Origin of the sequence: Legionella shakespearei DSM 23087, assembly GCF_000373765.1 — a bacterium.
In the GTDB taxonomy this organism is placed as follows: Bacteria; Pseudomonadota; Gammaproteobacteria; order Legionellales; family Legionellaceae; genus Legionella; species Legionella shakespearei.
On record NZ_KB892387.1, the window covers coordinates 1 to 84,487 of the forward strand.

Genomic DNA, 84,487 nt, shown 5'->3' on the forward strand with positions numbered 1-84,487 from the left:
GGAGTTTGGGCAGCATGACTTAAGGTCGCCGTATAGGTAATGACGCCGCCTTCGGCTACGGAGCCGCTGGCGCTTAAATTCAAGGTGGTCGTATCCAGCGTGTCGGTAATGACTGTATCCACCGCAGTGTTATCCACGGCCAGATCCTCAAAGTTACCCCCGCTGGCGCCGGTAATGTGGGCACTGACCGTGCTGCCATCAAGGTAGGGATCGTCGCCAGGGGCGGCCACATTAACAGTACCACTCGTGTCACCAGCGGCAATGGTAATCGTTTCCCCATTGGATAAGGTGACGATCACCGGAGTTTGCGCGGCATGGCTTAAGGTTGCGGTATAGGTAATGGAGCCACCTTCGTCTACGGAGCCGCTAGCGCTTAAACTCAAAGTGGTGATGTCATTGGTGCCATTTATTACAATGGTAATTTCCTGCGGGGTACCATCAGCGGAATACACAGTAAAGGTATCTTCTATGTTGGTCCCAGCCTTTAAGGAATTCACAGCAGGATTATTGTTATCTAAATGATAAACCCATTCTCCATTTTGGTTAATGCTAAAAGTACCATAACCATGGTCGGTTTGTCCGTCATTAACTGCCCTGAAGGTATTTTCAGGATTATCAGGATCTTCCGCAAATAATTGCCCCTTATATTCTGGCTGACCAGGAATGGAATCATTAAATCCCCCTGATTCGGTAACATCACCAGAGATAGCGCCAGCGATCACAGCGGCATCATTGGCACCGTGAATAGTAATTTGAACCTGGCGTGGTATGCCATCAGACGTCTCTACTGTTAAAGAGACTGTTTTTGTTTCACCATCCTGCATGGAATTAACTTCTGCAGAATCATTGTAGAGGTCATAGGACCATTTTCCGGTCGAATCCATGGAAAATTTACCATAGGCATCCTGGAATGTTGCTGGAGTGAAGCTGCCAGAACCTGATAATTGTCCTGTTATAGAAGGAACTCCTACCGTGGGGTTGCTGAGGCTGCCTCCAGACTCTGTAACGCTACCAAAAATAGGGGTAGTATTTAGGTTGGTTGAAGGAAGGGCAGAAGTATTAGAGGCGCTTTGATCGCCAGGCTCCACATAAACAATGCCTTTAGGATTATAATCAGAGATGTAGTTGCTAATAGATATGGGTAAGGTATCTAATCCTGCAGAAACCAGGCCAGCACCGTACATGGGATCCATGTAAAATGCCTCGCCGCTTGAACCATGCGTATCAATACCTGCTGCAGTTGCACCTAAAATATCAAGGATAAGAGAAGGATCTATGCCTTTGGCTACGGCTTCCTGAATTATTTCTGCGTTCCCATCGAGAGCGCCGAATTTCAGGGCGGGTGAAATTCCATCGAGCTTCAGTGGTTTTTCCAAAGATAAGGCCTCGGGAAAACCATTGATGAACTGGACGTATGCTTCTCCACTTAACAAAGTGAGCATATCCCCCTGATGCAATGGAGCTCCGGATTTTACTAAATGTGTTTCGCCCTGTGCACTGACTTTTTCCAGTAAGCCATTGAGAGCCCTGACAACGCCAATAATCGTTTGTGTAGACATATCCCATCCCCAGTTTGCAACTACCCAATTTAAGCATAGTTCATGCAATGCACGAACGGTACGGCTAATTGTTACAGATTTGTAAATTTTTGAATCAAGATGTTTTTATTGTGCATTGTTTTTATGGATATTTTTCACCTTACAGTTTTGATATATTTTTTAGCAGGACAGTAGCATAGAGCCCTGAAATCTCATTTTTTCTTAACATTCTGATGTTATTTATCCTTGAAGTGAGGCTGATTACAAATGAGTAAAGACTCCTCTCTATGTAATACTCTAGCGAATTTATTCTTTAAGATCATCTATTTCCGCAAACACAGTATCTTTTAAATTGGCCATACGATAAGGTAAACTAAAAACAGATAATGGATCCTTCGCTTTGCTCAGGATGACGTACCCTAACTTAACATGAGTGATCTCATGCATTGGAAAAAATGGTTCCTTTCTAATTATTACGCTTGCGACCGCTTTGTTCGCTTTGTTATTCAGCATTTCATCCAGGATGAATGCACGTACATTGCTTCGGCACTCGCATTTACCACGTTGCTTGCTGTTGTCCCTTTAATGTCAGTTGGATTAGCCATCTTTTCTTCTTTTCCCGTATTTCAGGGGTTGGCAGATCCGGTACAGAATTTCATTTTTGACAATTTTGTGCCTGCAACGGGTAAGGTAGTGCAGGCTTACTTGCAACAATTCGCTTCTCAGGTTTCAAAATTGTCTATCTGGGGTGTGGCTTTTTTGATTGTTACAGCATTGTTAGTTATGTTTACTATTGAACGGGCAATGAACAAGATTTGGCGGGTGAGTTCGTCACGGCATGGGGTTCCGGCATTTTTGTTGTATTGGGCTATTTTATCTTTGGCGCCAGTCCTTCTGGGATTAAGCCTTGCCGCCAGTTCGTACCTTATATCAATGCCTTTGTTAATTGAGCATCATGCCCCTTCTTTTCTTTTAAATTATTCGCCTTTTTTTCTCTCTTTAATAGGGTTTACTTTTTTATATGTAGTTGTTCCCAATTGTCCGGTTAAAATTCGCCATGCCTTTTGGGGAGGGTTGTTTGCAGCGATTTTGTTCGAAACAGCGAAGCAGGGATTTGCCTTTTACCTGATTCGTTATAATACCTATGAATTGCTCTATGGTGCTTTTGCCGCCGTACCTATATTCTTCATATGGGTGTATTGGATGTGGATCATCACTCTTTTGGGAGCTGAAATCAGTTATGCTTTATCGGTTCATCATCAGCGGCGCAGCGGCTCACCTGTTGACGGATTTTCACATTCTTTGCTCTGGTTGCACCAGCTTTGGTTGGCGCAGCAAAATGGACAAGCAGTATCTTTTAATGAACTGGTTGATGCAAGTCATCAGCCTTTTGCAGTCGATGTGGATGAAATGATTACTGTTTTAACCGATCAGGGACTTATTCATGCTACAGCAGATGGACAGTTTATGTTAAGCAGGGATCTGAATCATGTGACCTTATATCAATTGGCGCAGTTGTTACCTTATCGCTTGCCGAGACACATGGATCTGGATGCTGCAAGCTCGGTTGCAGAGGATTGGAAAAGTATCTTTAGAAAAAATGATAAGGAATTGCAAAAATCCTTGAGTGTCAGTTTGGAGGAGTTGTTTCAGAATAAGCAATAAGGCGGCACTTTATCCTGAACTGAAATATCACACAGCGAAGTTTTTTATGTTTAAAAATCCCCATTAATTTTACTTTAATTATTTATAAGTCATTAGGGTCTGTTGACAGACCCTAATTTCCGTAAACTAATGACTTGAACAAATGTATAAACTTAGTATAATTATACTATGAATATACATATCTGGAGTTACCATGTCTATTGTTACTTTAACCAAATGGGGAAATTCAATCGGAATTCGTATTCCCTCAGTTATCATTAAAGAAGCTCATTTACATCCTGGCGAGGAATTGGAAATTAGAGCAGATGAAAGGGGCGTGCTTACGTTAATTCCAATCAAAAATCAGCAAGATGGATGGTTAGAGCAATTCAACGCTGCAGTAGATGATAGTAGTGATGAGCCCCATTTAAATATAAACAATGATTTTGATATGGATGAATGGACATGGTAAAAATAAAAAGATTTGATGTTTTTTTAGTCAATCTTGATCCTACAATTGGTTCGGAAATAAAAAAAACACGTCCAGCGTTAATTATATCACCGGACTCAATGAATTTGAGTAGGTTAAAAACAGTAATCATTGCGCCGATGACAAGCACTATTAAAGATAATTTTCCAACCAGAATATTGACAGAATTTAAAGACAAAAAGGGGCAGATTGCGCTTGATCAGTTGAGGTCAATTGATCGCACTCGTATTGTCAAAAAACTAGGTGTTATTGAAAGTGACGCTCAAAATAAGGTATTAGATCTTTTATCCATAATATTTCAAAAATAGTTTTCTTTGGTAAGAAAGCAGGAAATTTTCTTTTGTCTAATGAAGGTGACTAAGTCTGAGTAATCGCTGAGATATTTAAAATCTTCAGCGACCGGATCCATTGATCGAGAGACAGGTGATACTTTTAGATTCAAACTCACCTACTCTTCCATCAATATGGATATCCAACTTATCCAATATTTTGGTAAGTGTAGTTGTTTTGGCATTTTTATATTCTTCTTTTTCATAGCGTATAATTTGGCGTGCACTAATACCCACTTTGTGGCCAAAAGTATCAATACTCATTTTAGAAGCGATCCGATAACGAATAGGGGTTATCATTAGATCCCTAAGTGAATGGATTTCAAGATCAGAGAGGTCACTGTTTTTTAACTTATCATATTCATCAATCTTTGCTTTTATCTCTGCCATTAATTCTTGTACTTGCGCATGTCCTGCTTCTTGTATTATCTTTGGTACATCTGTTTTTGCAGGCGCGTGAAGGGAATCATTTAGCATTGCCAATTGCTGTTTTGCAACTTCATATTGCTTATCACTGGTAATCACAATACACCTCCCAACTTAACCAAGATAATACCTTTAGGATCTCCATCTCTGTTTTTCTGAAAAAATTTAGGGAATGGTAATCCACTGGCTAACTCTACATAATTTGCGATATTCAAATTTGGAATCATCACCGTTGAACCATATCCATCATGTATAGGATCATTATATTAACGTGAGTTCGGGATAAGAAGCTTGATTTACTTCGATGCCGTTCGGGCTGAGGAGAGGCGTTAGCCTCGTCTCGAAGCCTTAGCACCATGCCAAGGCTTCGAGACAGCGCTATCGCGCTTCCTCAGCCCGAACGGCATCGAAGTAACGACTGGATAAATCAAGCCTCTTATCCCAAACTCACGTTATATTAAATAAAAATATTAAATAAAAATTGACATGTCAAATTAGTCATGACATATACGTCATTTGATTGGAAAATACTAGAAGTTAACTAAACGGGTGGGCTTTACGACCTCTATATTTAGCTAATTGATGACCAGTTTAGATCGTATTAGGCGGAGCTGTCATACGGAATTAGATTATTGCTACTTTGATCCCGGCTGCAAGCAGACCAGCCTACGGCAAACCAGACTACAAAGCATTAACTGCTTTCATCATCCAATCACAAAATCTTCACCAATCCCTGGAACTATGGACCATTCACATACAGCACCGTGGTAACTTAAAGCAGTAATATCAGGTTGCGCCGGACCTTTAGCTGTGATTACAAAAACACAGGCTTTGGATTGAAATGATGCTTCCTGTTTTACTGCAGTCAGTGTATAAGCAATATCAAAATCTGCATCTTTTGAAAAACCAAACCCATAGATTAATGAATGAGCTGTAGATAAAGTTGTTGTGGTAAGCGCATTACATGCCGCATCGGCAAAGTAGCTTTGCTGACTGATGGGCTGTAAAATAACGTTCCATTGACCTTCCTTTGCAGTTACATTATGCCAGGTATGAATACCCGCACAGTGTGGCGAAGCATTAACCAGGCCCGTGAATAAAATTAAAGATAACAACATCAATTGTCTCATCCTGACTCTCCTTTTAAAACCACTATACTGCCCGCGATTTTGACGAAAGCTCGCGAAATGTCAATAGCCTGGAGACACTAGTGAAATTATTTATCCAAAAAAAGGCCGTAGTCGTTTTGCGGCAGCACGTTGCTCTAATTGTTCAGATGTTGCCAGGTGATCAAACTGTTTCACAGGGTAATTAGGGTGAGGGTTATAGGTAGCAGGCATTAAATGAAGGACTTGTTCCGTTTCTCTTAGCAAATTATTGAGTTGGTAATCAAGCAAAGGGGTTTTATTTACTTGGAGGTAGAGCTGTTTTCCTTGTTCAAGACCATTCATGATGGCTTGGTGAAAATGTGAAATAGGCCCTCTTAAGGCCGCAATGTAATCAAAAACAGGCTCTCCAGCTTGTAACTTTACAATCTGCTCCAGTTCCGCATCAATCTTGTGCAACACTTCTAAAAACTGATTTTGTTTGTCCAGTAGTCTGGAGAATTCTTTTGTTATAACGTCATGTTTTTGAGAGCTTCTATTCCGTAACGCAAAAGAAGTATGGGTGTTTTTATATCGTGCAACGATTTTAGACAGAGAACCAGTTAATATGGCTAAAACATTCAGTATCTGTTTTAAATCTTCATTACCTACTGCATAGGCTAATCGATCCATATTCATTTGAGCAGATTGCTTCGGTTGAATTCCAAGATAATACAATAAATTATGATCAAGATTTAATAAAAAACTCAAAGCATCTTCACAGCTTAAACGATATTGCAGCGTTAATTGAATTTTAAGCATTTTATCTTCATCAGAAGAACTGTCATCTTCAGTATCAGCAGTGACTTTCAGAAGTTTACTTAATAAAGATTGAGTCTCATTAAGGTATAACCTGGCTTCATTTATTAAATGATCAATTGTGTTCGATATGCTGTTCATAAAAATCTTGATTCTAATGTTGTTGTGACCAAATAGATTGGGCCTGTTTTTTCTCAAAGTTACTTAATGTTCGGGATAAGAAGATTGATTTATCCAGTCGAAGTAAATCAAGCTTTTTATCCATAATTCACGCTACTTATATTCTCCAATGTGATATTCATCCAAAGCCACTTTTAGCCCGTATTACATCTGATCTACGTCGTCCTGAGCGCGTCTTTTTGCGCGAAGGATCTCCCCAAAGCAGCATGGTGCCACTTCGATCCCGGTTGCAAGCAACCGGGCTACAAGGCATTAACTGCTTTTATCGTCCAGAGCTGTTTTTAAATAAGGCCAGATGTTTTCGAGAATAATTGGTTGTGCTTTCTCATTAGGGTGCAGGCCATCACTTTGCATCAGATCATCGTGGAGCGCGACTCCCTCCAAAAACATAGGCATCACAGGAACTTTGTAAGTCTGAGATACTTCTTTATAGGCATTCGCAAATTGCTGAAGAAATTTTGTTCCGTAATTGGGTGGAAGATAAGTAGTGAGCAACAGTACTTTAGCTCCTGATTTCTGGCTGTCGGCCACCATCATTCCCAGATTGGTTTGCATTTGACTGACAGAGAGCCCTCGTAAGCCATCATTGGCCCCAAGCTCAATAATAACCACATCAGGATTATATTTTTTTAATGCGGGAGCCAGTTTTGCCAGGCCATTGCTGGTGGTGTCACCACTGGTGCTTATGTTAATGACTTTGATATCGCCTTGTTGCTGCAGTTTTTCTGACAGGAGGTTGACCCATCCTTTTTGCACGTCAATACCATAACCCGCACTTAAGCTGTCACCGACTATGAGAATAGTCTTGGCATGAATGGGTGCTATAATGAACAAAGACAATAAAAATAAACGCAGAGATTTCATGACCATTCCAAACGCAATAATTAAACTTAATCATGTAGATTATACGGTTAAAAGTGGTGAACATGCATTATCTATCTTAAAAAACGTCACTCTTGAAATTAATGCCGGCGTTACTATTGCTATTACCGGAGCCTCTGGATCAGGCAAGACTTCGCTGTTAAATCTGATGGCAGGATTGGAGCTCCCCTCTGCCGGCCAGATATTTTATAACAACCAGGACATTACGGTGCTTGATGAAGACCAGCGAGCGCAGCTACGGGCAAGGCAAATTGGTTTTATCTTTCAGTCTTTTCAGCTATTGCCCAATCTCACGGCATTAGAAAATGTCATGCTGCCCTTGGAAATAATGCGTCAGCCCAATCCATTGCCAACAGCCGAAAACTGGTTAGAAAAGGTAGGGCTTTATAACAGGAGCAATCATTATCCTCTGCAATTATCAGGAGGAGAACAACAACGGGTTGCAATAGCCCGTGCCTTCGCCATCTCCCCTACCCTTTTGTTCGCGGATGAACCTACAGGAAATCTGGACAAACAGACTGGCAAAACCATTACCGATTTACTCTTTTCGCTGAATGAGGATCATCAAACCACTTTAGTGATCGTGACCCATGATGAAACCCTGGCAAAGCGCTGCCAGTTACATTGGCCTCTGGTGGATGGAGCAATACAGTGCTAAACCTTCCTTTAGCGATTAAAGCAATTCTGCGTGAATGGCGCAGTGGCGAGCTTACTTTATTGTTTCTGGCTCTGGTGATTGCCATTACTTGTGTCAGTGCCATGAACAATTTTACCGGCATGGTCAGAAATAAAATGGCACAAAGCGCCAGTACCATGTTGGGTGCTGATGCCCTGATTAGCAGTCCTGCAGCTGTTGACCCTCAATGGGTACAAAAAGCAGACTCTTTGGGTCTGGCTCAGACAACCGCCCTTTCCTTTTTAAGCATGGTGGACTATCAGAATCACCTGCAGTTGGCCAATATCAAAGCCATCGCATCGCCCTATCCTCTTCGCGGGGAACTTAAAATAGCGAAACAGGCTGATGACGCTGAGGGAATAAATCAGACTCAGGCTCCTGAACCGGGCACTGTATGGCTTGATCCGAGATTACTGCCTGTTTTGTCCGTCGAATCAGGTCAAACTATTCATATAGGAGATGGCAGTTTTAAAATAGCCGGTATCATTCGCGATGAACCCGGTCAAACCGGAAACTGGTTCTCCCTCTCGCCGCGAATTATTATGAATTTAAAGGATGTGCCTGAAACCAAGGTCATTCAGCCAGGCAGCAGGATTACCTACACCTGGTTATTCAATGGCTCCCAGAATCAGTTAAATGAATTGCAGCAATTCTTGAAAGGCCGTCTGTCTGAACAACAAAAATGGACAGACAGCCAGCAAGGTAATGACACCCTGGAATCCACCATTCAAAAATCTCTGGATTATTTAAATTTCGGTACTTTAATGAGCCTTGTACTCGCCGGAGTTGCTATCAGCATGGCCTCGCTAAGATATTGTCAAAGGCATATGAAACAAGTTGCCCTGTTACGTTGTTTTGGCGCATCACAGGTACAGGTTATGACCTTGTATCTCAGCAGTCTGGCTTTGCTTGGTTTGGTTGCTTCTTTGCTGGGGGCAGTGATTGGCTATTCCCTCCAACCTTTATTGCTTCATTGGCTCGGTGGGCTTTTACCAAAGATAGATCAGCAATGGTCTTTGAGCCCTTTTTTCTTTAGCATTGCGACAGGAATGGTACTGCTGTTTTGCTTTTCTACTGGCAATATCTGGCAATTACGCAAAATCAGCGCCATTGCCCTGTTCCGCCAGCAGCATTTATTGTGGCAAAACAGTGCGTATTTAACCTATGGGCTTGCTTTGCTGTTATTAGCCTTTATGGCTTATTTTTATACTCACTCCTTTCTCATTACCCTGGTGGTATTGGCTGGATGCCTTGCTTTTATAGGTATGGCTCTGGCTGGTCTTTGGCTCATGTTCAACCTGTTGGTCAGAAGTAACGTTCACATTCCTTTAAACTGGCGTTTTGGTTTTAATAATATTGCCCGCAATTTTGAAGACAGTGCTCTGCAGGTCATAGGGATTGGGCTTGCCTTGACTGTCATGTTAAGTCTGGTTTTGTTAAAGAATCATTTGATTGAAGATTGGCAACAACAATTGCCTGAACATACGCCAAACTACTTTGTGATCAATATGACTCCAGAACAGGTGCCTGTTTTGCAGGAGACATTACAACAGGAACACATAAAAACGACCGAGTTTTATCCTATGGTGCGCGGAAGGCTTATTGCGATTAATTCCGAGTCAGTCAATCAGAAATTTGGGGAAAAGGTAAAACAGATTAATGCCCTGCAAAGGGAGTTGAATTTATCATGGTCTGAAGAAATGCCTGAAGGCAATCAAATTACATCCGGTTCATGGAAGGTTACTAATCCACAACAAAACTGGGTTTCTGTGGATCAGGGATTGGCCGACCAATTGCAATTAAAACTGGGGGATACGTTACAGTTTCGTATTGAAGGTGTGGAGAGTACTGTTCAAATCAGCAGTTTTCGTAAAATTAACTGGAATACTTTTAAACCCAATTTCTTCATGCTGTTCAAGCCCGGCTTGCTGGATACGCTACCTAAAACGATGATTACCAGTTTTTATTTGCCTCCAGAAAAGCAGGCAGTATTAATCGACATTACCAGACAATTACCCAATGTGACCTTGATTGATATTGCCAATACCATGAAAAAAATTCGTGGCATTATGGACCAGGCGGCTAATGCCATAACCTTTATTAACTTTTTTGCTTTTCTGTCTGGTCTTGTCATTGTGACCCTGGCTATTTTTTCCTTTAGCAGCACTAAAGTACAGGAAACACGGGTTTTAAAAGTTTTAGGAATGCGGCGTAAGAATTTGTTATGGATACGCAGCAGTGAAGCCTTTTTAATTGGTATTTATGCAGGAGTGTTGGCGACTGGAACGGCAATACTAATTAATGTTTATCTCGCAGCTTCAATCATGGACAGCCAATTTATAATCCCCTGGTCTCTTTTTATCTTTATCCCTTTGTTGACTGCGGGTATGACGGTGTTTATTAATGTTCTAATTCAAAGAAAGCAGTATCAAAACAGAACGTAGCCCGGTCTGCTTGCAGCTGTCTCTTGATCACCTCTTGGTTTATGCCCTACACCAATGCTGAATCATGCTCTGTGCCGTAACAAAAATTCCGCTTCCTGACGGTCGCGGCTCGGTTTCCGGTGCACGATGAAGTATCTGCGAACGCACGAAAACCGAGCCGCGACCGTCAGGAAGCGGAACAGTTATACTGGCAGCGAGTGTAGCCCGTATTAGGCGCCAGCCGTAATACGGGATCAGAGTAGCAATAAACTAATTCCCGTATTACGGCTGGCGCCTAATACGGGCTACAAATCCTACCCAACACTTGACAGTGTCTCATCGGAATTATCATTTAGCATAGTATTTATCAATTGCGCTAAATCCAAAATTGCTTTCAGGCGTTGGGATATAGCCGTTAATTGTTGTTCAGTTATTTCATAATTGGATTTAAAAAAACAGACTTCGCCAGATGAGGACAATTGGGCTTTATCCATTATTTTCTTTTCAAGCACTTCAAGGCTCGTTTGCATATGATGCAAGTGCGTGCCTTGGGCAAAATATTGATAATTAAAACCGGATACCAGATTAAGAAATCCCTTTTCTCTGGCCCATGAGCAATTCTGACATGCACGTTGTAATTGCTGTGACAGTTCGCCTCGATCATATAATTTAACCAAACCTGCTAATTGTGTGCTGTCCGTGAACAGACTAAAGAATAAAGGTTTGTATAAATCTACTAATGGCCGGGCTCTTGGACTTTGAGACACTAACATCTTGTTCCAGATTGCCCGCACATCACCAATGATTCGGCTGTCATCAAACAAGCGCTTGGGATTAACCCCTCCAATCATCCAATACAACAAAAATTCATAGGCCTTTGTGCCTTCAAGACGTTCAAAACTGATTGCGGCGGAATAGTGATTCTTTTTATTCAAAAACGAAATGAGAGCCTCGTACGCCTGGATTTGTTTGGCACTGGTCAATGCGTCGCTATTTAAAATATAAATAGTTCTCATGCAGGTTGATACTTTGACGACCTGACATTCTTTTTCTACCTGGGATAAAGGATCTGTCTCACCTTTAGGCTTCATATAATTATATAAATGCAGAACCACCAGTTTGTTCATATCAAAATGCGACATCAAACACCAGGTAAAAGTAAAGGGAAAAATCATCTTACCTGCGTTATTTGGAATGATCAATCAGGACTTGTTGAATTTTCTACTATCTTGCATCATAACGATGCGATCTAGTGAATGTACCTATAGTTTGTTTGGTTTCCTGAATGCGTTTGAGTAAGATTCAGATTATTTTAGAATTGAATCCAGGAACTGGCGTTACATTTTATTGATTATTTTTTATACATATGGTACTATATTTGAATAATTTTGGAGTGCCAGATGATAGAACTAAATCCCAGTATCAAGAATCATCATATATTAAGTGACGTTTGTAAGCCACTGAACAAGCTCGGTGTTGTCTTTTTTGGCTACACGGCAGTGGACTCACAGAACAATGCCTTTTGTCTGGGTTCAAAAGCTGAGTATGCTTTTGAGTATTTAAATTCCGGCCATGCCAAATCAGATGTCCATTATCGCGATAATCGGGCTAAAGACCAATACGAATATAACTTTTGGGATTTTACCGAGTTGAAGACAACCAGCAAGGCACTTTACCAAATGGCTGCTGATTTTGATCAAAGCCATACTCTGTCGATTACCCGCCATGAAGCAGACATGACGCATTGTTATCATTTTAGTGGTGCAATGGATGATGAAGCGATAAACCAGCGTTATTTTTCACACTTGGATTCATTGCATGCCTATATTGATTACTTTGACGAATGCCTGTTAAACATGCCTGAAATTGCTGCTGTTTATGATCATCCTGTGCACCTAGGACAGCAGGAAAGAGCTCCGGAAATACAATTACTGACCTCTAATCCTAAAGAAATAGATTTAGTGACCCAGGGCTCGCAACCACTGCGCTTTAAACATTTTTATCATTATTACCTGACGAAAAAGGAACGTAATTGTCTGTATTGGTTAAAGCAGGGAAAATCAGCGGATATGATAGCGTCCATTAATGAAATATCCTGCAAAACGGTAGAGCGCTATATTGCTTCGATAAAAAAGAAATTCGGTTGTTATACTATGTTTCAATTAGGCGCAAAAGTAAGCTCAGCGGGCTTGATTGATTTTCTTTTGGCAGCGTAAGAAGTGTAGCTCGATCGACGTCCCCCGATCCACGTCGTCCTGAGCGCGTTTTTTTGCGCGAAGGATCTCCAAATATTGGCACCATGCCGCTTTCAGGAGATCCTTCGCGCAAAAAAACGCGCTCAGGACGACGTGGATCGGGGAATATGTGTCGAAGCATCAAGGCTACAGTTTTTTATATATTTAAATCAATCAGTTATTCCTTTTTGGTGTTACAACTAAAGAATATAACGTGCCAAATCCTCATCGGCGATAAGCTGGCCAAGATTCTTGTTAACATATGCCTCGTCAACCAATACCGTTTCACCCGCTTTATCAGTTGCTTCAAACGAAACGACTTCCAACAAGCGCTCCATCACCGTATACAAACGACGTGCGCCTATGTTTTCCATGCGCTCATTCACTTGCCAGGCCACTTCTGCGATGCGCTTTATGCCGGTTTCATTAAACTTAAGGACTAATCCTTCGGTTTCCATCAAGGCAGCGTATTGCAAGGTTAATGAAGAACTGGGTTCTGTAAGGATGCGGACAAAATCATTGACTGTAAGTGCTGACAATTCCACACGAATAGGCAAGCGTCCTTGTAACTCAGCAATCAAATCAGAAGGTTTGGCTACATGGAAGGCTCCAGAGGCAATAAATAAGATATGATCCGATTTAACCATTCCATATTTGGTGGATACGGTGGTGCCCTCGACTAAAGGCAACAGGTCACGCTGCACCCCTTCACGGGATACATCTCCGCCTCCAGTATTCTCGGAACGTTTTGCTACTTTATCCAACTCATCAATAAATACGATACCATTCTGTTCAACACTTTCTATTGCCCGAGCTTTAATGTCTTCATCATTCACCAGTTTCGCTGCTTCTTCCTCACGTAAAATCTTCATTGCTTTGGCAACGGTCATTTTTCGTGTTTTGGTTTTATGAGAACCTACCTGTTGAAACATAGATTGCAATTGACTGGTCATTTCTTCCATTCCCGGAGGCGCCATGATTTCAATACCCACAGGAGATGCAGCAATATCAATTTCTATTTCATTGTCATTTAACAGACCTTCACGTAATTGCTTACGAAACACTTGCCGTGCAGTACTGTCTTTTTCCCCCGGAGTCAAAACTCCACGCGCTGGAGGCAGCAACACATCCAAAACCCGCTCTTCCGCAGCGTCTTCAGCTAAATGCGCTACTTTTTTCATCGCAAATTCGCGTTCTTGCTTGATGGCTATATCCGTCAAATCACGCAGGATAGAATCAACATCACGCCCTACATAGCCCACTTCGGTGAATTTGGTCGCTTCAACCTTGATAAAAGGTGCATGAGCCAGTTTCGCCAGGCGGCGGGCAATCTCGGTTTTACCCACACCAGTCGGCCCAATCATTAATATATTTTTGGGCATGATTTCATTACGCAATACCGGATCCTGAATTTTCATCCGTCTCCAACGGTTACGCAGTGCAATGGCTACGGCTCGTTTTGCATCATCTTGTCCGATAATATGTTTATCCAGTTCCTGGACAATTTCCCTGGGCGTCATTACTACACTATTATTTACTGTCATCATTCAATTCTTCTATGGTTAAATTATTGTTGGTATAAATACAGATATCACCAGCAATAGTTAATGATTTCTGGACGATTTCCATTGCGGATAATTGAGTGTTTTCCATCAGTGCCCTGGCGGAAGCCTGAGCATAAGGTCCACCGGAACCAATGGCGATCAAGCTCTCTTCAGGCTCAATAACATCACCGTTTCCCGTAATAATAAGCGAGGCTTTACTGTCCGCAACAGCAAGCACGGCTTCCAAACGCCGTAAAATTCGGTCAGTCCGCCAGTCTTTGGCCAATTCCACTGCAGCTCGCACCAAATGCCCCTGGTGCATTTCGAGTTTGCTTTCAAAGCGTTCAAACAAGGTAAAAGCATCGGCTGTACCGCCTGCAAATCCGGCAAGTACTTTATCTTTATATAATCGTCTTACTTTACGGGCATTTCCCTTCATCACCGTATTACCCAAAGTAACCTGGCCATCACCACCGATAACCACCTGATTACCACGTCTGACTGAAAGTATTGTTGTCAATTTAATCCCCAAATCATACCTAAACCCTACAAATGGGGACGATAAGTGAAAATTCAATGGACTTAATAAAAAAATGTCAGACTTGTAGCCCGGCTGCAAGCAGACCGGGCTACAAAAACATCTTAAGGAAGTGCATCGAACTGTTCCGCTTCCTGACGGTCGCGGCTCGGTTTCCGGGGCACGATGAAATAGATACGAACGCACAAAAACCGAGCCGCGACCGTGAGGGAGTGGAGCTTTTGGATTTGCGAATGAACAAGAAGTTTCAGGTGAATAATCAACAATGGAGTACATCGAACTGTTCCGCTTCCTGACGGTCGCGGCTCGGTTTCCGGGNCACGATGAAGTAGATACGAACGCACNAANACCGAGCCGCGACCGTGAGGGAGCGGAACTTTGGATTTGCGAATGAACAAGAAGTTTCAGGTGAATAATCAACAATGGAGTACATCGAACTGTTCCGCTTCCTGACGGTCGCGGCTCGGTTTCCGGGNCACGATGAAGTAGATACGAACGCACAAAAACCGAGCCGCGACCGTGAGGGAGCGGAACTTTTGGATTTGCGAATGAACAAGAAGTTTCAGGTGAATAATCAACAATGGAGTGCATCGAACTGTTCCGCGCTCTCACGCGCGGTTCGGTTTTACAATAAAAATGAAACACCGTGGTTTAATGGCTCGATTTCCAAATGCTCCGCAAGGCTTTGTCCGATGTCTGCAAAACTGTCGCGGCGGCCGAGGAAACGGGCTGGTAAATTTGGACCATAAGCCAAAACAGGGATATGTTCTCTGGTATGATCAGAGCCAGGAAATGTTGGGTCGCAGCCATGATCCGCGGCAACTATGACCAAATCGCCCTCTTTCAAGCACGCCATGAGCTCTGGCAAACGTGCATCAAACTCTTCCAGAGCGTGAGCATAGCCAGCCACATCTCTGCGATGACCAAAGGAGGAATCAAAATCAACAAAATTGGTAAAGGTCAGACTTCCAGCAGGAGCCGTCTTAAATGCCGTCAAGGTCGCGTCAAACAAAGCCATATTACCATCTGCTTTAATCTCTTGAGTAACCCCCTGATGTGCATAAATATCTGCAATTTTTCCTATGGAAATGACTTCACGCCCAGCAGCCTTCAAATAATCAAGCAAAGTCTTTTCGGGAGGAAGAGTGGCATAATCCTTACGATTAGCTGTTCTTTTAAAAGAACCTGGTTTACCAATAAAGGGACGTGCAATGACACGGCCTATCTGATATTCATCCACCAGAGTTCGCGCAATCTCACATATTTGATACAAATGCTCAAGACCAAAAGTTTCTTCATGAGCTGCAATTTGAAATACACTGTCTGCAGAAGTGTAAACAATAGGCTTGCCTGTTCGCATGTGCTCTTCACCCAATTCATCAAGAATTGTAGTGCCTGAAGCATGTTTTTCACCCAGCACACCGGGTAAGCCCGTTTGCTGGATGAAGTCATCAATCAATTTTTTCGGGAAGCAATGGGGTGTATCAGGAAAATAGCCCCATTCAAACAAGACGGGAACTCCGGCTAATTCCCAATGACCGCTAGGAGTATCTTTACCCAAACTTTGTTCCACAGCATAGCCATAACTGCCAATAGGCTCAGCCAGAGTGGACAAATCCACAAAACGTACTCCAGAACTGGCAACAGCGGCATGATACAACCCCCATTTGGCCAGATTGGGCAGTGTTAGTGGCCCTTGGCGTACGCCTGGAATATCACCCTCACCTCTGGCACATACTTCATGGATATGAACAAAAGTATTAGCCCCTTCATCGCCATAACGGACAGCATCGAGGCTGGCACCAATACCAAAGGAATCCATCAATAGAATACAAACGCGACCTGTCACTGTTAATTCTCAGTCTGGCGGCAATGGGTTTCTTTCAAGCCAAAGAGCAGCAGAAAAGCAATGAGTAAGCCCAGAGGTAAAATCAAAGCTGCATGTTGATACGCTTCGAGCTGATAAACAGGAACACCATTGATCATGTGCATACCACCATAATTGGTCAGTAAAGAACTGAACAGGTTTTGATATATCAGATATCCGCCTTGAGTCAAAATGGAAATAACACTAACAGCAGTTGCCGTCATAGCCGGAGGACTACTTTCTGCAACCAGGGCATAACTGATGACCTGGGCTGATGTAAAGAATCCCAGCAAGAAAAACAATACAGACATAACGCTCACAGATACAGGCAGATACAAAACAGCCAGCAAGGTAAGCATTGAAGCAAAAACCCCGGCCTTCATAGGCAAAATACGCAAATTCATTTTGTCGGATAACCAACCCACAAATGGCGCCCCAACTATTGCCCCGAAAAAGAGCATACCATTGATCATGGAAGCCTGTTCGGAACTGATAATCAAACGCTGCTCAAGATATAATGTACCCATCATCGCGCCAAACACAGCAATCGCCATATTCATTAAACTGGTATAAAGAGCGGCCCTTAAATATTGAGGATTTAAATAAGCCTTTTTCGCAGCAGCCAGAACATCAATAGGTTGCCCTTCTTTTTTGACTGCAACCTGAGGTCTTTCCTTTATCCAGAAAAACATAAGAATCAGCATCACCAAACCAAGAACACCAACATCCTGAACTGCCTGACGCCATCCTACATAAGCAACCAGTTTGGTTAAAGGATATTGAGCCATCATGCCGCCAGTCATGGCCACAGTGACGATAGCGCCTGTTACCAGAGCCATGCGCTTGGGAGGAAACCAGTGAGAAGCCAGACGCACAGGCCCCAGAAAACAAAAGGCACTGCCAATACCGGTAATAAATCGGCATAACAAGGCAACATAAAAGGAATGAGAATAGGCCAGAAGAAAAGTGCTCATGACACAGAGGAACATGGCAATCAATATGGTCTTTTTAATAGAAAATCGGTCAAGAATCATTCCAGCAATAAACAGGAACAAAACGTTAGCCAGATAATAAATGCTCGACAAATATGCCATTTTATCAGCCTGAATCTGATAATCCTGCATAATGTTTGCTGCAATAGACGCAAACATATTGCCTTGTATGAATTCATAAAAGAAGAATAAAGTGGCAGCAAAACATACCATCCAAGGTAAGAGCGATGCTTTAAAATCATCATAATCTCTGAAATCGTCCACTATCTGCATTATTACTCCTCTGCTTGTTGCTTATCGTTTACAGTATGTTTCACGCGCCATCAAAACAGCTACTAAAGCTGCAAGGGCAGTAATCGGGAACATCCACATTGCGTATTGAAAGTCAGCAACAGTATATTGCGCCACTGCCGCACCTGCATGATGGGACATCAGCCAGCCAAACAAAACCTGGCCAACACCGCCGCCGCCCATAATAATGACGGAAGCAATTCCAGTGGCAGCCCCAGTGTTTTCCGGTTTGTTACTTTCTGCGACCATAGGATAAGCAATAACCTGTGTACTGGTAAAGAAGCCCAAAGCAAAAAAGATAATGCTTAAGGTCAGTTGTGAAAGAGTAGTATCTAAAAACAAAGGAATAACAGTAATTAATGTGGCAACCGCACCAATAATCATTAAGGGTTTACGACGACCTTGAGAATCAGACAACCATCCCACCAAAGGACAGCCAATCACGCTTCCCATAAAAATCAGGCTTACCACGTTACTGGCAGCAATTTCTGGCAAATGGTGCACTACTTGCAGGTAAGTAGCTCCCCATAAGGCACACAAAACCATGATGGGCAGATTTAAGAATGACGTAAAGAAACCAGCCAGCCAATTTTGCGAATTGGATAAAGCCACAACAAAACTGGGAAGAATGCGCCCATTGTTTTTCCTGATTTGCACAGGAGAGTCAGCGGGTTTATCTTGCACCACCAGATAAATCCATAATAACAGCACAGCTCCCACAGCCCCGTCAATCAATAAGGCATTACGCCAACCGAACATTTCGTTCAGATGGGCAAAAGGGGTGTGAGCCATCATACCGCCAATGAATGCCATGGTGACCAGAGAACCAATAACTAAAGCTTGTCTGCGCGGAGGAAACCAGTGAGAAACAAGAACCACACAAGACAGGAAACAAAAAGCATTACCTATGCCGGAAAGAAAATGAAAGAAGGAAGCCAGTATAAAGGAGTTGGTCATTGCAAAACCGACTGTACCAATCACACAAACCAGCATGGCCGTCAAAATAACCTTGCGAGTGGAAAAGCGATCCAGAATGATTCCGGCAGGCAGTAAAAACAAGATATCAGCCCATAAATAGGCACTGGACATCCAGCTCAACTGGGTTGCATTAAGGTGAAAGTCTTCACGTAAAGGCTGGTTAATGACATCAAAGATATTGAGTTGAAAAAACTCGTATAAAAAGAAAAGACCGGCAGACAAGCAAACGACCCAAGCCATCAAGTCACCACGGGGCACGAAGGTCCTCGATTCCACTGCAACAGAATGTGACACGCTTACTCCTTATCCAGGTCTGAAAGTTGCGGCAAATTATATCAAAATTCAAATAAGATTGGTATCTTTCTTGAACAATAATTTAACGAGCCAGTCTGTATCACTATGACTCAGGTCTCCATAGTCGGCATCATGGGAACCGTAGATGTTTTGTAGCCCGGTCTGCTTGCAGCCGGGATCGAAGTGGCATTATCCCGCATGCAAGCAGGATGTCTCTTCTACACCTCTTATACACCAATGCTAAATCAGTCACTGTGCCATAACAAAACTTCCGCTTCCTGACAGTCGCGGCTCGGTTTCCGGTGCACGATGAAGTCAATACGAACACACGAAAACCGAGCCGCGACCGTCAGGAAGCGGAACAGTTATACTGGCAGGAACAGTGTTTCTACTCTGCCCCCCGGGATAGTGCCACTTCGATCCCGGCTGCAAGCAGACCGGGCTACGAATAGAATGAAACATCTTAAGTAACGTGAGTTATGGAAGTGCCATTAATCGCGAGGCCGTACTACTCGCCTCCCTGCTTTTATAATGCAATCGGCAAGTCGAAACATAAGACTCATTTCCACCAATAAAAACCTGGTCACCCTCAACTACTGCATTACCCTTACCGTCTATCCTCATGTTCATAATGGCCTTTCGCCCACAATGGCAAATAGTCTTTAACTCGATTAATTCATCCGCCCAGGCAAGCAAAAACTGGCTGCCAGGAAAAAGCTCTCCCTGAAAGTCCGTTCGCAATCCGTAAGCCAGGACGGGAATAGACATTTTGTCAGTAATTTCAGTGAGTTGATACACCTGCTCCCGAGTAAGAAATTGGGCCTCATCGATTAAAATGCAGGCAAATTTAGTCTTGTTCTGCTGCAAGTTCAACGTTATGGCATGTAAATCATCGCTGCTGTTAAATGCAAACGCCTCCTCGGATAAACCGATACGAGATGAAATAGTTCCAGATTGATAGCGGGTATCAATAGAAGGAGTAAAAAGCAAGGTTTGCATGCCGCGCTCTCTGTAGTTATGGCTGGATTGCAGTAATATCGTACTCTTTCCTGCATTCATTGCTGCATAATAAAAATATAATTTTGCCATGGAATTTTGAATCAGATTTTAAAGTCAGTAACTTTACTATGACTCGGAGGAAGAAACCAGAGGCGATTGTAGCCAGGTCTGCTTGCAGTTTTCTATTTTGCTATTCTCCGATCTACGTCGTCCTGAGCGCGTCTTTTGGCGCGAAGGATCTCCAAATACTGGCACCATGCCGCTTTCAGGAGATCCTTCGCGCCAAAAGACGCGCTCAGGACGACGTGGATCGGCGACGTGAATCGGCGATATGAATCGGGCGAGGTGTAGAAGATATAAAATATTTTCGACTCTCCTATTTGCTGTTTTAAATTTATTCATCTATACCTAATATAGGGCATGTAAAGGCGTATAAAATGGAAAGAATAAAACATACTTTCGAAAACAATGCACGCATTCTCAAGAGTAAAGTCAGCCGCTTCGCCTATATAGGATTAACTATTTCTATAATCGCTATAGTGATAGCTACCCTGGCCGTGGCTTACCAGATAGAGGGAAAGATAACCATAAACGGTATTATTAAAGCCCAGAGCACCAATGTTGCTTTATGGATGCTGGACTTGTCGCCGATACTGTTCATGTTTTGGGGGCAATCAATAAGTTCCGTGATGTCCTACACCGCCAGCGCCATGGTTATGGATCAAACCCATGAATTACGCTTGCAAACCAGTGAGTTAGCCTCACGTTCAGAACATGATTCCAGTCATGACATGTTAACTGATTTGCCTAATCGCGTGTTGTTCGTAGATCGCCTGAATCAGGCAATAAACGTTTTAAAAGGTAAAAAAGGCTTATTGGCCATTATCGCCATCAACATTGATAATTTTAAAGATTTAAACTCAGGTTTTGGTAATTACAACGCAGACCGCCTGTTAAAACAGTTTGCGCAGCGCCTGAAAAGCACCGTTGAAGAACCCATGTCGGTTGCACGCTTTAGTGGGGATGATTTCGCCATATTATGCCCTGCTCTGGAAAAACATGAGCAAGCTTATCTGTTAACTAAAAAGGTCCAAAAGGCAGTGGCCATCCATTTTGCTCTTGAAGACGTGATTATAGACATCACCGCTACCGCAGGAATTACCTTTTATCCCGAACACGGTAAAGACGCAGATACCCTGATTCAGCGTGCTAATCTGGCTATATACCATGCCAAACAAGCGGGTAAAGAATTTGCGGTGTACAATACCTCTATGGATAAGGGAAGTCCGAATCGCCTTATTCTCATGAGTGAATTGAAAAAAGCCATCGATGGAGAGCAACTGCTCGTTTATTATCAACCAAAAATTGATTTAAAAACTGGAAAAATTAAAGGATGTGAAGCCCTCTTGCGCTGGGAACATCCTACTTTTGGCATGATGAGCGCAGAAAAATTTATTCCGGTTGCAGAGAGGACTGGGCTCATTAAAGCCTTGAGTCTGTATGTATTGAAACAAACTATAGAACAAGCGAGTAAATGGCGTAACAACGGTGTCCATATTGAGGTGGCAATTAATTTATCTGCTGTCGATATTATTGATATTGAATTGCCTTATACCATAGAAAGCTTGCTCAATGTGTACGATTTGCCTGCGCGTTACATCACCATTGAACTGATTGAAAGTACCAGCTTAAGTGATCAAAGCCGTGCTGTTGAAGTGATTAACCGCTTGGCAAGTCTTGGTATAAAAATTTCCATTGATGATTTTGGTACAGGATACTCCTCATTTGTGTACTTAACCAATCTGCCTATAAACGAAATAAAAATTGATAAATCCTTTATTATGGCTATTCATGAAAATGAGAAAAAACAAGATACTGTTGATGCCATTATTAAACTGGCCACTGCTTTAAAACTTTCTGTGGTAGCTGAGGGGGTAGAAAAACTCTCTCAACTTAAAATATTAAATGAGCTAAATTGCCCTGTGGGACAAGGATTTTATTTTTCTGAGGCAGTCAATGCAGATACCTTGGAACAACTGGTGGCCTCGGAAGAAGACTTACCGCGTAAAACCAAAGGGAAACCGTCAGATAAAACTAATGTAAAATCTGCTGAAACAGCCAATGACAGTACAATTCATGTGTTTCCTTCAGAAATTAAGGATGCTTCATCCTGAGGCTCATCTGTATCTACTCCTGAATCCAGGTTGTTCTGGACGACGTGCTTGTCAGCTCCACGTCGTCCTGAGCGCGTCTTTTGGCGCGAAGGATCTCCCCATATTGGCACCGTGCCGCTTGCAGGAGATCCTTCGCGCCAAAAGACGCGCTCAGGACGACGTAGATCGGGAAATGGCAAAGATATGTAGTCTCGTAGCCCGGTCTGCTTGCAGCCGGGATGGTGCCACTTCGATCCCGGCTGCAAGCAGACCGGGCTACACCTTGAGATGAGTTCATTGAAGAGACTTGTCTTCAACAGATTAACTTCGCACTGTGTAATAACAAGGTCTTGTCATTTTTGTACACAATAGTTTTCACTAAATCAAATTTGGCAAATAATGCTTGAGGAATCTGTCCTGTTTCACTCGCCTGAATAACCAGATAATTTTCTGCATGATTCGCTAATAAGGTACATAACTTATCAATACTTTGTGTTGCCATGACTTTTCCAGATGAGTAAAACTGCGCTGAAAACGGAGCGCCCAATCCCCAATAAATCAAATTATTCTCTGTATGGGCATGTTGATTCATCCATGTTGCCACAACTACTTTTTGCGTCTTGGCTACCCAATCAGGCCTTACCTCAAAAAGGGTAGTCGCAACTAAAAAGCTGATGCCGCAACACAGGGAAACAGGAAAAATCAATTTGCTATGTTCCAGGCAGGGATTGTAACGATTCCATATTTCGCTAAAAAATAATGCGAATGCCGGTAAAGACGGAAAAACGTAGGGGTAAATAACATTACTGGCAAAAGTAAAAAATAACAACGGCGCCCCCGCGCATAAAAGCCAATAACTCACCCAACCCTCTCCATCTTTGGATAAAGCGGATAATTGTTGACCATGGCGAAACAACCAACAGCCACCCAGGATACTCCAGGGAAAGACTCCCCCTAAAGCATAAAGCCAGATTATCCCTTTTATCGTATTATGGCCAACTCCGTATTTATCGCCGCTCCATCCCGGGGTAAGAAAACGATGGAAATGCTCCCCTACAATAAAATAGTTTAAAAACCCAGGCGTGCGTATTTCAGCAAGTACATACCAGGGAAGCGCTATTGCTAAAAGTAATAAAGTCCCCTGACCCCATGGCAATCTCTGCCATAAATGCAACCAGTTTTTACGTAGCAAAACCCAAAAAAACAAAGGTATTCCAACAAGAACAATCGCTATAGGTCCTTTCGCCAACAATCCTAAACCCAGAGCAATAAAAAAAACATAAGACCATATTTTTTGTCCATCAACTACAGCATGCCAAAAGGCAACGAGAGCCAGCGTGGTACAAAAAACCAAAGAGGGATCGGTCATGACCGTGCCCGCATCAAGAAAGAAATAAAAGCTGCTGGCCAATACCAATACAGAAACGGCAGCGACTTTGACGTCGCTGTGCTTTTTTGCCAAATCCCAAATCAGCCATAAGATACCAACAGATAAAAGCAAACCAGGCAAGCGAACGGCAAATTCATTAATCCCGAATAATTGCATGGATAAGGCAGAAAGCCAGGTAGACAAGGGTGGTTTTGCCCAAAACGGGATACCGTAGTCATGTTGTAAGGTCACCCAATTCCCGGTTTCGAGCATCTTTCGTGCTATTTCCCCATACCGGGCTTCAGTTGCATCATTCAATGGAATGAAATAGCTGGCAATAATTCGACAGATGAGAAGAAAAATTAATACAAAAAGGGCATGCACTAACCATGTATCACGGAGTGAACGTGCGTTTTTATCGTCAGTTGTGCTCATTGTTTATCTTAAATTGAAAAACCATATATCACCCAGTTCGCCCATAAAATTTAAATATGCTCATTATTTTCACATATCGCAACCAATAGAGGCAATATACTACTCGTTGTGCCTAAGCACTGCAATTATCACCGGCTAAAAGAGACTTAATATTAATGAGTTCGGGATAAAAAGATTGATTTAAAATAGGCGTAGCCTTGATGCAGCGATCTCCCCAATCTCGGGAGATCAATCCTTCGTCCACCAGCTCCTCAGGACGACGTGCAAACTCCTTAAATTAACATCATGAATTTATTTGTTTTTTTAAAAAATGCAGCTTGTATAATGAAAATACATGACGACAGCTTAACTTTAGTTTACACTGGCTTTTGTAAGTTTACTTACACTTCATAGTATTGAATTTTTGGAGAACTAAACATGACGTTTGCTTTAAAGGATTTCGGAACATTAAAAAAAGAATTTAATGATAAAGTTATAGTAATCTTAAAACGGGAACAATTAGATAAAGGTCTGGAAAATCTTCCCAAAGTAGAAGACCTTCCTCCCAGAAGAAGAGATGAAATTCTTTTTCTGACCACAGTACTCTCCCAACTTGAAGCTCAAAAAGAGTTAAAAAGCCATGAAAAATCAACCATTTTCTATGGCGCGATGCTACTTATCCAGAAAGATATTAAGAATAATCTTAATACTGAAGGGATTAACATCATTGCAAGACAAGAAAAACTGGAAAACAGCTTGCTTAACAGCAGTCTTAATGAAGTAATGAATAAAAGTGCCGAAAATGCACCTACAAATCTTCAATTGACTGATTTTTACAGAGAAATCAATGCATTCATGAGGCGTATTTTTACTGAAAGCGACTCACGTAAAGGATTGAGCAAGAGCCACGCGCTGCAAGTTATTCCATTCGAAAGATTAGCTGTTTTGGCTAACACCGCTTATAAATTGGAAGAAGCTGCAACAAAAGCGTCCATAGCTGAGATGAATAAAGAAGGCAAATCCAGGCCAGATGCTATGACCGTAACAAAATCGGCTCCAAAGGCGCTCACAGATGCACTAGGCTCATGGGAAGATTTGAAAAAATCACTGGAAAACTTAATTCAGGATGAACGTGCCACCAAAAACAAAGCGACTGTTAAAGCGCTAAGTCCGCAAAGATCAGTACAATTGCAATTTTTGCAAACTGTGACACAGTCTCTCACCGAATCAAGAAACTGGGGTATTAACGATGCTCAAAAAGTTGCGATCTTAACCGGTTGTATGTACCTGGTACGAGAGCAAATTCGTGTTGAGTACAAAATGGACACGCTGACCAGAGATGATATACCTAAAGGTCTTCTGTCTTCTGGTTCTGTAGTTCATGATAAATTAACTACTTTGCTAAAAGCCAAAACAGAATCTGTAGAAAATATTGAGGCATTAGTTGCAGCAGCGAATGAATACATTCGTCACATGGCTATTGAGCGAGTAGTGACCAAGGAAGGAGTCAAAACCAACTTCAGAGCGGAACATATTTTCTCCACTATTGAAGGCCTGGATTTAACTGCATTCCTGAACCTGGCACTAAAAATGATTAAGACCTGTCGTCTTGAAGCACTGCAACGTTGCGTTACTGATGTCAAAAATGAACTGGAAGCAGCCAAACCTAAAGAGGCAACCCCTTCCTATTTTTCATCAGCTTACAACTGGTTTTCTAAAAAGCCATCTAAAGCTGAAGAAGATGACGATGAGGAATTGGAAGATTCAAACGAATTAGAACCTTCCACTGCACCAAAAGTTTAATATCACAGCATCATTACCTACTTCCCGCAGCCTGTCTGCGGGATTTATCAATATCGAAAATCACTTCAAATCAGTATTCCACGTCAGAAAACCTTGATTACGTTTCACTGCATCAAGGCTACAACCCAAAATATATAAAACTGTGGCCTTGATGCAGCGATAGCGTAATCAAGGTTTTCACTTTAAAAGACTTAAAATTAATTATCATTAAAATGTCACTTGTGATAGGCCATTTCGCTTAATTTTTGTTACAATAGCGGCAATAGATAATCCCATTCACTTTAAAATACGTACTTTCTAATGAAAATCAAACTGGTTACGAAAAATATTATATATTCTCTCCTGCTTTTACTTGTTGCAACACACCAAGGGTTAGCTCAAAAAAAAGTAGCGATTACTATTGATGATTTGCCTTTCGTGGGAGAATACAGGAATTTTCATCTCAATATGATGATGACTACCATGAAGGATCAGCACATTCCGGCTACCGGATTCATCATTGCCAGTGAAGTTCGTTCTGACAATTGGGAAATACTGCAAAAATTCCGCGATGCGGGTTTTGGTCTCGGAAACCATACCTTTTCTCACGCTAATCTGAACAGGCTTGAGACCAAAGAATACATACGCGAGATAGCAAAAGCCGATAAATTATTATCCCCTGTAATGACTGAGCCCAAGTATTTCCGTTATCCCTATCTGGCAATGAGCTCAGGAGAAAAGAAAAACAAGGTACTGTGTTACCTGGCCAAACACAACTATCAGGTAGCGCCTATCACTGTGGATTCTAAAGATTTTGTATTTAACCAAAGGTTGCTCGCTGTGCCAGAATTGGACAGACGTGCCTACCTTCATGAAATGAAACCTTTTTATATCGATTTTATCTGGCAACAGACGGTAAAAGCGGAAGAACACACCCAATACCATCACAACCCGGATCAGGCGCAAATTTTGTTAATTCATGCCAATTTGCTCAATGCTTATGTGTTACCTGATATCATTAATTTATATAAAGAAAAAGGCTATACCTTTGTCAGCCTTGAAGAGGCACTGGGTTCTTTTAAAGAAACCGCTCATTGCCCGCAAATGCCTGTAAAGACGCAGCTTGCCAAAAAGGAAGCAGAGCCTAAAACCGAGCATAATGATAATAGTATCGAATCGTTTGTGGATTGGGATTAGTCCTTACGACTTTCCCTGACCTATCCCAGAACCACGTCGTCCTGAGCGCGTCTTTTTGCGCGAAGGATCTCCAAATACCGGCACCGTTCCATATCCAGGAGATCCTTCGCGCAAAAAGACGCGCTCAGGACGACGTGGTTCTGAGAGTTGACACCAATACGCGAATACAGACTACAAAATCACAATTAATTTTTATTAATCCACTTATCCAATCAAATCCATGGTATAATTGTTCCAAAAATAATCATATTGAATTGGGTAGATTCTGTAGCCTTTTCGCGCCAGAACAAGAATTTTAAGGAAACAACATGAGTTTTACATCTTTGGGTTTAATAGAGCCCATACTTCGAGCTGTTAGCGAATCAGGTTATACAGAACCCTCTCCCATTCAGGCTCAAGCCATACCGGCAGTATTAAAAGGTAGTGACGTTCTTGCCTCAGCTCAAACAGGCACAGGTAAGACAGCCAGCTTCGTTTTGCCTATCCTGCAAAAAATAAGCGATAAACCACGCATGAAAAACAATCGTGCACGCGTATTAATTGTTACGCCTACCCGAGAGCTGGCAGCGCAAGTCCATGAAAGCATTATCCAATACGGACGGCATTTACCGTTACGTTCTGCCGTAGTTTTTGGTGGGGTAAAAATAAATCCGCAAATGATGAAGCTACGTGGTGGCGTCGAAATCCTGGTCGCAACTCCGGGACGTTTGCTGGACTTACATCAACAACGTGCCATACAACTGGATGAAGTCGATACTCTGGTTTTAGATGAAGCCGATCGCATGCTCGATATGGGTTTTATACATGACATCAGGCGAATCATTAAACTCTTGCCGAGAAACAGACAGAATTTAATGTTTTCAGCTACTTTTTCCGAAGAAATTCGCACACTGGTTAAAGGAATATTAAACCAGCCAGTGGAAATAGATGTTGCTCCTCGCAACACTACTGTTGTTGCCATTAAGCAAACGGTTCATCCCGTTGATAAAAGCCGTAAGGCAGCATTGCTCAGCCATTTAATTCATAAAAACAAATGGGGCCAAACCTTAGTCTTTTCTCGTACCAAACATGGTGCCAACAAACTGGTAAAGCAATTGGCTGATGAACAGATTTATGCCGCAGCCATTCATGGCAATAAATCCCAATCGCAACGAACCAAGGCTCTGGCCGAGTTTAAATCAGGTGAATTGCATATTTTAGTCGCAACAGATATTGCTGCTCGTGGTATAGACATCGATCAGTTACCTTGTGTTGTCAATTTTGATTTGCCTCAGGTTGCTGAAGATTACGTGCACCGCATCGGTCGAACCGGTCGTGCGGGAGCATCTGGTCTTGCGGTTTCGTTGGTTAGTGCCGATGAGGTGGGTCAATTAAATGCGATTGAAAAACTCATTAAGCGCAAATTAGACCGCGTTGAGATAGAAGATTTCGAACCCAACCATAATCTACCCGCCTCAGCCCCGCTTACTCCGCCTAAAAGGCATGTTCCCTTTAAGAAAAAGGCCTCTTCTCCTGCCAGTAAAAGAACAGAACGAAAGCCTTTTGGAAATCAAAGCCAAAAGAAACCCGGGAACAAAAAATTCTCCCAGGGGAACTCTTCCCAATAATTGATGCTCCAGGAAACGCAATCTGGCATTGATTCCGACATCCCTCGGCTTGTCCGAAAGATCCAGGGCAGAAACACAGTCCCTGCCAGTATAACTGTTCCGCTTCCTGACGGTCGCGGCTCGGTTTCCGATGCACGATGAAGTAGATACGAACGCACGAAAACCGAGCCGCGACCGTCAGGAAGCGGAAGTTTTGTTGCGGCACAGAGCATGATTTAGCATTGATGTAGAGCATAGACTAAGAGGTGATCAACAGACAGCTGCAAGCAGGCCAGGCTACGTGCTTTAATGTGATCCTGAGTGAAACTAAAGTTCCCCCTCCTTCATTTTGCAAATTTTCCCAAAGATTCGCCAAATTTCAACTATACTTAAAAGTAGTGTATTAAATTCGAACACAGGATGTGGCTTTGAACAGGACGTTAGAAAGCGTGCATAGAATCAGGCTAAAAGATGCCTGTATTCCTTTGTTAACTTCTCAAATCAAAAAAACGAGAGGAAAAGGAGTTATTATTCTTAATACACCCAAAGGACCATGTCCTGCACCAGCAGTAAGTCTGGTTAAAAAGAATTGTTTCATGGCTGCGTTCACACTAATAGAACTGTTAGTGACTCTCTGCGTAGGCGCTATCCTTTTGACTCTCGCTATGCCCTCTTTTAGAGAAATGTTATTAAACAGCAGAATGTCCGCTAATGCAGATGCTTTTATTAATTCCTTAAATTACGCCCGCAGTACTGCCTTAAGCCAGGCAGTGAATGTGCAAGTTTGCCCGCTGGGAGCTTTAAATTCAACAACCTGCGGAACGAACTGGAACTCAGGATGGATAGTAGTCACCCAACCCGCTTCAGGAGCAGGTACCCTGCTTAAGACACAGCAAACTTCCAGTATTGATCCGACTCTGTCAGGAAGCGCTTCCAGCGTTGTTTTTGACCCACAAGGATTAGCCACAACCCAAAGTAATTTTACGCTCTGTGATAACCGAGGGGGAACATCCGCCCGGTCAGTATCAGTACTGGCAACCGGATACGTACAATCAGGTGCAATACCAGGACAGGCAGTTTGGAATAACGGCTCGATTACATGCCCTTGATGGAGGCTTGTATTTATGATGACTAGACACAGTACTCTCAGCAAGCACAAGGGTATGACCCTATTGGAATCCCTGATTGCTATAGTGGTATTAGCCATTGGCATGTTAGGAATTGCGAGTATGCTGATGCAATCGAGTAAGGCGAACAATTCCAGTTACGCCAAACTCCAGGCCGTACAGGCTGTTTACGATATTTTCGATAGAATTCGTGCCAATCCTGCTGCTGCCATTAGTGGAAACTACAATGTAAGCAATATAGGGAGCAATGGTTTACCTACTTCTGTTTCCACACCAGGTGTTTTATGTAATGCCGCGGCATGCACTTCGGCTCAGATGGCCGCCTATGACACCTGGCATTGGCTTACCAAAGATGTGGCGCAATTGCCAAATGGCAGTGGCTCTATAACGTCCTCTCTTTCAGGTGTGGCAGGAAATACGGTCATTACAGTAACAGTACAATGGGATGATAGTCTCGCACAAGAACATTTAGGGGCAAGCAGTGCAGCGACTGCGAACCCGAACTTTGTCCAACTCAGCATACAGAGTCAGATATGAACTATTACGGCCAATATCAAAAAGGGTTTTCAATGGTTGAATTAATGGTGGCCTCCCTCATCGGATTGATAATCAGCTATGCCGTATTACAGATATATCTTGCCCAAAGCAAACTCTATAAAACGTCCAGTTCTCAGGATCTAATCCAAAGCAGTGAAAATGCCATTTCAAACCTCATCTCCCCCATCATTCGCTCCGCAGGATTTACCGGATGCGGGAGTATATCGACAGCGGTCTCTAATTTAAATGTGGGAGGACCTGCGCCCCTGGGCACACTCAACACCAATCCAACTCTGATTATGGGTTATAATGGCAGTGGTACAAGTTACACCCTTACCCAGAATCCTGCCAACAGTACCAATGCGGCCAGCTGGACTCCATCCCTGGAAACAACGCTGGTCGGCAATGTGGCACCAGGCAGTGATGTGGTTATAGTTTTTGGCTCATCCCCAGGCAGCACTCCTTTAGCGATTACCACCATTGATTCTGGAAGCAATGCACTAACCGTGCAAAGTATAACCGGAGCCACTATTGCGTCCGGGCAATATGCCGGTGTATCCGATTGTGTGAAAACCGTCATTTTTCAGGTTACAGGCGTGGCCGGTACGACCATTACCCATAATTCTGGAGGAGGAATTTTACAAAATACCTCCAGTAGCTTTCCTGTCAGCTTCCAGGTGGGTTCGCAATTTGTCCGAATGCAACAAACTGCCTTTTTTGTAGCACAGGGACAAGGGGGACAAAGTTCATTAATGCGGGCTACCCTGACAAATGGTGCCTGGAACATTGAACAACTGGTCCCTGGCGTTGAAATTATGAAAGTACAATACGGTATCGGAACGAGTGGAACTATTACACGATATGTTTCTGCCAATGCAGTGACTAACTGGTCGCAAGTCTATGCGGTTCGTCTTGGCTTTTTAATTGCAGGCCAGCCGGGTTCTGGCACCTTAAACACAGGGGCTTACACAGTTCTCGATACTCAGGTTACCGTACCTGATGATAACCGTCTCCGCCATGTATTTGAAATCACTATTCATTTGAGGAATGCTTTATCATGAATACTTTATCTTCCATTTCTCAACGAAAGCAACAAGGTTATGTTTTGTTAACCACTCTTGTTCTCACCATCATGATCACGGTAATGGCTTTAACCCAGGTGTCCAGCAACACAACCCAAACACGAGTATCTACCAATGCAACGGATACGGAAATCAGTTTTGAAAAAACAGAAGGTGCACTGAATGAAGCAATCAATCGGATTATTAATTCAACATATACCGCAGAAACCTTTCTTCGCAACACGAATGGTTTATATTTATTCGACCAGACGGCCGCTCCATTATGGAAGACAGTAAACTGGTCCAGCACTGCAGATGTCATTAACAGTTTTCAGGGCAGCTCGGGTACTCAGGCAAGCTATATTGTTGAACAATTACCTTCTGTTGTTCAACCAGGGCAAAATATGTCTAAACCGACACGAGTGTACCGAGCAACTGCGCGGTCAGTCGGAGCAAATGGAAACACTTCCGTAATGATCCAAAGTACTGTGCAAATCCAACAATAGGTTGAGAATATTATGGACACTTTAAAATTGAAACCATCCAGAAAATTAAAACGCAAGAATAAAGGAAACCTGTTGTTACAGGGCTTTTCCATTTTGCTGTTGTTCTTCTCGGTGTCCGTGTTTACTATTGTTAATGCAGTCACTCCCATGACCATCCCCAATATTCCACTGATTATGGCCAATCCCATTCATCCGCAGGTTTTGATTGCTATTGGTAACTCCCAATCTATGGATGGTAATTTAAGTGGTGCAATCATGGCCGGTTCAGGCTCTTTGGGATCAAGCCTTAGCTCTCTTTCTGCTTCCAGTTCGCCAACTAAATACCTGGTACCTGCCGGTTTTACACCACCGGTACAAGCCGCTGATGGCACTGGCCATGCCGCCTATACAATAGTTCAAAGCGGCAACCTGGTTGATAATGGGCCAAGCCGCTTAAATATGGCGAAAGCAGGGGTACAAGCCATTATTGAACGATACGTCCAGTCAACAGATTTTGCTCTTGCCACCTACAGTACTGCGAGCGTGAGCTCGTTTGATACCTGGGTTTATCACATGTCCCCAACAGGAGGTTTTGTGTTCACCAATACCCCTGAAACAGGTAAAAAATATGTGAAAAACCCCTGTTATAATTACTCTTCAGCCTCCACAACAGTGAACAGCAATTGCACCTCTCTTGCCGGCACTTTTGGCAGCACCACATTAAATACCAGTCAATATATGCAGGTCAGTGCGACCAGTGATGATTATAACGTGAACAGTGCGCTCTCAACGACCAGTAACCTGCCAGGCGTGTTTATGATTTATAACGGACCCAATTTTCCAACCACCAATTCCTTAACTAATTATAATAACTCCAACGTCTCGGTTACTTATAACTCTTCAACGCCTAATATTGGCAGTTTGTCCGCAACTCCGTCAAATGCCGGATATCTTCCTTCTTCAACGCAAGTAATGTTTGCCGCACGCGGATTCCGTTATTTGAACGATGCTTCAGCAACTACAGGTAAAATCATTGTTCCCATGACCACTGCAGGTATCAACCCAACAACGACATCCGTGACTAATGCGATTAATGCCTTTACTCCTTATCTGAAAGCGGAAACCAACAACCCATCCACTACTGAAATTAAAGCCAACGCAGTGCAATCCCCTATTGCCGGATTAATGGCCAAAGCCAATGATTACATGTCAACCCTCGGAACTACCAGCGGTACCAGTGGATGTCCGCAAAAAAAATACGTCATTTTAATTTCTGATGGATTGCCAACACTTGATCTCAATAACAAACGCTGGCCGCCGCTGGGTAGTGCTTCCGCAACAGGCTATGGCGTTACCGCAACCTTTAATGCTGACGGCTCATTGAACAGCACCAATAATCAGGCAGTTACTGATGCCATTAATAAAATAAAGGCATTGAAAGATAATGATATTTATACTTATGTTATCGGTATGGGAGCCGGGGTTGATCCTAGCGTAAACCCTTTGGCAGCTAAAACCCTGACCGCCATGGCTATGGCGGGGGGAACCGGAAATTATTATCCAGCGACCAGCGCTACTGCTATGGCAGACAGCCTCAATACTATTTTGGTTGCTATTCAAAATGGCTCTTATGCCACATCAGCAGCAGCCGTAAGTTCGACTCACCTGAGTGGCGACACCGTCGAATATCAGGCCAATTTTATATCGAATGATTTGCCCTACCAGGATTGGACAGGAAATCTGGACTCTATAGAACTTAATCCGGAAACGGGTATACCCACCAGTGTGGTACGCTGGTCAGCTCAGGGGCTCCTTGATAATCTGGTAGCTGGTTCAGGCTGGTCAACAGCACGGGTGGTAACAACATGGAATCCGGCCACTGCAGACGGGATTGCATTTCGCTGGGATAATCTCAGCACAGCGCAAAAAGGACTCCTGCAACCCTCAGATCTCCTCGGACAAAGCAGGGTAGAGTACCTGCGCGGCAGCACCGCTTTGGAAAAAAGAAATGGAGGTACCTTCAGGGATCGCTCCCATATTCTGGGAGATATTGTAGACAGTCAGGTTATTTATGTAGGGCCGGCCCTGTCGCCTTATCTCACATCAAGTTATACCACTTTTGCCAAAGCACAGCTTGATCGGCAACCCATGCTTTATGTGGGCGCCAACGATGGAATGTTACATGGTTTTAATGCCACCACAGGAGTTGAAGTTTTTTCCTTTATTCCGAATGGTGTATTTTCCAATCTCTATAAATTAGCAGAGCCTCTTTATAACCAAAGTCACCAATTTTATGTGAATGGTTCACCTCAAAGCGGCGATGTTCAGTTTGCCGATTCGTCATGGCGCACCATTCTGGTTGGTGGTCTGAATTCCGGGGGGAAAAGTATTTATGCCTTGGATATAACTAATCCCGCCTTATTGGCTTCTGAATCATCTGCTGCCGATGCCGTGTTATGGGAATTCACCGATACGGACATGGGATTAAGTTATAGCAGACCGCAAATTGGTCAGATAGGTACTTCTTCAAGTAATCCGCTGACTTTTGCTGTCTTCTTTGGTAATGGTTACAATAGTACGTCAAACTCTTCTATACTCTATGCAGTAAACCCTCAGACAGGTGCTTTAATTCGAAAAATTGATCTCTGCGCTGCCGTTGCCGACGCTTGTGATGTGAATCTGTCCCAAGGGCTGTCTTCAGTAGCTCTGGCGCAAAGGGATGGCTTGCAAGGACAACCCATTACTATGGTGTATGCCGGTGATTTGCAAGGTAATTTATGGGCAGTGGATGTATCGGATACTAACCCGGCTAACTGGTCTGCCCGTCTCTTATTCCAGGCAAAAGACTCAGCTAACAATCGCCAGGCCATCACAACGCCCCCTATAGTTACCTTAAATCCTAATTATCCGCGCCGACAAGGTTTGTTTATTCTCTTTGGTACAGGGCAATTGCTTATTGCCAACGATCTGTCCACTACCCAGACCCAAACTATTTATGGTATATGGGATAAACCCTTAACCTCAAGCACCATTACACGGACAGATTTGCAACAACAGACTTTAAGTCTCATAGCGCCAGCAACCTCTGGTTTAACTAATACCATCCTTACTGTTACCTCCAATTCAATAAACTGGAACAGTAAATTAGGCTGGTATGCTGACCTGCCCGTTGCTGGCCAACGCCTTATCACCACACCAGAACTGATTAGTGGCGCCTTTATTGCAACCTTGAATACCCCGCCGCTTTCTGTTTGCGGTGTTGGATTCAGCTCCATGCTTTTAGAGCTCAATTATTTAAATGGGGGGTCATTCCTGCGCGCTCAGATTGACCTCAATGGCGATGGTGCATTTGACAGTGGGGATCAATACAATGGATCTTATCCAGTGGGTATTTCTTTATCGAACAGTTATGCGAACTCCCCTACAGTTTTAGGGCCGAACAGCAATAACCAGATGGTGATTTTGATTACACAATCGAATGGAACGCAAACATCGATTATTAATCCAAACAACACCCCGCGTAAAGTCGGTTGGTGGCAATTACAATAAGGATAAAAATGAATAAACAGAATCAAGGTTTTACTTTTATTGAAATTCTGGTTGCATTGGCCATTATAGGAATTCTGAGCCTCATTGCTTATCCGTCTTACATGGAATATATCCAGAAGGCAAGACGCTCTGATGCTCAGGCCATATTAAGCCAGGATCAACTGATTATGGAGCGATGCTATGCCCAGAATTTCTCTTACTCAGCAGCATGTGGAGCCCGCCCGTCTTTTCCACAGATCACCCCAGAAGGTTTTTATACAATTAATATTTCTAACCTGACGGCAACAACTTATACGTTAACGGCCACACCTCTCGGGGCACAACTCAAAGATACAAAATGCGCTACTATGTCGGTTAACCAGGCTAACGTTAAAACCGCAGCCGACTCTGGAGCAACATCACAAACCGAATGCTGGAACCCGCATTAGGTATTATTTACGTAGATTGATACATCAATGCTATAACAGGCGATGTGCCTCAACAAAAAATTCCGCTCCTTTACAGTCGCGGCTCGGTTTTCTGGTGCACAATAAAGTAAATACAAACGCACGAAAACCGAGCCGCGACCGTCAGGAAGCGGAACAGTTCTATTAGCACGTATTTTATTTCGTGCACTGATACACAAAGTTCTCAGATTTCGTAGCCCGTATTAGGCGTAGCCGTAATACGGGATCGGAGTGGCAATGGACTAATTCCCGTATTACGGCTACGCCTAATACGGGCTACACGTTCATAAAAAATCACTTTACTTTATCAATGTATTTCCATTACATTTAGCCGCAATGGATGCTCCAACCCGAAATTCTGATGGAAATTTTTTGCTTTTTAGCAGGCATACTCTATGCCTATACCTTTAATCTGCGCCTGCCTCTTGCTGCTCTGTTGCTGTTTTTTATCATCCCGCGATATCCCATCATCCTGCTGTTTTTTCTCGGCATGCTCATTGCCTGGATTCATCAGGAATATGTCGCTCCCCAGGGAATGCCTGATAACCCGGTAATACCCCATGCACTCATCCAGGGTACTATAGCCTCTATTCCAGTTAAAAATTCAGATAAAACCCAATTTCATTTTGCTTTGGAACAGATTAACAATCAGCCAGCCAAAGGGCTGATACAGTTAGCATGGTATAACCACGCCCCTCCTGTGCAAGCGGGTCAGCAATGGCAATTGGCAGTGAAATTAAAAAAGCCAAGAAATTTTCAAAATCCAGGAAGTTATGACTATGTCAGTTCCCTGACCGCCCGGCACATACACTGGACAGGATACATTCATGGCAAAAACAATCGTCTGATAGCCCAGACTCACCCACCCCTGGATTGGCTGAAACTGCGTGAGCGATTGGGAAATACTTTAGCCAGACTGGCGCCTGACAAACAAACTCTCGGTATTTTAGAAGCCCTGACCTTAAATATCACCACACATATCAGCCCGGAAGACTGGAACTTGTTCCGTCGCACTGGCACCACCCACTTATTCGGTATTTCAGGAGAACATATAGCCTTAATCTCTGGCATGTGCTTTTGGCTGATCCGCTGGTTTTGGTCAAAAAGTACCCGATGTTGCCTGTATTTTCCGGCCGTTTCTGTCGCCAGTATCGGCGGTTTGCTCGCCGCATTGTTCTACGCGTTTCTGGCAGGGTTCGCTCCCCCTGTGCAAAGGGCTTTAATTGGCTGCTTTTTTTATACCCTGTACTGTCTGGGGAAACAACGATTTACTCCCTGGCAGGTATGGCGATATGCCCTTTTTGGGGTCCTTTGCCTTGAACCCCATGCGGTATTTATGCAGGGATTTTACTTTTCCTTTATGGCTGTTGCCTGTTTGTTGTTAACCCAACAACGCTGGGGATTAAAAGGGTATAAAGGCAATCTTGCCTTACAGCTAAGTTGTTTAATCGGTTTAATGCCTTTAACGCTGTATTGGTTTTCCTACGGTTCAATTAACGGTTTCATTGCCAATTTATTCGCTATTCCGCTGGTAGGCTTCCTCATTGTTCCCTTATCTCTGCTCACCATGTCAGTAAGCGCGTGGAGCTGGGCTTCGTTTTTGATGAAACCCTTGGTCTGGCTTATTGCCTTATTATTTAAAGGATTAATCTGGACAGAACAGCTCGCCGCCATCAACATCACCTGGGCCATTCATTCCATTGATTACGTAATTGCCCTGATGGGCGCTTTATTGTTGTGGGTTTTATTACCGATAAAACCATTCAAATATCTGGCCATGTTATGGGTACTTATCCCCCTCTTTCCCGCACGGATCGTGCTTAAACCTCAGGAGGTGCTGTTACAGGTTTTGGATGTGGGGCAAGGCCTGGCTGTGACCGTTCAAACTCAAAAACATGTTTTACTCTATGATACCGGTGATCAGTTTTTTCAAGGCAGTGATTTGGGAAAAATGGTGATTTTGCCCTTTTACGCCGTTTCAGGAGTCAAGAAACTGGATAAAATTGTCATCAGTCACCCGGATAAAGATCATCTTGGCGGCTTAAAATCAGTAGAAACTGCAATGCCAGTCGGGGAATTACTGGTCAATGATCCTGCCTATTATCACCGTGGCTTAAACTGCCATCAAGCAGAGCCCTGGAGCTGGGATGGGGTTCATTTTCAGTTTTTACCCATCAAAACACCCTTTAAAAACAAAAATAACAACTCTTGTATTTTACAAATAACAAATAAGGCAGGACGAATTTTACTGACTGGCGATATTGAACAAATAGCCGAAGATTATTTGATAAAAACTTATGGCAATCAATTAGCTTCAGACGTTTTGATTGTCCCTCATCACGGCAGCAAAACCTCATCCTCTTATCGCTTTTTGCTTGAGGTCGCACCACGCTATGCCATAGCTTCTCTAGGGTTTGATAATCGCTTTCATTTTCCCCATGTTAAAACGCTGTACAGCATGAACTCATTAGGCATACCTTTCTTGCGAACAGATGACTGCGGTATGACGAATATTCTGCTTAATGCCAAAGGCATTATAGAAAAACCACAATGTTTTAGCGGCTTAAAGCTGTAAAATTGATTTAAAATTAGACTAATTAATGTTAGTCTACACATCAATTACAAAACACATGCGATTTCTTATGAATACAAGTAACACCACCGCTCTAAATGATATTGCAAAGACCACTTTTAGCAGCCTGCCTCTGCGTGAGGAATTATTGAAAAGTCTCGCCTCATTACATTATGAAGTGATGACCCCGGTGCAAATGCAAAGCCTTCCCTTGCTGCTTAACAATGAAGACCTGATTGCTCAGGCCAGAACGGGTAGCGGCAAAACAGCCGCTTTCGGTTTGTCACTGCTTAATAATTTGAAAATCAGTTTTTTTGGAGCGCAGGGATTAATCCTGTGCCCGACACGTGAACTGGCGGATCAGGTTGGCCAGGCATTACGACGCCTGGCGTGCATGATGCCTAATGTGAAAGTTATTAATTTGTCAGGCGGCATTCCAATGAAACCGCAGCTGGATTCATTAAGACATGGGGCGCATATCATTGTGGGTACCCCAGGGCGGGTATTAAAGCATTTGCTGAAAGGCACTCTCAATCTGGAACAACTGCGTACTTTAGTTCTGGATGAGGCCGACAGAATGTTGGATATGGGATTTTTAGATGACATAAAAACCATTATTTCTTCGTGTAACCGACAAAGACAAACGCTGCTGTTCTCAGCAACCTATCCTGAAGAAATTAAAGACCTGGCCAAGCAGTTCATGAAGAATCCTAAAGAAATTCTTGTTGAAACGGTTCATGAAGAAGTGGACATTGAACAGAGATTTTATGAAGTAGATAAACCAGCCAATAAATTTCCTTTATTAAAATCTTTGTTACTTCATTACAAACCAGGCTCTGCTTTAATATTCTGTAACACAAAACAACAAACTGCTGATGTCACTTATGAGCTTATTCGTGAAGGATTTAGTGCAGTTGCCTTAAATGGGGATATGGAACAGGTAGACCGTGATTTGGCTGTCTTACGCTTTGCCAATCAGAGTTGCTCCATACTGGTAGCGACTGATGTCGCGGCTCGTGGCCTGGATATTAAAGAGCTGCCTGCGGTCATTAATTTCGAACTGGCTTTTGATGCAGACGTTCATATTCATCGCATTGGACGAACCGGGCGAGCTGGACATAAAGGCCTTGCTTTGAGTATTACCGTTCCTGCTGATGCGCAACGAATTATTGCCATAGAAGAGGCAATGAATCAAAAATTATCCTGGGGAAACCGGAATGAACTGATTCATGCTTCCGTTACCCAATTAGTACCTGAAATGGTTACTTTATGCCTTGCCGCTGGAAAGAAAGATAAAATCCGTCCGGGCGATATATTGGGCGCCTTAACCAAGGATGCGGGACTGGCAGGGGATAAGATAGGCAAAATTAATATCACCGCCCTTTATTCCTATGTAGCCATTCATCGCGGTGTAGCCGATAAGGCCTATGCTTATTTGCAGCAGGGTAAACTTAAGGGACGCAAAGTCCATGTGAAGAAAATTGGTTGACCATAGTTCTGGACAAGAAAGTAACTTTTTTTTCGCGATCCGTTCGTGCTGAGGAGGCACGGCTTTTTGCGCCGTCTCCAAGCATTGGCAGAGAATTTTTGCCTTGTGCCTGCTTCGAGACGGGGTTACCACCCCTCCTCAGCACGAACGGTTCAGTGAGTGGGATGGACTAATAAAACCCTTATTTCGGGTTCACATCAGTTCTGAATAACACCGTAACCTTTTGGGCACTCGCACAATCCGTTCGTGCTGAGGAGGCACGGCTTTTTGTGCCGTCTCGAAGCATTGGCAGAGAATTTTTGCCTTGTGCCTGCTTCAAGACGGGGTTACCACCCCTCCTCAGCACGAACGGTTCAGTGAGTGGGATGGACTAATAAAACCCTTATTTCGGGTTCACATCAGTTCTGAATAACACCGTAACCTTTTGGGCACTCGCACAATCCGTTCGTGCTGAGGAGGCGCGGCTTTTTGCGCCGTCTCGAAGCATTGGCAGAGAATTTTTGCCTTGTGCCTGCTTCGAGACGGGGTTACCACCCCTCCTCAGCACGAACGGTTCAGTGAGTGGGATGGACTAATAAAACCCTTATTTCGGGTTCACATCAGTTCTGAATAACACCGTAACCTTTTGGGCACTTGCACAATCCGTTCGTGCTGAGGAGGCGCGGCTTTTTGCGCCGTCTCGAAGCATTGGCACAGGCTTTTTGCCTTGTGCCTGCTTCGAGACGAGGTAGTTGGCTAATCAATAACTTGTTATCCCCCACCCACGTTAGTTAAGGGCTCTGCCAGGCAAGAATACCTCAGCAGAGCATGAAACCAACAATGGTTTAAAAAATTATCTGGTAGTTTTAACCTGCGGAGTTACATCCTCTTCTCTTTCTTCAGGCTCTTCTTTAATCACTGGTAAAGGTTGATGTTGACCGTTAGAACTTACTGGTCGTCGCCCTTCGTTTACATATTTTTTGGCAAATAGCCTACTGTCAAAATCTTTTCCTGCGCTCATAACTTACTCATCTTAAATTAGGGATTAAAAATCCGTTAGGGAAACCAAATCCATACCTGCCCTTATTGTATCAGCTTTTTACGGCATTTAATCCGCTTTATTGCCGAATAATTGTGCTAAAATTAGTTTAAAAGGCGCTATTGGCTCTATTTTCGGACAAATACCGATCTGTAGCCCGTATTAGCGAAGCGTAATACGGGAATATCCCGGGTCATAAGCATATTGATCCCGTATTACGCTTCGCTAATACGGGCTACGGAAACTACGAAACCACATTAGAAAAGGAGGCAATGATGAAAAAAACATTCTTTATGTTGATCGGCATTAGCCTGTTTTGCTCTGCTTATGCAACCGGCATTACCCAAATTGCAGCTAATGATAAAGGGTATGGCATCTATCATGATACAGGTAAAGATGAGCATAACCCTGATAAAACACTGAATTACAATACAAGCAACAGCGATGGTATTGGCAATGCAGGGAATACTACTGGAATTGGTGCAGATCATACTAACGGCAATGGCCCGTCCAATTAAACAATTCTCTTCTCCCTGATAAAATTTCGGGGAGAAGTATCAGCACACCATGTATAATGTCTCCCAACTGAACCTCAAAGGATTTACCTTGCATCAAGAAAATGAAACACCCTTTACCCAACTTGACCCTGACCTCATATTAGATGCCGTTGAAAGCATAGGTTTTCCTTGCACAGGCAGCCTGCTCGCACTTAATAGTTATGAAAATCGTGTTTATCAAATAGGAATTGAAGGTGCAGAACCTGTTATTGCCAAATTTTACCGGCCAAAGCGTTGGAGTTCGGATGCTATTTTGGAAGAGCACCAGTTTTCCCTTGAATTAGTGCAGCATGAAATTCCTGTTATTGCGCCTCTGATTATCAATGATGAGACTCTGCATCAGTATGATAACTACCGCTTCGCGCTTTTCCCCAGACGAGGGGGACATCCATTGGAGTTAGATAATAACGAACAACTGGAATGGATGGGACGCTTTATAGGACGCTTGCATCGAGTCAGCGCCAGTCAGCCTTTCCAGCATCGCATCCAGCTGAATGTCCAAAACTATGGCCAGGAACCTTATGAGTTTTTGCTGGAACATGACTTCATTCCCGATTATTTAAAACCCAATTTTTGCAAAACGGTGGAAACTGCGATAGAAAGGGTGAGAGAAGTTTTTCTGAATACGGGTCAGGTTGATCTGATTCGCCTGCATGGTGACTGTCATGCCGGGAATGTATTATGGAGTGCATCAGGGTCTCATATTGTTGATTTGGATGATTGTCTGATGGGACCTGCAATACAGGACATCTGGATGCTGCTTTCAGGTCATCAGGAACAAATGGACACCCAGTTAGCCAAAATTTTGCAGGGCTATCATGAGTTTCATGAGTTTAATCCACGCGAACGCCATTTAATCGAAGCCTTACGTACCTTAAGGATGTTGCATTATTCAGGGTGGCTTGCGAAACGCTGGGCGGATCCTGCATTTCCACTAAGTTTCCCCTGGTTTAATACGCCTGTGTACTGGCAAAACCAGTTGAGCCATCTCAATGAACAAATTGAGTTGTTAGAGCGGTAGCCCGGTTGCAAGCAGACCGGGCTACACGCTAAATCATGCTCTGTGCCACAACAAAAATTCCGCTTCCTGACGGTCGCGGTTCGGTTTCCGGTGCACGATGAAGTCAATACGAATACACGAAAACCGAGCCGCGACCGTCAGGAAGCGGAACAGTTATACTGGCAGGGACTGTGTTTCTGCTCTGAACCCATGGTTCCCTCGGACAAGCTGAGGGATGCCGCAGTCAATCCCAGATTGTGTTCTCAGAATCGTAGCCCGTATTAGGCGCCAGCCGTAATACGGGATCGGAGTGGCAATTTCCCGTATTACGCTTCGCTAATACGGGCTACAAATGTCTAATTAAGCTCAACCACCATCACTTTAACCGCATGCTTGCTCATGTTTTCGTCATTATGCAATTCATTGGGCAGGTCTTTGGTCAGATAATAGGCCTTATTCTTTTCGAGTTTCAAATAATGCACAGCCCCTTTGTCATTAGTGATTTTCAATAAACCATCACTTAAAGCCACCAGCACTCTGTCATGATCATGTCTATGCATGGGAAGCACTTGTCCTGAGGCAGGATAAATAATGGTTTTCCACACCGTCACTTTATTATTGGAAAACTGCTCCACACGATGAGTGGTTTTGGGTTGCGCCTGAACTAAGGCCGATCCCAATAATAAAACAGCTAAAAACAATGCACGCATAATATTCCCTATTCAAAAAACAGCCAAGACAAAATTGATTCAGGGGCAGTGTAGCCAACTCTGCATCCATTGAAAAGAACTATACTTAAAGTAGGAGAGTTAACAGGAGATATATCATGATTACTAACTTTTTAGCTATTGTGATTGGATGGTATCTTGTCATTACCAGCCTGTACTTGTTGCTAAGATACGAACAGGCAAAAGCGGCGATGACTGAGGTTATGGAACAGCGCGGTTTACTCTTCATTCTGGCCATTATCACTCTGATTCTGGGGTTAATGATGGTCACCGTTCACAATGTCTGGGTTTTGGCCTGGCCAGTAATTATTACTCTTATTGCCTGGTTGACACTGATCGGCGGAATAGTGCGATTATTCTGTCCAGACACTGCGATAAGAATGGGGAATGCGTTCTTAAACGATCCAGTCAAAATGAAAATTGCAGCACTGATATTTTTAATTATTGGTCTGTTTCTTTTATTCGAGGTCTATTCGCTGTTCTTTTATTCTTTAGCTTAACGCAAATCGCTTTGGGTTAAATGAAGAATAAAGTAGACTTGGAGGCTTGTGGACATACTAATTAAGAATAATGATTGATAAGACCATAAGCACTGCCATTGAGTTAAGGAGTTCCGCCGTCCCGCGGCTTGTTCGCGGGAGGGTGGAGTAGTGCTTAATTTAATGGTAGTGAAGGCCGAAAGTTCCCTGATTCAGGCGTTATTATAATGAATCAAGGATACGGAACTCTTGCTTATAAAACACCTCTAAACGCCGTTGAGCTGCCCTCAATCACTACATTGATTGATTGTTTACTAAAATTTGCTCTCCTTATCCTGATGATTCCGGTGTTTGTCCCTTTTGCCCCTAAAATGCCAGCGCCAGGACTGGATTCGTCATGGGCCCTGGGACTAAATCAGGCGGTAGCGCAAGGACTCGCTTTTGGTAAAGACATTATTTTCACTCTCGGCCCTTATTCCTCTGTCTATACCAAAGCGTACCATCCCGCCACAGATGCGCTCATGCTGGGGGGCAGTTTCTATTTGGTTTTATCTTATTGGCTTAATCTCGTTATTTTAATGAAAAACGCGCAATGGCGATGGGTAGTTGCTTTTGCAGTACTTATCTTTGGAATGATCTATGCCAGAGACTCCCTGTTTTTTTCTTATCCTGTGCTGGCAGGCCTGAATTGCTGCAAAGCACTCAATTCAGGAGAAGGAATAAATCCTAAGCCATCCATTTTATTGATGACAATGATGTGGGCGCCATTCGGTTTATTGGCTCTTATTAAAGGCTCTTTATTCATTTTAAGTGCAGCAGTTGCAGGATTATGCGCTTTATTGTTCCTCAGCTTCAAAGAAAGAAAATTCGCCGCACTCTGTTTGCTTATTCCTTTAATGTCCATGCTGTTGTTTTGGGTTATAGCAGGACAGTCTCCTGTTTATTTACCTGCTTATATCTATACCTCACTTGCTTTAGCTTCAGGCTTTTCTGAAGCAATGGCACTTGAGGGGAATCACACCGAGATAATCGCCTATTTAGTCGCGGCAACGGCAATTCTCTTTTATATTGGCCAACAAAGAACCCCGGCCGCATTTAAGTGGTTTACATTGGTTCTTTTTACACTGTTTCTGTTCCTCTCGTTCAAAGCGGGATTCACGCGTCATTTTGGCCATTCATTTATTACCGGGACGTCCATTTTAATCGCAGCGCTTATTTTACCTTTCCTTTTCCAATCACGGCTGCTTATCCCGGTTATCATCCTCTCATTGTTTACAGCAACCTACATTGATGGGCAGCATACCCAAATCTCTTTGCTGAATAATTTCACTTCCACTTATTCCTCTTCATGGCATGGATTTAAAAGTCGCCTGGATGACAGGAATTGGGCCAGAAAAAACTATGAGTTCACCATGGATTATTTAGGTAATCAGGCCTCCTTTCCAGCCTTAAAAGGAACGACAGATATTTATTCCTATGAGCAAAGTTATTTAATTGCAGCCCATCTAAACTGGGCTCCGCGCCCCATTTTTCAAAGTTATTCCGTCTTTACAGCAGGCATGGCAGAAAAAAATAAAAACTACCTGTTACACAAAAACAAACCCGATCACATTATCTTTAAACTGCAAGCCATTGACGGGCGCATCCCTTCCCTTGATGATGGAATCAGTTGGCCTGAATTGTTGAACTATTATCAACCAGTGCAGCTGGCAGGAGATTTTTTAGTTTTAGACAAAAAATCAAATCAACACCAGTCAGAGACGATGACCTTATTGCAGAATGACACCCATCAGTTTGGTGAGGAAGTCAGGCTACCCGCCCCTGCCATTAAGTTAAGGAGTTCCGCCGTCCCGCGGCTTGTCCGCGGGATCCAGGAATCTCACTCCGAACTTAGATCTCTGGATACCGCGGACAAGCCGCGGGACGGTGGAGTAGCGCTTAACTTAATGGCAGTGAGGCTACCTGCTACCCATGCTCCCCTTTTCGTTAAAATCATCATTAAACCAACGTTGCTGGGTATGATAACGAACTTTCTTTTTAAACCAGATCCCCTGTACATTAAGGTTGAACTGCATAATGGAAGCTCAAGACAGTATCGGCTTATTGCCCAAATGGCCGAATCAGGTTTTTTATTATCCCCATTAATTGAAGATACAGCAGAATTTGGCCTGCTCTATAGCCGCAACACCTTCCTCGACAATAAACATGTAAAGTCCATCACGGTTGGGTCAAGCCAGAATAATACCAGACAGTGGCATCACCAATACGTCATCCAATGGTATAGACTACCCCACCTCGAGTCATGAGACGCACTAATTGATATTTATTTGAACATAAAACCATCAAAACTGTTTAACTAAAATCAAAAATGTACTAAAATAACCCTATAGAACCTGGATCATAATAGTAGAATTTTTATGGCTAACTATTCTCATACCCCACAGAAGTTATCACCCAAAATGGGACTTCTTAAAAAAGAACTTGAAAATAGGGCTTTGCATCATCAATCTTTTATCGAAGAAGTCCATAAAGGAAGTAACCTGCTATCCAACGTCACCGGTTTCATCCATCATACATTTAATATTATTTCCTCAGCCATGTCGGCTGCTAAAGCGATTCCACTTCTTGGTGCCTTTATTCAATTGGCCTCCGTTGTTCCCAAAGCCATAGCCATCCTGACTGATCCAGAAAAATCAAAATCCGAAAAGGCAATCAGTGCTCTGCTTATTTTAGTACTGGTCGCTTTATCCATTGTCGCCCTGACTGTCGGTTCATCTGCAGCATTAATTGTCGGTATCGTTATGGCCTCGATTGTAACGGCAGTAGATGGCCTGGGGTTTATAGGAAGTATTTTTGAAAAATATAAAATTTCCCAGGCGTACAATTTAAAAAAAGAATTGGATGGCTTGCTGGAACAACGCATCATGCCCGAGAACGATAAATACAATGATGAATTGGAACTACGTGCTCTGGAACTGGAACATAAAATAAGCACCAACAAACTAGCTGATGAAGAAAAAAAACGATTCGTCGAAGAATTAGAGTTTATTAACAGCATATTGAAACAAAAAAATATAGTGGCTGGCAATAAACCCAACAGCTCTGCACTTAAACTCAAACAGCATTACGCCACTCGTCAGGAACAAATGAGTGCATTGACTGATAAACTCGTTGAAGCCGAATCCTCCAAAGATGACAATCTAAAAGCAAAAATACTGGATGAAATACTGGAAATGGAAAAGGAACTTATACTTACTGAGCGTGCTATCGAGGACTTAACAAAATCAACAGAAGAATTGAATGCAGAAAGCTTTATGGCCAGTTCTACAATCGCCTTGTCTGGTAGTACAGCAGCCTTATCTGCAGCAGGTCTTGTCATTTCTGTGCTTGCTTTGGTTCTGGTAGTTGGAGGTGTTGCAGCCCCTCAATTTGTTATTCCAGCAGTAATAGGAATAGGTATTGGTTTGGCAGTACTTGGTTTTATGAAATTCGTGGCCGAGAAACTTGTCGAAATGGAAACAAATCGACGCAAGGAAAATAAAGCGATTGTCCGAAAAGAAGGGTTAAGGAATGAAATGTTGTATGACTATGGACATCAAAACCAAAATTCTAATGCACACATGCATGAATTATTAGAGATTTCATCATTGGATAAAGAGTTAGAAAAAAATTCAAATCCAGCAACCGTTAAAGAACAAGAGCAGTCATTTCCTGCCTTGTTTAGTAGCACACCAGAGCCCACTCAAACAGAAGAAGCTCATGATGCCACTCCCGTAGCCAGTATCAGGGAAGCCTAATACGGGATCGAAGTGGCTCTTACACTCTCTGAACCATATATTGAGGAACAGGCGTTTCTATACCTGCGTTATCAAATTGATGTTTAATCATTTCCTGCAATACATTACGCGTTGCTGACAACTCCGTGGTGCTCACCCAAACCATGAATTTAAGTTCTACTGCTGAATTAGCAAAATTGTTGATTGTAACCGCAGGTAAAGGTTCTTTTAAAACTTGCTCGCATTGATCAGCGATGTCCAGCAGCATGGATTTCACCTGAGGAATATTGCAGTCATAAGCAACAGCCACAATAATATCCAGGCGGCGGGTAGTGAAATAACTTAAATTGGTAATTTCTGATTTAATCATGGCCTCATTAGGAATGCGTACCAGTTTATTATCAGGCGTTTTCAACTTGGTAGATAATAAATCAATTGAATCAACAACTCCGGTAATGCCCTTTACTTCAACGGTATCACCCACCTTAAATGGATGTTCAAAGAGCAGAAAAATACCGCTGATTAAATTGGAGGCGGCGGTTTGGGAGGCAAAACTGATCGCGACAGTAAAAACCCCGGCAGCGCCTAGCAAGACACTGAGTTTAAAACCAAGATGTTGCAAGCTGGTGACTGCAAAAATGGTAAAAATGGCATAAAAAACCGAGCGTCTGATGAGCATAATCTGATGGCGGCTAAATCTTTTGGAAAAGGCGCGTTCAGCAATAATACCCACCCGTTTGGCAATCAGATAACCGAAAATAAATAGGGAGATAGCATAAACAATATTCACTATTTTGTCGGGATGGACAAAATAATTAAAATAGCTATTATGCAATAACTTTTCCAAGGTGTTACTCCAATACTGTTTCATAGTTGTGTATTATGACAGATTTTTGTTACAAAACCAGATGAATAAGGTAAATCAACTGATGAATAAAGCAATAACCCGTTGTGGCTGGGTTGGAAACAATAAACCTCATTATGAAGAGTACCATGATACTGAATGGGGTGTGCCAGTACATGACGATCAAAAACATTTTGAAATGCTGATTCTTGAAGGGGCTCAGGCAGGATTGACCTGGGAAACTATTCTGAAACGCCGTGATGGCTACAGGAATGCTTTCAAAAAATTCGTTCCCGAGGCAGTTGCAGCAATGACTGATGCTGAACTGGAGTTGCTTTTGACCAATCAGGAAATCATCCGCAACAGGCTGAAAGTATTTTCAACACGGCAAAATGCCCGTGTTTTTCTAAAAATCCAAGAGGAATTTGGTTCCTTTGATGCCTATGTATGGGGTTTTGTTGGCGGCAAACCCAAAATGAATCGCCCCCAAAGCCTGCAAGACATACCAGCAAACTCAGCGGAATCAGATGCCCTGTCCAAAGATTTGAAAAAACGCGGCATGAATTTTGTTGGTTCCACCATTATGTACGCTTACATGCAAGCCATTGGCATGGTGAATGATCATGTCAGAGAGTGTTTTTGTTATGTAGAGTAAATCCGAGGTGTTTCCGATCGGAGCACCACGTTCTTCCTCAAATCCACATCCTCCCCCGATCCACGTCCTCCCCCGATCCACGTCCTTCCCCGATCTACGTCCTTCCCCGATCTACGTCCTTCCCCGATCTACGTCCTTCCCCGATCTACGTCCTTCCCCGATCTACGTCGTCCTGAGCGCGTCTTTTTGCGCGAAGGATCTCCTGAAAGCGGCATGGTGCCAATATTTGGAGATCCTTCGCGCAAAAAGACGCGCTCAGGACGACGTAGATCGGGGAAGGACGTGGAGCGGGAATGGTCAATATTGCAATCCTGTAGCCCGGCTTGCTTGCAACCGGGACAACGGCGCTTGATTGGTGTATCGATCCCGGCTGCGAGCAGACCGGGCTACGTTCGTGCCACATGCTGGTTTTTCGAGCCTCGATCAAGATACCGTAACAAACAATTCTCTGATCTTCTGTTCGGCCAGGGCTATAGCCTTGTTCCTGATGTCTTCACCTAGATGCAGCCCCTCAGCACGAATAATAGTGATATCCCTAATCCCTATAAAATTAAAAATAGTTTTCAAATAATTTTCCTGATGATCCATAGCCTGCATGGAAACATTGTTACTGTAATGGTTACCGCGAGTCGAAATAATGATGATCTTCTTATCTGGAGCAAGACCAACAACTCCCTGCTCGGTGTATTTAAAAGTACGCCCAGCCGCAACAATACGGTCAATCCAGGCTTTCAATTGGGTTGGGATGGTAAAATTATACATGGGCGCAGCGATTACTATCTCATCTGCATGCAGAAACTCTTCTATTAACGTCTCTGTAAGCGCTAATTCTTGTTTTACGGCATCAGACAGGGTATCTGACGATTGTTGCTTCGCCGCTAACACTTCCTGTGACAAATGGTTAACCGGTTGATCTTCCAAATCACGATAAACTACTTTCGATTCAGACCCGAGTTGCCAATGATCGATAAAATGTCCCATTAATTGACGGGAAACTGAATGTTCACCTGATATACTGGCATCTAAAGCTAAGAGTTTCATAACCTTCTCCTGATAAAATAAGCCCTCCTATTAAGCATATATTTAAAACAATAAAAGATAAGATAGCGTTTATATGAAACATTGTCCTATAATTAGATCAAATAAACTGTGATGAAGTCCTCATGAATCAACCTGTTTTTTTACCCGATTTAAATGATTTGTATTTTTTTTGCCGAGTCGTTGAAGACGGCAATTTCACCAAAGCAAGTCAGGGATTGGAAATAACCAAATCCAAATTAAGCCGCCGTATCAATGAACTGGAAAATCATTTGGGAGTGCGCCTGCTTCATCGCTCCACACGTAAACTCAGTCTGACCGATGTCGGGCAACTGGTTTATGAACACAGCAAAGCCATGGTAAGCCAGGCAAATTTCGCTCAGGATGCAGCCTTGCAAGCCCAGGCTCAACCTAAAGGACGGATCAAGGTGACCTGCCCTGCATTATTTGCCCAATCCGAATTCAACACCATCATTATCGATTTTATGAAACTCTATCCCGAAGTGCGGATTAATCTTTATGCCAGCGACAGGAAAGTAGATTTGATTGAAGAAGGCTTTGATCTCGCCTTGCGTTTTCAAACCAGCGAGCTAAATGATTCTAATCTCGTTGCCAGAAAACTTGGGGAGAGCACTCATGTTCTGGTGGCAAGTCCGTCTTATTTACAAAACCATTCAGAATTTAAATCTCCGTCACAATTAACCCAATGCGCCTGGCTAGGCAAAAGCCGCACCGATGGAACGAATCAATTACAACTCAAACATTGGAATGGGCAGGAAGTCAGCATTCCTTTAACAGCACGTCTTGAAAGCAGTGAATGGACAATATTAAAGCAGGCAACCCTGGCTGGTATGGGCATTGCACTGCTGCCCCAGGAATTATGCCAACAGGAAATGAATGAAGAAAAACTGGTACGCATACTTCCTGACTGGTCCTTATCCACAGCCAGTTTTTATCTGATTTATCCATCAAAACGAGGATTGATACCTGCTGTTCGCTACTTCATTAATTTTGTGGGTGACAGGACTCAAAGAGGGTGCCAGGAATTAAAAAAGAATCTGAGTTAACCGACTACATAGGTATTTCGTCCCTTTAACTTCGCCTGATATAAGGCTTTATCCGCTTTGTTAAATAAGACGTCTTCATCTTCATTAATACCAGGAACCATATTTGCAGCACCTATGGTTACGGTTAAATAATCACATATCAGCGAATACTCGTGTTTCATTGCCAGTTTTTTAATGGATTCCATTATCTTTTCAGCAAAGCGCTTCGTATCGTCCAATGAACAGTGATTCAGAATAACGACCAGTTCATCGCCCCCATAACGCGCCGCCAAATCCGTTTTTCTTTTGGTATGATCCGATACAATTTTGGCGACTTCTTTAAGGCATATATCACCGTATAAATGACCATAATTATCATTACAGGCTTTAAAAAAATCTATATCAATAATAAGCAGCGATATGGGCAGTTGTCCGCGTTTGGCATATATCCAGTCTTTATTTAAACGTTCCTGGAAATAACGCCGATTAGCAAGGTTCGTTAATTCATCTGTAATCGATATAATGCTTAGCTTCTGGTTTAATTCATTCTGCCCAAGTAATAATTGAATATTATCCCTTAACATTTTTTTATTGGCATAAAAAACTATGAGAATGAAAATCATATAAATCACTATCATCAGAGCTACAAATTTTGCGTCCACAGTGCTGTCTGTGACATTACGTATGAATGCCGGAATATAGACTGGCAAAATAAGGGATACAAATGAAAGAGGGGATGCTGCCAGAGTTATCGTAGCGCCCGCAGCCAAACCGGCAAAAAACAGCAATAAAATCATTCGTTCAAATTGGCTTATATCGTAATAAAAAGCCCAATAAAAATACCCCAATAAAGAACCTAAAAGAAATCCGCTCAATACGAAAAGAATATAACAGGGGGTCTTGTTTCTGGCTTTGGGTGCCAATAGGGCAATAATTACGCGACAAAGTACTACAATGGACAAACAAATAAGCCATCCCGTGGCTTCAATTTGAGTTCCTCTGTAATCGATATAACTTACTATCAACAAGGCAAAGATCAAAGTAAAAATAATTACCCTGATGGTATGGGCAAATAAATGATTCATTAATCTTTGTTTTATTTCTGCTTCAAATAAATCCATTCTTTCTTTCTAATAAATCATATTCACCTTAATTATAGTCTTTTTGGCATTTATTGCTCACCATGCATTCCCGATCCACGACGTAGCTCAGCGAGTGTAGCCCGTATTAGGCATCAGCCGTAATACGGGATTGGAGGGGCAACGAACTCATTCCCGTATTACGGCTGACGCCTAATACGGGCTACAATCCCTCCAGACTCCGCAGTGAGGCTCATGCTCATTGGGAAGTTACTAATTGTTTGGTAAAGTGATATTATTTTTTAATACATTTAAATAGGGTCAACAGACCCGAAGCAAAAGGATTTTAATGGATACGGTAACAGAGCAAAAAAGTACGTTCAGACGTTGGCTCTATTGGTTCGTGCCTACCCTTTTCTATTTTTTTCAAACAGGAATCCAGGCTTTACCCAGCCTCACCCATGATTATGTGCAGGGACATTATCTTCTCAATGATAATGGTTATTCTCTTTTTGGCTTAAATAAAGTGCGGACATTAATCTATTCCATGCATATGGAGCAACACATTATGGATCATTTAAATGTATAGTTTTTTACTTATCCTCCTGGCTTTTTTCCTGGTTTTACTTAATGCATTCTTCGTAGCTGCAGAATTTGCCATGGTAAAAATACGGGTAACCAAAATACAGGAAATTAAAGAACAATACGGCTTACGAGGCCGCATTTTAGAACAAGTCCATAATCAACTGGATGCCTATCTCTCCGCCTGCCAATTAGGAATTACCCTTGCCTCTCTGGGTTTGGGCTGGATAGGCGAACCCGCATTCGCCCATTTGCTGGAACCCTTATTCAGACTTTCGGGAATTACTTCGCCACAAATTATTACCATCTCTGCTTTTTTGGTGGCCTTTTTCATTATTTCATTTCTGCATATAGTCATCGGCGAGCTCATGCCCAAATCCCTGGCAATCCGCCAATCCGTCTTTCTTTCTATATGGACGGCTGTGCCTTTATATGGCTTTTACTGGATTATGTATCCGGTCATTTGGTTATTAAACAGTTGTTCCAATTTTTTATTGTTCAAACTGGGGCTGGACAGTTCCAACAAAAACGAAGGTTATTATTCAAGTGAAGAGCTTAAATTAATCCTGAATGCCAGCAGCCTTCACAGTGAACTGGAAGAGGAAGAACGTGAAATTCTGGAACATACGCTTGATTTGGCTGAATTAAATGTGACTGAAGTAATGCGTCCGGCGGATGAAATGGTAGCTCTGAATATCAACGATCCCTTTCCTGTCACCTCAGAAAAAATCCTGAAAAATCGTTACAGCCGTTATCCGGTGTATGATGGCGTGGAAAAGACAATGGTTGGCATTATCCATGTAAAAGACTTGTTTGCTGATTTACTGTCCTCTAAAAAAATAGACACCATAACCCCATACATCCGCCCGGCATTGAAGGTTTCCCACAAGTTACCCGCTATGGATTTGCTTCGTAAGTTTCGAGCCGGTATGCCTCATTTTGCCCTGGTATATAAGAATAAAAATACATTGCTGGGCTTTGTTACCCTGGATAATTTACTCCATGTACTCATAGGACGGATTAAAGATGAATTCCACAAAACCCATGATGACTGGATAGCCAACTCTGACGGCAGCTTTACTACCAAAGGGGATTGCTCCCTCTATTCTCTGGAGCGCGCCCTGAATTGTGACATTACCTTGGCTGCAGAGGAAGAAGAATTAACTACGCTCTATGGGCTGATTATTACTCGCATGGGGAAATTACCTAAAGAGGGAGAAACCATTGAATTTATTGAGTTTGATGCCCTGATTGAAAAAGTACAGGATTCCTCGCTGACTAAAATCAGGATTATTCCCAAGCAGGAAGAATCCTAAAAGGAATGGCACGGTATTGTAGCCCGTATTAGCGGAGCGTAATACGGGAAAATTGCCACTTCGATCCTGTATTATGCTTCGCTAATACAGGCTACAAACCTCAATTTCGGTTCACACCATTTCAACTCAACGAAGACATATCAATAACAAATCGGTATTTTACATCCCCTTTAACCAATCGCTCAAAAGCACCGTTTACTTCATCCATTTTAATAAGTTCTATGTCGGCTGTAATCTTATGCTTGGCACAAAAATCCAGCATTTCCTGCGTCTCTTTAATACCACCAATTAAGGAGCCAGAAACCTGCAGGCGTTTCAGGATCATAGGAAACATGGAAATTTCCATAGGTTCTGAAGGTAAACCCACCTGAGTGAATTTTCCATCCCGTTTTAAAAGATTAAGATAACAATTCATATCATGTCTGGCCGAGACCGTATCCAGAATAAAATCATAATGATTGGTTAAAGCGCCCATTGAGTTTTTATCAGTAGAAAGAACCACATGATCAGCGCCTAATTTTTTGGCAGCATCTACTTTATTGGCTGAGGTAGTAAATACAGTAACCTCGGCACCCATTGCATGAGCCAGTTTCACTGCCATATGCCCCAGGCCACCAAGCCCCACCACACCGACTTTACTCCCTTTACCAACCTCAGCCCGCTTTAAGGGGGAATAAGTGGTGATTCCTGCACAAAGCAAAGGAGCCGCAGCCGCAGGGTCTAATGAATCATCTACTTTCAAAACACACTCTTCTGCTACAACTATATGTTTGGAATATCCGCCTTGAGCCAGACCACCAAGGCGTTTGTCTTCACAGTTATAAGTAAAGGTACATCCATTCTCACAAAATTGTTCTTCATGACTACTGCAACTGGAACAATGACGGCATGAATCAACGATGCAGCCTACCCCCACCATATCTCCGGCAGAAAATCGTTTCACCTTTGTTCCGACAGCAGTCACACGCCCAATAATTTCATGCCCTGGAACCATGGGATAAAGCGCACCACCCCAATCATCATTCACCTGATGCAAATCAGAATGGCAAATGCCACAAAATAAAATATCCATTGCTACATCGTGCTCACCTACTTCGCGGCGATCAAAAACAAAACGTTGCAAAGGAGCCTTTGCCTTATGGGCAGCATAACCAACTGTTTGTGACATAAAATCCATCCTTAGAATAATATTGATGAGTTCAGCTATTAATTATAGCTTATTATAAAGCCAGATAATTTTCTCTGGTTTTTCCTCAATAAAAGTAATTTTAAAACGCTACCTGGTGTGAATTCCTAATTGAGTTTTAATCAAATGGCATCATTTTTTTCAACTATTTAATAAATCTCGCGATCAGCAGCCTTTGAGACAAAACCAAAATTTCACCTATAATACATAGGAGATGATTAAGCAGCATTCCATATGACTCAATAGTAAAATGTAAGGCTAATAAATGGAAATAAATAACACAGTTATCGATTTATTTGAATCAATTTCAAAAGAAACACCAGATTTGCCTGCGATCATCCATCTCAATAAAAAATATACTTATTCTCAGCTTAACCTCCATGCAAATGCATTAGCACAATTTTTTATGCAGAAAAATATATCAAAAGGTGATTTTATTTGTATCTTTTTAGAACCCGGTTATGATTTTTTATCATGCCTGATTGGAATAATAAAATGCGGTGCTGTCTATATCCCATTAGACACACTAGCTCCCCAAAACAGAATACATGACATATTGAAAGATGCTCATCCCAAATTGATTATTACAAATAAAAAATCTGTATCTTATTTCACCAAATCAAAATACAAATTATGTTTCATTGAAGAACTAACTACCTTAGAAGCGCTACCCAGCGTAAATGGATTACAAAGATCTATTGGAGCTGAGTCACCACTTTGCCTGACGTATACATCCGGCTCTACCGGAAAACCCAAAGGCGTCATTATTCCCCATCGTGCAGTCATCAACATAGCATACGATAATTCTATTGATATTCAATCCAATGCTCGAATGGCACAATTTGGAAATTTGGCATTTGATGGCAGTACGTATGATATTTGGACAACCCTGTTAAATAGAGCCACATTAGTAATAATCACGCTGGAAGAACGATTTGATGTTCAAAAATTAAAACACATATTAAATACTCAAAAAATAAAATTTATTTTTCTTCCAACCGGATATTTGCATCAAATAGTTAGTTCGCATCCTGATACGTTGGATCAAGTGGATCACATACTATTTGGTGGTGAACAAATTAATACATACATCATCAAAAAATTTTTAATTTATCGGACGAATAAAAACCTTCCTATCTTGCTCATCAATGGGTATGGCCCCACAGAAGCAACCTGTTATGTCTGTCAAAATAAAATCACGGAAGCCGATAGTTCCGATGAGCATTTGAACAGTATCGGCCAGGCAATCCATAATACCGAACTGTATGTTCTTGACAAAAATTTATATCCAGCACAAGAAGGCGAACTTTATATCAGTGGCGCTAATCTGGCTCTCGGTTATCATAATTGCCCTGAACTGAATAAAGAAAAATTTATTGCAAACCCCTTCAACAATAAAAAACCGTTTTCCAGAATATACAAAACGGGAGATATAGTAAAAAAATTAGACAACGGTACATTGAGTTATCTGGGACGTACTGATGAGCAAGTAAAAATCGGAGGATTCAGGGTCCATTTAAATGAAATTGAAGAACAGTTACAGAAACATGAATCTATTGTAATGGCTGCGGTTATCGTTGAGATAGGTGGAGAACAACATCACATACTCACTGCATACATTGTTTTTGAATCAGACAGCAACACCATACATGCCGATGAAATTCGTCATTATCTGAGCCAGACCCTTCCACCCTACATGATGCCTGTGAAATATCATAAAGTAGACGAATTACCACTGAATGTAACGGGCAAGGTAGATAAAAAAAACCTCCATAAACTCCCCTTTACTGATCTGACCTTTCATGTCGATGTTTCCAGTACTAATGAAACAGAGGAGATGATTAAAAACGTTTGGAAACATTTATTAAACAGAGCCAGTATAGAAGTAGATAAAAATCTATTTGACTTAGGAGCAAACTCTCTGCTTGTTTCGGAAGCATGTATGCAGATCAATCAAAAAATTCATTCAGATTTGAAAATATCCGATATCTTATCTTTTCCTACAATCCAGAAATTAGCTCGTCACATTCAAGGAATGGAACAACCGTTACATTTCAACAGAAAAATACACCCAAGCCAAGATAAAATTGCCATTATAGGAATGAGTGTAAGACTACCCAAAGCAAAAAATATAACTGAATTCTGGTACAACCTGTGCCTTGGAACAGATTGTTTAACACGATTTGATGAATTGGATCAGTCAAACGAATTTAACTCTGTTGCGGTGAAAGGCATTTTGGATGACATAGATAAATTTGATGATTCATTTTTTAAATATAATCCAGCCGAAGCACGTCTTACAGATCCTCAACATCGCGTCTATCTGGAGTGTGTCTGGGAAGCATTAGAGCATGCAGGCGTTATTCCCAGTAAAGTAAAAACCAAAATCATCAGTGTGTTCTCTGGAATGTCAGATAGTACTTATCTGTATGAAAATATTTTAAAAAATAAAAAAACCATTCAATTGTATGACAAATTTCAACAACGAATTGCAACCAGTATCGGTACATTAAGTACACAAATTTCATATCGACTCAACCTGAAAGGAACAAGCGTCAATGTCAACACAGCGTGTTCTACCGGATTAGTCACAGTGACACAAGCGTGCCAGGATCTGTTAAATGGGCACAGCGATATTGCAATCGCAGGAGCAAGCTCTATTGTATTGCCACAATTACAAAGCTACAAATATACAACAGGAAGTATTTTATCACTCGATGGTTACTGCCGTCCCTTCTCAGATAAGGCCAATGGTACTGTTTTTTCAAATGGTGTTGCCGTAGTCGTCCTGAAACGCTTAAAGGATGCCATTGCAGACAAGGATACTATTTATGCCATCATTGAGGGATGTGGGATAAATAATGATGGTGATGATAAACTGAGCTACACAGCCCCAAGTTTGAATGGCCAAATCGGATGCATCAAAGATGCCTTAAGACAAGCGAATCTTCATCCACAGGATATAGGATTGATTGAAGCTCATGGAACGGGTACTGCCTTAGGAGATGTTATTGAGTTCAATGCATTGACCTCTGTTTTCAATGAGCAAACGGAACATAAAAATTTTTGCGCATTAGGATCTGTTAAAGCAAATATTGGGCATACTGATGTGACAGCAGGTCTTTCCGGTCTGATTAAAGCAGCTCTGTGTCTCTATCACAAACAAATCCCCCCTCTAATTCATTTTCAAAAACCTAACTCCAATTTGTCTTTTGATGACAGTCCTTTTTTTGTCAATACCTCGCTGATTGATTGGAAATCAAAATCACGGCGGCATGCCGGAGTCAGCTCTTTTGGGATTGGAGGAACTAATGCGCATATCATTTTAAGTGAGCACAAACAAACAAAGATAAGTGCAGAACCGAATAACCTAACTGATGAACTGATTATTCTTTCAGCAAGAACCGAACAAGCACAGGAAAAACAAACACATCAACTCCTGACTTATATGCATTCAATGTCAACATCAACAAAAATCAGGATACCTGATATAGCATTTACTTTGCAAACTGGCCGAGAAAATTTCCAATGGAGGACATTTGCTGTTGGCAAAAATGTCGAGAATATTACAGAATCTTTGTTACAGAGAAAACCAACAGAAATAAAATTAAATCAAAATCACAGTATCAATTTTCTGTTCAGTGGCCAAGGCTCACAATATGCTACTATGTGTGTGAATTTAATAAATACTATTCCTCGTTTTAAAAAATACGTTCAGGAGGGATCTCAATTAGCCCAAAAATACTTACACATTGATTTGTTCACTTTGTTACATGAAAAAAATAGCTGTCTTCTTAATCAAACTCAATACGCACAACCAGTACTTTTTATTATCGAACATGCATTGGCACAAATGCTTATTGACTGTGGTATAAAACCGACAGCACTTATAGGGCATAGCTTTGGAGAGTACGTAGCTGCCTGTATCGCCAAAGTATTTTCTTATGAAGATGGAGTTTTTCTTAGTTGCAAGAGAGGGGAGCTAATGGCTCAAACTGCCAAGGGTCAAATGCTTGCAGTCGAATGTACACTAGAGGATTCTTTAAATTTTCAAGATCGGTTTGAGGTTGAAATAGCCTTGCATAATGCACCTCATCAATTTGTATTTTCCGGATTACCCCGAAATATAATTCAGTTGCAACACTATCTTGAGAAAAACAATTGTTCTTGTAAGTTATTAAGAATTCAGCATGCATTTCACAGCAAACTCATGGAACCCTTACAAGAATCATTTAGAGCTCTGTTTTCACAGATTAATCTATCTGCTCCGGTCATCCCGATTGTATCCAATGTAACTGGAGATTGGCTTTCGGAACATGAAGCAAGAGATCCGGAATATTGGTATAAACATCTTCGTTCGGTTGTTCAATACAGTACAGGGACTCAATTAATATTGAAGGATAAGCATCCTCTATTTATTGAAATTGGCCCAGGAAATACGTTGCTAAACTTTACCAGACAAACAGCCGATCGCCCAATTGACGTCGTTCAAACCGTGCCAGGCTATTTAAATCCGGATGACGACCGAAACTGCTTTTTGAATGCCTTGGGCCAAGCATGGGAATATGGGATCGATGTAACCTTTGATCCTTTGCATGAAGGCACAAAACAACAACACATTTCACTACCTACTTATCCTTTTCAAAGAAAACGTTGTTGGGTTGATCCAGATATTCAGTCTAACGAACAATCATCGATGTTATATCGACGACTATGGTCAAAAAGTACAGATTATATACACCCTACAGCCTTACAAAAACAGACACTGGAACAACTGGATTGGGTTATTTTTAAAGATCACTATGGAATAGCAGAGGCTTTAATTTCCTTGTTAAGAAACCATGATATTCAACCTATCGTCATTAATCTCAATTCAAGTTCATTTTCCAAACATAATAATGAGTTTTATATCGATGGAACCATCAAAGAACATTATGTGAAATTATTCGAGCACATAAAAAAAATGACACTAAATCCTGTTATTTTGCATTGCGCATCATTATTTAATACCGATAGAAGTGAGCTGTTGCAAAACGATGTCATTGATTCTTTATTAACTCGTGGATTCTATAGCATTTTATATTTATCTCAGGCTTTTATAAAAACTTATGGTGAAAATAATAAACTAAAGATTGCCATTCTCACGAATGGTCTTCTAAAAATTCAAGGGGAGGAAGTGATATACCCACCCAATGCAGCGATTAAAGGGGCGGCAATGGTTATTATGCAAGAAAACCCTTACTTTAAAATAAGAATTTTTGATCTGAATTTTGATGAACCTATATTAAAAAACAATAAATTGCATTATGGCATCCTGTATCATTGTATTCAAAATCCATGGGATATAAAAAGCTCCTTTCTATCAGCCTATAGAAATGGCTACGAATGGCGGTATACTTATGGAAAAATTCAGCTCGCTTCCCATAAAAACCTTCCATTAAAAGATAACGGGGTTTATTTAATTACAGGGGGACTGGGAGGGATCGCTCAAAATTGTTGTGAAATTCTTTCAGAAACGGTTAAACACCCTTCTTTAATTCTGTTGACACGAAGATTGATTCCAACGGAACAAGAATGGGAACAAATCCGTACCAATCCCAACCATTCATTGTATCAGGAAATAATGAACCTCATTCATCTAAAAAATCTGGGTGCCAAATTGCATCTATACCAGGTTGACATTACGGATAGGATAGCTATTGACACAACGATTACTGCTATTTTATCAACTTTTGGTCACATTGATGGTGTCATTCATACTGCAGGAGAAGTGAATCCATCCCCTTTTATGCACCAATCACAAGCCACATGTCATAATACATTTCGTCCTAAAATCCATGGAACATACAACCTGATACATGCACTCAATCAAACACCTGTTGATTTTATCATTTTTATATCCTCTCTCTCATCGATAATGGGTGGATTGGGTTTAGTGGATTACAGTGCTGCAAATGCAAGTTTGGATTCGTTTGCAGATAGCGATCTTTTTTCATTTGCAACTTTTGTACAAAGTATTAATTGGAATAGCTGGAAGCAAACCGGTCTGACAGGCAAACACACTACAAATGAATTAATCTATTTTCTGGATAATCAAAACGATATTACCCCCGGCGAAGGCCAAAAATTATTCCTTGAAGCGTTAGCTATTAATGAAAATCATATTGCTGTATCTAAAAATGATCCTATGTACATAAGTTCAAACAGTACTCCAAACAAAGATTTTGTTATTTCAGAACACAGTGAAACCTTGGTTAAATTGAGTCATCATCTTGGTAGCACAGAACAACAGATGATCGGATTATGGCAAGATACTCTGGGGATCAAAAGCATCGGTTTGAATGATAATTTTTTCTCTCATGGCGGGCACTCATTATTAGCACTGAACCTGATAGAAAGGATTAATCAAACATTTCATTATTCCTTATCCCCAAACCAATTACATAAAACACCAACGATTAAATCACTTATTAAAGAAATGGAACATCATAATCTGACCGATCTGGAAGAAATTGTGGTTCCTCTGAAAATAATGAATAATCAACCTCCATTTTTATTTCTATTTCATCCAATAAATGGTTTGCTCTTTTGCTTTAATTCCTTTGTTTCTGAATCAGATTTAAACGTATCAATTTTCGGGCTTCAAGATCCAGGCATAAGAAAAAAAGAGCTCAAATTTGCCAGCTTAATCGAAGTTGCACAGATATATTTGCAAGCCATTATTAAAACTCAACCAAAAGGCCCCTACTTCTTTCTGGGGTATTCTTTTGGAGGTACTCTTTGTTATGAAGTCGCCTCACTCCTCCAACAACGAGGTGAAACAGTAGCACTATTAGGTATGATAGACAGCTGGGCCATTAATTCTCATTTGGGTAAAAATAAAGATGCATTCAATACGTTTATTCATTCATTACATTCAGAACGTAATCCTGAACTTTCAGAGCTGGCATGGAAAAGACAAGAGTTACTTTTAAATCACCCCATCACACATACATCACAAAAAATAATTCTGTTCAAAGCAAAAGAATTGCTAATTGAATACAAAGCCATTAATGATCCCGCCAATGGTTGGTCACAATATACCAATAATGAAGTTGTTTGTTATGAGTTGCCTGGAAATCATCATAGTATAATGGAAGCAAGCTCAATACGACTAATCTCAGAGATACTAAAAACATACCTTTGACCCTCATTCCGATGCGTAACTAAATCACACTCTCAACAATCAGGTAAAAAGGAGTTTAACAAATTACACCCCATTTAAATGCACGTTAGTAACATAGTCTATAATCAAATATACAATGATATAACAAACATAATATTAATGTCTGAATACACATTGTTACTACAAAACTGTAGTGATTTAATAGTGATTATTGACGAGAATGCCTGCGTATTTGAAGTAAATACACTCGCTGAACGTGTTTTGCAGACGTCCCAAAAGATGATATTAGGTAGCAACATTTTTTCATTTTGCCGAGAAAATAATATAGAACTTTCTTTATCTCAAGAAGACTTTAAATCTACACTTCAAAAATCTGATAATTCGGCGCTTGAATTTATTATAAACAATAAAACTCAGCAAAAATATTCATTGAAATGCGTTCCTTATGATTCTAAATCAGGAAAAAAATATTTTTTGATCGGACAAAAGCTCATTTCATCAAATACTCATCAAGAATATTTGAAAAATATTATTGAAAACCTGCCACAATACATCTACTGGAAAGATAAAAATTTTGTTTATTTAGGCTGCAATAAACGTGTAGCTGATTATTTAAACTTGAAATCTCCCGATGATATTGTTGGTAAAACAGATCATGATTTTGGTTGGTCAAAAGAGCGAATTAATTTTTTAAAAGAATCAGATAGCACGGTATTTAATGATAGAAAGGAAGTATTCATTGAAGATCAAATACCTCTTGATGGAACAATAAGAACAATGCTTACAAGCAAATCCCCTCTCGTTGGTCATGACGGTGAACTATTAGGGATTATTGGCGTTACTGTAGATATAACGGATAGAAAACAACTGGAGGAAGAATTTCGTAAAGCCAAAGAACAAGCCGAATCCGCCAACATTGCCAAAACCGAATTCATAGCCAACATGAGTCACGACATCAGAACACCACTGACTGGTGTTATAGGGATGTCTGAAATGATGGAATACACTCTGCAAAATCCTGAGGACAAGGAAAAGGCGCACATATTACATGACAGTGGCGAAGAGTTATTGCACATGCTTAATGAAATTTTGGACGATGTTCGTGCAGGCCATCTTGGGGAACACGATATTAAAGCAAATTCCTTTGATTTACATGAGTGCATCAATGAATTAATTCGCCTGGAATCCCCTGCTACAACCTTAAAAGGCTTACAACTTAAGGCAAACATTGCCCCTGAAGTACCCCGCTACATTTACAGTGATCGCAATAAAATTCATCGGATTTTGTTAAACCTGATGGGTAATGCCATTAAGTTTACTCACTCCGGCAGTATTACGCTCGGCATTGAATGCCTGCACTTGGATAACTCAAAAGTGCATCTTAAGTTTGATGTATCGGATACGGGGATAGGAGTTCCTGAAGTCATACAGACTCAGGTATTTAACCGATTTTTTAAAGCAACCTCTTCCTACAAGGGACTTTATGAAGGACATGGGTTGGGACTACATATTGCACAATCCTATGTAGAATTGCTGGGAGGGCACATTACCCTAACCAGCAAGGAAGGTATGGGCAGTACCTTTCATTTTGATGTGAAATGTACCTTGGGCAAAGCACCTGCTGAAGTCAATAAAACAGTACCAGCGCCACAGGAGGCATCATTCACGCCAGACAAAGCACTTCATCTTTTGCTCGTTGAAGATAATCCCATGGCCTTAAAAACACTGGAGTTTCTCCTGGCGCAAAAACAGTATACCTTTGTGTCCGCCACTACAGGTGAGGAAGCCTGGGCTTTGTTAAACAACCAGCACTTTGATTTAATGATTACGGATATAGGCTTGCCGGGTATTTCAGGAACCGAGCTAAGTCAACGTGTCCGCAAGCAGGAACAAAGCCTGCATAAACCTCATTTATCCATTATAGGACTAACCGGCCATGCCAGAGAAGCAGCACTTGAAGAATGCCTGCACAGTGGCATGGATGAGGTCTTGAGCAAACCGGCTCAAATAGAACAACTGCACCGGTGCATTCAGGAGCAGGGACTAATAACCAAAGAACACCTCCCTGCTCCCTCTACCCCAAAAACATCCCTGGGCCTTGATTTACCAGCTACAAAAGAGGAGCTCTTTCAGCTTGAACCCTTTTCTTTATTTGATGAAGCCATGGTATTGCAACAAATCCCGGACAAACAGGCGCTCATCACCATTTTAAGCTTATACCTTACCGAGCAACAAGACATCACCCTTATGCAGCAGGAATACGAGCAACAGAATTGGGATCAGATAGAAAAACTGGCTCATAAAATCAAGAGTGGTGTGGCCTACCTTGGTACTCAAAGAATGTACCGTGCCTGTCAATATCTTGAGCGGTATTACAAGACCGGACATAAAGATCTGCTTGAACCTTTATATCAACAATTTCTGGAAGTAAATGAACAGACCAATCGAGCATTGCAACTCTGGCTTAAAAGAAACAGGCATTAAATACCAACAATGAATTCGCGTTATGTAAATGTGAATAAATAGATTTAACGAAGTTAAATTGAAAAATTCCCTTAATGAAGCCATATTGCATCAATTAGATTAAAACCGTCATACGTAAACCATATATAAACTTTGATAAATTAATCACTTGGGTCTAATTAGTAATGGAACTTACACTGCACTATGTATAGAGTATCGTCAGCAACTTTATAAACTATTCGATGCTCTCTATCGATCCTTCTGGACCAATACCCTGACCAATTATGTTTTAAAGGCTCAGGGTCACCTATTCCCTCAAACGGATGTCGCAAAATATCTTTTATTAACGAATTGATTCGCTTAAGAGTTTTTTTATCAGTATTCTGCCAATACAAATAATCATCCCAACCGTTTTCAGCCCATGAAAGAATCATTCTTCAATAATTCCATGTGGCTTGGATTTTCCAGCTTCAACTTCGGCAATTGCTTGATTCAATCTCTCTGCATTTTTAGGACTAGACATTAAATATGCTGTTTCTTCATAAGATTTGAAATCTTCTAAAGACATAATAACTGCTGGTTTTCCATTTTGTCTGGTAATTAATATGGAAACATGATCTTCATTCACCTTATCAAGGGTACTAGCTAAATTACTTCTTAGGGAAGAATAACTCATAACATCCATCAAAAATCTCCCGGTTCAGATACGATACGTACTTATAATTGTACATGTACCTTTATTTGTACGCAAGTAAGTTTTAAAAAACTGATAAATGTAATTAAATATGCAAATCGTTTCTATCCTCCGGGGCATCTGTTGTGTTCACATCCTGAAGTTCCCTTAGTGCCTTTTTCATGGCGCGAATCGCAGGAATTTCTTTACCTTTCGCAGCAGCATTAGGCTCCTGGTTTTCATTGTTTTGTATCTGTACTTTTTTAGTTTGTGTCTCATCGTTTGGCTTACTGGCAATAATTTTAACACAACCCTGTAACGACTTTACAGTACGCTTAAGCAATGTAAATATTCCTTCATTCTGGGCAAGATATCTCGTTTCATGGACTGCCAGTGCTTTATTACTGGTCAATATGAATTTATCTACATCTCCTGTTTTGATGAATGCGTCCCTGGCTTGAAGCAATTTTCCATGTAGAATATTGGTTTCTTTTGCAGCAAGGGGTTGCTTATTATTGGCAAAATGCTCTGCGGCCTTTTTAATTGCTCCCAAATGCGTATCAAAATCCGATTTTTCTAATAAATCACGACGAGAATTACTCTCTTTTCTCTGAGACGTGACCAAGTGGCTGAGTTTCTGTTCAGCACGTTGTACAGGTTTGGATTGGGGTTTGGCTAACTGTTGTTCTATTTCTCTTAAACCTTGCTCAATTTCACTCAAATCCTGTTCTAACTGGCGATTGTCCTCTTGCGCCAATTGCTGGTCTATTTCTCTTAAACCCTGCTCAATTTCACTCAAATCCTGTTCTAATTGACGGCTCACATCTTGTGCCAGTCGCTGGTCTAGTTCGTTCAAGTCTCGCTCAATTTCATCAAAATCCAACACCGCATGTTGCATACTCTCCGTGTGAGTTTCCGCAACAGGGGGATTTTTATCAGCAGGTTCGATAATGGGGAGTTCTTCCTCTGGAACAGGAGGAGCTTCTCCTTCTGGAGGTTGCATTGCTGCTGACTCCATCGCTTGCAAGGCTGCTGCTCTAAATAATTCGATTTTAGTACTTAAATCTTTATCTACAGATTCCAGGAAGGCAGCAACGTCATTAACTCCCAATCCGCCTCCAGTTTGCGCTTGAACAGCCTTTTCTGCGGCGGCTTTTTTTATTGCCTCCGTATTAACCGTTCCCTCTTTTATTCCAAGTTTCAACAATTCACTTTTAACAAAAGCAGCTTTTTCTTCTGCTTTAATTTTTTGGGCAGCCTCAAGCTCCTTATCTCTCTGCTCTTTTTTTTGCGCCTCTTCTTGTTGCTGTTTTTCAAATACTTTTTGAGCTTGTGTCTCTTCTGCTTGCTTCATACCTTTACCAGTAGCCAACAGGTTAGTTTTTCCGACAATCTCATCAATAAAGGCAAGAACCCTTCCTAGTAATCTGGATTTATCTTTAAGCCCTGCAATTAAGGCAAGTTCTTTAGGTGTCCTGTTAAGAGCGGCACGTCTTTGTGCTGCCCCTTTTTCCATATCAGACATTTGATCGTCCAGACTTTGTACCATTTCTGTTTTCAGTCGCTGATACTCTGCATCCCCGAGGATTGATATCAATTTTTGTTGTTCGGAACTGTAGTCCATTTCATCTTCTTCCGCTACAGACTCTTCCGCTACTAACTCTATTAATTTTTCAGCCAGGTAATTCCTTATCTCCAAAGCTTCACGTCTTTTTTGGGATTCTTGGGCTATGGATGCGACTTCCCCAGTATCGATAGTGCCCTGCCGACCTGCGGGTGTTTTTGGCGCATTATCTAAAACTTGTGGTGTCTCAGCTTTGACAGCTTTTACTTTAAGTTTAAAACTGTTACTGACTGGAGCAAATGTTGGTGCGGGAGGTGCTTGTGTTGGAGGAGGTGGTGGTGCAGAAGGAGGATCGGCAAACTCAGCAGACTGGACAGCTTCTTTTTTTACCAAAGCTTCATGCTCTGCCAATTGCTCTCTTTTTACCGATGCTTTTTGTTCTTCCAAAAGAGCTAACTCAATACCAACTTCCTCTTGTACCTTTGTAAATTCTTCTTCCAGGCTCACCTCAATTTCTTGCAATTCAAGAATAAGCTCTGACTGCTTTTCAAGTTCCTCTGCATACTCCTGCGCAATGGCTTTTTCCGTTTCAAGTGCATCTAATAAATCATTAACCTGTTCAACCAGACGCTTTACCTCGTTCTCTTTAAGATGGATGCTTGAGTCATAAAGTGCAGATTCGTCTTGTTCCGATTTTTGGGCTGTCCTGTCGTTATCAGATTTTAACTTTTTGCCAACACTTATTTCTTTTAGCAAATCGCCTTTTGCATCAGCACGTTTTTCAGGTAAGGTGCCTTTGCTTTTTCCTGATTTTAAAGCGCCCATTTTTGCAACAAATGGGGGTGAAAGTGGTGGAGAGGCAGGAGGTGGCGGAGGTGCCATCGACGAAACGTCACTTTCAGAAACAGACGCCGGATTAACAAGGGTAAGCTTATTTAATTCCGCTTGAATGTTTTTTTGTAAAGTACCAATCCTTACTCGTGTAGCACTAATTCTCTGCCCATTAATGAAGAGGCTGTCTTTAGTGACCTGGGCCTTTTCTATTTCATCACGCAAACGCCTGCTTTCTTCCTGAAGCATTGCAATCTGTCTATTGAGCTCAAGCTGTGTCTGCTTTAATGCCTGGAGGGATCTTTTCCCCGTCCTGTCATTCATATGATCCCCCAATACCCAAAGGGTTGTGACCAAAATAATAACTTAAAGATCTAAAAATAATCTTAATGAATATATTAAGAATAGGTTATTGATGATGATATTCAAGCGGATAAATGAAAGGAGTTGTAAATTTTTTGTAGCCAGGATTCGCGTCACGTTAATACTGGCTACTGATTTAGAGGATTGGAAAGGTTAATTACAAAACTGATCCAGCCAGCATTCCCCATAAGAATTACAGACTTCTACTTCTTCACATTGGGGCACATAATATCTTTGTACCTGGGCATTGATAATCACATTAGGAACGATAATAGTCGGCCCTCCACCATAGTAATAACCGCCACGGTAACCATAACCACCGGGATTATAAACACGGATGTCATCACCGTGATAATGTACATTCCCACCGCCAAAGCCAACGCTTACCACACCACCATACCAGGCATATCCTGCCGTGCTGACAATAGAACTCAACACAAAAAACACGATACCGCACGCATTTTTCATTAAAACTGTACTCATGATTTATCCTTGAAAAATTATTTGATTATTTTTTAGTTGATTATGATTTGGAATTTAAAACAGATAAGGGCTGATTTTTGATGCCCCAATTTATTGGTCTGATTGCAGTCATTAGACATTTTCCAATCTAGTAAGTCAATATCTGTTTGCAGTACCAACACCTTCAACAAAAGAACAAAAATAGAACAATTTGGGCTATAATTTACATATCAAACCCAAGTATCGGAGATACCATGTACAAGTTAACTCAAATTGAAGGCATAGGCCCTAAATTTGCCGCCATGCTCAAACAAGCAGGAATAGAAGATCAGAAAGATCTGCTCCAGGCCTGTAGCAGCAGAAGAGGACGTTTCAAAGTGGCTGCCCAGACTGGCATCAGTCACAAACTCATTTTGAAATGGACGAATCAGGCAGATTTGGCTCGAGTTAATGGCATTAGTGAAGAATATGCTGAACTGCTCGAAAAGGCAGGAGTGGACTCAATTCCTGAGCTGGCACATCGTAATCCAGAACATCTGTATTCAGTTTTAAAGGAAAAAAACGATGTCAGCCATCTTGTACGTCATATTCCTGGGTTAAATCAGGTAGTAACCTGGGTAGAAGAAGCGAAAAAGCTGCCACGCATGGTTTATCATTAAATTGTGGCCTGGTACTTAATAATTACTTAATACGCGCTTGTTATACTTCAAGAATACGTATTTTTGAGAACAGGAAATAATGGTAGCCTACAAAGGTAAAGAACTCACTCGCTTTCAAGAAAAAAGCGGGGGGAAAAATAAAGGTGTCGTTGACGGTTTCTACGAAGAAACTGAAGGCAAACAGAAGTTCTTTATCAAAAAACCGGCAGATAAAGGTGAATTGTTTGCAGAATTATTTGCAGGCCTTCTAATCCAGGAGTTTAAGGAGCGTAAATTAATTGATGAAGTCTATTTTCCATCGTTAATTTGTGCTGACGTGATTCAATTTGATGACAAATCCTATGGCCTGATTCAACCCTTAGTTTCTTTTGACGAATTACATAAAGTTATTGGTACGACCAAAAATGACGGTAGCGACAGAAGTGTCTGGAGCGAATCTTTTTGGGGCTCATTCTACTATACATCCGTGACCCAGCAGGGCAAGCAATTCGGTCTTTCCATGGCGCTCATGTTTTCATTATGGTTAGGTGCCCATAGCGTACACAGCGGCAATATAGTCCAGCTCCATAATAAAGGGGGCAGCAAACAGTTTGCCCGCATTGACTGGGGCGATGCCTTTCGTAACTTTGCCGATCCACTAAATAATGACAACATTCTTTATCCTTCAGAAAACAGGGGCTGGTTTAATTACAAAAACATTACCAAAGATTTTTTCATGAATTATAAAAAGATCAAAGGGCTATTTCCCGCTATGGCAGGAAAGGGCCATAAATTACAAGACCAGTTAAATGAAGACCTGCTACGGGATATAGTGAGCAGTGCTTTAAGAAATATACCGGCTGATTTAATTGATCAACCAGCCAAAGATGCATTTGCCAAATACATAGCTATGGATTCTTTCGCCAAGGTAACTTTTGGCACGGATGGAAGTGGTGACCAATTTGCTACAGATATGGCCTCTTTATTACTGTCCCGTTTAGCCAAAATATCTGATCTGAAAGATCTTACTACTGAGTCCAGTGCGGCTCATCTGTATGAAAGCATTACAGTAAGCCCCGTAACTGAAAAGGGTGAATCTTTTCCAGAAATAATCAAGCAGTGGCACCACATATTACCTGTTGATAACATTGATAATAGCCTGGTGGATTTATCAATCCTGGCTCACCATTTTAACGATTATGTAGAACTCCTGGCGAATCAATGTGATGCAACCAATCTTTGGCAGCATGATTCTGCACATTCTGAAAATCTGTTTACTCCTTACTATCAAGAAAAGGGAGAAGCAAAATATGGACATGCGTTTGTCAGTCAATATAAAGAAAGTACTGTATTACGCCGTTTATTTACTTTAATCCCCGATACATTAAATTCAGTGCGCTTTGATGCTTTTGAGAGCCCTTGCCAAGAATATGCTAAAGCACACGAAGATGCTCCTTGGGTTAAAATACAAAAATTATTAACCTTGGGGCAAGGGATTATTAATACTTTGGCTGTGATAAAACGAGCGCAAGAATTCGGACTGGATGAAGTAGTTGGGGAATATAGGGGTAAGCTAAAACTTGTTTTGGCGGAATTTGTCCAGACGGAACAGGAAATCCCGAGTGTTCTGAACGATGTGCAAATTGCTCCACAGAGCGAAAAAACCTTCTTCTATCCTATAGAAGATCATGTGCTAAACAGCATGACTGGCGATCAACTGGCAACCCTGTGTCTGGAAGAATTAAATCACCCTATGCCAAGCCCTTTGATTGAACGAATTATTAAAAATGATGCATTATGGCATCGAGTGAATGAAGCATTTAACACAGGTGAATTCAATGGTCGTATCGATGATCCTGTAGCCAAAATCACAAGAATACGCCAATGGCAACATTTACTAAACCTCAGTGCTGAAAATAATGCCCGATTAAAAGAACAAGCGGATGAGCTTGGCAGAAAAATGGAATCTCAATTACGAGACATGGAGGAAAGAAACCGCAAACTTCTCTCAGATATAGAAACACATAATAAGTCTCACAGAGAAGCAGAACAAGCCGCACAGTCTTTAAAACAGGAACTGGCTCAGTTAGGTTCTGAAATAGCAGACTTACAGCAACAAATACTTACCATCAAAGCAACAGCGAAGAAAACCTCCGAAGATTATGAAAAGCAATTATCCTCCTTACAGAAATTGAGGGAGGCAAAAGATAAGGAGTTGATGGAATTATCAACACAGGTAGTGCAATTACGGGAAGAAAATAGAACTCTGCGCTCAGACGTCAGCAAACAAAGTGATGGCAAGGCATTGGCAGAACAATCCGTTGTATCGCTAAAAGAAGAAATCCAAAAACAACAAGACCAAATGGAAGAACTGCAACGACAAGTGGCAGCACAGATAGCTCAATTGCAGGAAGAAAATGGAACTCTGCGCTCAGAAGTCAGCAAACAAAGCGACGGCAAGGACTTGGCGGAACAGGACATTATCTCACTGAAAGAAGAAATCCAACAGCAACAAGGCATAGTGGAAACACTGCAACAGCAATTGTCAGCTAAAGAACAGGAGAACTCTCTTTTAAATGCTCAGATACAGGAAATAAAACAGCTGAAAGAACAGATTGATGCACAAAAGAATCAAATAGGCACTTTAAGCGAGCAGTTATTAAAAGTACGGGCGGAAAAACAGGCACTGACTTTAAGCATTGAGCAATTAGGTGATGAAAAGAGAGCCACCGAGGCTCAAGCAAAAGAATTGGAACACCGATATGCCACGCTGAATCAGACTATGGAACAGCTACAACAGCATTTGCTGTCGAAAGAAGGGGCTATAGCTGAAGCAACAGCAAAACTCAGGGAGCAAGCCCTTGCTACGGAAGAAAATGCGGCCCGACTTATTGCAGCATCCGCAGAAAAAGATCAGACAGAACTGGCAAAAACAAAACTGCAAACTGAAATGGAAGCCTTACGACTGGCTTTGCGTCAACAAGAAGTTGCAGCCTCTGCTTTGCAACAAATTGTTAAAGATACAGAGGAAGCAGAACGTCAGTATCAACGGGCACTCGAAGATAAAAAAGATCGCCAGTTTGCCCGAATGGAAAGAATGGCCCCCATTTTGTTGCAAGTGCAAGAGATAGAAAAAAAGGCGAAGCAATTAAGCGACAGGAATGAAATTGCAGCATCTGAGGCAGCGACACTCCTCGCTGGACAGATACGCAAGGGAGTAAAAAAATACGCCGAAAATGGCGAAACTGATGAAACCGTTGCTTTGGAACAGTTTAAAGAAGAGTCTCGGGGACACATCATGGCTGCAAAACTTATTCTGGGAGAGCATCGCGAGGAATGGAAATACATACTGGCCAATATTAGTTTAGCCATTCTGTTGGTTGGGGTAATATACATTGCCGCAGCCCTTATTAACAAACAAGTGTCTGGCAATTACACCTTTTTCAGCGTCCCCGAAAGCAAACAAAAAGTAGAGCAATTAGAAGAACAAATAGAAGGAATTAATATCAGGAACAGCACAGGCGGGTAAGTTCTCAAAACAGTCAAAAATGAGCTAGATTATAAAAGAGACACTTAACAAGGAATATCCCTTTTATGAATGCGCCAAACTCCTTCAAACACAAGCACCTGGTGATCTTGGTTATTGTTCTCATCAGCATCGCCTTAATGATTTTTAATTAAATCAACAGGTAGACTGACAGAGTATTCACAGAGTTATCCACAGAAATTGTGGATAACCAAAACGAATTAAAAAAGACTGCAAAGTGGCTATAAACTATATAAATAAAGAGTTTTTAAAAAAATACAAGAGGTCTTTGATAATTAATCTGGAGATGTGCTAAAAAAAATATCCACAGGGGATTTTGAATGTAAAAATGGATATCGGGTCGAACATATTAACAAAAAAAAAATAAAAATACAGCCTTGACTTGAATTTTTTTCATTTATTTTTTGTATGGGTCAATTATTAAATCAGTGTAGCCTTGATGCAGCGATAGCGAAATCAAGGCTACAGTTTTTTATATGTTTAAATCAATCGCCTATTACTTACTTAACGTGAGTTCGGGATAAGAAGATTGATTTACCTGGATCCGTTCGGGCTGAGAGAGGCGCTAGCCTCGTCTCGAAGCCTTAGCACCATGCCAAGGCTTCGAGACAGCGCTATCGCGCTTCCTCAGCCCGAACGGCATCGAAGTAACGACTGGATAAATCAAGCTTCTTATCCCGAACTCACGTTACTTAATGGCAATGTGTCGGGCATCCTCCCCATAGCCCTCAGGCTAAGGCTCGAAACTTAAAATTTGGCAGGGTCTGGCTCCCTCTCCCGCGAAAGGAATTTTATTAATAATCATATTCTTATCGCGGGAGAGGGCTGGGAAGAGGGTTAAGACCGATATTGGCCCTCTCCCTAACCCTCTCCCGCGTTCAACCGCAGTTCTATACACGAATTTCTAGCGCGGGCGAGGGAACTGAACCGTGCCGTTTGCTTCTTCTGAGCCTTAACCTGACGGCTATGGCATCCTCTGAGATGGAGGAGCTGAGTTAAGCATTACTCCACCGTCCCGCGGCTTGTCCGCGGGATCCAGGCTCGAAGTAAGATCTCTGGATCCCGCGAACAAGCCGCGGGACGGCGGAATTAGCGCTGCATCAAGGCTACACTGTTTAAATTATGGGCGAAAACGATTGTTTTCTTCTTCACGCTTAATTTCTGCTTCCGTATCTATAGGCCCCAGATTCGACTTTAGATTTTTCTCTACCTCAAGAGGCATATCGTTAGGATCATTGTTATTTTCCACACTGTCTTGCAGGCGCATTTCTGTGACTTCAGGAGCCTCAGCAGCCCATGAGCTTTTAAGGGATTGGTATAAATCTTTGAAATTAGTAAATACTGGCATAAATACACACAAAAAGGACTATTTCTTTAATTATAGCCCTTTTTTTAATATTCGCATTGTTTACAGGAAAGGTCTGACTCCATAATGATAAGGAAGAACGGCAGCCCTATACAGTGCGGTTCTTGCGTATCCATAAACGAATTTATTAAAGAAACGAAAATTATGGTTCTGATCTTCAGGATTGATATGGGAAAACTCCGTGTCCGCTTCACCGGCAAAGTTCAAAGCATGATCCAAAATCCCGATTTTACCCTGCTTTTTCTTAGTTGGTTTTAAATAAAAAATATCCCATTCCGATTTATGCAAGCCTAATTTGGAAACCGGATCATTGCCCTGCCGAATGACGCGTACATAAGGTTTATTTTTTATTGCAGACCACTTATCCAAATCATTATGATGTTTATAATGATAAAGACCGGCGGGATTATAAGCATGAACCTGTTTTATTTTATCTCCCTGATCAATACCAAGTAACAAGGAGATAGACCCGCCAAGACTGATACCCAAGGCATGAACCTCATGATTTTGCCGGGCTATCCAGTTCGCCAATACGTCACGCCCTGCCCTGTATAAGGCCTCACCCACCGTTTTATGTGCTTGCAAATCAGACTTTATCCCAAGCCAGCACCCCCAGTGGGTTGGATGGGGAGTGCCTATAAAAAGCAAGTGACAAGGTGCGGTTGAATGGTCGACCGGGACAAAGCCATAGGCATAATACAGGTCGCTTTTTTTGGTAAACCAATGAGATCCTTTTTTCGGGGAGGTCATTAGAATCGGTTCAATCCGGTACTCCACTTCTTCCCAACGCTGATTCTCTATCCATTGCGGGATGCGGAAGGTTTCACGGGAGTTTAAATCAAAATAAGGCAGGAACGTCATGCAATTGTTGAGAAAAATCTGCGCCTGGGTCAAATATTCCGGCTTTTGTTCCATCGCGGTCAATTGCCCAAACAAATGATGAAAACCTTCACGGTACACATCACGGACACATTTCAATAATTCCGGATTATTTTTAATCAACAAGGCTTTAAATACCGGTAAATGAAGAATTTTCCCCCAATGATTATGTGCTCCATCACATAACATGGCAAGCACATAATAGGCGTATTGCTCGTACGTACTTTGCGGCACTTCACTGGGTAAAAATTTAAGCGATGTACCATAAAATGAATTACCTTTGTTCTCCATAAACATCCTGTTTTAATGGAAAGGATAAATTTATCATATAGGATTTTGCAAAAAATTAAAATCCGTCAAGTGCAAGAGCCTTTGAATCATTGCGATAAGATTCATCCGGATAAATCAGCTCCGTCAGATTTTTAGAGCACCAGCGCATTGCGGCAATCACTACTTGCTTGTCTTTATTATGTTCCAAAGCCCATTGCGCATGCTCCAGCAACAGACTTGCTGCATAGGTTCGGGTTAAGGAAAAAGCAAAGCAACGGGCAGCCGCTTGTTGTTCTTCTTCGCTCATTACCGCCATTTTCTGGATGTATTCTTTTAGTTTTAGCAAAGCTGCCCTGACCGTTTCGCAAGAAGACTCAAGAGTCTGTTGATTAATCCGGGAAAGGCGTTGTCCTATATCATCAAGAAAAGGCAGGGCTGCATTTTCCTTACGGATTGCGCGCAAGGCATCAAGGCTGAGAATATTCGTTGTCCCCTCCCAGATAGAAAGTACCTGAGCATCACGTAATAATTTGGGCAAACCGGTATCTTCTATATACCCGGCCCCACCGAAAGCTTCGAGAGCCTCACTAACCAGGGCAATAGCCTGTTTCGCTGTATATAATTTGATGAGCGGGGTTAACAACCTTAAAATGGCCTGCTCCTCTTTGCTGGCTTCGTTAAGCTCCTCTTTACCCAAAAGCTCAACTGCATGAAATACGAGATGGAATGCCCCCTCAAACTCGACTTGCATCATAGCCAAAGTTTCCAAATGCAGGCTTTGCTCTGATAAAGAGCGTCCGAAAGCAACCCGTTTAGTGGCATAATCCCGCGCCAGAGCAAGAGCACGGCGCATGTAACCCACTGCGCAGCAGGCATTGTAAATACGCGTGATGTTAAATAAAGAAGAAATCTTTTTCACACCATCCCCTGCGCCACCAACCAGAATTGCCGATGCATTATCCAAAGTCAATTCTGCAGTAGGGAGAGCTCGAGTCCCCAGTTTTTCTTTTAAACGATTGATACGGATACCGTTCAATCGCCCTTTGGCATCCCGCAGTTCAAGATAAAATAAACTCAGCCCCCTGCTTCCCTCTGGTGCCCCCTCAATACGGGCGAGGGTCATAGCCATTTGCGATGTGGTTGCGGAAGTAAACCATTTGACTCCATGCAAGCGATAATGGGGGCCATCAGCTTTGGCAATGGTTGAGGTCCCACTGACATCAGAACCGCCAGTGCGCTCCGTCATCCATTGTCCTGAAGTCCAGAATTGCTCCGGATCAGAAGAAGTCAAATGCTTAAAAGCACGTTCCTTAAGTTCTTCATTGCCATAAAGCTCCAGTGCTCTCGCCGCACCATCCGTCATGGCCAGAGGGCAGGTATAAATTGCAGAGGACGGATGAAAAATATAAAGCCTGGCAAATTGGTGGATACGCGATAAAGCACCATGTTTTCGTTCATAAGCAAGAGTAATCAATTGTTCTTCGGCTGAAATTCGATCCAGCGCTTTCCATGCTGCTGACACTTCAATATGATCAATTCGTTTTCCCCAGGGATCATAGGGAATATGTTTGGGTGGTGATAGTTCCGCTTCCTGGCCTAATTGGTAGATATCTGTAACTACCCGCTGCCCCAGACGATGCAAGCCAGGTTGAATATCAGCCAGCATGGCAGCAGGAAGTTTCCATTCCAGATAAGACTTTAATACGCGGTCCTCTTCATACTGATTCCCAAGACAAGGTGGGGTTTGGAAAAAATCACTCATGAACGTTATCCCTATATAGTTCTCATTTATGCAAAATCATTGCTACTCTTAATTGTATATTCCTGATTACTTGAGACCAAATTCACCATGCTCACACATCAAATTGAACTGTTTTTACAATCACCTGCCTTCGCTGTTCTTGGTGCCTCATCAAACCGTGACAAATACGGCAATAAAGTATTGCGTTGTTATCAGCAACGAGGCAAGACCGTGTATGCCGTCAATCCTCGTGAACAACGAATCGAGGGTTTAGACGTCATTCCTTCAATCAGCGCCCTGCCTGATGAAGTCAACAGTATTTCCATTATTACCCCACCCGCTGTTACCGAACGCCTTGTGGCAGAAGCCATGCAAAAAGGAATCAGAAATATCTGGATGCAGCCTGGTGCAGAAAGCAGGAAGGCCATCCAATATTGCCTGGATCACAAAATGAACGTCATAGCAGGCGGTCCGTGCATCTTAATAGTAATGGGCTACGAAGAATAGCCTTCACTCGTCATCCTGAGCATCGCGAAGGATCTCCCGAGATTCAGGAGGTCCTTCGCGATGCTCAGGATGACGTATACTTTGCGCAATCAAACCGATGGGGGCATAGCACCCAATTGTTCCAATCCGAAGCTTGCCGGGTCAACTGGCGTTCTATCCATAGCAAAAAATCCAGTTCTGACTTTTCCGGCACTGATTATCGCCGAATCACCGGAATGAATTGCTAAAAGATATTGCTCATGGTTGGAATAGTCCAGAGTCAGAGTGCTCTCTTCGTTAATATTATAATCACTCAAGGTGTTATCATTATGAAGTAATGTTTCGAAATGCTCTGAATACATATCATCCAAATGCAAAACGAGAATTTGTTGATACACTTCCAAGGGCACATCTTCCAGAGGCTGTTCCCTGTTTTGATAGAGAAGAAGAAATAAATCACTGACTTTTGCGCCTGGTTCAATATCTACAGTAACAGCATCACCACCACCCTTTTTCCTTATAGTAAGTTTCATCATCAATCCCTGATTTTGAAAAACGTTTCATATTAATACCGTTTAAGCGCAGAGAAATCAACACCAGGTTTTTTAAAAACACGGAGTCACGGTTGACACATTCATAAGCATTTTGTTATATTGAAAAATTAAAGAACAAAATAGACACAAAAAGACATTAAATATGACTCATTGCCACAAGAATACAAACGCTCAATACCGTGCAGATTCATCTGCAGGTACAGTGCTGTGTGGTAATTTTTCAGCTATTGCCTCTTCTTCAATTATTATTATCTTGCCCTCATTACCCTAGAGTGGTCAGTTATTACTAATTCCCCACCCCTCTAGGGGTGAATAACGGGAATTTCAAACTGAACAGTCTGAGGTATGTATGTTAAATCAAAGAACCAATTTTTTACCCTTGATGATGTGGTTATTCCCTTTATCATTTTTTACGTTTCAGTTCATCCTGCGTCTGTGGCCGGGCTTGATGATGCAGGAAATCATGCTGCAATTTTCCATAGAAGCCGGCAGTTTCGGCATGTTGGCTGCCTTTTATTATTATGGCTATGCTGGCATGCAAATTCCTATGGCTTTGCTGCTCGACCGGTTTGGCGCAAGACGTATTGTATTCAGTTTTGCCCTCTTATGTGGTTTAGGCGCCTTACTCTTTACTTATACAACCAATTTTTATCTGGCCTTGCTCAGCCGGTTTTTAATTGGCGCAGGCTCTGCAGTGGGTTTTCTGGGAGTATCCAAAGTAGTGTCTGAATGGTTTAGTACCAGGCAGTATTCCAAAATGATTGGCTTTTCATTTAGCGTTGGTCTTTTGGGCGCAATCTATGGCGGCAAACCACTGACGCAATGGATCAAAGCTTATGATGGCCAACATGTTGGTTTTGCCCTTGCCCTGCTTTCTATGGCTATAGGTTTGGGGGCTTATCTGATTTTACGTTCCCCCAAAGGACTTAAAAAATCGGCTGAAAATAAACTGAGCCTGTCACACTGTTCTGTTTTATTTTCTTCATGGGTTATCTGGGCTCTGGCTTTGGCTAATTTATTAATGGTAGGAGCGCTGGAAGGCTTTGCTGATGTTTGGGGCGTGCCTTATCTCATGACTGCCTTTGATTTTAGCAAGGCAGATGCGGCTTTACTCATTTCCTTTATCTTCGTGGGAATGCTTTTTGGCGGCCCAATGTTGGCTTTCCTTGCTAAAAAATGGGGAAATTATCTGGTCATAGGTGCTTGTGGTACTGGTCTGGCCTGTGCTTTTGCCTTGTTACTTTCAAATACTGTCAGCAGCTGGTGGTTATTAAGTGCCTTGTTTTTTATGGTAGGCTTGCTGTGCTGTTATCAAGTCATAGTCTTTGCCGCAGGGGCTGAATTGGTTGCGCAGCACTATTTGGGTATTACTGTGGCGTTCTTAAATTGCATCAATATGTTCGGTGGTTCCTTTTTTCATACCTTAATCGGAAAAATCATGGATTTGACCTGGACGGGGACTTATACAGCTGATGGGCTTAAACAGTATACGCTCGACTCATTTCAACATGCGTTAATGGTTGTACCCGTCTGTGCCCTTTGCGGTACTGCTCTGCTTTATGTGATTCAGGCTAAGGCAAAACATCGGGTTGCAGAACAGGCTGTTTGTAATTCACTTTCAGGAGCTTAATCATGGAAAAGGTGTTTTGGGCAGATCCGTATCAAAAATCATTAAACACGCAAGTCGCTTTGGTGAACGGCAATGAAGTTCTGCTGGAAAAAACAATAGCCTTTTCCTTTTCAGGCGGTCAGGAAAGTGACAAGGCATGGATTAATGGTATCGAAGTGCTCAGTTCCAGAATAGAAGGAACACTTATTTATTATCTGCTTCCGGATAATCATGGTTTGGTTGTGGGTGATGTGGTACTCATGACTATTGATTGGCCGAGACGATACCGGCTCATGCGACTGCACTTTGCCGCAGAATTGATATTGGAACTGGTAACCCGCTCTTTTCACTTTGAAAAAGCGGGAGCTCATATTTCTGAAACCAAAGCCCGAATTGATTTTAAATCAGAGCATAATATCTCTGCAATTTTTGAACAGATATTAAGTGAATACAATGCGATAATCAAAGCTGATTTGCCTATTGATAAGGGCTATCATGATGAGCCCAATCAACGCCGCTTTTGGCGCATTGAAGGTTTTGCCGAAGTACCCTGTGGCGGAACGCATGTCAAATCAACAGCCGAAGTTGGTTTGGTGCATCTGAAACGAGCTCATCCAGGAAAGGCATTGGAGCGCATAGAAATAAGGTTGGCTACGGATTCGTAGTCTTTACGGTGCGTAGCCCGGTCTGCTTGCAGCCGGGAAGCGAACCACTCCGATTCTTCTACACCTCTTGATCCACGTCGTCCTGAGCGCGTCTTTTTGCGCGAAGGATCTCCAAATACTGGCACCATGCCGCGCTCAGGACGACGTAGGAATCATTGGCCTATCGCCCACTTTCATCTGCGATCTGTGCTACATTCAACTCAATATTTCTGGCAATAACATCCAGATTAAGGCCGTTATCACAAATATTAAAAGGTTCTTCCAATTCTTCGGAAAGAATTTCCAATCCTAATAAAATATAAACAATCATCAGCATCATAGGGATGATCAATACTCCAAAGGTATTCAACCAGCCAAAAGGGAACATCAGCGAATAAAAGAGCAGTGCCTGTTTTACGAAAAAGGCGAAAGCCGGCGGCATTCGCGTATTGGCAATGCGCTCACAACCACCAATCATGTCGATGATATTACCCAGATTCGTCTCCAACAAGGCACATTGTTGCATCCTGTCGATACTGCCATCGCGAAATTGATTAATAATGGCGTACATGCGTTGGGTAACCAACACTACGGGATGCAATGAGGTAAAATCCTCAAATCCCAGTGCTTTTAACTCATGGGAAATTATTTTATTATCTTTACGCAAATTCGCCTTCACAATTACAGGTAATTTGCTCAACAACTGAAAAAATTCAGGATGCTCTTTTAATCCAAAATAAGTGTCGAACCGTAAAGCAAGATTCCTGCAATTATTAACAATAGAACCCCATAAAGTGCGTCCTTCCCACCAACGCGCATAGCTGGAATTAACCCTGAAACTGATAACAATAGTCAGGATAAAGCTGAAAATAAGGTGAAATTGTCCCAGATTGTGGCGTGTGATATTTAAGAAACCAATCAGTATTTCATAGACCGTCAACACCACCATAATCGGCAGTAATTTACGAAATACCTTTTCTTTATAAAATAAAAAAAGGTGAGGTACCCATGTTAAAAGATTATGCGTTTTCTTCCCCATTAGTCCCCCAAGAATTCAAAACGTCCTTTTAGAGATTATCCAAGAGTTATCCTTAATAATCAATTAAGATAAGTCGTTTTTCCCCAAAGCAACGCCGTTCTTACCACTCAGCTTTACCATTCCCCGATCTACGTCGTCCTGAGCGCGTCTTTTGGCGCGAAGGATCTCCAAATATTGGCACCATGCCGCTTTCAGGAGATCCTTCGCGCCAAAAGACGCGCTCAGGACGACGTATAAATCCCCGCTCTTTCCCCAACATCCGACTCAAAATGATGATTCATCATCTTGTGTAAGTGTTTAATGCGCTCCCTTAAAATAGAAAGTGCCTTACCATAGCCTATTGGATGATTCTTTCCGCTCCAATGATGCGTTGTGGCATCTGTATGGGCTTTTAATGGTTGTCTCAAATCCTCCACCGCCTGCTTGTAAGTAGGATCATCAGGATTGACCACTTTGAAAAAGCCGGACGCTAATGGCCGAATCACACTGATATCCATATTCATTAATGTAAACTCAAGATCTTCTACGCGGCGTGATTTAAAAATCGATTGAATTTCCTTGAGGCAATCCTGATTTTTAGCCAGGAGTGCGGCACATTCTTCGTGGTTAACAGGAGTAACGGTGAGCTGCTTATCCATAGCTTTTCTCATATAGAAAGAATTAGCTTTTTCTGGCTCAGACAAGGTACGGCGAAAATTCCAGGTTTGCTCATTGTCCAGCGTTAAAACAACTCTGCCATCATCAGCAACGAGGCGCATGGCTTTTGTTTTTCCATGATAGGCTAAAAAGAACTTATTTAAATATTTTTCAAGGGGAGTCTTATTGTTCTTTGCCAGTTCTATTTGTTCCGGTGTCAAAACCAGGGTACCTAAAAGGGCTTTAGGCTCACCATCTACACTGCCAATGAGATCTTCATCTCGCTCTCTGTGATAGTGTAGTCCCCAGGCATCTACGGCATGAATGCGCAGATGTTGAGGTGTTTCGCCAGCATGCCTGAGGACCAAATAACAAGGTTCTGCATCAGTAAGAAAGGGATTAAATTCTTTAAGTTCTAATGTAACTCCCCAAAAAGAGCTTTTTCGAGTAGTGCAGTTATAGTGTAACTTTGTAGTTTGCGGCAGTTCAGAATTAAAAGGAAAAGCGATTTTTGCGACAGGTTCGACAACTGCGGGACAAAATCCCCAATTACTCTCAGCAATGTTTTTAAAATAATACCCCTCTCCCAGTAAAGGATGCTTCCCCTGAATGCGTAACTCCCGTGCCTCATCCCCTTGCCCCGTCAAACGGATGCATACCTTGTGGGTGAGATTAGGGTTGATGGCACTCACATCATGTTCAACCCATCCATTCAAAGGCATTTTTCTCACGCCAAAGCCGAGGAAAAAGCTTCCATCCGGCCCCTCTGGAGGATGAACAACCGGAACATCAGTGTATCCCACTTTCAACCCCGGGCAGCCTCCATTAATTTCATAATCAATCATACGGGTATAAAAATGCAGCTTGCCTTCAGCATCTACAGCAGATAAAAATACGGTAGACCCAGCCACACTGATGGATTGTCCTTGCATGCCTTCAGGAACCAGAAAGCCGCGGGAAAAACTGGCCGGTAGCCCTGTATCCCAATAGAGGATTTTTTTTCCGTCTTTATGTAAAACATAGATAGTGGCAGTAAAGCCAAAGTCAAAATGAACACCATTCGCATCACTGAAATACCTGACAATTTCCTGGGGATTGATAAAATCAGTGCGCCGGGTTTCTGGCTTGACACAGACGCTGCAGCTTAAAGCCCAGTCTCTGTATTCTTCAGGAAGAAAGAGCTTGTCATTACCCCAGAAATCTGGAGCCCCTAAAAGGCTGTCCCAATAGATTGGCCGAGTAAAATCTGTTGGTTTGTAAAGATAAACCCGCCGCAAATTAGAAACAGCCGCAACAATGCCACTGGCCACACCCATCTCAACAAGTTCCTCTCCTGGCTCAAGTAAAGAGCGCAACATTTTGTCATAGGGAATACCGCAACCCTCTAAGGGTTTCCATTCAAGAGCATCTGGTTCGCCTTTAGTTGATACAAGATCTCCCCCGACAAAATTTTTGGGATCAGAGGATGTACGAGACCGAATAAAAATCTTCCCATTCGCTAAATAATAATCAAAGTCCAGGGTACTGCCTGAATGAAGAGTGGAAATAGGGGACATGGAATCAGGCAGAGCGCCGTCTGAATGAGGGTTTGGCATGTTGTACTCCTTAAAAATTTTGCATATATAGCGTCCAGTGTTCTATATGTTTTTTGTTGTGAGTATGGGGTAAGCTATATCCTCCGCGGTTACAGAAAAAGGTTGGAGAGCCGATAAGGATCAGGCAAGACGCCTTTCGACTCCTGTTCAATGTATTAAAGTGTTGATTAGGAAACAAGGGCTTGGAGAAAAAATAACCTGACACATCATCCAGTATGGCACTGAATCTACAAAACTAACTCCTCTACACATCTTCACGTCGTCCTGAGCGCGTAGGCTCGAAACATAGAATGGCCTTGATGCAGCGATAGCGCTGAGTGATCCTCTCATAATTTTAATCTCGTAAAAAGATGTAAATAAACAGGATGATCAGCGCNAGTAGCCCCTCCACCTCCGGGGGAGGGTGCCCGACAGGGTGGGTGGGGGGATCAAAAAGAGAACTTATTTAAGGTAAAAAGGTCTAAAATAACATGGCCTATTTGATAGAAACTCCTTTTTTGATCCCCCCATCCGCCCTGTCGGGCACCTTCCCCCGGAGAGGGGAAGGCGATCCTGCATAGTTCTGAGTGGTACTCAATATGAGAGGATCACTCAGCGCTATCGCTGCATCAAGGCTACAGTTTTTTATGTGGTTCTGAGGATGACACGACTCAGATTTCTCC

Annotated in this window: 64 protein-coding genes; 34 read left to right on the top strand and 30 right to left on the bottom strand. The window is 42.1% G+C overall.

Features of this window, described 5'->3' with window-relative positions:
• Window positions 1–1,559 (bottom strand): immunoglobulin-like domain-containing protein (locus B094_RS15670; protein ID WP_018576483.1); only part of this gene is annotated, 1,559 nt, incomplete at its 3' end.
• A gap of 285 nt (window positions 1,560–1,844) precedes the next feature.
• On the bottom strand, window positions 1,845–1,985 hold the full coding sequence (locus tag B094_RS17250) for a hypothetical protein (RefSeq protein WP_018576484.1): 141 nt from the start codon (window positions 1,983–1,985) through the stop codon (window positions 1,845–1,847).
• Between B094_RS17250 and B094_RS0103875 the strand changes: the two genes are divergently transcribed.
• The 3 genes from B094_RS0103875 to B094_RS0103885 all read left to right on the top strand — a co-directional run bounded on the left by B094_RS0103875 (window position 1,980) and on the right by B094_RS0103885 (window position 3,980).
• A complete protein-coding gene (locus B094_RS0103875; protein ID WP_018576485.1) occupies window positions 1,980–3,203 on the top strand; it encodes a YihY family inner membrane protein in 1,224 nt (407 codons plus the stop codon). The genes B094_RS17250 and B094_RS0103875 overlap by 6 nt on opposite strands.
• A 193-nt stretch (window positions 3,204–3,396) precedes the next feature.
• Entirely contained in the window at window positions 3,397–3,654 is a 258-nt protein-coding gene (locus B094_RS15675) for an AbrB/MazE/SpoVT family DNA-binding domain-containing protein (RefSeq protein ID WP_018576486.1), read from the top strand.
• Window positions 3,648–3,980: a type II toxin-antitoxin system PemK/MazF family toxin gene (locus tag B094_RS0103885; RefSeq protein WP_018576487.1), complete on the top strand. Its 333-nt coding sequence runs from the start codon at window positions 3,648–3,650 to the stop codon at window positions 3,978–3,980. Before B094_RS15675 ends, B094_RS0103885 begins: the two co-directional genes overlap by 7 nt.
• 84 nt (window positions 3,981–4,064) lie before the next feature.
• Here B094_RS0103885 and B094_RS0103890 read toward each other — a convergent pair whose 3' ends face one another.
• The 4 genes from B094_RS0103890 to B094_RS0103910 form a co-directional block, all read right to left on the bottom strand.
• Entirely contained in the window at window positions 4,065–4,526 is a 462-nt protein-coding gene (locus tag B094_RS0103890; protein WP_018576488.1) for a helix-turn-helix domain-containing protein, read from the bottom strand.
• 605 nt (window positions 4,527–5,131) lie between these two features.
• Window positions 5,132–5,557 (bottom strand): hypothetical protein, encoded by a 426-nt coding sequence (locus B094_RS0103900; protein ID WP_018576490.1) that lies wholly within the window; start codon window positions 5,555–5,557, stop codon window positions 5,132–5,134.
• A 90-nt stretch (window positions 5,558–5,647) separates the two neighbouring features.
• Window positions 5,648–6,472, bottom strand: a complete 825-nt coding sequence (locus B094_RS0103905; RefSeq protein ID WP_018576491.1) for a hypothetical protein — start codon at window positions 6,470–6,472, stop codon at window positions 5,648–5,650.
• Window positions 6,473–6,763: 291 nt separating this feature from the next.
• Window positions 6,764–7,375 (bottom strand): arylesterase, encoded by a 612-nt coding sequence (locus B094_RS0103910; protein WP_018576492.1) that lies wholly within the window; start codon window positions 7,373–7,375, stop codon window positions 6,764–6,766.
• Here B094_RS0103910 and B094_RS0103915 point away from each other — a divergent pair.
• Window positions 7,374–8,051 (top strand): ABC transporter ATP-binding protein, encoded by a 678-nt coding sequence (locus tag B094_RS0103915; RefSeq protein ID WP_018576493.1) that lies wholly within the window; start codon window positions 7,374–7,376, stop codon window positions 8,049–8,051. The two genes, B094_RS0103910 and B094_RS0103915, sit on opposite strands and share 2 nt — an antisense overlap.
• The gene (locus B094_RS0103920; protein WP_018576494.1) at window positions 8,045–10,513 is read left to right on the top strand and encodes an ABC transporter permease; all 2,469 of its coding nucleotides are present in this window, start codon (window positions 8,045–8,047) and stop codon (window positions 10,511–10,513) included. The genes B094_RS0103915 and B094_RS0103920 overlap by 7 nt, the downstream gene beginning before the upstream one ends.
• Before the next feature lie 293 nt (window positions 10,514–10,806).
• Here B094_RS0103920 and B094_RS0103925 read toward each other — a convergent pair whose 3' ends face one another.
• A complete protein-coding gene (locus tag B094_RS0103925) occupies window positions 10,807–11,634 on the bottom strand; it encodes a hypothetical protein (protein WP_155823573.1) in 828 nt (275 codons plus the stop codon).
• Window positions 11,635–11,892: 258 nt separating this feature from the next.
• Between B094_RS0103925 and B094_RS0103930 the strand changes: the two genes are divergently transcribed.
• Complete coding sequence (locus tag B094_RS0103930; protein ID WP_018576496.1) at window positions 11,893–12,708, top strand: helix-turn-helix transcriptional regulator; 816 nt, start codon at window positions 11,893–11,895, stop codon at window positions 12,706–12,708.
• 218 nt (window positions 12,709–12,926) lie between these two features.
• Here B094_RS0103930 and hslU read toward each other — a convergent pair whose 3' ends face one another.
• The 6 genes from hslU to B094_RS0103965 all read right to left on the bottom strand — a co-directional run bounded on the left by hslU (window position 12,927) and on the right by B094_RS0103965 (window position 20,319).
• Entirely contained in the window at window positions 12,927–14,273 is a 1,347-nt protein-coding gene (gene hslU, locus B094_RS0103935) for an ATP-dependent protease ATPase subunit HslU (RefSeq protein WP_018576497.1), read from the bottom strand.
• Window positions 14,257–14,790, bottom strand: coding sequence for an ATP-dependent protease subunit HslV (gene hslV, locus B094_RS0103940; protein WP_018576498.1), 534 nt, complete (start codon window positions 14,788–14,790; stop codon window positions 14,257–14,259). Before hslV ends, hslU begins: the two co-directional genes overlap by 17 nt.
• Before the next feature lie 643 nt (window positions 14,791–15,433).
• Window positions 15,434–16,657: a phosphopentomutase gene (locus tag B094_RS0103950; protein WP_026253864.1), complete on the bottom strand. Its 1,224-nt coding sequence runs from the start codon at window positions 16,655–16,657 to the stop codon at window positions 15,434–15,436.
• Window positions 16,658–16,659: 2 nt separating this feature from the next.
• Window positions 16,660–17,940, bottom strand: coding sequence for an MFS transporter (locus B094_RS0103955; protein ID WP_018576501.1), 1,281 nt, complete (start codon window positions 17,938–17,940; stop codon window positions 16,660–16,662).
• 21 nt (window positions 17,941–17,961) lie between these two features.
• Window positions 17,962–19,230, bottom strand: a complete 1,269-nt coding sequence (locus tag B094_RS0103960; protein WP_018576502.1) for an MFS transporter — start codon at window positions 19,228–19,230, stop codon at window positions 17,962–17,964.
• A gap of 477 nt (window positions 19,231–19,707) precedes the next feature.
• Entirely contained in the window at window positions 19,708–20,319 is a 612-nt protein-coding gene (locus B094_RS0103965) for a thymidine kinase (protein ID WP_018576503.1), read from the bottom strand.
• Between the two features lie 347 nt (window positions 20,320–20,666).
• On the opposite strand from B094_RS0103965, the gene B094_RS15680 reads away from it, so the two are divergent.
• Window positions 20,667–22,403, top strand: coding sequence for a putative bifunctional diguanylate cyclase/phosphodiesterase (locus B094_RS15680; RefSeq protein ID WP_018576504.1), 1,737 nt, complete (start codon window positions 20,667–20,669; stop codon window positions 22,401–22,403).
• A gap of 292 nt (window positions 22,404–22,695) precedes the next feature.
• Here B094_RS15680 and B094_RS0103975 read toward each other — a convergent pair whose 3' ends face one another.
• On the bottom strand, window positions 22,696–24,186 hold the full coding sequence (locus tag B094_RS0103975; protein ID WP_018576505.1) for an ArnT family glycosyltransferase: 1,491 nt from the start codon (window positions 24,184–24,186) through the stop codon (window positions 22,696–22,698).
• A gap of 417 nt (window positions 24,187–24,603) precedes the next feature.
• On the opposite strand from B094_RS0103975, the gene B094_RS0103985 reads away from it, so the two are divergent.
• The 11 genes from B094_RS0103985 to dbpA all read left to right on the top strand — a co-directional run bounded on the left by B094_RS0103985 (window position 24,604) and on the right by dbpA (window position 39,996).
• A complete protein-coding gene (locus B094_RS0103985) occupies window positions 24,604–25,968 on the top strand; it encodes a hypothetical protein (RefSeq protein ID WP_018576507.1) in 1,365 nt (454 codons plus the stop codon).
• Window positions 25,969–26,268: 300 nt separating this feature from the next.
• Window positions 26,269–27,144 (top strand): polysaccharide deacetylase family protein, encoded by an 876-nt coding sequence (locus B094_RS0103990; protein WP_018576508.1) that lies wholly within the window; start codon window positions 26,269–26,271, stop codon window positions 27,142–27,144.
• Window positions 27,145–27,452: 308 nt separating this feature from the next.
• Window positions 27,453–28,751 carry a DEAD/DEAH box helicase gene (locus tag B094_RS0103995; RefSeq protein ID WP_018576509.1) on the top strand — a complete coding sequence of 433 codons (1,299 nt, stop codon included), beginning with the start codon at window positions 27,453–27,455 and terminating at the stop codon, window positions 28,749–28,751.
• A gap of 401 nt (window positions 28,752–29,152) precedes the next feature.
• Window positions 29,153–29,839 carry a GspH/FimT family pseudopilin gene (locus tag B094_RS0104000; RefSeq protein ID WP_420324237.1) on the top strand — a complete coding sequence of 229 codons (687 nt, stop codon included), beginning with the start codon at window positions 29,153–29,155 and terminating at the stop codon, window positions 29,837–29,839.
• A 15-nt stretch (window positions 29,840–29,854) separates the two neighbouring features.
• The gene (pilV, locus tag B094_RS0104005) at window positions 29,855–30,394 is read left to right on the top strand and encodes a type IV pilus modification protein PilV (protein ID WP_018576511.1); all 540 of its coding nucleotides are present in this window, start codon (window positions 29,855–29,857) and stop codon (window positions 30,392–30,394) included.
• On the top strand, window positions 30,391–31,455 hold the full coding sequence (locus B094_RS0104010) for a PilW family protein (RefSeq protein ID WP_018576512.1): 1,065 nt from the start codon (window positions 30,391–30,393) through the stop codon (window positions 31,453–31,455). Before pilV ends, B094_RS0104010 begins: the two co-directional genes overlap by 4 nt.
• Window positions 31,452–31,961 carry a pilus assembly PilX family protein gene (locus B094_RS0104015; protein WP_018576513.1) on the top strand — a complete coding sequence of 170 codons (510 nt, stop codon included), beginning with the start codon at window positions 31,452–31,454 and terminating at the stop codon, window positions 31,959–31,961. The genes B094_RS0104010 and B094_RS0104015 overlap by 4 nt, the downstream gene beginning before the upstream one ends.
• Window positions 31,962–31,973: 12 nt before the next feature.
• Window positions 31,974–35,489, top strand: a complete 3,516-nt coding sequence (locus B094_RS0104020; RefSeq protein ID WP_018576514.1) for a pilus assembly protein — start codon at window positions 31,974–31,976, stop codon at window positions 35,487–35,489.
• An 8-nt stretch (window positions 35,490–35,497) separates the two neighbouring features.
• On the top strand, window positions 35,498–35,917 hold the full coding sequence (locus B094_RS0104025) for a type IV pilin protein (RefSeq protein ID WP_018576515.1): 420 nt from the start codon (window positions 35,498–35,500) through the stop codon (window positions 35,915–35,917).
• Window positions 35,918–36,296: 379 nt separating this feature from the next.
• Complete coding sequence (locus tag B094_RS0104030) at window positions 36,297–38,510, top strand: DNA internalization-related competence protein ComEC/Rec2 (protein WP_018576516.1); 2,214 nt, start codon at window positions 36,297–36,299, stop codon at window positions 38,508–38,510.
• Window positions 38,511–38,577: 67 nt separating this feature from the next.
• A complete protein-coding gene (dbpA, locus tag B094_RS0104035; RefSeq protein WP_018576517.1) occupies window positions 38,578–39,996 on the top strand; it encodes an ATP-dependent RNA helicase DbpA in 1,419 nt (472 codons plus the stop codon).
• A gap of 832 nt (window positions 39,997–40,828) precedes the next feature.
• On the opposite strand, the gene B094_RS17255 is transcribed toward dbpA, so the two are convergent.
• Window positions 40,829–40,996, bottom strand: coding sequence for a hypothetical protein (locus B094_RS17255; protein WP_018576518.1), 168 nt, complete (start codon window positions 40,994–40,996; stop codon window positions 40,829–40,831).
• Between the two features lie 290 nt (window positions 40,997–41,286).
• On the opposite strand from B094_RS17255, the gene B094_RS0104045 reads away from it, so the two are divergent.
• Window positions 41,287–41,532 (top strand): hypothetical protein, encoded by a 246-nt coding sequence (locus B094_RS0104045; RefSeq protein ID WP_155823582.1) that lies wholly within the window; start codon window positions 41,287–41,289, stop codon window positions 41,530–41,532.
• Window positions 41,533–41,620: 88 nt separating this feature from the next.
• Entirely contained in the window at window positions 41,621–42,592 is a 972-nt protein-coding gene (locus B094_RS0104050) for a serine/threonine protein kinase (protein WP_026253867.1), read from the top strand.
• Between the two features lie 335 nt (window positions 42,593–42,927).
• Here B094_RS0104050 and B094_RS0104055 read toward each other — a convergent pair whose 3' ends face one another.
• The gene (locus B094_RS0104055) at window positions 42,928–43,281 is read right to left on the bottom strand and encodes a cupin domain-containing protein (protein ID WP_018576521.1); all 354 of its coding nucleotides are present in this window, start codon (window positions 43,279–43,281) and stop codon (window positions 42,928–42,930) included.
• A gap of 116 nt (window positions 43,282–43,397) precedes the next feature.
• Here B094_RS0104055 and B094_RS0104060 point away from each other — a divergent pair, with 116 nt between their 5' ends.
• The 3 genes from B094_RS0104060 to B094_RS0104070 all read left to right on the top strand — a co-directional run bounded on the left by B094_RS0104060 (window position 43,398) and on the right by B094_RS0104070 (window position 47,575).
• Complete coding sequence (locus tag B094_RS0104060) at window positions 43,398–43,799, top strand: hypothetical protein (RefSeq protein WP_018576522.1); 402 nt, start codon at window positions 43,398–43,400, stop codon at window positions 43,797–43,799.
• Between the two features lie 206 nt (window positions 43,800–44,005).
• Window positions 44,006–46,084, top strand: a complete 2,079-nt coding sequence (locus B094_RS15685; protein ID WP_018576523.1) for a hypothetical protein — start codon at window positions 44,006–44,008, stop codon at window positions 46,082–46,084.
• A gap of 111 nt (window positions 46,085–46,195) precedes the next feature.
• Window positions 46,196–47,575 carry a T4SS effector SidA family protein gene (locus B094_RS0104070; RefSeq protein ID WP_018576524.1) on the top strand — a complete coding sequence of 460 codons (1,380 nt, stop codon included), beginning with the start codon at window positions 46,196–46,198 and terminating at the stop codon, window positions 47,573–47,575.
• Between the two features lie 19 nt (window positions 47,576–47,594).
• Here B094_RS0104070 and B094_RS0104075 read toward each other — a convergent pair whose 3' ends face one another.
• Window positions 47,595–48,401: a mechanosensitive ion channel family protein gene (locus B094_RS0104075; protein ID WP_018576525.1), complete on the bottom strand. Its 807-nt coding sequence runs from the start codon at window positions 48,399–48,401 to the stop codon at window positions 47,595–47,597.
• An 82-nt stretch (window positions 48,402–48,483) separates the two neighbouring features.
• On the opposite strand from B094_RS0104075, the gene B094_RS0104080 reads away from it, so the two are divergent.
• Window positions 48,484–49,053, top strand: coding sequence for a DNA-3-methyladenine glycosylase I (locus B094_RS0104080; RefSeq protein ID WP_155823594.1), 570 nt, complete (start codon window positions 48,484–48,486; stop codon window positions 49,051–49,053).
• Window positions 49,054–49,476: 423 nt separating this feature from the next.
• Here B094_RS0104080 and B094_RS0104085 read toward each other — a convergent pair whose 3' ends face one another.
• The gene (locus tag B094_RS0104085) at window positions 49,477–50,094 is read right to left on the bottom strand and encodes an FMN-dependent NADH-azoreductase (protein ID WP_018576527.1); all 618 of its coding nucleotides are present in this window, start codon (window positions 50,092–50,094) and stop codon (window positions 49,477–49,479) included.
• A 122-nt stretch (window positions 50,095–50,216) separates the two neighbouring features.
• On the opposite strand from B094_RS0104085, the gene B094_RS0104090 reads away from it, so the two are divergent.
• Complete coding sequence (locus B094_RS0104090) at window positions 50,217–51,158, top strand: LysR family transcriptional regulator (protein WP_018576528.1); 942 nt, start codon at window positions 50,217–50,219, stop codon at window positions 51,156–51,158.
• On the opposite strand, the gene B094_RS16410 is transcribed toward B094_RS0104090, so the two are convergent.
• Window positions 51,155–52,258, bottom strand: a complete 1,104-nt coding sequence (locus tag B094_RS16410) for a GGDEF domain-containing protein (protein WP_018576529.1) — start codon at window positions 52,256–52,258, stop codon at window positions 51,155–51,157. The two genes, B094_RS0104090 and B094_RS16410, sit on opposite strands and share 4 nt — an antisense overlap.
• A gap of 307 nt (window positions 52,259–52,565) precedes the next feature.
• Between B094_RS16410 and B094_RS0104100 the strand changes: the two genes are divergently transcribed.
• Together B094_RS0104100 and B094_RS0104105 are read left to right on the top strand one after the other, a co-directional pair.
• The gene (locus B094_RS0104100; RefSeq protein WP_018576530.1) at window positions 52,566–52,805 is read left to right on the top strand and encodes a hypothetical protein; all 240 of its coding nucleotides are present in this window, start codon (window positions 52,566–52,568) and stop codon (window positions 52,803–52,805) included.
• The gene (locus B094_RS0104105; protein WP_018576531.1) at window positions 52,798–54,114 is read left to right on the top strand and encodes a hemolysin family protein; all 1,317 of its coding nucleotides are present in this window, start codon (window positions 52,798–52,800) and stop codon (window positions 54,112–54,114) included. The genes B094_RS0104100 and B094_RS0104105 overlap by 8 nt, the downstream gene beginning before the upstream one ends.
• 121 nt (window positions 54,115–54,235) lie before the next feature.
• On the opposite strand, the gene B094_RS0104110 is transcribed toward B094_RS0104105, so the two are convergent.
• Window positions 54,236–55,282 (bottom strand): NAD(P)-dependent alcohol dehydrogenase, encoded by a 1,047-nt coding sequence (locus B094_RS0104110; RefSeq protein ID WP_018576532.1) that lies wholly within the window; start codon window positions 55,280–55,282, stop codon window positions 54,236–54,238.
• 283 nt (window positions 55,283–55,565) lie between these two features.
• On the opposite strand from B094_RS0104110, the gene B094_RS0104115 reads away from it, so the two are divergent.
• Together B094_RS0104115 and B094_RS15695 are read left to right on the top strand one after the other, a co-directional pair.
• On the top strand, window positions 55,566–62,486 hold the full coding sequence (locus tag B094_RS0104115) for a type I polyketide synthase (protein WP_018576533.1): 6,921 nt from the start codon (window positions 55,566–55,568) through the stop codon (window positions 62,484–62,486).
• Between the two features lie 138 nt (window positions 62,487–62,624).
• On the top strand, window positions 62,625–64,949 hold the full coding sequence (locus tag B094_RS15695) for an ATP-binding protein (protein WP_237762321.1): 2,325 nt from the start codon (window positions 62,625–62,627) through the stop codon (window positions 64,947–64,949).
• 158 nt (window positions 64,950–65,107) lie between these two features.
• Here B094_RS15695 and B094_RS0104125 read toward each other — a convergent pair whose 3' ends face one another.
• The 4 genes from B094_RS0104125 to B094_RS0104140 all read right to left on the bottom strand — a co-directional run bounded on the left by B094_RS0104125 (window position 65,108) and on the right by B094_RS0104140 (window position 68,842).
• Window positions 65,108–65,362: a Txe/YoeB family addiction module toxin gene (locus B094_RS0104125; protein WP_018576535.1), complete on the bottom strand. Its 255-nt coding sequence runs from the start codon at window positions 65,360–65,362 to the stop codon at window positions 65,108–65,110.
• Window positions 65,359–65,613, bottom strand: coding sequence for a type II toxin-antitoxin system Phd/YefM family antitoxin (locus B094_RS0104130; protein ID WP_018576536.1), 255 nt, complete (start codon window positions 65,611–65,613; stop codon window positions 65,359–65,361). Before B094_RS0104130 ends, B094_RS0104125 begins: the two co-directional genes overlap by 4 nt.
• A 94-nt stretch (window positions 65,614–65,707) precedes the next feature.
• Window positions 65,708–68,320, bottom strand: coding sequence for a coiled-coil domain-containing protein (locus B094_RS0104135; protein ID WP_018576537.1), 2,613 nt, complete (start codon window positions 68,318–68,320; stop codon window positions 65,708–65,710).
• Between the two features lie 192 nt (window positions 68,321–68,512).
• Window positions 68,513–68,842: a hypothetical protein gene (locus B094_RS0104140; RefSeq protein ID WP_018576538.1), complete on the bottom strand. Its 330-nt coding sequence runs from the start codon at window positions 68,840–68,842 to the stop codon at window positions 68,513–68,515.
• Window positions 68,843–69,075: 233 nt separating this feature from the next.
• On the opposite strand from B094_RS0104140, the gene B094_RS0104145 reads away from it, so the two are divergent.
• The gene (locus B094_RS0104145; protein WP_018576539.1) at window positions 69,076–69,480 is read left to right on the top strand and encodes a DUF4332 domain-containing protein; all 405 of its coding nucleotides are present in this window, start codon (window positions 69,076–69,078) and stop codon (window positions 69,478–69,480) included.
• 79 nt (window positions 69,481–69,559) lie between these two features.
• On the top strand, window positions 69,560–72,988 hold the full coding sequence (locus B094_RS15700; protein ID WP_018576540.1) for a LepB GTPase-activating domain-containing protein: 3,429 nt from the start codon (window positions 69,560–69,562) through the stop codon (window positions 72,986–72,988).
• A gap of 1,138 nt (window positions 72,989–74,126) precedes the next feature.
• Here the strand turns inward: B094_RS15700 and B094_RS0104155 are convergent.
• Genes B094_RS0104155 through B094_RS0104165 form a run of 3 tightly spaced genes read right to left on the bottom strand, consistent with a single transcriptional unit; the run spans window position 74,127 to window position 77,283 of the window.
• Entirely contained in the window at window positions 74,127–74,354 is a 228-nt protein-coding gene (locus B094_RS0104155) for a hypothetical protein (RefSeq protein ID WP_018576541.1), read from the bottom strand.
• Window positions 74,355–74,414: 60 nt separating this feature from the next.
• Window positions 74,415–75,542, bottom strand: a complete 1,128-nt coding sequence (locus B094_RS15705; RefSeq protein ID WP_018576542.1) for a hypothetical protein — start codon at window positions 75,540–75,542, stop codon at window positions 74,415–74,417.
• A gap of 55 nt (window positions 75,543–75,597) precedes the next feature.
• Entirely contained in the window at window positions 75,598–77,283 is a 1,686-nt protein-coding gene (locus tag B094_RS0104165; RefSeq protein WP_018576543.1) for an acyl-CoA dehydrogenase family protein, read from the bottom strand.
• An 87-nt stretch (window positions 77,284–77,370) separates the two neighbouring features.
• Here B094_RS0104165 and B094_RS0104170 point away from each other — a divergent pair, with 87 nt between their 5' ends.
• Complete coding sequence (locus tag B094_RS0104170; RefSeq protein WP_018576544.1) at window positions 77,371–77,769, top strand: CoA-binding protein; 399 nt, start codon at window positions 77,371–77,373, stop codon at window positions 77,767–77,769.
• Between the two features lie 89 nt (window positions 77,770–77,858).
• Here the strand turns inward: B094_RS0104170 and B094_RS0104175 are convergent, their stop codons facing one another.
• Entirely contained in the window at window positions 77,859–78,284 is a 426-nt protein-coding gene (locus B094_RS0104175; protein WP_155823588.1) for a ubiquitin-like domain-containing protein, read from the bottom strand.
• A gap of 367 nt (window positions 78,285–78,651) precedes the next feature.
• Between B094_RS0104175 and B094_RS0104180 the strand changes: the two genes are divergently transcribed.
• Together B094_RS0104180 and B094_RS0104185 are read left to right on the top strand one after the other, a co-directional pair.
• Window positions 78,652–79,932: an MFS transporter gene (locus B094_RS0104180; RefSeq protein WP_018576546.1), complete on the top strand. Its 1,281-nt coding sequence runs from the start codon at window positions 78,652–78,654 to the stop codon at window positions 79,930–79,932.
• Window positions 79,933–79,934: 2 nt separating this feature from the next.
• Window positions 79,935–80,576: an alanyl-tRNA editing protein gene (locus B094_RS0104185; RefSeq protein ID WP_018576547.1), complete on the top strand. Its 642-nt coding sequence runs from the start codon at window positions 79,935–79,937 to the stop codon at window positions 80,574–80,576.
• Between the two features lie 160 nt (window positions 80,577–80,736).
• On the opposite strand, the gene B094_RS0104190 is transcribed toward B094_RS0104185, so the two are convergent.
• Both B094_RS0104190 and B094_RS0104195 read right to left on the bottom strand, forming a co-directional pair.
• Window positions 80,737–81,594: a bestrophin family protein gene (locus B094_RS0104190; RefSeq protein WP_018576548.1), complete on the bottom strand. Its 858-nt coding sequence runs from the start codon at window positions 81,592–81,594 to the stop codon at window positions 80,737–80,739.
• A 221-nt stretch (window positions 81,595–81,815) separates the two neighbouring features.
• A complete protein-coding gene (locus B094_RS0104195; protein WP_018576549.1) occupies window positions 81,816–83,825 on the bottom strand; it encodes a hypothetical protein in 2,010 nt (669 codons plus the stop codon).
• Window positions 83,826–84,487: the final 662 nt, after the last annotated feature.

Coding starts and splice junctions, on each gene's coding strand:
- pilV (WP_018576511.1), top strand. CDS start 29,855: ATGATGACTAGACACAGTACTCTCAGCAAGCACAAGGGTATGACCCTA.
- B094_RS15705 (WP_018576542.1), bottom strand. CDS start 75,542: ATGGAGAACAAAGGTAATTCATTTTATGGTACATCGCTTAAATTTTTA.
- B094_RS0104090 (WP_018576528.1), top strand. CDS start 50,217: ATGAATCAACCTGTTTTTTTACCCGATTTAAATGATTTGTATTTTTTT.
- B094_RS0104170 (WP_018576544.1), top strand. CDS start 77,371: ATGCTCACACATCAAATTGAACTGTTTTTACAATCACCTGCCTTCGCT.
- B094_RS0104145 (WP_018576539.1), top strand. CDS start 69,076: ATGTACAAGTTAACTCAAATTGAAGGCATAGGCCCTAAATTTGCCGCC.
- B094_RS0104115 (WP_018576533.1), top strand. CDS start 55,566: ATGGAAATAAATAACACAGTTATCGATTTATTTGAATCAATTTCAAAA.
- B094_RS17255 (WP_018576518.1), bottom strand. CDS start 40,996: ATGAGCGCAGGAAAAGATTTTGACAGTAGGCTATTTGCCAAAAAATAT.
- B094_RS0104100 (WP_018576530.1), top strand. CDS start 52,566: ATGGATACGGTAACAGAGCAAAAAAGTACGTTCAGACGTTGGCTCTAT.
- B094_RS0104080 (WP_155823594.1), top strand. CDS start 48,484: ATGAATAAAGCAATAACCCGTTGTGGCTGGGTTGGAAACAATAAACCT.
- B094_RS0103925 (WP_155823573.1), bottom strand. CDS start 11,634: ATGTCGCATTTTGATATGAACAAACTGGTGGTTCTGCATTTATATAAT.
- B094_RS0104155 (WP_018576541.1), bottom strand. CDS start 74,354: ATGCCAGTATTTACTAATTTCAAAGATTTATACCAATCCCTTAAAAGC.
- B094_RS0104105 (WP_018576531.1), top strand. CDS start 52,798: ATGTATAGTTTTTTACTTATCCTCCTGGCTTTTTTCCTGGTTTTACTT.
- B094_RS0103985 (WP_018576507.1), top strand. CDS start 24,604: ATGACGTTTGCTTTAAAGGATTTCGGAACATTAAAAAAAGAATTTAAT.
- B094_RS0104175 (WP_155823588.1), bottom strand. CDS start 78,284: ATGATGAAACTTACTATAAGGAAAAAGGGTGGTGGTGATGCTGTTACT.
- B094_RS0103975 (WP_018576505.1), bottom strand. CDS start 24,186: ATGAGCACAACTGACGATAAAAACGCACGTTCACTCCGTGATACATGG.
- B094_RS15700 (WP_018576540.1), top strand. CDS start 69,560: ATGGTAGCCTACAAAGGTAAAGAACTCACTCGCTTTCAAGAAAAAAGC.
- B094_RS0104125 (WP_018576535.1), bottom strand. CDS start 65,362: ATGATTCTTTCATGGGCTGAAAACGGTTGGGATGATTATTTGTATTGG.
- B094_RS0103990 (WP_018576508.1), top strand. CDS start 26,269: ATGAAAATCAAACTGGTTACGAAAAATATTATATATTCTCTCCTGCTT.
- B094_RS0104015 (WP_018576513.1), top strand. CDS start 31,452: ATGAATACTTTATCTTCCATTTCTCAACGAAAGCAACAAGGTTATGTT.
- B094_RS0104020 (WP_018576514.1), top strand. CDS start 31,974: ATGGACACTTTAAAATTGAAACCATCCAGAAAATTAAAACGCAAGAAT.
- B094_RS0103930 (WP_018576496.1), top strand. CDS start 11,893: ATGATAGAACTAAATCCCAGTATCAAGAATCATCATATATTAAGTGAC.
- B094_RS0103905 (WP_018576491.1), bottom strand. CDS start 6,472: ATGAACAGCATATCGAACACAATTGATCATTTAATAAATGAAGCCAGG.
- B094_RS0103965 (WP_018576503.1), bottom strand. CDS start 20,319: ATGGCAAAATTATATTTTTATTATGCAGCAATGAATGCAGGAAAGAGT.
- B094_RS0104185 (WP_018576547.1), top strand. CDS start 79,935: ATGGAAAAGGTGTTTTGGGCAGATCCGTATCAAAAATCATTAAACACG.
- B094_RS17250 (WP_018576484.1), bottom strand. CDS start 1,985: ATGCATGAGATCACTCATGTTAAGTTAGGGTACGTCATCCTGAGCAAA.
- B094_RS0103885 (WP_018576487.1), top strand. CDS start 3,648: ATGGTAAAAATAAAAAGATTTGATGTTTTTTTAGTCAATCTTGATCCT.
- B094_RS0104135 (WP_018576537.1), bottom strand. CDS start 68,320: ATGAATGACAGGACGGGGAAAAGATCCCTCCAGGCATTAAAGCAGACA.
- B094_RS15695 (WP_237762321.1), top strand. CDS start 62,625: ATGTCTGAATACACATTGTTACTACAAAACTGTAGTGATTTAATAGTG.
- B094_RS0103955 (WP_018576501.1), bottom strand. CDS start 17,940: ATGCAGATAGTGGACGATTTCAGAGATTATGATGATTTTAAAGCATCG.
- B094_RS0104055 (WP_018576521.1), bottom strand. CDS start 43,281: ATGCGTGCATTGTTTTTAGCTGTTTTATTATTGGGATCGGCCTTAGTT.
- B094_RS0104030 (WP_018576516.1), top strand. CDS start 36,297: ATGGAAATTTTTTGCTTTTTAGCAGGCATACTCTATGCCTATACCTTT.
- B094_RS15685 (WP_018576523.1), top strand. CDS start 44,006: ATGAATCAAGGATACGGAACTCTTGCTTATAAAACACCTCTAAACGCC.
- B094_RS0103910 (WP_018576492.1), bottom strand. CDS start 7,375: ATGAAATCTCTGCGTTTATTTTTATTGTCTTTGTTCATTATAGCACCC.
- B094_RS0104025 (WP_018576515.1), top strand. CDS start 35,498: ATGAATAAACAGAATCAAGGTTTTACTTTTATTGAAATTCTGGTTGCA.
- hslU (WP_018576497.1), bottom strand. CDS start 14,273: ATGATGACAGTAAATAATAGTGTAGTAATGACGCCCAGGGAAATTGTC.
- B094_RS0104070 (WP_018576524.1), top strand. CDS start 46,196: ATGGCTAACTATTCTCATACCCCACAGAAGTTATCACCCAAAATGGGA.
- B094_RS15680 (WP_018576504.1), top strand. CDS start 20,667: ATGGAAAGAATAAAACATACTTTCGAAAACAATGCACGCATTCTCAAG.
- B094_RS0104130 (WP_018576536.1), bottom strand. CDS start 65,613: ATGGATGTTATGAGTTATTCTTCCCTAAGAAGTAATTTAGCTAGTACC.
- B094_RS0104085 (WP_018576527.1), bottom strand. CDS start 50,094: ATGAAACTCTTAGCTTTAGATGCCAGTATATCAGGTGAACATTCAGTT.
- B094_RS0104165 (WP_018576543.1), bottom strand. CDS start 77,283: ATGAGTGATTTTTTCCAAACCCCACCTTGTCTTGGGAATCAGTATGAA.
- B094_RS0104195 (WP_018576549.1), bottom strand. CDS start 83,825: ATGCCAAACCCTCATTCAGACGGCGCTCTGCCTGATTCCATGTCCCCT.
- B094_RS0104110 (WP_018576532.1), bottom strand. CDS start 55,282: ATGTCACAAACAGTTGGTTATGCTGCCCATAAGGCAAAGGCTCCTTTG.
- dbpA (WP_018576517.1), top strand. CDS start 38,578: ATGAATACAAGTAACACCACCGCTCTAAATGATATTGCAAAGACCACT.
- B094_RS0104010 (WP_018576512.1), top strand. CDS start 30,391: ATGAACTATTACGGCCAATATCAAAAAGGGTTTTCAATGGTTGAATTA.
- B094_RS0104190 (WP_018576548.1), bottom strand. CDS start 81,594: ATGGGGAAGAAAACGCATAATCTTTTAACATGGGTACCTCACCTTTTT.
- B094_RS0104140 (WP_018576538.1), bottom strand. CDS start 68,842: ATGAGTACAGTTTTAATGAAAAATGCGTGCGGTATCGTGTTTTTTGTG.
- B094_RS0104045 (WP_155823582.1), top strand. CDS start 41,287: ATGATGAAAAAAACATTCTTTATGTTGATCGGCATTAGCCTGTTTTGC.
- B094_RS0103900 (WP_018576490.1), bottom strand. CDS start 5,557: ATGAGACAATTGATGTTGTTATCTTTAATTTTATTCACGGGCCTGGTT.
- B094_RS0104180 (WP_018576546.1), top strand. CDS start 78,652: ATGTTAAATCAAAGAACCAATTTTTTACCCTTGATGATGTGGTTATTC.
- B094_RS0103915 (WP_018576493.1), top strand. CDS start 7,374: ATGACCATTCCAAACGCAATAATTAAACTTAATCATGTAGATTATACG.
- B094_RS0103875 (WP_018576485.1), top strand. CDS start 1,980: ATGCATTGGAAAAAATGGTTCCTTTCTAATTATTACGCTTGCGACCGC.
- B094_RS0104060 (WP_018576522.1), top strand. CDS start 43,398: ATGATTACTAACTTTTTAGCTATTGTGATTGGATGGTATCTTGTCATT.
- B094_RS0103995 (WP_018576509.1), top strand. CDS start 27,453: ATGAGTTTTACATCTTTGGGTTTAATAGAGCCCATACTTCGAGCTGTT.
- B094_RS15675 (WP_018576486.1), top strand. CDS start 3,397: ATGTCTATTGTTACTTTAACCAAATGGGGAAATTCAATCGGAATTCGT.
- B094_RS16410 (WP_018576529.1), bottom strand. CDS start 52,258: ATGGATTTATTTGAAGCAGAAATAAAACAAAGATTAATGAATCATTTA.